General features: G+C 45.3%; 79 protein-coding genes, 6 tRNA genes and 1 other RNA gene. 34 read left to right on the forward strand and 52 right to left on the reverse strand.

Annotated elements, in window-relative coordinates; genetic code table 11:
- The 10 genes from R7P35_RS08825 to pncC form a co-directional block, all read right to left on the reverse strand.
- Window positions 1-73: transfer RNA gene (locus R7P35_RS08825), tRNA-Arg, on the reverse strand.
- Between the two features lie 85 nt (window positions 74-158).
- Window positions 159-250 (reverse strand) — tRNA-Ser (locus R7P35_RS08830).
- Between the two features lie 29 nt (window positions 251-279).
- Window positions 280-356, reverse strand: a tRNA-Arg gene (locus R7P35_RS08835).
- Between the two features lie 31 nt (window positions 357-387).
- Window positions 388-479 (reverse strand) — tRNA-Ser (locus R7P35_RS08840).
- Window positions 480-812: 333 nt separating this feature from the next.
- On the reverse strand, window positions 813-1,010 hold the full coding sequence (gene csrA, locus R7P35_RS08845) for a carbon storage regulator CsrA (RefSeq protein WP_004415691.1): 198 nt from the start codon (window positions 1,008-1,010) through the stop codon (window positions 813-815).
- A 92-nt stretch (window positions 1,011-1,102) separates the two neighbouring features.
- Complete coding sequence (locus R7P35_RS08850) at window positions 1,103-2,290, reverse strand: aspartate kinase (protein ID WP_005383803.1); 1,188 nt, start codon at window positions 2,288-2,290, stop codon at window positions 1,103-1,105.
- A gap of 212 nt (window positions 2,291-2,502) precedes the next feature.
- Entirely contained in the window at window positions 2,503-5,085 is a 2,583-nt protein-coding gene (gene alaS, locus R7P35_RS08855; protein ID WP_054575397.1) for an alanine--tRNA ligase, read from the reverse strand.
- A 142-nt stretch (window positions 5,086-5,227) separates the two neighbouring features.
- Window positions 5,228-5,695 carry a recombination regulator RecX gene (gene recX / locus R7P35_RS08860; protein ID WP_017633543.1) on the reverse strand — a complete coding sequence of 156 codons (468 nt, stop codon included), beginning with the start codon at window positions 5,693-5,695 and terminating at the stop codon, window positions 5,228-5,230.
- Window positions 5,696-5,822: 127 nt separating this feature from the next.
- On the reverse strand, window positions 5,823-6,866 hold the full coding sequence (gene recA, locus R7P35_RS08865) for a recombinase RecA (protein ID WP_005380874.1): 1,044 nt from the start codon (window positions 6,864-6,866) through the stop codon (window positions 5,823-5,825).
- A 200-nt stretch (window positions 6,867-7,066) separates the two neighbouring features.
- A complete protein-coding gene (pncC, locus tag R7P35_RS08870) occupies window positions 7,067-7,549 on the reverse strand; it encodes a nicotinamide-nucleotide amidase (protein WP_005383794.1) in 483 nt (160 codons plus the stop codon).
- Window positions 7,550-7,633: 84 nt separating this feature from the next.
- Between pncC and mutS the strand changes: the two genes are divergently transcribed.
- Window positions 7,634-10,195 carry a DNA mismatch repair protein MutS gene (gene mutS, locus R7P35_RS08875; RefSeq protein WP_064354301.1) on the forward strand — a complete coding sequence of 854 codons (2,562 nt, stop codon included), beginning with the start codon at window positions 7,634-7,636 and terminating at the stop codon, window positions 10,193-10,195.
- Window positions 10,196-10,277: 82 nt separating this feature from the next.
- On the opposite strand, the gene rpoS is transcribed toward mutS, so the two are convergent.
- From rpoS to rlmD, 13 genes are all read right to left on the reverse strand, one after another.
- Window positions 10,278-11,264 carry an RNA polymerase sigma factor RpoS gene (rpoS, locus tag R7P35_RS08880; RefSeq protein ID WP_005380887.1) on the reverse strand — a complete coding sequence of 329 codons (987 nt, stop codon included), beginning with the start codon at window positions 11,262-11,264 and terminating at the stop codon, window positions 10,278-10,280.
- Window positions 11,265-11,344: 80 nt separating this feature from the next.
- A complete protein-coding gene (locus R7P35_RS08885) occupies window positions 11,345-12,268 on the reverse strand; it encodes a peptidoglycan DD-metalloendopeptidase family protein (protein ID WP_017633546.1) in 924 nt (307 codons plus the stop codon).
- A gap of 13 nt (window positions 12,269-12,281) precedes the next feature.
- Window positions 12,282-12,908: a protein-L-isoaspartate(D-aspartate) O-methyltransferase gene (locus R7P35_RS08890; RefSeq protein WP_033907436.1), complete on the reverse strand. Its 627-nt coding sequence runs from the start codon at window positions 12,906-12,908 to the stop codon at window positions 12,282-12,284.
- On the reverse strand, window positions 12,908-13,684 hold the full coding sequence (gene surE, locus R7P35_RS08895; RefSeq protein ID WP_005380894.1) for a 5'/3'-nucleotidase SurE: 777 nt from the start codon (window positions 13,682-13,684) through the stop codon (window positions 12,908-12,910). Before surE ends, R7P35_RS08890 begins: the two co-directional genes overlap by 1 nt.
- Complete coding sequence (gene truD, locus R7P35_RS08900; protein ID WP_213908002.1) at window positions 13,684-14,727, reverse strand: tRNA pseudouridine(13) synthase TruD; 1,044 nt, start codon at window positions 14,725-14,727, stop codon at window positions 13,684-13,686. The genes surE and truD overlap by 1 nt, the downstream gene beginning before the upstream one ends.
- A gap of 45 nt (window positions 14,728-14,772) precedes the next feature.
- Window positions 14,773-15,249: a 2-C-methyl-D-erythritol 2,4-cyclodiphosphate synthase gene (gene ispF / locus R7P35_RS08905; protein ID WP_005380896.1), complete on the reverse strand. Its 477-nt coding sequence runs from the start codon at window positions 15,247-15,249 to the stop codon at window positions 14,773-14,775.
- A 14-nt stretch (window positions 15,250-15,263) separates the two neighbouring features.
- Window positions 15,264-15,971, reverse strand: coding sequence for a 2-C-methyl-D-erythritol 4-phosphate cytidylyltransferase (gene ispD / locus R7P35_RS08910; protein ID WP_213908003.1), 708 nt, complete (start codon window positions 15,969-15,971; stop codon window positions 15,264-15,266).
- 1 nt (window position 15,972) lies between these two features.
- Window positions 15,973-16,254: a cell division protein FtsB gene (gene ftsB / locus R7P35_RS08915; protein ID WP_005380907.1), complete on the reverse strand. Its 282-nt coding sequence runs from the start codon at window positions 16,252-16,254 to the stop codon at window positions 15,973-15,975.
- A 548-nt stretch (window positions 16,255-16,802) separates the two neighbouring features.
- On the reverse strand, window positions 16,803-18,104 hold the full coding sequence (gene eno / locus R7P35_RS08920) for a phosphopyruvate hydratase (protein WP_005383785.1): 1,302 nt from the start codon (window positions 18,102-18,104) through the stop codon (window positions 16,803-16,805).
- A gap of 78 nt (window positions 18,105-18,182) precedes the next feature.
- On the reverse strand, window positions 18,183-19,823 hold the full coding sequence (locus R7P35_RS08925; RefSeq protein WP_021034029.1) for a CTP synthase: 1,641 nt from the start codon (window positions 19,821-19,823) through the stop codon (window positions 18,183-18,185).
- Window positions 19,824-20,028: 205 nt separating this feature from the next.
- Window positions 20,029-20,832 (reverse strand): nucleoside triphosphate pyrophosphohydrolase, encoded by an 804-nt coding sequence (gene mazG / locus R7P35_RS08930; protein WP_005383780.1) that lies wholly within the window; start codon window positions 20,830-20,832, stop codon window positions 20,029-20,031.
- A 349-nt stretch (window positions 20,833-21,181) separates the two neighbouring features.
- Window positions 21,182-23,401 carry a GTP diphosphokinase gene (gene relA, locus R7P35_RS08935; protein ID WP_005380915.1) on the reverse strand — a complete coding sequence of 740 codons (2,220 nt, stop codon included), beginning with the start codon at window positions 23,399-23,401 and terminating at the stop codon, window positions 21,182-21,184.
- Window positions 23,402-23,524: 123 nt separating this feature from the next.
- Window positions 23,525-24,844: a 23S rRNA (uracil(1939)-C(5))-methyltransferase RlmD gene (gene rlmD / locus R7P35_RS08940; RefSeq protein WP_053306774.1), complete on the reverse strand. Its 1,320-nt coding sequence runs from the start codon at window positions 24,842-24,844 to the stop codon at window positions 23,525-23,527.
- A 192-nt stretch (window positions 24,845-25,036) separates the two neighbouring features.
- Here rlmD and barA point away from each other — a divergent pair, with 192 nt between their 5' ends.
- Entirely contained in the window at window positions 25,037-27,835 is a 2,799-nt protein-coding gene (barA, locus tag R7P35_RS08945) for a two-component sensor histidine kinase BarA (RefSeq protein ID WP_033907441.1), read from the forward strand.
- 69 nt (window positions 27,836-27,904) lie between these two features.
- On the opposite strand, the gene acpS is transcribed toward barA, so the two are convergent.
- From acpS to rpoE, 11 genes are all read right to left on the reverse strand, one after another.
- Complete coding sequence (gene acpS / locus R7P35_RS08950) at window positions 27,905-28,285, reverse strand: holo-ACP synthase (RefSeq protein WP_053306776.1); 381 nt, start codon at window positions 28,283-28,285, stop codon at window positions 27,905-27,907.
- A 10-nt stretch (window positions 28,286-28,295) separates the two neighbouring features.
- Complete coding sequence (gene pdxJ, locus R7P35_RS08955; RefSeq protein WP_005384579.1) at window positions 28,296-29,030, reverse strand: pyridoxine 5'-phosphate synthase; 735 nt, start codon at window positions 29,028-29,030, stop codon at window positions 28,296-28,298.
- Entirely contained in the window at window positions 29,027-29,758 is a 732-nt protein-coding gene (gene recO / locus R7P35_RS08960) for a DNA repair protein RecO (RefSeq protein WP_005384578.1), read from the reverse strand. Before recO ends, pdxJ begins: the two co-directional genes overlap by 4 nt.
- A gap of 115 nt (window positions 29,759-29,873) precedes the next feature.
- A complete protein-coding gene (gene era / locus R7P35_RS08965; RefSeq protein ID WP_005380931.1) occupies window positions 29,874-30,836 on the reverse strand; it encodes a GTPase Era in 963 nt (320 codons plus the stop codon).
- Window positions 30,829-31,506 (reverse strand): ribonuclease III, encoded by a 678-nt coding sequence (rnc, locus tag R7P35_RS08970; protein ID WP_005380932.1) that lies wholly within the window; start codon window positions 31,504-31,506, stop codon window positions 30,829-30,831. The genes era and rnc overlap by 8 nt, the downstream gene beginning before the upstream one ends.
- Before the next feature lie 21 nt (window positions 31,507-31,527).
- Entirely contained in the window at window positions 31,528-32,427 is a 900-nt protein-coding gene (gene lepB / locus R7P35_RS08975; RefSeq protein WP_005380933.1) for a signal peptidase I, read from the reverse strand.
- Window positions 32,428-32,531: 104 nt separating this feature from the next.
- Entirely contained in the window at window positions 32,532-34,325 is a 1,794-nt protein-coding gene (lepA, locus tag R7P35_RS08980; protein ID WP_005380934.1) for a translation elongation factor 4, read from the reverse strand.
- A 158-nt stretch (window positions 34,326-34,483) separates the two neighbouring features.
- A complete protein-coding gene (locus R7P35_RS08985; RefSeq protein ID WP_005384575.1) occupies window positions 34,484-34,954 on the reverse strand; it encodes a SoxR reducing system RseC family protein in 471 nt (156 codons plus the stop codon).
- A gap of 2 nt (window positions 34,955-34,956) precedes the next feature.
- A complete protein-coding gene (rseB, locus tag R7P35_RS08990) occupies window positions 34,957-35,916 on the reverse strand; it encodes a sigma-E factor regulatory protein RseB (RefSeq protein WP_005380941.1) in 960 nt (319 codons plus the stop codon).
- On the reverse strand, window positions 35,913-36,539 hold the full coding sequence (locus R7P35_RS08995) for a sigma-E factor negative regulatory protein (RefSeq protein WP_213899244.1): 627 nt from the start codon (window positions 36,537-36,539) through the stop codon (window positions 35,913-35,915). The genes rseB and R7P35_RS08995 overlap by 4 nt, the downstream gene beginning before the upstream one ends.
- Before the next feature lie 26 nt (window positions 36,540-36,565).
- Window positions 36,566-37,144 (reverse strand): RNA polymerase sigma factor RpoE, encoded by a 579-nt coding sequence (gene rpoE / locus R7P35_RS09000; RefSeq protein ID WP_005380946.1) that lies wholly within the window; start codon window positions 37,142-37,144, stop codon window positions 36,566-36,568.
- Window positions 37,145-37,698: 554 nt separating this feature from the next.
- Between rpoE and nadB the strand changes: the two genes are divergently transcribed.
- Window positions 37,699-39,312 carry an L-aspartate oxidase gene (gene nadB / locus R7P35_RS09005; RefSeq protein ID WP_005380947.1) on the forward strand — a complete coding sequence of 538 codons (1,614 nt, stop codon included), beginning with the start codon at window positions 37,699-37,701 and terminating at the stop codon, window positions 39,310-39,312.
- A gap of 22 nt (window positions 39,313-39,334) precedes the next feature.
- On the opposite strand, the gene R7P35_RS09010 is transcribed toward nadB, so the two are convergent.
- Entirely contained in the window at window positions 39,335-39,796 is a 462-nt protein-coding gene (locus R7P35_RS09010) for a protein YgfX (RefSeq protein ID WP_232284629.1), read from the reverse strand.
- Window positions 39,765-40,025: a succinate dehydrogenase assembly factor 2 gene (locus tag R7P35_RS09015; RefSeq protein WP_005380951.1), complete on the reverse strand. Its 261-nt coding sequence runs from the start codon at window positions 40,023-40,025 to the stop codon at window positions 39,765-39,767. The genes R7P35_RS09010 and R7P35_RS09015 overlap by 32 nt, the downstream gene beginning before the upstream one ends.
- A gap of 189 nt (window positions 40,026-40,214) precedes the next feature.
- Here R7P35_RS09015 and ygfZ point away from each other — a divergent pair, with 189 nt between their 5' ends.
- The 3 genes from ygfZ (at window position 40,215) to R7P35_RS09030 (ending at window position 42,484) form a co-directional block, all read left to right on the forward strand.
- Window positions 40,215-41,183: a tRNA-modifying protein YgfZ gene (gene ygfZ / locus R7P35_RS09020; protein WP_005380959.1), complete on the forward strand. Its 969-nt coding sequence runs from the start codon at window positions 40,215-40,217 to the stop codon at window positions 41,181-41,183.
- Window positions 41,176-41,649, forward strand: coding sequence for an aminoacyl-tRNA deacylase (locus tag R7P35_RS09025; RefSeq protein WP_021707783.1), 474 nt, complete (start codon window positions 41,176-41,178; stop codon window positions 41,647-41,649). The genes ygfZ and R7P35_RS09025 overlap by 8 nt, the downstream gene beginning before the upstream one ends.
- Window positions 41,650-42,277: 628 nt before the next feature.
- The gene (locus tag R7P35_RS09030; protein ID WP_005380970.1) at window positions 42,278-42,484 is read left to right on the forward strand and encodes a DUF1107 domain-containing protein; all 207 of its coding nucleotides are present in this window, start codon (window positions 42,278-42,280) and stop codon (window positions 42,482-42,484) included.
- A 65-nt stretch (window positions 42,485-42,549) separates the two neighbouring features.
- Here R7P35_RS09030 and R7P35_RS09035 read toward each other — a convergent pair whose 3' ends face one another.
- The 3 genes from R7P35_RS09035 to R7P35_RS09045 are packed head-to-tail and all read right to left on the reverse strand — an operon-like array spanning window position 42,550 to window position 45,570.
- Window positions 42,550-43,758, reverse strand: a complete 1,209-nt coding sequence (locus tag R7P35_RS09035) for an FAD-dependent 2-octaprenylphenol hydroxylase (RefSeq protein ID WP_025768841.1) — start codon at window positions 43,756-43,758, stop codon at window positions 42,550-42,552.
- 31 nt (window positions 43,759-43,789) lie between these two features.
- The gene (gene ubiH / locus R7P35_RS09040; protein WP_025768840.1) at window positions 43,790-44,968 is read right to left on the reverse strand and encodes a 2-octaprenyl-6-methoxyphenyl hydroxylase; all 1,179 of its coding nucleotides are present in this window, start codon (window positions 44,966-44,968) and stop codon (window positions 43,790-43,792) included.
- Between the two features lie 23 nt (window positions 44,969-44,991).
- Window positions 44,992-45,570 (reverse strand): YecA family protein, encoded by a 579-nt coding sequence (locus R7P35_RS09045; protein ID WP_025768839.1) that lies wholly within the window; start codon window positions 45,568-45,570, stop codon window positions 44,992-44,994.
- Window positions 45,571-45,819: 249 nt separating this feature from the next.
- On the opposite strand from R7P35_RS09045, the gene R7P35_RS09050 reads away from it, so the two are divergent.
- From R7P35_RS09050 to serA, 5 genes are all read left to right on the forward strand, one after another.
- A complete protein-coding gene (locus tag R7P35_RS09050) occupies window positions 45,820-46,128 on the forward strand; it encodes a cell division protein ZapA (RefSeq protein WP_005384553.1) in 309 nt (102 codons plus the stop codon).
- Window positions 46,129-46,136: 8 nt separating this feature from the next.
- Window positions 46,137-46,321, forward strand: a non-coding RNA gene (gene ssrS / locus R7P35_RS09055) — 6S RNA.
- A gap of 5 nt (window positions 46,322-46,326) precedes the next feature.
- Window positions 46,327-46,926 (forward strand): 5-formyltetrahydrofolate cyclo-ligase, encoded by a 600-nt coding sequence (locus R7P35_RS09060; protein WP_318091997.1) that lies wholly within the window; start codon window positions 46,327-46,329, stop codon window positions 46,924-46,926.
- Window positions 46,927-46,979: 53 nt separating this feature from the next.
- Window positions 46,980-47,636 carry a ribose-5-phosphate isomerase RpiA gene (gene rpiA, locus R7P35_RS09065; protein ID WP_005380982.1) on the forward strand — a complete coding sequence of 219 codons (657 nt, stop codon included), beginning with the start codon at window positions 46,980-46,982 and terminating at the stop codon, window positions 47,634-47,636.
- A 274-nt stretch (window positions 47,637-47,910) separates the two neighbouring features.
- Window positions 47,911-49,143 carry a phosphoglycerate dehydrogenase gene (serA, locus tag R7P35_RS09070; RefSeq protein WP_017821632.1) on the forward strand — a complete coding sequence of 411 codons (1,233 nt, stop codon included), beginning with the start codon at window positions 47,911-47,913 and terminating at the stop codon, window positions 49,141-49,143.
- 71 nt (window positions 49,144-49,214) lie between these two features.
- On the opposite strand, the gene R7P35_RS09075 is transcribed toward serA, so the two are convergent.
- Both R7P35_RS09075 and R7P35_RS09080 read right to left on the reverse strand, forming a co-directional pair.
- Entirely contained in the window at window positions 49,215-49,907 is a 693-nt protein-coding gene (locus tag R7P35_RS09075) for an oxidative stress defense protein (RefSeq protein ID WP_258458263.1), read from the reverse strand.
- A 207-nt stretch (window positions 49,908-50,114) separates the two neighbouring features.
- Window positions 50,115-51,011, reverse strand: a complete 897-nt coding sequence (locus R7P35_RS09080; protein WP_005380990.1) for a LysR family transcriptional regulator ArgP — start codon at window positions 51,009-51,011, stop codon at window positions 50,115-50,117.
- Window positions 51,012-51,158: 147 nt separating this feature from the next.
- Between R7P35_RS09080 and R7P35_RS09085 the strand changes: the two genes are divergently transcribed.
- A complete protein-coding gene (locus R7P35_RS09085) occupies window positions 51,159-51,788 on the forward strand; it encodes a LysE/ArgO family amino acid transporter (RefSeq protein WP_213899242.1) in 630 nt (209 codons plus the stop codon).
- Window positions 51,789-51,814: 26 nt separating this feature from the next.
- Window positions 51,815-52,297, forward strand: coding sequence for a YbaK/EbsC family protein (locus R7P35_RS09090; protein WP_042521288.1), 483 nt, complete (start codon window positions 51,815-51,817; stop codon window positions 52,295-52,297).
- Between the two features lie 47 nt (window positions 52,298-52,344).
- On the opposite strand, the gene mscS is transcribed toward R7P35_RS09090, so the two are convergent.
- From mscS to R7P35_RS09115, 5 genes are all read right to left on the reverse strand, one after another.
- Window positions 52,345-53,211 carry a small-conductance mechanosensitive channel MscS gene (gene mscS, locus R7P35_RS09095; RefSeq protein WP_005384548.1) on the reverse strand — a complete coding sequence of 289 codons (867 nt, stop codon included), beginning with the start codon at window positions 53,209-53,211 and terminating at the stop codon, window positions 52,345-52,347.
- A gap of 425 nt (window positions 53,212-53,636) precedes the next feature.
- On the reverse strand, window positions 53,637-54,713 hold the full coding sequence (fbaA, locus tag R7P35_RS09100) for a class II fructose-bisphosphate aldolase (RefSeq protein WP_005380996.1): 1,077 nt from the start codon (window positions 54,711-54,713) through the stop codon (window positions 53,637-53,639).
- 154 nt (window positions 54,714-54,867) lie between these two features.
- Window positions 54,868-56,028, reverse strand: a complete 1,161-nt coding sequence (locus tag R7P35_RS09105) for a phosphoglycerate kinase (RefSeq protein WP_005384547.1) — start codon at window positions 56,026-56,028, stop codon at window positions 54,868-54,870.
- Window positions 56,029-56,179: 151 nt separating this feature from the next.
- The gene (gene epd, locus R7P35_RS09110; RefSeq protein ID WP_005384545.1) at window positions 56,180-57,217 is read right to left on the reverse strand and encodes an erythrose-4-phosphate dehydrogenase; all 1,038 of its coding nucleotides are present in this window, start codon (window positions 57,215-57,217) and stop codon (window positions 56,180-56,182) included.
- A gap of 135 nt (window positions 57,218-57,352) precedes the next feature.
- Window positions 57,353-59,311: a ligand-gated channel protein gene (locus R7P35_RS09115; RefSeq protein ID WP_005380999.1), complete on the reverse strand. Its 1,959-nt coding sequence runs from the start codon at window positions 59,309-59,311 to the stop codon at window positions 57,353-57,355.
- A 140-nt stretch (window positions 59,312-59,451) separates the two neighbouring features.
- Between R7P35_RS09115 and R7P35_RS09120 the strand changes: the two genes are divergently transcribed.
- Window positions 59,452-60,345, forward strand: coding sequence for a LysR family transcriptional regulator (locus R7P35_RS09120; protein ID WP_017633561.1), 894 nt, complete (start codon window positions 59,452-59,454; stop codon window positions 60,343-60,345).
- A 91-nt stretch (window positions 60,346-60,436) separates the two neighbouring features.
- Here the strand turns inward: R7P35_RS09120 and tkt are convergent, their stop codons facing one another.
- Window positions 60,437-62,431 carry a transketolase gene (gene tkt / locus R7P35_RS09125; RefSeq protein WP_005381028.1) on the reverse strand — a complete coding sequence of 665 codons (1,995 nt, stop codon included), beginning with the start codon at window positions 62,429-62,431 and terminating at the stop codon, window positions 60,437-60,439.
- A gap of 315 nt (window positions 62,432-62,746) precedes the next feature.
- On the opposite strand from tkt, the gene metK reads away from it, so the two are divergent.
- The 8 genes from metK to ruvX all read left to right on the forward strand — a co-directional run bounded on the left by metK (window position 62,747) and on the right by ruvX (window position 69,475).
- Window positions 62,747-63,901 carry a methionine adenosyltransferase gene (gene metK / locus R7P35_RS09130; protein ID WP_005381027.1) on the forward strand — a complete coding sequence of 385 codons (1,155 nt, stop codon included), beginning with the start codon at window positions 62,747-62,749 and terminating at the stop codon, window positions 63,899-63,901.
- Window positions 63,902-64,303: 402 nt separating this feature from the next.
- Complete coding sequence (locus tag R7P35_RS09135) at window positions 64,304-65,101, forward strand: DUF2189 domain-containing protein (protein ID WP_005381026.1); 798 nt, start codon at window positions 64,304-64,306, stop codon at window positions 65,099-65,101.
- Between the two features lie 68 nt (window positions 65,102-65,169).
- Complete coding sequence (locus tag R7P35_RS09140) at window positions 65,170-65,667, forward strand: SprT family zinc-dependent metalloprotease (protein WP_005381025.1); 498 nt, start codon at window positions 65,170-65,172, stop codon at window positions 65,665-65,667.
- A gap of 150 nt (window positions 65,668-65,817) precedes the next feature.
- Window positions 65,818-66,513, forward strand: coding sequence for a deoxyribonuclease I (endA, locus tag R7P35_RS09145; protein ID WP_005381023.1), 696 nt, complete (start codon window positions 65,818-65,820; stop codon window positions 66,511-66,513).
- 113 nt (window positions 66,514-66,626) lie between these two features.
- Complete coding sequence (gene rsmE, locus R7P35_RS09150) at window positions 66,627-67,358, forward strand: 16S rRNA (uracil(1498)-N(3))-methyltransferase (RefSeq protein WP_005381022.1); 732 nt, start codon at window positions 66,627-66,629, stop codon at window positions 67,356-67,358.
- 13 nt (window positions 67,359-67,371) lie between these two features.
- Window positions 67,372-68,322: a glutathione synthase gene (gene gshB / locus R7P35_RS09155; RefSeq protein WP_005381021.1), complete on the forward strand. Its 951-nt coding sequence runs from the start codon at window positions 67,372-67,374 to the stop codon at window positions 68,320-68,322.
- Between the two features lie 128 nt (window positions 68,323-68,450).
- Window positions 68,451-69,014: a YqgE/AlgH family protein gene (locus R7P35_RS09160; protein WP_005381020.1), complete on the forward strand. Its 564-nt coding sequence runs from the start codon at window positions 68,451-68,453 to the stop codon at window positions 69,012-69,014.
- Window positions 69,015-69,049: 35 nt separating this feature from the next.
- Window positions 69,050-69,475, forward strand: coding sequence for a Holliday junction resolvase RuvX (ruvX, locus tag R7P35_RS09165; protein ID WP_005381017.1), 426 nt, complete (start codon window positions 69,050-69,052; stop codon window positions 69,473-69,475).
- Window positions 69,476-69,536: 61 nt separating this feature from the next.
- Here ruvX and R7P35_RS09170 read toward each other — a convergent pair whose 3' ends face one another.
- Window positions 69,537-70,643: a PilT/PilU family type 4a pilus ATPase gene (locus tag R7P35_RS09170; RefSeq protein ID WP_005381016.1), complete on the reverse strand. Its 1,107-nt coding sequence runs from the start codon at window positions 70,641-70,643 to the stop codon at window positions 69,537-69,539.
- A gap of 30 nt (window positions 70,644-70,673) precedes the next feature.
- Window positions 70,674-71,714 (reverse strand): type IV pilus twitching motility protein PilT, encoded by a 1,041-nt coding sequence (locus tag R7P35_RS09175; protein WP_005381015.1) that lies wholly within the window; start codon window positions 71,712-71,714, stop codon window positions 70,674-70,676.
- Window positions 71,715-71,742: 28 nt separating this feature from the next.
- Between R7P35_RS09175 and R7P35_RS09180 the strand changes: the two genes are divergently transcribed.
- The 7 genes from R7P35_RS09180 to hemW all read left to right on the forward strand — a co-directional run bounded on the left by R7P35_RS09180 (window position 71,743) and on the right by hemW (window position 76,800).
- The gene (locus R7P35_RS09180) at window positions 71,743-72,444 is read left to right on the forward strand and encodes a YggS family pyridoxal phosphate-dependent enzyme (protein ID WP_005384521.1); all 702 of its coding nucleotides are present in this window, start codon (window positions 71,743-71,745) and stop codon (window positions 72,442-72,444) included.
- A 159-nt stretch (window positions 72,445-72,603) separates the two neighbouring features.
- Complete coding sequence (proC, locus tag R7P35_RS09185) at window positions 72,604-73,422, forward strand: pyrroline-5-carboxylate reductase (protein ID WP_042521294.1); 819 nt, start codon at window positions 72,604-72,606, stop codon at window positions 73,420-73,422.
- Between the two features lie 52 nt (window positions 73,423-73,474).
- Complete coding sequence (locus tag R7P35_RS09190; RefSeq protein ID WP_005381012.1) at window positions 73,475-74,032, forward strand: YggT family protein; 558 nt, start codon at window positions 73,475-73,477, stop codon at window positions 74,030-74,032.
- Entirely contained in the window at window positions 74,032-74,322 is a 291-nt protein-coding gene (gene yggU, locus R7P35_RS09195; protein ID WP_005381011.1) for a DUF167 family protein YggU, read from the forward strand. The genes R7P35_RS09190 and yggU overlap by 1 nt, the downstream gene beginning before the upstream one ends.
- Window positions 74,323-74,450: 128 nt before the next feature.
- A complete protein-coding gene (locus R7P35_RS09200) occupies window positions 74,451-74,882 on the forward strand; it encodes a DUF4426 domain-containing protein (RefSeq protein WP_005381010.1) in 432 nt (143 codons plus the stop codon).
- 118 nt (window positions 74,883-75,000) lie between these two features.
- Window positions 75,001-75,603, forward strand: coding sequence for an XTP/dITP diphosphatase (locus tag R7P35_RS09205; protein ID WP_005381009.1), 603 nt, complete (start codon window positions 75,001-75,003; stop codon window positions 75,601-75,603).
- 18 nt (window positions 75,604-75,621) lie between these two features.
- Entirely contained in the window at window positions 75,622-76,800 is a 1,179-nt protein-coding gene (gene hemW, locus R7P35_RS09210) for a radical SAM family heme chaperone HemW (RefSeq protein WP_064368779.1), read from the forward strand.
- A gap of 90 nt (window positions 76,801-76,890) precedes the next feature.
- Here the strand turns inward: hemW and glsB are convergent, their stop codons facing one another.
- The 3 genes from glsB to trmB all read right to left on the reverse strand — a co-directional run bounded on the left by glsB (window position 76,891) and on the right by trmB (window position 79,675).
- Window positions 76,891-77,811, reverse strand: a complete 921-nt coding sequence (gene glsB, locus R7P35_RS09215; RefSeq protein ID WP_005381007.1) for a glutaminase B — start codon at window positions 77,809-77,811, stop codon at window positions 76,891-76,893.
- Window positions 77,812-77,909: 98 nt separating this feature from the next.
- Window positions 77,910-78,938, reverse strand: coding sequence for a TRM11 family SAM-dependent methyltransferase (locus R7P35_RS09220; RefSeq protein ID WP_005384509.1), 1,029 nt, complete (start codon window positions 78,936-78,938; stop codon window positions 77,910-77,912).
- 17 nt (window positions 78,939-78,955) lie between these two features.
- Window positions 78,956-79,675, reverse strand: coding sequence for a tRNA (guanosine(46)-N7)-methyltransferase TrmB (trmB, locus tag R7P35_RS09225; protein ID WP_005384506.1), 720 nt, complete (start codon window positions 79,673-79,675; stop codon window positions 78,956-78,958).
- Window positions 79,676-79,878: 203 nt separating this feature from the next.
- Here trmB and mutY point away from each other — a divergent pair, with 203 nt between their 5' ends.
- From mutY to R7P35_RS09250, 5 genes are all read left to right on the forward strand, one after another.
- Entirely contained in the window at window positions 79,879-80,955 is a 1,077-nt protein-coding gene (gene mutY, locus R7P35_RS09230; protein ID WP_042521302.1) for an A/G-specific adenine glycosylase, read from the forward strand.
- 19 nt (window positions 80,956-80,974) lie between these two features.
- Window positions 80,975-81,247 (forward strand): oxidative damage protection protein, encoded by a 273-nt coding sequence (locus R7P35_RS09235; protein ID WP_005381002.1) that lies wholly within the window; start codon window positions 80,975-80,977, stop codon window positions 81,245-81,247.
- A 77-nt stretch (window positions 81,248-81,324) separates the two neighbouring features.
- Entirely contained in the window at window positions 81,325-82,464 is a 1,140-nt protein-coding gene (mltC, locus tag R7P35_RS09240) for a membrane-bound lytic murein transglycosylase MltC (RefSeq protein ID WP_005381001.1), read from the forward strand.
- A gap of 100 nt (window positions 82,465-82,564) precedes the next feature.
- A tRNA-Phe gene (locus R7P35_RS09245) sits at window positions 82,565-82,640 on the forward strand.
- 66 nt (window positions 82,641-82,706) lie between these two features.
- Window positions 82,707-82,782 (forward strand) — tRNA-Thr (locus R7P35_RS09250).

Below are 82,782 nucleotides of genomic sequence, written 5' to 3' on the forward strand. Positions count from 1 at the left end.
GCGTCCTGGAGGATTCGAACCTCCGACCGCCTGGTTCGTAGCCAGGTACTCTATCCAGCTGAGCTAAGGACGCGCAGATCTTCTTGCTAAGAAGTTGTGAAGTAAATCACATTCATTTCTTACGAAACAAAAAAAAGGCCATCGGGCCAGTCAATGAATGGCGGTGAAGGAGGGATTCGAACCCTCGATACGGGATAAACCGTATACTCCCTTAGCAGGGGAGCGCCTTCAGCCTCTCGGCCACCTCACCGTTTTCATTGTTATATCTCAAAAGAGATATGGCGCGTCCTGGAGGATTCGAACCTCCGACCGCCTGGTTCGTAGCCAGGTACTCTATCCAGCTGAGCTAAGGACGCACTTTTTGTTGATAAATCAACGTTGCAAGAATGGCGGTGAAGGAGGGATTCGAACCCTCGATACGGGATAAACCGTATACTCCCTTAGCAGGGGAGCGCCTTCAGCCTCTCGGCCACCTCACCGTCTTGCGGAGGCACATATTACGTTTTACCGAAAATATGTCAAACACTTTCTTTGAAAAAATCTACGAAACTGGCTTAACCGTTGCTGATTTAATCAAAGTGACTATTAAACGAACTTTATCACTCTATTATGATGAAAAAAGAGAGTCTTCTCTGAAAAAAAGACATTTATTTTCAAATAACTTTCTGAAGTTCGAATCAACATTATTGATGAATTCACAGCCATACTCAACACAATAGTTTCTGCAAATTTTCAAAAACAGTAAAAACTAAAAAGGCCAACCCTTCGGTTAGCCTTTTTCATTCAAACTAAGCTCTGTAAACAGGAGCGACTTAGTAGTTACCTGAAGCAACGTTGCCATTGCCTTTTTCAGCTTGAATGCGCATGTAGATTTCTTCACGGTGAACTGAAACCTCTTTCGGAGCGTTAACGCCGATACGCACTTGGTTACCTTTAACACCTAGTACAGTTACAGTCACTTCATCACCAATCATCAGTGTTTCGCCTACGCGGCGAGTCAAAATTAGCATTCTTTGCTCCTTGAGTAATCTCTAAATTTTCTTGCTACAAAGCTATTATCCAACAAAAGTTATATTTTCGTAAACTACCTTGTTAGCGAAAATCAGCCTAAAAAGGCATGTTTTTGTTGAATGTTTAATGCTTCACTAGACGTAATGTAAGCATCATGCAGAATGTTTGCTGCTGTATCCACACATTCGGGTGCTAAAACTAGCATCATAGTGAGTGCATTCGTTGCGCTGAAATTGATCTCAATATCTCGCTTTGCCAACAAATCGCATGCGTGCTCTACCATTCCATTGGCCTCAAGCCCCACTGCGGTCAACAGGCTTACCACTTCACTATTACGGATTTTGTCGCTGAACACCAGATCGAACTTGGCACATGCATCTTGTTTTATCATGATGCCTGCCCGTTCTGTTTCCTCGATCACATTCCAAATGTCGATACCCAACATCTGACATTGTTTTGTAGCACTAGATAAATGTTCTTTATCGACTTCGATTATGGCAAGGTCACGTTGAATGGCTATACCAGAGACGGCTTGATTGCCTAACTCCCCCTTTACCAGACTGCCTTCATTAACATCAAATGTCGAAAGCACGCGCAGTGGCACATTATTCTTCCATGCAAATTGCACTGAAGGTAAATGTAATACTTTCGCGCCTCGGCTTGCCATCGCTTCCATGGAAGGAAAATCGATAACCGCCAATTTTCGCGCGTTTTTCACTACACGTGGGTCACAAGTATAAATACCATCAACGTCGGTAAAGATTTGACACTCATCAGCGCGCAATGCGCCTGCCAGTGCCACAGCGCTCGTATCTGAGCCACCTCGACCTAATGTGGTGATATCCCCGTTCTCATTCACACCTTGAAAGCCTGCAACAATCACGATTTGGTCTTGCTCAAGCAATCCCAGAATTGTCTTAGTATCAATGTGTTTAATCGTTGCGTCATTGTGTTGATTATCCGTCACAATATTCGCCTGTGCTCCGGTAAGCGAGCGTGCAGCATGACCCAATTTATTGAGTGTCATTGCTAACAGTGCCATTGACACTTGCTCACCAGCAGAGAGCAAAACATCAAGTTCTCGAGCTGTAGGCACGCTATCTATCTGTTTAGCGAGGTCCATCAGTCTGTTTGTTTCGCCTGACATTGCAGACACGACAACAACAACTTGATTGCCATCATTTTTCGCCTTAATGATGTGTTCAGCAACTTGGTGGATTCTTTCAATTGAACCCACGGAGGTTCCGCCAAACTTTTGCACGATAAGGGGCTTTTTCACCAGTCTTCACCTTCCCAAGACCGAAGTCTCTTTAGAACTGCTTACATCGTCAGTATTTCCTTTTAGAAAAATTATATAAGCAGTAGTTACAACAAAAACCAAATAGCCTAAATGACTCGGTTAACTTTTGGTCAATTAAACCACTTGGCTGCTAAAAAAAATTACGCTCAATCAAAGAAACTTGATTGAGCGTAATTTTAGTAGTTAAAAGCTTATAAGCGCTCTTCTAACCAAGGCTGAACTGTTTTAATTGCCTCTGGTAGTGCGGCTACATCAGTACCACCAGCTTGAGCCATGTCAGGACGACCACCGCCCTTACCACCGACTTGCTCAGCAATCATCTTAACTAGATCACCAGCTTTTACTTTACCAGTTAGATCTTTAGTCACACCAGCAATCAGGCCAACCTTGTCACCTGTTACGTTGGCAAGCAGTACGACACCAGACCCCATTTGGTTCTTGATGTCATCAACCATAGTACGTAGGTTCTTGCTGTCAGCACCTTCAAGAGCTGCGACTAGAACTTTTGTACCATTGACTTCAACCGCTTTGCCCATGATGTTAGCGCTTTCTGCTGCCGCCATCTTATCTTTTAGCTTCTGCACTTCTTTCTCTAGCGCTTTTGCTTTCTGTGCAGATTCTGCCAGTTTCTCTTCATACTTCGCGTTTTGAGCTTCAATCGCGTCTAATGCAGCCTCGCCTGTTACCGCCTCAATACGTCGAATACCTGCAGCAATGCCGCTTTCTGAAGTGATTTTGAATAGGCCAATATCACCTGTGCTTGATGCGTGAATACCACCGCAAAGCTCTGTCGAGAAGTCACCCATAGACAGTACGCGTACTTCGTCATCGTACTTCTCGCCGAATAGAGCCATTGCGCCTTTCTTCTTAGCTGACTCAATGTCCATCACGTTGGTTTCAATCGTGTGGTTGCGACGAATTTGCGCGTTAACTAGACGCTCAACTTCTTTCAGTTCTGCTGCAGTTACGGCTTCTAGATGCGAGAAGTCGAAACGTAGGTTGTCTGCCTTCACCAATGAGCCTTTCTGCGTTACGTGCTCACCTAAAACTTGGCGTAGTGCTGCGTGTAGCAAGTGCGTTGCTGAGTGGTTTAGAGAGATAGCTGCGCGACGCTCTGCGTCAACGATAGTTGCTACTTCATCACCTTTCGCTAGAACGCCTTCTGCCATTACACCGTGGTGCGCGATTGCGTTACCTAGTTTTTGAGTGTCCTCAACGTGGAATACACCAGACTCAGTACGGATTTCACCAGCGTCACCACATTGACCACCTGACTCTGCGTAGAATGGTGTCTCACCAAGCACGATGATTGCTTTGTCGCCTGCAGATAGAGATTCTACTTCGTTGCCTTCAACGAACATCGCCGCTACAGAGCTAGAGCCTTTAGTACCTGTGTAACCACAGAATTCTGTTTGCGTATCAACTTTGATTGCTGCGTTGTAGTCAGTACCGAAGTTACCCGCTTCACGCGCACGTTGACGCTGCTCTTCCATCGCTTTCTCGAAACCTTCTTCGTCGATTGCGAACTCACGCTCACGTGCTACGTCGTTAGTTAAGTCAGCTGGGAAGCCGTAAGTATCGTAAAGTTTAAATACGGTTTCGCCGTCTAGTACTTTACCGTCTAGGTTATCTAGTGCTTCGTTTAGAATCGCCATACCGCGCTCAAGTGTACGACCAAAGTTTTCTTCTTCGATACGCAGTACTTTTTCAACCACAGCTTGTTGACGCTTCAGCTCTTCACCAGCCGTACCCATGATGTCAGCTAGAACGCCAACCAACTTGTGGAAGAATGCACCTTGTGCGCCCAGCTTGTTACCGTGACGAACTGCACGACGGATGATACGGCGTAATACGTAACCTCGACCTTCGTTTGAAGGCATAACGCCATCCACGATCAGGAATGAACATGAACGGATGTGGTCAGCGATAACGCGTAGTGATTGGTTTGATAGGTCTTCGTAACCGATCACTTCTGCTGCTGCTTTGATAAGAGCTTGGAATACATCAATTTCGTAGTTTGAGTGAACGCCCTGCATGATTGCAGAGATACGCTCGATACCCATACCAGTATCTACCGATGGTTTTGGTAGCGGTTCCATAGTGCCGTCTGCGTGACGGTTGAACTGCATGAATACGTTGTTCCAGATCTCGATGAAACGGTCACCATCTTCTTCAGGCGTGCCAGGACGGCCACCCCAGATGTGCTCACCGTGATCGTAGAAGATTTCAGTACATGGACCACAAGGGCCAGTGTCGCCCATTTGCCAGAAGTTATCAGACTCATACGGCTTGCCGCCTTCTTTATCACCAATGCGAACAATACGATCAGCGGGCACGCCAACTTTCTTGTTCCAGATGTCAAACGCTTCGTCATCGGTTTCGTAAACAGTTACCAATAAACGATCCGCTGGCAGTTTAAGAACTTCGGTTAGGAATTCCCAAGCAAAGGAGATCGCATCTTCTTTGAAGTAATCGCCAAAGCTGAAGTTGCCTAACATTTCAAAGAATGTGTGGTGACGAGCAGTGAAGCCAACATTTTCTAGGTCGTTATGTTTACCACCTGCACGTACGCAACGCTGAGCCGTAGTCGCTCGAGTGTAGGCTCGTTTTTCTAAGCCTAAGAAACAATCTTTAAATTGGTTCATACCTGCGTTTGTGAACAGCAGGGTTGGGTCGTTATGTGGAACTAACGATGAACTTTCTACGATTTGGTGTCCTTTGCTCTCAAAGAACTTGAGGAACGCGTTACGAACCTCATCAGTGCTCATGTACATGCAGCTCTTCCTGAAAATAGTCGAGTTAGAATTTTGCCGTATTGTAGATCATGCAAACAGCTGAGACTAGTTTTCTTGAGGAAAAGAGGGAGTAGGAGAAAAAATTTGAAGCAAAACAAAAATCAGTGCGGACGACTGACCGTTAATCTTCATCCTCAAAGCTCAGCGCGTAGCTGATTTGGTCAAAACTGTAGCCGCGATACTGCAGAAAACGAACTTGTTTTGCGTACTCTTTTTGGTCTTTGGCTTTAATACCTTTGAATTTCTTTTCTGCCGCCTGTTTAGCCAGTTCAAACCAATCTTGCGGCTCTTCAGCCATAGCTTGCTCAATCACCGATTCCGCAACACGCTTCTGGTTTAACTCTTGACGAATTCGACGCTCTCCATGTCCTTTGTATACATGCTGTCTAATTTGACTCTTCGCGTAACGTAAATCATCTAAATAGTTATGGTCTAGGCAAAAATTAATTGCGATGTCGATGTCTGATTCTTCATAGCCCTTCATCGATAATTTTTGGTAAAGCTCATACTGACCATGATCGCGACGGCTAAGCAATTGTATAGCAGCCTCTTTGCTCGATAATGTTGGCGCCTGGCGTTTTTGGTACATGATGATCCTAAAAGTATTTTTGCTGTACAGGCTCTCAATGGCCTTTGTGATAATTCGATTTTTGATTTCAATAGATACAACAAAGCCCCGCATTGCAGGGCTTTGTCATTTATTAATCTATGAGAGATTAAAACTCTTCAGCTTGCTCTGGCGCTTCACCAGCTTCAGGCGCTTCCGCAAGTGCTGGCGCTAGCAACATTTCACGCAGTTTTGTATCGATAGTTTTAGCCACTTCAGGGTGCTCACGCAGGTAGTTACATGCATTCGCTTTACCTTGACCAATCTTATCGCCATTGTAGCTATACCAAGCACCGGCTTTTTCAACTAACTTGTGCTTCACACCTAGATCGACAAGTTCACCTTCGCGGTTAAAGCCTTGGCCGTACATGATTTGTGTGTTTGCTTCTTTAAATGGTGCTGCAATCTTATTCTTAACAACTTTGATGCGCGTTTCGTTACCTACGACTTCGTCACCTTCTTTGATTGCGCCAGTACGACGGATATCTAGACGAACAGAAGCGTAGAACTTAAGTGCGTTACCACCTGTTGTTGTTTCTGGGTTACCAAACATCACACCAATCTTCATACGGATTTGGTTGATGAAGATACACATACAGTTAGACTGCTTTAGGTTACCCGTTAGCTTACGCATTGCTTGAGAAAGCATACGTGCTTGCAGACCCATGTGGCTATCGCCCATTTCGCCTTCGATTTCTGCTTTCGGTGTTAGTGCTGCGACAGAGTCGACAACCATAACATCGATAGCACCAGAACGTGCAAGTGCGTCACAGATCTCTAGCGCTTGCTCACCTGTGTCTGGCTGAGAAACTAGCAATGCATCGATATCAACGCCAAGTTTCTTCGCGTATACAGGATCTAGAGCGTGCTCTGCATCGATAAACGCACACGTTTTGCCTTCACGTTGCGCAGCAGCAATAAGCTCAAGCGTTAATGTTGTTTTACCTGAAGATTCTGGGCCGTAGATTTCTACGATACGACCCATTGGTAGACCACCAGCACCCAAAGCGATATCAAGAGAAAGAGAACCCGTTGAGATGGTTTCTACGTCCATTGCGCGGTTATCACCAAGGCGCATGATAGAGCCTTTACCGAATTGCTTTTCAATTTGACCTAGCGCAGCGGCGAGCGCTTTCTGTTTGTTCTCATCCATTACTTTCTCCGATTTATTCATCTTCTTTGGGCGACGAATAGTAATTCATTTTTCTTAAGCAGAAGAACTGCTCAGCAATGAAAGTTATTATACTGTTGATTCATACAGTGTCCATACCTGTATGAAAAAAATTTGGCTGACCTAAAGTCATGATTTGCTCTAGCCCTTATCAATGCTGGGCTAAAACAAGTTAAGAAATTCTAGAGCAGATGTTGATACAATTGAGTCAACGCGTGCTCGACCGCTTTTTTGCGAACTTCTGCACGGTCACCAGAGAAATGCATGGTTTCTACTTGCTGCCAACTTTGGTTATCAGCAAAAGCAAAGCAGACCATACCGACTGGTTTCTCTTCACTGCCACCACCCGGCCCTGCAATACCACTGATGGATACACCGATGGTGGCATTTGAGTTTTTAATTGCACCCTGTACCATTTCAATCACAACTGGCTCACTCACTGCACCATGCGCTTCTAACGTTGAAGCTTGCACACCAAGCATCTCCATTTTCGCTTCATTACTGTAGGTGACAAACGCACGGTCAAGCCACGCTGAACTACCAGCAATGTCAGTAATGGCGGTTGCAACACCACCACCAGTGCATGATTCTGCGGTCGTTAAAACATGCCCGTGTTTAGCCAATAATGCGCCTAAATCGGCACTCAATTTTGTTGTTTTTTCCATAGCCAAAATGCCCTTTGTCTCTTTTTACTTGATAGGGATTCACGTATCCTAAGCCGCTACGGAAATAAACAAAAGAACTTACCTGTGAAAGCTGAACAAAAACACACTCCGATGATGCAGCAATACCTCAAGCTAAAAGCTGAGAACCCAGAGATTTTGCTGTTCTACCGCATGGGCGATTTCTACGAACTCTTTTACGATGATGCCAAGCGAGCTTCTCAGCTTCTTGATATTTCATTGACCAAACGTGGTGCGTCTGCAGGTGAACCTATCCCAATGGCGGGTGTGCCATTTCACGCCGTAGAGGGCTACCTGGCAAAACTTGTTCAGCTTGGTGAGTCTGTGGCGATCTGTGAACAGATTGGCGATCCGGCCACCAGCAAGGGCCCGGTAGAACGTAAAGTTGTGCGTATCGTGACACCAGGTACTGTGACGGATGAAGCGCTGCTTTCTGAGCGTGTCGATAACTTAATCGCAGCAATTTACCATCACAACGGTAAGTTCGGTTATGCGACGCTGGATGTCACCTCTGGTCGCTTCCAACTGACAGAACCAGAAACTGAAGAAGCGATGACAGCCGAGCTTCAACGCACTGCACCACGTGAGCTACTGTTCCCAGAAGATTTTGAACCTGTACATTTAATGGCGAGCCGCAATGGTAACCGTCGTCGCCCAGTCTGGGAGTTTGAGCTTGATACGGCTAAGCAACAACTCAATCAACAATTTGGCACAAAAGATCTGGTTGGTTTTGGTGTAGAACATGCGTCCTTAGGGCTGTGTGCTGCTGGTTGTTTGATCCAGTACGTAAAAGATACTCAACGTACGGCTTTACCTCATATTCGCTCTTTAACGTTTGATCATCAGGATCAATCCGTCATCCTTGATGCTGCTACCCGACGTAATCTGGAAATTACTCAAAATCTAGCAGGCGGAACCGATAACACGCTCGCTGCAGTACTCGACCATTGTGCAACTCCGATGGGCAGCCGAATGCTGAAGCGTTGGTTGCATCAGCCTATGCGTTGCATTGAAACGTTAAACAATCGCCTTGATGCGATTGGTGAGATTAAAGAACAAGCTCTGTTTGCCGATCTTCAACCAACGTTAAAGCAAATTGGTGATATTGAACGTATCTTAGCGCGCCTTGCATTACGCTCTGCTCGCCCTCGCGATATGGCTAGACTTCGCAATGCCATGCAACAGCTACCAGAGCTAGAATCTGTCACCGCTTCTTTGACCCATCCGTACCTAACGAAATTGGCGAAGTATGCAGCTCCGATTGACGAAGTATGTGACCTGTTAGAGCGCGCGATTAAAGAAAATCCGCCGGTTGTTATTCGTGATGGTGGCGTCATCGCTGAAGGCTACAATGCGGAGCTCGATGAATGGCGAAAATTGGCAGACGGTGCAACAGAATATCTTGAGCAGCTTGAGCGAGATGAGCGTGAACGACACGGTATCGATACGCTTAAAGTAGGCTACAACAACGTTCATGGCTTCTTTATCCAAGTAAGCCGTGGCCAGAGCCATTTGGTTCCACCGCATTATGTACGTCGCCAAACACTCAAAAACGCTGAACGCTACATCATCCCAGAGCTTAAGGAACACGAAGACAAAGTACTTAACTCGAAATCTAAAGCGTTAGCACTTGAGAAACAGTTGTGGGAAGAACTGTTTGATCTATTGATGCCAAACCTTGAGAAGCTGCAAAACCTAGCTTCTGCCCTGTCTCAACTGGATGTATTACAAAACCTAGCAGAGCGTGCAGATTCGTTAGATTACTGCCGCCCAACGCTTGTGAAAGACGCAGGAATTCACATTCAAGCTGGTCGTCATCCAGTCGTAGAACAAGTAACAACAGAGCCGTTCATCGCGAACCCAATTGAGCTTAACCCAGCCCGTAAGATGTTGATCATCACCGGTCCAAACATGGGTGGTAAATCAACCTACATGCGTCAAACTGCGCTGATTGCATTGATGGCACATATCGGCTCTTATGTACCGGCAGAATCCGCACAGATTGGTTCTTTAGATCGTATATTTACTCGTATTGGTGCGTCAGATGATCTTGCATCTGGCCGCTCGACCTTCATGGTAGAAATGACCGAAACAGCCAATATTCTTCACAACGCAACTAAGAACAGTTTGGTGCTAATGGATGAAATCGGACGCGGTACTAGTACTTACGACGGTCTCTCTTTAGCTTGGGCAAGTGCGGAATGGCTCGCAACACAAATTGGTGCGATGACCCTATTTGCAACTCACTACTTCGAATTAACAGAGTTACCGAACCAACTGCCAAGCTTAGCGAACGTTCACTTGGATGCCGTAGAACATGGAGACAGCATTGCCTTTATGCACGCAGTTCAAGAAGGCGCGGCAAGTAAGTCTTACGGCTTGGCTGTTGCGGGCTTAGCTGGCGTACCAAAAACGGTCATCAAAAATGCGCGTAACAAGCTATCTCAGCTAGAGCAACTGGGGCAAAACAGTGACACACCGCGTCCAAGTGCAGTAGATGTGGCTAACCAGTTGAGCCTGATTCCAGAGCCTAGCGAGGTCGAACAAGCTCTGTCAGGTATTGATCCTGACGACTTAACGCCACGCCAAGCTCTTGAAGAGCTGTATCGCTTGAAAAGGATGCTGTAAATAGACTCACACCAAGGAGCAAAAAAGAAAAAAGGCTATGGGGAACCATAGCCTTTTGCGTATCTAGTGGAATACGGATTATTTAATCATCTTCTACGTTAAACAAGTTTTCCATATTCAAACCTTGTTTGATTAGGACTTCACGAAGACGACGTAAACCTTCCACTTGTATTTGACGTACTCGCTCACGTGTCAGACCAATCTCTCGACCAACTTCTTCCAGCGTCGAAGGCTCGTAGCCTAGTAGGCCGAAGCGACGTGCAAGCACTTCTTTCTGTTTCGGATTCAACTCTTCTAACCAATGAATCAACGATGATTTGATGTCGTCATCTTGAGTCGAAACTTCTGGATCAGAGTTGTTTGCATCAGGAATAATATCCAGCAGCGCTTTCTCACCGTCACCACCGATTGGCGTGTCGACAGAGCTAATACGCTCATTAAGGCGTAACATTTTGCTTACGTCTTCGACTGGAATATCTAATTGAGCAGCAATTTCTTCTGCGGTCGGTTCGTGATCGAGCTTTTGAGAAAGTTCACGCGCAGTACGCAGATAAATGTTCAGCTCTTTCACTACGTGGATAGGTAGACGGATCGTGCGAGTTTGGTTCATCAACGCTCGCTCTATCGTTTGTCGGATCCACCACGTTGCGTAAGTAGAGAAACGGAAACCACGTTCTGGGTCGAATTTTTCGACCGCTCGGATCAAGCCGAGGTTACCTTCTTCAATCAGATCGAGTAGTGCTAGACCACGGTTACTGTATCGACGAGAAATCTTAACAACCAAACGTAGGTTACTTTCGATCATACGTTTGCGTGCCGCTTCGTCGCCACGTAGGGCGCGTCTTGCGTAAAGCACTTCTTCTTCGGCAGTAAGTAAAGGTGAGAAGCCAATTTCGCCCAAATACAACTGAGTTGCATCTAAGCTTTTACTGCTCGCGTCAAATTCTTCACGCGCAGTCGCTTTGCTTTCTGTGGATGATGATCTTTCGAGTTCGTTATCAATGGTCTTCACTGACGCATTGTCAAATGCAAACTCTTCAACTTTGGTTACTGTGTTGCTGATACTCATAACGCCTCCCCCTGGCGAGTTAGCAAGACATGACAACTCAATATGTCGCTAAATGATGTCGCAAGTTGTTTTTCAAAGTTTTAAGGCAAATAGCGTTTTGGATTCACTGATTTACCTTGATAGCGAATTTCAAAGTGTAGTTTGACCGACTTTGCACCTGAACTACCCATGGTGGCGATTTTTTGTCCGCTTTTTACGCTTTGTCCTTCTGTGACCAGCAGTTTGTCATTATGTGCGTATGCGCTTAAATAATTGTCGTTATGCTTTACTATAATTAAGTTGCCATAACCTCGTAGCGCATTGCCTGAATAAACGACTGTGCCGGCTGCGGTTGAAACGATAGGTTGACCACGCTGTCCTGCGATGTCGATACCTTTATTTCCCTGTTCTCCCGCCGAAAAGTTCTTGATTACTCTCCCTTTTGTTGGCCACAACCACTTTGAGACTTTATCACTCTTTGCTGTGGTAGTTGGCGCTTTTTGCTTCACTTTTTGGTTATCTTTTGAACCAACATACTCCTTTGTTTTCGATTGTTCAACCTTCTTTGGAGGCTGTTTTTGTACGACTTTAGGCTTAGTCTCTGTAGGTTTTTGACTAGAGTTTTTACTCGAAGGTTTAGGTTTAGAGGCTGTTGATGTTTTCGTCACTGGAGCTGGGGGGGTCGTAACAACAGGAGCCACAACGGGTTCAACTTTTTGACCATATTTAGGGGCGACATATTTCGGAGCCCAAAGTTTTAGCCTCTGTCCTGGGTAGATAGTGTAAGGCTGAGTTAACTCATTGTAACGAACAAGATCATTTACATCTTTATCTGTGACATAAGCTATGAAGTAAAGCGTATCGCCTTTTTTTACCTCATAATAACTCCCTCTGTAACTCCCTCTTTCAAGGCTTGAATAGTCTTTTTTTAGGCTAGAGACAGGTGCAGGGGAATGCGCTGCACAACCAACTAGTCCTGCAGCAAACACAAAGCTAATACCAATATGACGTAGTAACTTATTCACCTATCCCTAACCCTTAAGCTAAATCACCCGCAACCAGAGGTACGAACCGAACCATTTCTACAACGGTAGAGAGATATTCGTCTCCCTTACGCTCTATTTTTAATAACTGTTGTTCCGTATCTCCAACAGGAATGACCATTTTGCCGCCATCTCTTAATTGTGAGAGAAGAGCTTGGGGAATCACTTCAGCGGCAGCGGTAACAATGATAGCATCGAAAGGACCTCTCGCTTCCCAGCCCTGCCACCCATCAGCATGCTTAGTTGAAACATTGTAAATATCCAATTGCTTCAGGCGACGCTTTGCTTCCCATTGCAACGATTTAATTCGCTCAACGGAGTATACATGATCAACAATTTGCGCCAGTACCGCAGTTTGATAACCCGATCCCGTTCCGATTTCCAGAACACGACTCGCCGACTCTAGCTCAAGCAACTCGGTCATACGAGCAACGATATAAGGCTGAGAAATAGTTTGTCCCTGACCAATTGGTAACGCATTGTTATCATAGGCTTGGTGCATCATCGCTTGAGAAACAAAGCTTTCTCGTGGCAAGCGTTGGATAGCATCCAGAACTCTTTGGTCTTTGATGCCACTGGAGATAAGAAACGCTATCAACCTGTCAGCATGTGGGTTACTCATTACTTCTCTTCCTTTAACCAACTATCCATAGCACGCAGCGACTCGTGAGCGGTGAGATCAACTTGCAGAGGCGTCATTGAAACTCGGCCATGCTCAATTGCATAAAAGTCCGTGCCCTCTCCTGCATCTTGCTCCTTTCCTGGTGGCCCTAACCAATAAATGTCATGGCCTCTCGGATCTTTCTGCTTGATCATATTCTCTGCGTGATGACGTGCACCTAAACGCGTAACTTCAATTTCACCTAAATTCTCTGATGGTAAGTCAGGCACGTTTACGTTCAGTAGACGATTCGTTGGAATCGGCGACGCTAAATGCTGTTGTACAATTTGACGTGCAATTTTAGCGGCGGATTCGAAATGTCGCTTACCCACTAGTGAAAAAGCCACCGACTGAACGCCAAGGAAATGACCTTCCATGGCGGCTGCTACTGTTCCAGAATAAAGAACATCATCACCCAAATTAGCGCCATGGTTGATTCCTGACAGAACAAGATCAGGCAAATCATCTTTCATTAGCTCATTCAGCGCGAAATGCACACAATCCGTGGGCGTGCCTTGCACTGAGTAGATATTTGGGGCAATTTCAGTCACGCGTAATGGTTGTTCTAATGTGAGTGAATTCGAAGCACCTGAACGATTTCGATCAGGTGCGACAATGGTCACTTCGGCGATATCTCTCAACTCATCAGCGAGGGCATGAATCCCTTGTGCATGAACACCATCATCATTGCTGATTAAGACTCTTAAGGGCTTCGGGTTTCGTGAATCCTGTTCCATTAGTATTCTCTTTCTACTTCAACCTCATTAACTAACTCACGAACAATAGAGGTCGCAAAAGATCCCGCATCCAGTGAGAAAGTCAGCGTAATGTTGTTACCTTCAACCGTCCAAGCTAAATCTTTTGGCTTCAGCGCAATATCGCGACGATCGTGGCGCATGCGATTACCACGAATCAGCGCCATGAGGTCAGGCTCTTCGTCTAAAAACGGTTGCTCTAATGCCAGAGCCTCGGCTTGAGTAGGCAGTGCATTATCGCCAGCAAGCGCAGCGGTAATTGCCGCTTCACCTTGTGCAAATTGCACTTGCAAATCAGTGATGTTGTTTGCATCAATCAACTGAGTGCCAGAATTCGTCTGTGCAATGTCACCATCAATGAACTTATCAAACACACCATTCTCTAGACGAGCTGAAACGATGCGGTTGAAAATCCACGAACGAGCCGCTGATAAATACATGCTGCGCTTGTTTTGATTGCGGGTACGAACGTTTTCGCGTCCCCATCGACGTGCTTCTTCAAGGTTGTTACCATCGTTACCAAAACGCTGACTACCAAAGTAGTTTGGCACGCCAACTTGTTTCACTTTTTCAAGACGTTGCTCTACATCCGCTATATCTGTCACTTCAGACAAAGTAACCACGAACTCGTTCCCTACTAGGTCACCAGGACGCAGTTTTTTATTGTGACGATCTGTTGCAAGGATTTCGATACTTGGGTATTGAGCCAAAAACGCTGAAAAATCTGGCGTTTCACCTTTCGGTAAATGGACACTTAACCACTGTTCCGTCACCGCATGACGGTCTTTAAGACCCGCCCAGCTAACGTCTTTCGACTTAACACCACAGGCTTTTGCTAACTCGTTAGCAACGAAGCTGGTGTTCTCGCCCGTTTTACGGATACGAACCATTAAGTGCTCGCCTTCGCCCGTAAAGGCAAAACCTAAATCTTCGCGAACCTGAAAATGCTCTGGCTGCGCTTTGATTTTTGCCGATGCAATTGGCTTACCTGTTAGGTAAGCCAATGAAGATAAAATGTCTGACATGATGTGTTTCCGCTGATATCACAGCTTAGAGGAGCAAATTGCTAGTTATTGCTTAAACAGAAGTACAACGGCTTCCGTTGCAATGCCTTCTTTGCGTCCAGTAAAACCGAGACGTTCTGTCGTCGTCGCTTTTACGTTAATGTTACTAATATCGGTTTCTAGGTCTTCGGCAATCGCCGCACACATTGCGTCAATGTGTGGTGCCATTTTAGGCGCTTGTGCCATGATGGTTACATCAGCATTGCCAAGACGGTAGCCTTGCTCTTTGACTCGACGGTAAACGTCTTTCAGTAGTTCACGACTGTTTGCGCCTTTCCATTTATCATCCGTATCTGGGAAATGACGACCAATATCGCCGGCAGCAATCGCGCCCAACAGAGCATCCGTTAACGCATGCAACGCTACATCGCCGTCTGAGTGTGCAATCAAACCTTGCTCATAAGGGATTGCTACACCACCAATAATGACAGGGCCTTCACCACCGAATTTATGTACATCGAAACCATGACCAATTCGAATCATTTTCTATCCTTTCTTTATTCGCCGCGCTCACGGCTTAGATAAAACTCGGCTAACGCAAGGTCTTCTGGCTGAGTGATTTTTATATTGTTCGCATTCCCTTGAACTAAGGCTGGCTTCTCGCCTAACCACTCCAAAGCCGAGGCTTCATCAGTAATAGTTACACCCTGTTCTAATGCGTCAGCCAGTGCTTGAGTAAGCTGCTGAGTTTTAAACATTTGTGGAGTAAGTGCATGCCACAATGCTTCTCTATCTACCGTATGTTCGATATCTTGTACTGCGTTTGCTCGCTTCATTGTATCTCTCACAGGAGATGCGAGAATGCCACCCGTTGAGCGGGCGCAGCAAACATCAATCAAACGGTCAATGTCGGATGTTAATACACATGGCCTTGCAGCATCGTGGACTAACACCCACTCGCTTTCCAGATGCTCATTGACATAGTTTAGCCCTGATAACACAGAGTCTGCTCTTTCTTTACCACCAGCTACACGAATCACATCTGGGTGCTTAGCAATGGACAATTCTGGGTAATATGGGTCGCCGTCAGTAATGGCAACGACCACCTTAGAAATATTTGGGTGAGAAAGCAGTTTCTCTACGGTATGTTCCAGTACCGCCTTACCTTCGATCAATAAATATTGCTTAGGGCGATCTGCCTTCATTCTGCTACCCACACCAGCAGCAGGCACAATTGCGATATGCGATGAGTTCATATCCAACATTTTAATGGTTTTCCTCACCTATAATGCGGTAAAAAGTCTCGCCATCTTTAACTAAACCGAGCTCATGACGCGCACGTTCTTCAATCGCATCAAGACCTTGCCTTAAATCATCAATCTCAGCGAACATTTCATTGTTGCGAGCTTGTAGCTTGCTGTTCACTTGTTGCTGAACTTCAATTTCATCTTTTACTGTGTAGTAGTCAGACACTCCGTTTTTACCAAACCATAGAGTGTATTGAAGCAAGCCAAACAGTAGCGTAAGGGCTATAACAAAGATTCGCATATCGCTGCTAACATTCTGTACCGGAAGGAATTAGATAAGGTGACATATATAGCATAAATGCGAGGTTGCCTCTAGGGGAGAAAGGGAGACTCACACGCTCCTTACAAGAAATAAGCAGCAAAATGAAACAAGCTCATGGGAAGCGAACCTTACCCATGACCAAAGTAAGACCCCAAAATACAAATCTATAAATACAAAAAAACGCCGTAGCGAGGGTTTCAAAAAGCTATTTAGCGAAACTTTACTCAATAAGAATTAAGCTTGACCTTTTACTTCTTTGAGACCACTTCCTTGAAACATGGAGGAGTGCGCTCACTTAGCGCTTCCGTTGTATAAAAAAACGCCCCGCAAGTGTGAGGCGTTTTCAAAAGCTTTAAGTTAAGCCGTTAACTCAGTTAAGAATTAAGCTTGATCTTTAACTTCTTTAAGACCGCTTCCTTGAAACATGGAGGAGCGCGCTCACTTAGCGCTTCCGTTATATAAAAAAACACCCCGCCAAAGCAGGGTGTTTTAAAAGCTTTAAGTTAAGCTGCTAATTCAGTGAAGAATTAAGCTTGACCTTTAACTTCTTTAAGACCGTTGAAAGGAGCGCGCTCACCTAGAGCTTCCTCGATACGGATTAGCTGGTTGTACTTAGCAACACGGTCAGAACGGCTCATAGAACCAGTTTTGATTTGACCTGCTGCTGTACCTACCGCTAGGTCAGCGATAGTTGCATCTTCAGTTTCGCCAGAACGGTGAGAGATTACTGCTGTGTAACCTGCGTCTTTAGCCATCTTGATTGCAGCTAGAGTCTCAGTTAGAGAACCGATTTGGTTGAACTTGATAAGGATAGAGTTAGCTACGCCTTTCTCGATACCTTCAGCAAGGATCTTAGTGTTAGTAACGAATAGATCGTCACCTACTAGTTGAAGCTTGTCACCTAGTAGTTCTGTTTGGTGCTTGAAGCCATCCCAGTCAGACTCGTCTAGACCGTCTTCGATAGAAACGATTGGGAATTGGTTAGCTAGCTCAGCTAGGTAGTGGTTGAACTCTTCAGAAGTGAAAGTTTTACCTTCGCCTTTCATGTTGTAGATGCCAGCTTCTTTGTCGAAGAACTCAGATGCAGCACAGTCCATAGCTAGAGTTACGTCTTTACCTAGTTCGTAACCAGCAGCTGCAACAGCTTCTGCGATAACTTCTAGAGCTTCAGCGTTAGATTTAAGGTTAGGAGCGAAACCACCTTCATCACCAACTGCAGTGCTGTAGCCTTTAGACTTAAGAACTTTAGCTAGGTTGTGGAATACTTCTGCACCGATACGTAGACCTTCTTTAAGAGTCTTAGCGCCAACTGGTTGGATCATGAACTCTTGGATGTCAACGTTGTTGTCTGCGTGCTCACCACCGTTGATGATGTTCATCATTGGTAGAGGCATAGAGAACTGACCTGCAGTGCCGTTTAGCTCAGCGATGTGCTCGTATAGAGGCATGCCTTTCGCAGCAGCAGCAGCTTTAGCGTTTGCTAGAGAAACAGCTAGGATAGCGTTAGCACCGAATTTAGATTTGTTTTCAGTGCCGTCTAGTTCGATCATTACTGCGTCGATTGCAGCTTGGTCTTTAGCGTCTTTGCCAACTAGAGCTTCAGCGATTGGGCCGTTTACAGCTTCAACTGCTTTAAGAACACCTTTACCTAGGAAACGTGCTTTGTCACCGTCACGTAGCTCAAGAGCTTCGCGAGAACCAGTAGATGCGCCAGATGGAGCTGCCGCCATACCTACGAAACCGCCTTCTAGGTGTACTTCAGCTTCTACAGTTGGGTTACCACGTGAGTCGATGATTTCACGACCTAGAACTTTAACGATCTTAGACATTAATGTTTCCTCTCGTTTCAAATATAAATGTCAATCTTAAAGGGCAGCAGCACAACCTTCGCCGCCGCCCGTATCCTTTTACTTCTCGAATTCGCCGCGTGCGTTTTGGCCCGCAGCCTTAACAAAACCTGCAAACAATGGATGTCCATCGCGAGGAGTCGAGGTGAATTCTGGGTGGAACTGAGCCGCTACAAACCATGGGTGAGCTGGGTTCTCAATCATTTCCACTAACTTCTTGTCCGCAGATAGACCTGATACTTTTAGGCCTGCTTTTTCGATTTGCGGACGAAGCACGTTATTCACTTCGTAACGGTGACGGTGACGTTCATGGATCGTCGCGCTACCGTACAGTTCACGAGCTTTAGTCCCTTTCTCTAGGTGACACAGCTGTGAACCAAGACGCATCGTACCGCCTAGGTCAGACTTTTCAGTACGCTCTTCTACGCTACCTGATTCGTCTACCCACTCTGTGATCAAACCTACCACAGGGTACTTAGTCTCTTTGTTAAATTCTGTTGAATGTGCACCTTCCATACCCGCAACGTTACGCGCGTATTCGATTAGTGCAACTTGCATACCCAAACAAATACCTAGGTAAGGCACGTTATTTTCACGTGCATATTGAGCCGCACGGATCTTGCCTTCAATACCACGATCGCCGAAGCCACCTGGTACTAGGATTGCGTCCAAACCTTCTAGAAGTTCAACGCCTTTTGTTTCGATATCTTGTGAGTCTACATACTTAATTGTGACGCTTAGACGGTTTTTCAAGCCAGCGTGTTTAAGCGCTTCGTTCACAGATTTGTATGCATCTGGTAATTCAATGTATTTACCAACCATACCGATGGTTACTTCACCAGTAGGATTTGCTTCTTCGTAGATAACCTGTTCCCATTCAGAAAGGTCTGCTTCAGGAGCAGTAATACCAAAGCGAGCACACACAAGGTCATCTAGCCCTTGAGATTTAATCAACTGAGGGATCTTGTAGATAGAGTCTACATCCTTCATTGAAATTACTGCTTTTTCTGGAACATTACAGAACAGTGCGATTTTTTTACGCTCATTCGCAGGAATAACGCGATCGCTACGGCAAACTAGGATGTCTGGCTGAATACCGATAGATAGAAGTTCTTTTACAGAGTGTTGCGTCGGCTTAGTTTTCACTTCGCCCGCTGCCGCTAGGTAAGGAACAAGTGTTAGGTGCATGAACATTGCGCGCTCACGGCCTAGCTCAACAGCTAGCTGACGAATCGCTTCCATAAATGGTAGTGATTCGATATCACCAACAGTACCGCCAACTTCAACAATAGCCACATCATGGCCTTCAGAACCTGCAATAACGCGATCTTTGATTGCGTTAGTGATATGAGGGATAACTTGAATAGTTGCGCCTAGGTAGTCACCACGACGTTCTTTACGAAGTACGTCGGCATAAACACGACCTGCAGTGAAGTTGTTACGCTTGGTCATCTTGGTACGGATGAAACGCTCGTAGTGACCAAGGTCAAGGTCAGTCTCTGCGCCATCTTCTGTAACGAACACTTCACCGTGCTGAGTAGGGCTCATTGTGCCCGGGTCAACGTTGATGTAAGGGTCAAGCTTCATCATAGTCACTTTAAGACCACGAGCTTCTAGAATAGCCGCAAGAGATGCTGCTGCAATACCTTTACCTAGAGAGGATACAACCCCGCCAGTAACAAAAATGTAATTTGTCGTCATGTTTAACCTGAAATTGGTTGAATGAGGGAAATGGAGTGCTTCTGGACGGGAGATAAATATACCAGAAGCTCCTTACCGCCACAACGTGAAATCTATCACACCGTAATTTTTTATTTTTTGCTTCAAATCAAAGTGAGCAAAGACAAACCAAAGTCCGTTTTCGTGTAACCAAACAAGCTGACCTTATATTATGTATTCTGCCAGTTTACCTCTGCCTCGATTCTTCTTGTTTTACTTCATCCCAAAAATGGTCAAGTTCTGATAAAGAACAATCTGTAAGTACTTTGCCTGACTGCTGAACCTTGCCTTCAACTTGTTTAAAACGTCGCGCAAACTTTACGTTTGCTTTTCCTAGCGCGACTTCTGGGTTTTTATCAAGGTGGCGAGCCAAATTGACAGTCGCAAATAGCAAATCACCGAGTTCCAACTCAACTTTCTCTTCATCGGGCTGAACTTGCAGTGCCTCTTCCATGACTTCGTCAATTTCTTCTCGTACTTTATCGACAACCGGGCCAAGTGAATCCCAATCAAACCCAAATTTTGCACATTTTTTCTGAATTTTTGTAGCACGAGAAAGTGCCGGTAAAGAGTTTGGTATTGAGTCTAGGATACTTTCTTCCGCTTTGCCTACTAGGGCTTTTTCTTTTGCTTTTTCCGCTTCCCAGTTCGCGTTAATTTCCTCGTCAGATTCAAACTCAACATCTGAAAAAACATGCGGGTGGCGACGAGTCAGTTTTTCGTTCACGGTTTCGACGACATCCGAAAAGTCGAACAGCTCTTGCTCTTTCGCTAGCTGACTGTAAAAAATCACCTGAAACAACAAATCCCCTAGCTCTTCTTTTAGATTGGGCCAATCTCGATTTTGAATCGCGTCCACCACCTCGTAGGTTTCTTCTATTGTATGCGGAACGATGGTGTCAAAGGTTTGTTTTAAGTCCCAAGGGCAACCGTTTTCGGGGTCACGCAGCTTCGCCATGATTTGTTCTAACTGTTCAATTGGATGACTCATTTTTTGTTCCTTTAAACCTTTCTATTAAAGAAAAAGGTGAGCAGCCAAAACCACTCACCTTCTACATTATATTTTCTCAGCAGCTTTCACTAAGTAATTGTTACTTTGACAAGGCAACAAGTTTTCGCGACTCCTGAGCATAGCCTACTATGTGATGCCCCTGAGCCGGCACGTCGGAATAAGTGCAGCTAACGCAGATAAAAAGCCAAATATGACGCAAGTGTAACTCTGTAAATAGTTGAAGTTGTAGCTAGGCGACAAACAAACGAGACTCCTGAGCATGGTTCACCATGTGATGGAGCGAGTGCGTGCAGTCAACAACGCTACAACGATAACTATGACGAGAGTTTTAGCCGAGGCGTTTCACCGTCATGACATCCTTGATCTGTTCCACACGTTTCGAAACCCGCGAAAGCACCTCAATATTGGTGACTTCTAGGTCAAAGTCCATGATGGCAAGTTGACGTCTGTAGTCGACTCGGTTCTTCATACTGGTCACTTTGATCTTTTCGTTGGCGAACAGTGTCGTAATGTCTTTGAGTAGACCACCTCGCTCCATCGCTTCAACACGCACGGTGAGGATGTATGACCCCACAAAGCCGCTGCCCCAGACTGTATCGATGATGCGCTCTGGCGCATGATGGCGCAGTTCTTCTAGCTGTTCACAGTCACTACGGTGTACTGAAATCCCACGACCTTGCGTTATGTAACCAGAGATATCGTCACCTGGAATTGGCTGACAGCAACGTGCTAGATGTGTCATTAGGTTATCGACGCCTTCTACTACAACTGCGTCTTTTTTCGGTCGGCTTTGCGCGGGTGATTTATGCTCAGCTTCTTGCAGTTTTTCCAGTGCTTGTTGATCTTCTTCCTCTGCCGTTGGCTTGTTAACTAACGCGTTGATATGGTTAATTATTTGGTTGATACGCAAATCACCGCTACCTACACCAACATACAATTCATCTGGTGTTTTGACGTTAAACCGCTTGAGGGCGTAATGCTCTGCATCTTTTAACGTTGCGCCAATTTTGGCTAACTCATGCTCAAGGATTTCACGACCTGCTTCAAGGTTCTTCTCACGGCTTTGTTTTCGGAACCAGGCGTTAATTTTGGCACGCGCACGACCAGAATGAACGAAGCCTAATGATGGGTTTAACCAGTCACGTGATGGGTTAGGTTCTTTCTGAGTGATAATCTCGACTTGGTCACCCATATGTAATTTATGCGTGAATGGCACAATACGACCTCCGACTTTGGCACCGATACAACGGTGTCCCACTTCGGAGTGAATGTGATAGGCAAAATCTAGCGGCGTTGCCCCCATTGGCAAATCGACAACATCACCACGTGGTGTAAAGGCATAAACACGGTCATCAAAGACTTGGCTACGCAGCTCATCGAGCATTTCGCCAGAGTCAGACATTTCTTCTTGCCAATCCAGTAGCTTACGCAGCCACGTGATCTTCTCATCATAACCGCTTCGGCTGCTTGCCCCTTCTTTATATTTCCAGTGCGCGGCAACACCCAGCTCCGACTCTTCATGCATTTGCTTGGTACGAATCTGGATCTCGATGGTTTTGCCTTCTGGCCCTAGAATTACGGTATGGATCGATTGATAACCGTTTGGTTTAGGGTTAGCAACGTAGTCATCAAACTCGCTCGGTAGGTGCTTGTATTTGGTGTGAACTACACCCAAAGCCGCGTAACAGTCTTGCAGTTTGTCTGCGATGATACGTACTGCTCGAACATCAAATAGCTCATCGAATGCCAAACTCTTCTTCTGCATTTTTCGCCAAATGCTGTAGATGTGCTTAGGTCGACCACTCACTTCGGCATTGATGCCCGACACTTCCATTTCGTGCGTGAGGTCTTCAACAAAGTCTTTGATGTACTGTTCACGAACGATGCGTCGCTCAGAAAGCTGCTTGGCAATTTGTTTGTAAGTTTCCGGCTGTTGGTAGCGGAAAGCGTAATCTTCAATTTCCCATTTCAGCTGACCGATGCCTAATCGGTTTGCTAGCGGCGCATAGATGTTGGCACACTCTTTTGCCGCCGCACGTCGAACTTCATCAGGCGCTTTTTTAACTTCAATAAGGTTACAAATTCGCTCCGCAAGCTTGATAACCACGCAGCGGAAGTCATCCACCATGGCAAGCAGCATGCGGCGTACGTTATCTACCTGAGATGACGCTGCACTGCCTTCCATGTTGACGTTGAGTTGGCCAATAGCAGCCATTTCTTCAACGCCGTCGATTAATTTTATGATTTCTTTGCTGTATTTCTCTTCCAGAATTTCTCTGTTAAAAGCACCACTTGAAACCAAAGGAAACAGTTGAGCAGCCACTAAAGTGGCTTGATCCATAGACAAGGTGATCAAAATTTCGATCATTTCTCGTCCACGCCACAACAACAGCTCCGCTTGCTCGTTATCAGCTAATACCGTCTGGCAATCTCGATATACTTCGATTAAGCGTGAGGCTGTGTTTTTCTCTTGTCCTAGGCTAGCCACCCAGTTTTCGAGTTCAAACTGTTCATCTTGGTTTAAATGCGCGCTTCTTACCGCAACCATCTCATCATCCTAATTATTATATTCGTGTGGTTTGACTAACACCGTCCAGGTTAGTTCTTTTTACCGCGCGTACACGCTGGCTTTATGACCACCCACCACAAATAAGGGGTCAAAGTCCTAAAGTTAGGACTTTTCAAACAATGCCATCGATTCTAGATGACTGGTATGAGGGAACATATCCAGCATACCTAATTTAGTTAATTTATAGCCTTGCTCTATCAAGCTTTGACTATCCCTAGCAAGGGTAGCAGGATTACAAGAAACATAAACTACACGCTGTGCGCCAAGCTCAGAAACTTGATCGATGATCCCACTCGCTCCCGCGCGTGCCGGGTCTAATAATACTTTATCAAACCGCTCTGCGGCCCAGGCTTGGCCTTCAAAATCTTGCTCAAGGTTAGCGTGATAAAATTGCGCGTTATTGATTTGGTTCAAAGATGCATTGTTTGTGGCTTTTTCTACCATCTCTGCAACACCCTCTACTCCAACCACGTACTTAGCTAATTTCGCAACTGGTAAACTAAAGTTGCCTAAACCACAGAACAAATCTAACACTCGGTCACTCTTTTGTGGGTCTAACCACTCAACCGCTTGTTTGACCATTTGTTGGTTTACACCTTGGTTTACTTGAATAAAGTTATTTGGTGCAAAAGGGATTTTCACTCCAACTTCTTGATAAAAAGGCATATCGCCTTCGATAAGGTCTAATTGTTCTGTCGATGGCATTAAGTACAACGATGCGCCATGACGTTTTGCCAACTCCGTTAGAGATTGAGTTTCACTCGTTGTCAGAGCGCTCAAGTGGCGCAGCGTAATACACGGCCCATTATCACCAAGTACCAGCTCTACATGACCCAATTGTTCAGGCTTTTTGAACGCTTTTAGGGCTGAGTAAATCTCTGGCAGCAAAACATTCAGTTCCGGTGCCAGCACTGGGCAATCGGTTACTTGCGCAATTTGCTTACTCTGCTTTTTACGGAAACCAAAATGTAGCTGACGGTTTTTTTTATCAACAAACAAGCTCACTCTCGCACGGCGACGGTAGGCCTGCGAATCTCCCAATAACGGGGCATCTAGTTCAATGTCACTGCCTGAAAATTTTCGCATTAGCTGACGCAACGTTTGCTGTTTGTACGTCAATTGTTGGTCATAATCTAAGTGCTGCAAATCACAACCACCGCACTCATGATAATGTGGGCAAAATGGCTCCACACGAGCTTCACTCGGCTTAAGGATTTTAATCAACTTACCGCGAGCGTATTTGCTCTTTTCTTCCACCAATTGAGTGACCACCTCCTCACCCGGCAGTGCTCCATCGATAAACAATGGCTTCTTTTTGAGGTAAGCAATGCCTGCGCCGTGGTGATCTAAACGCTCTACTTGCACTGCTTGGTGCCGAGTATTGAGTTGGGTTTTCTTTTTCGGTTGAAAGATGCGTGCCATGCTCTGTGCCTGATTTATGTGTAATTGCTCTTCGGCTTCACTATTCTTGATTGCAGCCGTTGTGTGATTCGAGTGACTTGATTATGCTTACCGTTTATTCGGTGACGTCACTTCTTTGCTCAAGGCTTTATCGTGCGCTTGAGAAATAATGCGTTATTTTCCCATATCCAGACTCCGATGTAATTAGATAACATGACCAGATATGGCTTACGAGCACGTGTAATTACACTAACTCTCGCTCCCACTCTCATTATTGGTTTATTACTGAGCGGCTTTTTCTCATTTAACCGCTACCAAGACCTTGAGAAACAAGTTATCACCACTGGTAACAGCATTATTGAGCCGCTGGCGATTGCCAGTGAAACTCATCTACTATCAGAAAGCCGAGAGGCGGTACGTCGCTTGATAAGCTACGCGCACCGCAAAAACTCCAAACTGGTTCGTAGTATCGCGGTATTTGATGAACATCATGAGCTCTTTGTAACCTCTAACTTTCATCCTAATTTTGAAGCCTTGATGTTTCCCAAAGATAAACCGATCCCGCAACTGGGTAATTCGGAAATCTACGAAAACTCACTGATATTGCGTGTCCCCATTTTGTCAGAAGGTCACTACTTAGCGGAGTTGTCGAACGAAAGCCAAGGCACAAAAGCGATTGGTTACATCGCCGTCGAGTTAGATCTCTCCTCCTTGAGGCTGCAACAGTATCAAGAAGTCTTCTCTGCGTTTTTAGTTCTGGTTCTCGGTCTTGGCTTAGCAAGTGTGTTTGCTTCACGTCTAATGCACGATGTGACCCAACCTATCACCCACATGAAGAATGTCGTTGACCGCATTCGCCGTGGTCATCTGGATGTGCGTATCGAAGGCAAAATGCACGGTGAGTTAGACCAGCTAAAAAATGGCATCAACGCCATGGCGGTATCGTTATCAGAATATCACGTAGAGATGCAGCACAGTATAGACCAAGCCACGTCCGACTTACGTGAAACGCTTGAGCAGCTAGAAATTCAGAACGTTGAGCTGGATATCGCGAAGAAACGCGCGCAAGAAGCGGCCAGGGTTAAGTCAGAGTTCTTGGCGAACATGTCGCACGAGCTGCGTACTCCGCTCAATGGGGTGATTGGCTTTACTCGTCAAATGCTTAAAACGCAGCTTTCTAACAGCCAAACGGATTACCTACAGACGATTGAGAAATCGGCGAACAACTTGCTGAATATCATCAATGACATTCTCGACTTCTCGAAACTTGAAGCGGGTAAGCTGGCGCTGGAAAACATTCCTTTTGATTTCCGAGAAAGTTTAGAAGAGGTAATTAACCTACAAGCCACAAGTGCACATGAGAAAGGGTTAGAAATCACCCTAAAAGTGGACCCTAAAATTCCACCAGGTTTAGTTGGGGATCCACTACGTATCCAGCAAATTTTGACGAACTTAGTAGGTAACTCAATCAAGTTTACCGAGCGAGGCAACATTGATGTTAGCGTAGAAATGCGCTCTCAATCAGGAGACTCCGTCGAACTGCAATTCATGGTCCGTGATACCGGCATTGGTATCTCTGAGCGTCAGCAAGCGCAGTTGTTCCAAGCCTTTAGCCAAGCAGATGCAAGTATTTCACGTCGTTACGGCGGTACTGGCCTTGGTCTGGTCATCACTCAGAAACTGGTGAGCCAGATGGGCGGCGAAATCAGTTTAACCAGCCGTCTACACCAAGGTTCAACCTTCTGGTTTACGGTGCGCTTGCACTCAACCGAGATGCCAATGAGCGAACTGATTGAAGTGGAACTTCTGACTGGGAAGCAGTTACTGCTGATTGAACCAAACATGCAAGCCGCATCCGTAACCCAACAGATTCTAAGTCAGGAGGGTATTTTAGTAACCTACCGCTCTTCGCTACCAAACAACGAAGAACAATATGATTATGTATTGTTGAATTTAGCGGCCAACCAGACTCACGATGCGGAAGTTATTACACCTTGGATAGAACAAGCGAAACGTATGGCTCCGAGTGTTCTCCTAGGGACACCGAGTACCGAATTGGCGCTTGCGGACCAAATAATGACAGAGCATCACGTCCAGTGCCTGACGAAGCCATTGTCTCGCCGTAAGTTGCTACAAAGCCTGATTAGCGAACATGTAGAATCGCCACCGGTATTAAGCGCTCCAATTACGCCAAGCGAAGGGGACCGTTTACCTCTCACTGTACTAGCAGTGGATGACAACCCTGCAAACTTGAAGCTGATCTCTGCACTGCTCCGCGAACGAGTAGAAACCGTCACCGCCTGTAGCAATGGCCAGCAAGCGGTGAACCTGGCGACAGAGAAAAAGTACGATTTAATCTTCATGGATATCCAAATGCCACAAATGGATGGGGTGACCGCTTGTAAGCACATTAAAGAGTTGGAGCTAAATAAAGACACGCCAGTGATTGCGGTAACGGCGCATGCCATGGCAGGGGAACGAGACCGCTTGCTCTCGGCAGGAATGGATGACTACTTGACCAAACCTATTGAAGAGCATGTGCTACAACAGGTTTTGGTTCACTGGAACCCCAATGCTTGTACAGAGAGCATTGGCAAAGTCGCCCCTTCATACGTTGATGAACCTGAAGGAAGCGCACCACAATCCGTTTCTTCACCTCAACAGGATGTGATTATTGATTGGCAAGCGGCCTTGAAACAGAGCGCGAATAAAGAGGATCTCGCCAAAGATATGCTGCGCATGTTGATTGAGTTCATCCCTGAAGTAGAAGCGGTTGTTGACCAAGCTCTAGAGCAAGAAGATATCTCTCGTGATGACCTAATTCATGTCATCCATAAGCTGCACGGCAGTAGTTCATATTGTGGCGTTCCAAGACTGAAGTCACTCTGTGCGACGCTTGAGCAAGCACTGCGCTCAGGGATCAGTCTTGAGGAAGTTGAGCCTGAAATGTTCGAGCTGCAAGATGAAATGATTAAAGTCACAACGACTGCAAAATTATACCTTGAACAGTAATCTGCTCGAGAGACAAGAAAGCCAGAGCATCTGCTCTGGCTTTTTAGTATTTTGTTTAAGACTTACAAGCTAGGATTCAAAAATGACCGTCGCCACAGCGTAATGACGCTCATCGGAAATGGACAGGTGAATGTGGTTAACACCCATCGCATCCGCTATTTGCTTGGCTGTGCCCGTCAATGCGAGTACTGGTTTTCCAAGCTCATCGTTCGAGATGGAAAAGTCGTGAAACGTGACCCCTTTTGCGATCCCTGTCCCCAATGCTTTTGAGGCAGCTTCTTTAACAGCAAAGCGCTTAGCAAGATAACGACCTTGCAGCTTAAGCTGTGAGAATTTGGTCATTTCTTCTTCTGAAAGAATCCGCTGAGCAAAAGGTTCACCACTACGAGCTAACGCTTTTTCAATACGCTCAATTTCTGCAATGTCGGTCCCTAACCCTATAATCGCCATCTAGATAGCCCTATGACTGGCGAGCCTCAATCATCAGTGCTTTCATGTCAGCAACCGCTTTATTTAAACCATCAAATACCGCGCGACCAATGATTGAGTGACCAATGTTGAGTTCGTAAATTTCTGGTAATGCAGCAATTGGTGCGACATTGTGATAAGTCAGGCCATGCCCGGCATTAACAATAATACCTAGGTCATGTGCATAACTCGCACCAGCAGCAATCTTCTTCAGTTCAGCTTGCTGTTCGTCTTCTGTCGTCGCATCTGCATAGTGGCCAGTATGTAGCTCAATAAACGGAGCGCCACACTTTTTCGCAGCTTCAATCTGTTGACGGTCAGCATCAATAAAGAGCGAAACTTTAATGCCGGCATCTGTCAACTTTTTCGTCGCAGCTTTAATTTTTTCAAGCTGCCCTACTACATCTAAGCCACCTTCCGTCGTCAGTTCTTCACGCTTTTCAGGCACTAGACACACAAACTCTGGTTTAGTTTGCAGCGCAATCTCAACCATTTCGTCCGTCACTGCCATCTCTAGATTCATACGCGTTTGAATGGTTTCACGCAGAATACGTACATCACGATCCAAAATATGGCGACGGTCTTCACGTAAGTGGATAGTGATACCGTCCGCGCCTGCACGCTCTGCAATTTCAGCAGCGTGAACAGGATCCGGGTATTTTGTACCACGTGCATTACGTAGAGTGGCAATATGGTCGATATTGACGCCTAAATAAATTGAGCTCATTTTCCGTTACTCCGTGCTCTGGGGGTCTGAATGAAAAATTCACGACTTTTTAAAGGTTTGCCGCCAAGATACGGCTTTAAGGCTATACGTGTAAAGCGTTTTGCCGCTTTTAGCTGCTCTTTAGTGACGAACCGCCGCTCACTGATAGCAATCAGTTCATTCCCTAAAAACGTTAGGTTATCGCGCCTAACCGAAGCAATAAACCCTTTCTGTTCCCGGTAACGATAGGTCATTTCTGGGTCGACGGGCTCGCCGGTACCTGCACAATGCAAAAAATCCACGCCATACCCCATCGCAGACAACAAGGCTAACTCAAAACGACGCAGTGCAGGCTCAGGGTTCTCGTTGTGCGCCAACTCGGTTAACGCATGCAAATAATCATGAAATAGTGCTGGCATCGGCACTTCAGCCATCAAAATACGGCCAATCAGTTCATTGACGTACATGGCTGAGTAGAGATTAATGCCCGTTAACGGCAAACCTAGGCTTATCGGCTCGGCTTGACGCAAAGTTTTCATTGAGCCTTTCCCCGACCATTTAAGTAATAGCGGGGTAAAAGGTTGCAATGCGCCTTTTAAGTTCGAACGCTTACTGCGCGCGCCTTTGGCCATTAAAGTCATTCGGCCATATTCCTCACTAAATACATCAAGGATTAAGCTCGATTCACTGTAAGGGCGTCGGTGCAATACAAAACAGCGCTGTAAACCTTCGGAAGACAGATTACTCATCTAAGTCATTGTGCCTAAAAAGTGTGAAATAAAAAATAAGGAGCCGAGCGGCTCCTTATTTTAATCGATACTGATTTTTCATCGATGTTGGAGCGAAGCACCTTCGCAGCCAAGATTATAAATCGTCTATATAACCCAACGATCGCAACGCTCGTTCGTCGTCTGCCCAGCCAGATTTCACTTTTACCCAGGTTTCTAGGTAAACTTTACGACCGAACAATTCTTCCATATCCAAACGCGCTTCGCGACCAATGGTTTTAATCTTCTCGCCGCCTTTGCCAATCACCATTTTCTTCTGACCATTACGCTCAACAAGAATCAAGGCATTGATGTGGAAACCGTCGGTTTCGGGGTTGTAATCAAAACGTTCAATTTCAACCGTTACTGAGTATGGCAGCTCTTCACCAGTAAAGCGCATCAGCTTTTCACGCACAATCTCAGACGCCATAAAACGCTGAGAACGGTCAGTCACGTATTCTTCTGGGAAGTGATGCGTTGCTTTAGGTAAGTGATTACGCACGTGCTTACGCAGTACATCAATGTTCTTACCTTGCTTGGCAGAGATTGGCACAACATCCACGAAGTCCATCTTCTTCGACATCTCCGCCATGTGTAGCATCACGTCGTTACGATCTTGTACGTTGTCGACTTTGTTTACACAAAGCACAACTGGGAAGTTCGATTTTTGAAGTTTGGTCAGCACCATCTCATCGTCTTTAGTCCAATGCGTACCATCGACTAAGAAGAACACAAGGTTTACATCACTCAATGACGAGTTAGCTGCACGGTTCATCAAACGGTTGATCGCACGCTTTTCTTCAATGTGAAGTCCAGGCGTGTCGACGTAAATCGCTTGGTAATCGCCGTCCGTATCCACACCCATAATACGGTGGCGTGTCGTTTGCGGCTTACGAGAGGTGATCGAAATCTTCTGACCCAAAATCTTGTTCAAAAGTGTCGACTTACCTACGTTTGGACGACCAACAATAGCAATAAAGCCACAGTGTTGGTTTTCTGGCGAGCTTGGCTCACCTTGTGATGCGAAAAACGCATCGATATCGAATTCGTTATCAGCCATTTGTTAATTGCTCAAGTGCTGTTTCAGCAGCCGCTTGTTCTGCCTTGCGGCGGCTGGTGCCTTTACCGATTACAGGCTTATCCACACCTGCTACTTCGCACTCAACCGTGAACTCTTGGTTGTGCGCTTCACCTTTAATATTAGTCACTGTGTAGACAGGCAGCGGTTTTCTTCTGCCTTGTAGGAACTCTTGTAGGCGAGTTTTCGGATCTTTCTGTGAAACGCCTGGTTTAATGGCTTCAAGGCGTGACTGATACCAACTCAGTACAATGCCTCGCACAACTTCAAGATCACTGTCTAGGTAAATTGCGCCAATAATGGCTTCAACCGCATCGGCTAAAATAGAGTCTCGGCGAAAACCGCCACTCTTCAATTCACCTGGACCTAATTTTAAATAATCTCCTAGATCGAATTCACGACCCAGTTCCGCCAATGTATGTCCGCGAACCAAAGTAGCACGCATGCGGCTCATGTCACCTTCGTTCACTTTTGGGAAACGATGGTACAGATCATCAGCGATGACAAAACTTAAAATTGAATCGCCCAGAAACTCAAGACGTTCATTGTGCTTACTGTTGGCGCTGCGGTGCGTCAGCGCCAAATTGATAAGCCCGGCATCTTGAAACTGGTAGCCGAGCTTTCTCTCTAGTTTATCAATTGGAGAATTCATACTCTCTCGATATTTGAATGGTTAGTGAATGCCACCGATGCGGTTAAAACGCACACCAGTTGGAATCCATGAAGGTAGAACACTATCTGCGCCACGATCAAACTCGAAGCTGATCCAGATCGCGACAGCTTTACCGACTAAGTTTGCTTCTGGAACAAAGCCCCAGTAACGGCTGTCAGCACTGTTGTCACGGTTATCACCCATCACAAAATACTGACCTTGTGGTACAACCCACTCTGTCGTTCCGCTGCGTGGGAAATATTGCTCCACGCGGTTACGCACAAGAGGGTTAACCAAAATATTGTGCTCAACGTTACCCAATTTTTCATCCAGTTGGATCATTGGAATACCGTTCGAGCTAAACTGACTTTCTTCAACATTGCTCAGTTTAACTGGCTTACATGCCGATTCGCCTTGGCTTTGCACGCAAAGCTGCTTATCACTTGAATAACGCACGATATCACCAGGTAAACCAACTACACGCTTAATGTAGTCCACACTTGGTTGTGGTGGGTATTTGAATACCACGATATCACCACGCTCAGGCTTACCAGTTTCCACTAGCTGAGTACGCCATACTGGGTCTTTTAGACCGTACGCGTACTTCTCAACTAAAATGAAATCGCCAACCAGCAAGGTAGGCATCATTGAGCCTGATGGGATTTGAAATGGTTCGTAGATAAAAGAACGTAATACTAAAACGAACGCGATCACAGGGAAAATAGAGACGCTATTTTCAACCCACCAAGGCTGACGCTCAACTTTTTGCAAGGTCACTGCATCCAAACCATTAGACGTCTGAGCTTGAATCTCAGCCAGTTTTTCCTGACGCTTTTTCGCGAAAACCAGCTTTTCCAATAGCCAAACCACGCCAGTTACCAAAGTCGCAATAACCAACATCAGTGAGAATGTATTCGCCATTAAATTCCCTTATCTAAAAATACGAAAGTGAAAGAGCCGAAACCCTTTCACTTATTTTAATATCTAACGTCTTAAGACCGACAAGTGTGAGACAAAGTTCAACTTTAGTCTTTACCTACGTGAAGGATGGCTAGGAACGCTTCTTGAGGCAGCTCAACGTTACCGATCTGCTTCATGCGTTTCTTACCTTCTTTCTGTTTCTTCAGAAGTTTCTTCTTACGACTTACGTCACCGCCGTAACATTTCGCAATAACGTTCTTACGCAACTGTTTTACCGTTGAACGAGCGATAATGTGGTTACCAATTGCCGCTTGGATTGCGATATCAAACATTTGGCGAGGGATGAATTCTTTCATCTTCTCTACCAACTGACGACCGCGAGTCTGAGACTGATCTTTGTGTGTGATCATCGCCAATGCATCAACAGTGTCACCGTTAAGAAGAACGTCTACACGTACCATGTTCGAAGCTTCAAAACGCTGGAAGTTGTAATCCAAAGATGCGTAACCGCGTGATGTTGATTTCAGACGATCGAAGAAATCCAGTACCACTTCAGCCATTGGAATATCGTAAGTCACAGCGACTTGGTTACCGTGGTAAACCATATCAACTTGACTGCCTCGCTTTTCAACACACAGTGTGATTACGTTACCTAGGTACTCTGAAGGCACAAGGATGTTACAACGCGCAATCGGTTCACGAATTTCTTCAATATCATTGATCGCTGGTAGTTTTGCTGGGCTATCAACATACAGCAGATCGCCATCCGTCTTCTCAACTTCGTAAACTACCGTTGGTGCTGTGGTAATAAGATCCAAGTCGTATTCACGCTCTAGACGCTCTTGGATGATTTCCATGTGCAACATGCCAAGGAAACCACAACGGAAACCAAAGCCAAGTGCCGCAGAGTTTTCTGGCTCGTAGAATAGCGATGCGTCGTTAAGGCTTAGTTTGCCTAGTGCGTCACGGAAGTTTTCGTAATCGTCGGAAGATACAGGGAACAGACCTGCGTAAACCTGAGGTTTAACTTTCTTAAAGCCTGGTAGCGGTTTATCACAACCATTCTTCGCTAGAGTCAGCGTATCACCAACAGGGGCACCAAGAATGTCTTTGATGCCACAAACAACCCAACCTACTTCACCAGTACGAAGGGTATCGGTATCTACTTGTTTTGGCGTAAAGATACCAAGGCGGTCTACACCCCAAACTTGGCCCGTACTCATCACTTTGATCTTATCGTTCTTCTTCAGTTCGCCGTTTTTAATACGCACTAGAGAAACAACGCCAAGGTAGTTATCAAACCATGAGTCAATGATCAGCGCTTGTAGTGGCGCATCTGGATCACCTTCCGGTGCTGGAATCGCTGACACAATGTTCTCTAGAACGTCATCAACACCAATGCCTGTCTTCGCAGAACAGCGGGTTGCTTCCATTGCATCGATACCAACGATTTCTTCAATTTCTTCCGCTACACGCTCAGGATCGGCTGCTGGTAGGTCAATCTTGTTCAAGATTGGCACAACCTCTAGATCCATTTCGATCGCGGTGTAACAGTTAGCCAGTGTTTGAGCTTCAACACCTTGACCCGCATCCACAACCAATAGCGCACCTTCACAAGCCGCTAGAGAACGTGATACTTCATATGCAAAGTCAACGTGCCCCGGAGTATCGATGAAGTTCAGCTGATACGTCTCACCGTCTTTAGCGGTGTAGTTTAGCGTCACACTCTGAGATTTGATGGTGATGCCACGCTCACGTTCAAGATCCATAGAATCCAGAACCTGTGCGGCCATTTCACGATCGGTTAACCCGCCACAAACTTGGATTAGACGGTCTGATAGGGTCGACTTACCATGGTCGATGTGGGCGATAATCGAAAAGTTACGAATGTGCTTCATAGATTTAGGGTGACTAACTCTTTACAAATAGGGACAGTAAGAAACGCCATCTACTGACGGCATTTCAATCAAGTTGGCAGATTCTACCGAATTTCGTTAACGGGCGCACGTAATTTAAAGTACATACCCAAATAACCTTTAGTGGAGGGGGACAGCACTTACTGGATTGGCTCTCCAAGTACCCGAACGAGGGTAACTTGGCGCTTGGATTCATCTTCTAACGGACGAGAAACACGTTTTGCGATCCACATTCCACCAGCGGCAAACAATACCGATGCCAATATGATGATGCCTTCCCCGCCGGCTGTCAGCGGCGCTAATAGGAAGTGACCAAACATCGCACCGATAATCAAACCAAACAATGGCAGTAAATAAACCGCCATTGCTGATTTTATTAGGCTCGACTCAGGAAAACCAATCTCGACGACTTGACCTATTTTCACCGATTTATCCGTGCGCAGGTGCCAAGATAAACTCTTGTTACCAATGGCTTTAGTAACAACGCCCGTTCCACAGCTTTTCTGTGAAGAGCAACTACTGCAACTGGTCTGCTGTTCGCAACTTAAATCAATTTCGTATTGCTTGCCGCGACGATGCACGTCTGTCACGGTAGCCAACGCGGTCATCATTGTTATTTACTCTTTGTTACATTAAATGTGACTGATTGGGCGATACGCTGTGCTGTGGTCGGTGGAATGTCTCCTACAACAGAGATTTCATGTTGACCGCTCACAAAACTGTGTAGCGTTCTTCTGCCTTGGCGAACCAACTGCCCTTTTAACGAATGCTCATCCTTGTTTGCTACGTAAACAGAGAAGCTAAACAGACCATCAGAATACAGCTGGCTCTCCACCATTTGGTTAGTAACGGCCATACGATAGCGGTTGAGCTCGTTCGGCTCGAAACCCTCAGGGATCCAACCAACCTGCCAATTACTGGTCCCAATATCGCCTTTTGGCATGGTGAGAACAGCAGGTAATTGAACATCTTGCAGGCCACTCATTAACTCTGCGATTTTTGGGTTTACCGTGTAAGAAATAGTGCGATATTGTTCAAGCATTTCACCATCGCGGTCCACAAGGTCGGCACGCAACGGCAATTTACTCTTTTCATCGATCCATAGTACGTATGAATAGCGCAGACCGTCTTTAGGAACAATACGCAGCACTTGTGTTGCCACACCAGCTTCACGAGCTCTACCCACTTTTACATAGTCGTAATACAAGTTTAGCTCATCGATATTGGTGTTGAGCATAGGCATAGTCGGAGCGACCATTTTACCTGACTCGATGGTGAACGGTTCTAAACCCGTTTCGATATAACTTACTTCAGTTCCGCGACGAATCACTTCACGCACAGGGCCACTTAAGTAGACAAGATGAGCATATTGATCGTCACCATGCGTGGCATGACGATACAGCAACGGCTCAATGCTGTTCTTTTTGATAAGGATATAAGAGAGTTCGTAACTTAAATTCTTACTCGCCTCGCTCATTTGATGCAATAAAGCCTCCGCTGGCTTGTCACCAGCAAAGGCTTGAGAAGACATCATACTGAACAGAGCGCAAGCGCTGATCAGAAATTTTTTCATTCAATATCCGGATTCAGATTTGCATCTTGTTGAGATGCATCACTGTTAATTCGTAACTGCAATTCGTAGTCTCGCAGCATAGCATGAACACGCTTGCGCTGCTCTTGCATATTTGCCTCGCCTACAGAACGTTCTACAGACTCACGAGTCAAACTCACTGGTTCTGCGCTGCCAGCAAACGGAACCGTCTGCAATACAGGTAATTGATCTGCTTGCGGCGACATTGAATCGCTACCACCGTACTGCTGTACACCTAAAATAACAACAAGCGATACACATGCAGCAACAGCAACTTGACCAAACTGCGTCAACCAACCTGGCAAGTGACGTTTTGCTTTTTGCGGTTCTGGTTGCGACTCTTTTGGCGTATCCGCAATTGAGATAACATTTGCACTGTGCGAATCAAACGCACGGTGTGCAGGTTCATCTTCTAACGCTAACGCCACGCTTTCAGCAATATTCCACTCAGGTTTTGCTGGCGCTTCGCCTCGCATCACATCACCAATCAGGTGATAGTTCTGCCAAGCATCACGGCTCTCTTGGTTTTGCTCTAACTCTTGAATTAAAGCCTTATCAACCAATTCTCCATCCATGAGAGCTGAAAGTTTTTCTTTGTCAGCCATTATTTTCACCATAGTTATTACTTGTACTAGCGTTGCAAAAGAGGTCTGATTTTCTTTTCCACCGCCTCACGAGCACGGAAGATACGCGATCGTACCGTTCCTACCGGGCAATCCATCACTTCTGCAATTTCTTCATAACTCAAGCCATCGAGCTCTCGTAATGTCATTGCGGTTTTTAAATCTTCAGGTAAAGCTTCGATTGCACTGAACACCACCCGTTGCAATTCTTTGGACAACGTTAAGTTCTCAGGGTTCGATATTTCTTTAAGTGCACTACCTGTTTCGTAAAATTCAGCATCTTCAGCATCGACATCTGTCGCTGGAGGTCTACGCCCTTGAGCAACAATGTGATTTTTCGCAGTATTCACTGCAATGCGATACAGCCACGTATAAAACGCACTTTCCCCACGAAAGCTAGGGATAGCTCGGTAAGCTTTAATAAACGCTTCTTGTGCTACATCTGGTACATCGCCAGGATTACTAACGTATCTGGAAATAAGATTACATACCTTATTCTGGTACTTTGTTACCAACAGGTTGAATGCTTGCTTATCGCCATTCTGAACTCGCTCAATCAATACTTGATCGGTCAGCTGCTCGTTCATTCGAGCGGATACTCCTATTTGTTATGCCCCTACTCTTCTCAGATATGGGTACTAATTATGCAAAACGTAGTATTGACACCACTGCTTACTTGAGCACTATTGTGACCCTAACGTGAATGAGAAAGTTCCATGGTTTCTCAAGTTTTTTGTCATTGTTTTTTCACAATGTGATGTCTGTACCCAAATGACCACCGCTGCCTGACTTTAGTCTAAGTTTGACAAGCGAGCATCTTGGAGGGAAATGGGTATAATGAATGATCTCTGTCCCAGATTGTGCTGGGTCGGGCATGGAAAAGCAATGGCATTGACAAACTATTACTTTTCATTTGCATGGCTAATGGCTATCTGAACACCGCGTTACAAATTATAACTTAGGAAGCATGCTCATGCTCTGCATGAAAAAGAAGAGTGGCTCAGTCACCGCCGTAACACGGACGTCGATAGGTCTCCCAACTTAGCCCTTAGCGACAGATGTCGCGATAATGGAATGCACATGGTGTGCAAATAATACACAAGGTAACTTTGTTACCTTAGCTTGGGATTATAAAAGTTATATGAACACAAATCGTGAACATGAGTGTGATGTATTAGTGGTAGGGAGTGGCGCGGCAGGTTTGTCGTTGGCTTTGCGCGTTGCTAACCACTGTAAGGTGATGGTGCTGAGTAAAGGACCACGCAGCGAAGGGGCAACCTACTATGCTCAAGGCGGTATCGCTGCCGTATTTGATGAGTCAGACACCATTGATTCACACGTTGAAGACACGCAAATCGCCGGGGATGGTATTTGCGATGAGGAGACCGTAAGGTTCATTGCTGAGCATTCAAAAGAGTGTGTACAGTGGTTGATTGACGGTGGTGTCCCATTTGATCGTGAAGAAGATGACTCTGACGATGAACCTCGCTACCACTTAACTCGTGAAGGTGGTCATAGCCGTCGTCGTATTCTTCACGCGGCAGATGCGACAGGTATGGCGATGCAAACCTCCCTGCAAGATAACGCTCATAACCATCCAAACATTCATGTTCTCGAACGTCACAATGCTCTGGACTTAATCACCGAAGACAAAATTGGCGGTGATAAAAACAAAGTTATCGGTGCTTATATTTGGAACCGCAACGAAGAGCATGTCGAAACCGTGCGAGCCAAATTTGTGGTTCTCGCTACAGGTGGTGCTTCAAAGGTTTATCAATACACCTCTAACCCAGATGTGTCGTCTGGTGATGGTATTGCGATTGCTTGGCGTGCAGGGTGTCGTGTGGCGAATATGGAATTTAACCAGTTCCACCCTACGTGTTTATATCACCCAGAAGCACGTAACTTCTTGCTGACTGAAGCGTTGCGTGGCGAAGGTGCTTACCTGCGTCGTCCAGATGGCTCTCGCTTTATGCCGGATTTCGATGAACGTAAAGAGCTTGCTCCGCGTGACGTCGTGGCTCGTGCTATCGACTTCGAAATGAAGCGTTTAGGTGCCGACTGTATGTATCTCGACATCAGCCATAAGCCTGCTGACTTTATTACGAAACACTTCCCAACCATTTATTCACGTTTGATGGACTTGGGCATTGACATGACTAAAGAGCCAATCCCAATCGTACCTGCTGCACACTACACTTGTGGCGGTGTCATGGTGGATAGAAATGGCTGCACCGATCTGAAAAATTTGTATGCGATTGGTGAAGTTAGCTACACCGGGCTGCATGGTGCTAACCGCATGGCATCAAACTCACTTCTCGAATGCGTGGTTTATGCTTGGTCTGCGGCAAAAGATATTCTAAAACATCACACTAACGTTGAGCTACCTTCACAGGTGCCATGTTGGGATGAAAGCAAAGTAACCAATAGTGATGAAGAAGTGATCATTCAGCACAACTGGCACGAGCTTCGTCTGTTTATGTGGGACTACATGGGCATTGTGCGAACTGACAAGCGTTTAGAGCGCGCCTTACGCCGTATCCAACTGTTGCAACAAGAAACACACGAGTACTACAGCAATTTCCGAGTGTCGAACAACTTATTAGAACTGCGTAACCTTTTACAAGTAGCAGAGTTGATGGTTCGTTGTGCGATGCAGCGTAAAGAGAGTCGAGGTTTGCACTACACGCTTGACTATCCGAACCAACTGGAAAACAGCGGCCCAACGATTTTGGTTCCAGCTAAACAGCTTTAACTTTACCAAGTAAACTATTACATCAGCAGGGAGCATTAGCTCCCTGTTTCATTTCCCATTGGCGTAATACCAAAGATAGTTGACGATACTGCTCATCGTCACAGCTATCACGCCAAATCGTAACAACACGGCCAGATTGCAATTGGAATGTTATCTTGAATGGTGATGCCGATGTATCGACTCGCTGTAAATGACCCTTTTCGGACTCAATATCTTCCGAGCATTCGCCACACTCAAGGGCATCAAACCTAACCGAGCCATCGCAGTGCACATACCAATGCCCATGACTTGTAGGTTGAACAAGGCCTTGGCTTGAGAGAGCCTTAACAATCAGTAATAACAAATAAGTCGATAATACGAGCGGAATGCTAGAGAAGATAACAGCCCAAGTCATCAATAAGAAAAGTACAACATTGAGGACTCGGGCAGTCAGAGAGGGAGAAGCAGTAAAATTAACGAACTTTGCTGAGGTTATGGGCGACAATTTTATCAACCATTGCTGCATGACCTAAATTTTCGCTACGGCCATGCCCCATTACCCAAGTAAACAGATCAGGATCATCGCATTCAAGTAAAGAAACAAAGTCACGCTGCTCTTGTTCACTCAGAGTATCAAAGCACTCTTCAAAAAACGGCATAATTACTACGTCAAGCTCAAGCATGCCTCGACGACAAGCCCATTTAATACGCGCTTTTTCTTCCGGAGTGTACATTCACTATTCCTTCATAGATGTCTTGTTGTTAGTGCGGAGTGTAACAAGGGATGTGCTACGTCACTAGTGTGCGGGTCACAATACGATAGTGAAAGCAGACAAATGTTGATTCGTAAATCGCTCCCCTAGTATCTCAAGGTTATTTGGGTATAACATAGCGGAAAAATATCTTCAAAAGGCATTGTAATTATGGAATGGCAAACTCGTTTTTCAGCATTACCTCTCTCAACTCAAGACGCGCTTCCAGAGTTATCTATCTCACTGCTGGATAACTTCGGCATGATCACCATGATCGGTGATGATAAAAAATCATACTTACAAGGTCAGGTTACCTGCGATGTTGTTTCTTTAGAACAAGACCAATCAACACTGGGCGCACATTGTGATGCAAAAGGCAAAGTGTGGAGCGTGTTCCGCCTTTTCCATCATCATGATGGCTACGGCATGATCCAACCAAAATCGGCGATTGACGTAGAACTTAATGAAATAAAGAAATACGCCATTTTCTCTAAAGTAACGATTGAAGCTTCTGATGACGTTATCTTAGGTGTTGCTGGCGTCAAAGCCGACGAATTCATTTCAACAATGAGCAAGACAACTGGCAGCGTTCGCGCAGTTGACGGTGGCACAGCAGTGCAAGTTGCACAAGATCGCTGGTTACTGATATTAAGTGCGCCAGAAGCACAGCAAATCGTTGAAACTACCGACGCTGTCTTTACGACAAATGAGCTTTGGAATCGTTTCGATATTGAGGCAGGTTTACCATTTGTCTCTGCATCCGCGCAGAATGCTCACATTCCACAAGCACTCAACGTGCAAGCTTTAGGAGGCATAAGCTTCACAAAGGGCTGCTACACGGGACAAGAAACGGTAGCACGAGCGAAGTATCGCGGTACCAATAAACGTGCGATGTATATCGTAAAAGGTGCAACTTCTGCTCCATTCAGTGACGAACCAATTGAGCTCGAACGCAGCGTAGGTGAAAACTGGCGTTCAGTAGGTGCTTTATTAAATCACTACCAGTTCAGTGACAATCACGCGATTGGCCTGATCGTACTGCCTAATAATCTCGATGAAGACACTCGTCTTCGTTTAGTTGCGCAACCAGAATGTGAATGGACAATCGAATCACTGCCTTACAGTCTTGATGATGAGTAATACAATCAATACTCCTTTGATGCAATTTCTCACAGACCAACACATTCCGTTTCGTCTGTTACCGCATCAAAGACCATCAACCACCATTGAGGATGCCGCGCACCAACGCGGCATTCGCCCTTCTCAAATGGTGAAAGCAATCTTGCTACGAGACATGGGTAATCAATATGCACTCGCCTGTGCACCAGGTGATCGTAGCGTTGATCCCAAAAAAGTGCGCTCGTTACTGAAATGTCGCCGGATGACTTGTGTTGATCAAGCCGATGTTGAGTCCATCACTGGTTACAAAGTTGGTACTGTCACTCCTCTGTTACTCAAACGTCATATGCCAATCGTGTTCGACCCCAGCTTACTAGAAGAACAGGAAGTCACGATCAGCAGTGGCGATCGAATGGCTGGGCTGGCGCTTTCTATTCAAGATCTTATCCAATTGTGCCAGCCGACCGTAGCTGAGATCTGTCGTTAATCGTCTAAAAACAATGTAATGACACGTAGTGTTTCTATCACTGCGTGATCTCGCTCATATCTACAAAAATAGACATGAGAATTTTTAATCACATATAAAACATAAATAGTCACAAAGATAAAACTCGTATATGCTGAATTTGTTGGTTAAGCACTTAACCAATATAAAGTGAGTCAGCTAGCTGAGTGACAGCATTCATGCAGTTAGTTATCCACTTTTGTGTAATGCATCTGTGACTATTCGCCCGCTGAAGCGGGCTTTTTTTTACGTGGAACTTTTTCTCTTTCATTTCCTCTAATCGTTAGAACGTAAAGTGTGTTACGCGAAGCACGACCTTAATAGAAACAACTAGCAAACAACCGTTTTCGTTCTATTCTTAATTCTGTAACAAAACTATTGCTTAATGCGTCACGTAAAAAGGAGTGTATTGGCGTAAGGGTTCCTTTAGAGAGGTTATTTTTGGGGTAATCCTCACGCTATTTAAGAGATGACACTGTCAAATTGTCTAAGACAACACAATTCTCTGACGCAACACCCTACATCTGTATTTAATACTATTGCTGTCACAATAATTTTCGCGTCCAGAACGTAGAATACCTAGGCTAGGTTAGATAAAAGGAAAGTAAATATGAGACTGTTTAAGCGCTATACACCAAGTATGATTGCTAAACATATAAGTCGTCTTTTTAAAGGAAGAATTTATATTTACGGGGTCGGTAGATTCGAGTTTGATAACGGTAAGTTAATACTGCCGGAGAAAGCAGAGCAACGCCATTTCCGAGCGGTCAAAGAGATCAATCAAGAAATAATGAAACTCCGATGCGCATATGCTTAGCAAGATGTTGATAAAACAAAGGCTGGATTAACCAGCCTTTTGTGTATTTGAAGTTCGCTTTGCACTTACTGACGCGCTAGATCCGGCAAGTGTCCCTTTAAACCAAGCGCGCGCTTCATGATCTCATCTTTCGCTCCCGGCAGTTGCCCCGCTAAACTTAAGCCAATGCCACGAACGAGCTTCTTAGCTGGGTTCTCGCCAGAGAACAAATCTCGAAACCCTTGCATAGTAGCGATCATCTTTGCCGCTTCCGCTTTTCGCCAACGCTCGTAGCTTCTTAGGTTGCGTTTACTACCGATATCTTGTCCCTGCTTCCAAAGTGCTAACACCTCTTGAGCAAGACTGGCCGCATCTAATAAACCTAAATTCACACCCTGCCCCGCTAATGGATGAATGGTATGAGCTGCATCACCAACCAGCGCGACTCGCTCGACAACAAAATCTCGCGCATAGCGCATTTTCAAAGGAAACGCAGCACGCTCTCCCACTACTTCACATAGACCAAGTCGAGCATCAAACTCACTCGTCAACGCTTTATTGAAATCATGTTCACTCATTGCCACTAACTGCTCTGCTCGATTTGGCTCCGTGGACCAAACAATAGAGCACATATCTGGTTGCGACATTGGCAAAAATGCCAACGGTCCGTGAGGAGTAAATATCTGGCGCGCAATGCTGTTGTGTGGCATGGCAGTTTTGACATTCGCGACCAAAGCATGATGACCATAGTCCCAATGCGTTAATGGAATATCCATTTGATGGCGAAGCCACGAATTCGCCCCATCGGCTCCGACCACTAATTTAGCGGTCATGGCTTGGCCATTATCGAGCGTCAGCCAGCTTTCTTGCTCACCGACCGCGAGAGTCGCGCAACGTGCAGGCATAAACATAGTGACGTTATCGAGCTTTTGGACTTGTTCAAGCAGTGCAAGTTGAATCACACGATTCTCAACAATATGCCCTAAATCAGGTTGTGCCATACTTTGTGCATTAAATTCAATGCTGGCAAAGCTATCTTGTTCCCATACTTCCATGCCATGGTAAGGCGAAGCTCGGCGCTGTTCTATGCCCTGCCAAGCACCAAGTTTACGCAAAATCGTCTCACTAGAGCGGCTCAACGCAGACACACGAACATCGGGTAATTCTTTCAACGAATCATCTGGCACTTTACCTTCAATAATGGCGACACGCAGATCACTGTCTTTGAACGCGGCAGCAAGTGCCAACCCAACCATCCCTCCGCCGATGATGGCGATATCTACACTTTGCATCATTGCTTTTTATTACCTAATTCAGTGCGGCCGTTCATCGTTTTACCAAGCCAAGAGTATGGCGTAGTAGCGGCTGCTTAAAAATAGAAAGGTTATCCATCGCTGCTAAGGCAGTATTTCGGCCAATTCGCATCGCGGGTAAATCATTTGAAAAAACATGCACCAAGGCACTGGTTAGCCAAATAGTTTCGCTTCGATCTGCTTCTCTACGTTGACTAAAGCGCATCAGGCCTTGATAAAGACCCACATCCTCACTTTGCTGCACAATTTCTTCTGCTAGTGAGACTACATCGCGAATACCGAGATTAAAGCCTTGTCCAGCTATCGGGTGCAGCGTTTGCGCCGCATTTCCAACAATCGCAAAGCGATGTGAAATATTTTGCTTTCGATGACGAAGAAGTAATGGGTAACTTGCACGACGCCCCACTTTTTTCATCGCGCCTAAACGCCAACCAAAATCGTTCTGTAAATGCTGGAGAAATGCTTGATCAGATAACTCAAGAACGGCTTGGGCTTCTTCAGGGTGCAAACACCAAACTAAGGACATTCGATTGTCACTCATTGGCAATAAAGCAACAGGGCCATTTTCAGTAAAACGTTCAAAGGCTCTACCTTGATGAGGTTCTTGAGTCACAATATTGGCAATGACAGCCACTTGTTCAAAATCTTGCTCAGAAATTTCTAGACCAATTTTCTGACAACAGGTCGAAACAGCACCATCTGCAGCTACCAACAGTTTTGCTTCAAGTTGCTCACCACTTTTCAACGTCACATGGGTACAGTTTTGCTCGCGCTCGATATCGGTAACGGAGTCAGGACAAAACAGCGTAATTGATTCGCTGCTGTCTAATAATTCTTGATATACACGCCCAACATCGGCTAATTCTACAACATACCCTAGAGCTTCAACCCCAACCTCTTGCTTGGTAATCTCCGTCATCCCAGCATGAGAACGGTCAGAAACGTGGATATGTTCAATGGGGGTGACAAACGGTTCTACTGACGTCCAGAGCTGTAGTTGACGCAACAGATTGACAGTACCGTAAGACAATGCGATTGAGCGAGAGTCAAAACCAGGATGCATATCTGATTGTGCTTTAAAAGGCTCAACGACTGCAATGCGGAGCTTTCCCTGAGACAAATGGTCAATCGCCAATGCTAACGTTGCACCAGCCATGGCACCACCAGCAATGACTACATCATATTGCTTCATACTAACCTCTGGACAGTCTACGATTAGTGAATAGTAGGTTTTTTGTCGCTGCTTTCAGGACGAACACCAAATTCAGCATGAATCGTTAGTACGCAAGCTTTGATGTGCTCAATCACTTGCTCTAGCAATTGCGCTTGTTCACCAAGATCGTCATCTTCATCGATGCCTAATTTGGCAATCTCTTCTAAGTCAGCCAGTGCTTCTTTAGCGTCATCAGATGCTTTATTAAGAGCAACGCCTGCTAGACCTAGCCCAGAAATAAAGTGGTTTACAAAGTCGGACACACTGTCGGCTAATACGAATAAGCCTTCTTCGCCCGGCTCATCTGGCAATAATAAAGACAGCTCCATCGACGTGCCAGTTAGTTCATTGACAGTAACAGTGAATACGCTTTGAGCAAAAGCTAGCGCGGTAGAAGGCCAACCCATACCATCATTGGTGTAGTCAAACAGAATAGGCTGCCAAGTTTGATCATTGATCGCCAATCCACCACTTAACATGCCGACAAATAAGCCATGTAATTCCGCAGGTGTTACTGCTAGGCTTGCAGATTGCAGTTCAGCAGCAATAGATTGGTATTCAGGAAGGGTGATTTCACTCATAACTTGGCTCATTCTTGCGTAATAATGTATTGGTATATCCTACCATCAAGGTTAGTGGTCTGAAACGGCTATCAAATTCAATTTTGGACAGCATTTGTTCAATTTGCCCAATTCCTGTGTGATCTCGTCATCATTTCTCTTTCTGTGATGGGAAATGCTTGAATCTTAATAGCGGTTTTCCTATAGTTTGCTCCTCGGTAGTTGTATGAAGCAACACCTTAGATAGCGCGAATATAGAGTTTATTCATCATGAGCAATCAAGCGATCGACGTTGAAATATTAGGCAAACTTACACGAGTGAATTGTCCGACAGGACAAGAAGAGTCTCTTGTTGCAGCGGCAAAAGATCTGGATCGCCGATTGAAAGAAATGAGCGAACGTACTAAGGTAACCAATGAAATCCAACTGCTGACCTTTGCTGCATTGAATATTTGCTATGAGTTGCACACCAAGTCATACGAATCCAATGGTCAACAGCAAGAAATTACTGAGCGAATGGAAAAGCTCACCGCGTCTTTAGAGAACGCACTAAGCAAAGTTACGCAAGGACAGCAGTAAATACAAAATTTACCCTGGGGTGTGCGTCAGCAGGATTTAAGTCCCTGAGCCGATAAGCAATACCTAAGGGTTAGTATTTGGTAACTATTGAGCAAGCTCGGCATGCACCGAGAAGCCTACGGTTGTCATTGCTGATCCGCCTTGAACCAGCTGGTTCAAGGGCCACAATCCTCAACGGCACCCTGGGGTATTCTCTCTATGTCAGACCTCTCTCGACAAGACTTCCGCAAACTGATTCGTGAAAAGCGCAACGCTCTGTGCAGTGATACACAATACCAAGCGGGAATCGACCTTATTACTCAATTTTCCCAACTTCCTGAAATCGAGCAGGCGCAACATATTGCCACCTACCTTTCTGCAGACGGTGAGCTTGATACTAAACCGCTCATTGAATGGTTATGGCAACAGGGAAAATCGGTTTATCTGCCCGTCATCCATCCCTTTTCTAAAGGTCAGTTACTGTTTCTTCAGTATATAAGTGATGAACAGCTCGTCTACAACAAGTACGGCATCTTAGAGCCCAAGCTCGATATCAGACACCTCAAACCCGTTCGCCAGCTTGATTTAATCTGCACGCCTTTAGTTGGGTTCGACAGCATCGGACACCGCTTAGGCATGGGCGGAGGGTACTACGATCGTACTCTGTCACGTTGGTTTATAACTGGAGAGGGTGCTAAACCTGTCGGTATCGCTCATGACTGCCAACATGTAGAACGCTTACCAATTGAAAGCTGGGACATTCCATTGCCTAAGATCGTGACCCCAAGCCAAATATGGCAATGGGAAAGTGACAAGTAAGCCGCTATAATCACGCCCGCAAACGTTAACGAACATCTATTCAGGAGATTGGCATGACTCAAGATGAAATGAAAAAAGCGGCTGGTTGGGCAGCACTAAAATATGTTGAGAAAGGCAGCATTGTCGGTGTTGGTACTGGCTCTACCGTGAATCACTTCATCGATGCACTAGGCACTATCAAAGATGATATTAAAGGTGCAGTGTCTAGCTCTGTCGCTTCAACTGAGCGCCTTAAAGAGCTTGGTATTGAAGTATACGAGTGTAACGATGTAATGAAGCTGGATGTGTATGTTGATGGCGCAGATGAGATCAACCCAGCACGTGAAATGATCAAAGGCGGCGGCGCGGCTCTGACTCGTGAGAAAATTGTCGCAGCAATCTCTGATAAGTTCGTATGTATCGTTGACGGCACTAAAGCAGTTGACGTACTTGGCCAGTTCCCATTGCCTGTTGAAGTAATCCCAATGGCACGCTCTTACGTGGCTCGTGAATTGGTAAAACTAGGTGGTGATCCAGCTTACCGTGAAGGCGTTGTGACTGACAACGGCAACGTGATTCTGGATGTGCACAATATGCAAATTACCAACCCGAAAGAAATGGAAGACAAAATAAACGGCATCGCTGGTGTGGTGACTGTGGGTCTTTTCGCTCATCGTGGTGCAGACGTAGTGATCACTGGCACACCAGAAGGTGCAAAAATTGAAGAATAAATAACAGCCCAAAATGAACCTATCTGGTTCACTTTTCTGTTATTTCATTACATACGGTGCTGAAAGGCACCGTTTTTTATTCCTTTCTATAAGAAAATTATCTCTTATTCCGTAATTTTCTTACCCAAAGCAATTTTTTTTTGTTACTTTATTGAACAGAAGACGCACAGGGAAACGTTTGTCTTCCTACAAAACTGTTAATTATCCCCTTTTTAATAGTTTTGTCCAATGTGCGCCACATTAGCCCACCTTTCCATTTTAAGGACGAGAAAAAATGGCCAAAGTTTCACTGGAAAAAGAAAAGATTAAGATCCTCTTGTTAGAGGGACTCCACCCTTCTTCAGTTGAAGTTCTTCAAGCAGCTGGTTATACCAACATTGAATACCATAAAGGTTCCCTTCCGGAAGAAGAACTAATTGAAGCGGTAAAAGACGTGCACTTCATTGGTATCCGCTCCCGTACGAACCTATCCGAAGAGGTAATCAATGCGGCGAACAAGCTGGTTGCAATTGGCTGTTTTTGTATTGGTACTAACCAAGTAAACCTAGATGCAGCAGCAAAACGCGGTATTCCTGTCTTTAATGCACCATTCTCTAACACTCGAAGCGTGGCAGAGCTTGTACTTGGGCAAATCCTTTTACTAGTGCGTGGTATTCCTGAAAAGAATGCACTTGCACATCGCGGTATTTGGAAGAAAAGTGCAGACAACTCTTACGAAGCTCGTGGTAAGTGCCTTGGCATTATCGGATACGGTCACATTGGTACGCAGCTTGGTATTATTGCCGAAAACTTAGGTATGCGCGTTTACTACTACGATATTGAGAACAAACTGTCCCTTGGTAATGCGACGCAAGTACATACCATGAGTGAACTATTGAACAAATGTGATGTGATTTCTTTGCACGTTCCCGAAACACCGGAAACGAAAAACATGATGGGTGAAGCTGAATTTGCTCGAATGAAACCAGGTTCCATCTTTATCAACGCGGCACGTGGCACCGTTGTGGATATTCCTGCACTTTGCCATAGCTTAGAAGCTGGTCACCTTGCCGGCGCTGCAATTGATGTATTCCCAACTGAACCAAAAACAAATGCTGACCCGTTCGAGTCTCCTTTACAAAAATTCGATAACGTCATTCTCACTCCACACGTTGGTGGTTCAACGCAAGAAGCACAAGAGAATATCGGCTTAGAAGTGGCGGGCAAACTGGCTAAGTACTCTGATAACGGATCGACACTTTCAAGCGTAAACTTCCCTGAAGTGTCATTGCCAGAACACAGTGGTGAGTGCTCTCGTCTGCTTCATATCCACAAGAACCGTCCTGGTATCCTAACTCAGATCAACACCATCTTTGCTGAAGAAGGCATTAACATTGCCGCGCAGTACCTACAAACAGCCGCTGAAATAGGCTACGTAGTGATCGACGTTGAAACTGAACGAGCAGAAGAAGCTCTAACAAAGCTCAAAAACATTGAAGGCACAATCCGTGCTCGTATCCTTCACTAAACAGTGAAACAGAAACGACAAAGGCAGGGGTTATGACTCCCTGCCTTTTGCTTTTTACTGTTTGCTAAGCCTTACTTTAGCTTATAAATGACATCGACTTGATCGCGAATGATCATAGTTGAATCTTGGTAGCTATTCGCTCCTTCTTTACTATCCATCGCCATTGAACGCATTAACACAGGCTGAACGTGCATCTGTCTGTAATTGATCTGCCATACATCGCCCAACTTTTTCTCAAAACCAGTCGCTAATGACCCTGCTTTTTCTCTTGCGTCCTTAATCGCAGCCATTCGTGCCTTTTGCTGATACTCGACTTGGTTGCTTACCTTAAGTTGAATATTATCAACCTGATTAATTCCCGCTTCTAACGCCATATCTAGGTATTGGTTAAGGTTTTTCAGATCCGTCACCGTGACATCAATACTGCGAGATGCTCGATACCCAACAAGTTCTGCTTTTCCTGATTTAGGGTAATGGTACTGAGGAGCAAGGTATAAATTCGAGCTAGTAATATTGTCTTTTGACAAGCTGGCATCCGACAAGCTTTTTAGAAACTCTTCAACGGTTTTATCTACGGACAATTTCGCTTGTTCGGCCGTCATTGTCGTATCGACTACTTTTACAGAAAACGTAGCCATATCAGGTGTGGCCGTCACTTCGCCATACCCCGTTGTCGTAACATGAGCAAACTCTGGCGTATTCGCCAAAACTGAAGCACTGGTAAGGCTGAGTGCTGAAGCCAGCAAAAATGAATACAATTTCATTCAATAAATCCATCCATACAAAATTAAGTACTTAATCTCAGATTCCAACATCACTATCATGGCTGAGAAAGCGTGTGGTTTCATAATAGAAACTTCCGCCGATTATCCAAGCACCCATAGTGACTTCTAACACAACTTTGACTATGTAACATTGGCGTAATTTTTAAACAAAACACACTAAGTTAACGATATGCAGCTCTGACAAACTTATTGAGGTAGATGCTGCTGCGCATACCCCACTATTGCGTGTGAGATTTCTTGTAATACCCCAGTTTCTAACTGCCAGTGGTGCCAATAAATCCGATGGGACATTAAAAAACCTGGAGTCACATCAACCAACACACCTCTGTCTAATTCGTCGGTAATTTGCAAGCGGGGGATCAAGCAATAAGCAACACCAGCTAACGCCACTTTTAGAAACGCTTCAGAACTACTGATGTTGTGATGAATAACGCTGTCAGGATTGACGTTAAAATGCTCGGTAAGAAATGTTTTATGTAGATCATCATATTGGTCATATGAAACGGCCGGTGCTTTTGCCAATGTCTGATTATTTACGCCTTTAGAAAAATAACGCTGATAGAACTCTGGGCTCGCGACACAAACATAATCGATGCGACCTAAATAGTCTGCTCTGCATCCGGGGATTGGCTGGGACTCCAAGCTGATCGCTCCTGTCACTTCGCCACTTTTGAGTTTTTCAATAGAGCGGTATTCACCATAGATAGTCAGTTTTAGTTCAACTTGACGCTGCTTCATAACATTTTGCAGCGCTGGCAGTAGCCATGTTGCAAGGCTATCTGCATTAGTCGCTAAAGAGAGTTGCACAGGTCGCGTACTGGTATCATTCTTTAGTTCGGGGAGAATTTCATGCTCTAGCAAGCGTACTCGCCGATAAAGACCCAACAATTTTTTACCAATTGGCGTTGGCTTAGGTGGCTGGCTTCGAATTAAAACAGGCTGCGCGAGAAACTTCTCTAACTGCTTGATACGTTGAGAAATGGCGGATTGAGAAACAAATAAATGCTCAGCAGCACGCTCAAAGCTACCCTGATAAACTATAGCGTCTAATGCCTCAATCCATTTGTAATCTAACCCTCGCATACCTTCCCTCTCACTCCAGATCAAACGCCTCCCGTTAAATTAGTCTATCTAATGTAAGATTAAAATCATTAATTACACTTATTTAGATAAACACTTTATCTTTCCCCTTTCTGTAAATGTATTTGTTATTTTGAAGTGAGGTGAAGTGTGAGCTTGTGGGTTCTATTGCAAGGTTTTGGTTTAGGAGCATCAATGATCATTCCGATCGGGGCGCAAAATGCGTATGTTTTGAATCAAGGCATAAAGCGTAACCACCACCTAACAACCGCCACTATTTGTAGCGTGCTAGATATGATTTTCATCTCTCTAGGTATCTTTGGTGGTGGTGCAATTCTGTCTCAAAATGAAATCTTACTGACGTCGGTGACACTTGGTGGTATTGCTTTCTTGAGCTTCTATGGACTGCTCTCGCTAAAAAGTGCTTTTAAGCCAGAGAGTGAATCGGAATCAAAAGGGGAGATCGTAGCTCGAGGTCGTCGAACGGTTATTCTAGGTGCGTTAGCTGTCACTGTGCTTAATCCGCACTTATATTTAGATACAGTCGTTATTCTAGGTTCGATCGGTGGACAATTTGAAGGCCATGATCGCATTGCTTTTGCACTAGGTACGATTATGGCTTCCTTTGTTTGGTTCTACACTTTATCGATAGGAGCAGCCAAACTAGGTCCAACACTCTCTCAACCAAAAGTGAAAAAAAACATCGACATTGCAATCGCAATGATGATGTTCACAATAGCGTATATCTTAGCGAGTGAGCTTATTGATAAGTATTGGTAATCACCAGGTAGTAAGGCAGCAAAGACATGGAGTCACTAAAACATATTTATAACAACAATAGAGAGCGATTCAACGCGCTCTCTATTCCTTTTCGGGAATGGCAGCACGAAGCCATCTTAGACTTTGAGACAGATATACGCATTGCGAGAGAGCTTGGTTGGACGGGTACGCATACCAAAAGCCTCTTTTTAACACTCAAAGGACAAGGTTACGCGGTTTATCTGACAGATAAGGACTCGCGCCTCGATGCCAAGCAGATTAAAGCGATTACAGGTAAACGTCCCTCTATTTGTAATGATGATGAAATGGTCGAAGTGTTAGGTTGCGTACCCGGCGCGGTTTGCCCAATAGGCTTACCGGAATACATCACTATCATTGTTGATACCAATCTCTATCAACATCAAGAGTTGCTCTATACGCCTGGCTTACCTGAGTTCACATTTGGATTTGCAGGTAAACATCTAAAACGCCTCTTACTTGCTGGTCATCACACCCTTTACGAAATATAAAAAAGCGAGGCCTATTGGCCTCGCTTTTGAATATCGACTGCTTTTGATTAAGCGTCGACTTTGTTCAGGTGAACATCCATTTGTGGGAATGGAATCTCGATACCATTTTCATCCAATGCTTCTTTAATACCTTGCATTGCATCAAAGTATACGCCCCAGTAATCTGCAGTTTTCACCCATGGACGAACCACAAAGTTAACTGAAGAGTCTGCTAACGTAAGTACACCAATTGTGATATCTGGGTCTTTCAAGATACGTGGATCTTTCTCTAGCGTCTCACGAATCACTTTCTTCGTTAGTTTAAGGTCTGCTTTGTATGAAACACCAATCACTAGGTCGACACGTCGTGTCGCATGGCGAGAGTAGTTAGTAATGGCACCGCCGATAACTGAAGAGTTAGGCACAACAACCATTTTGTTGTCTGGTGTTTTTAGAACGGTTTGGAAGATTTGAATTGCTTCAACACTACCCGCTACACCACCGATTTCTACGTAGTCGCCTGATTTGAATGGACGGAACGCAACAATAAGTACGCCTGCTGCAAAGTTTGATAGTGAACCTTGTAGTGCAAGACCAACAGCAAGACCTGCCGCACCAATCACAGCAACAACAGAAGCGGTTTGAACTCCTAATCGACCAAGAGCCGCGATTAGCACGATTACAAATAGCAAGTAACGAACAAGACCGTGAATAAATTCAACGACGGCCTTATCCATGTTTTTCTTTTCTAGTACTTTAGAAACACTACCAGCGACTGCCTTAACGATAAGATTACCGATAAACAGAATAAGCACCGCAGAGATAATGTTCACACCGTACTGAACCAGTAGATCTGAATTGTTTGTCAGCCAAGTTTCAGCCTGAGTTAGACCATCCGTTAAAGTGGTATCGATACCCACCGATTCACCTGCCATAATTCTTATCCTCAAAAATAAAGAGATATAAATCCAATTGCCGTTAATTTATGAACCTTGTTTTTTAAAGGCTCTTTTCTAAAACAACATCCCTATTGCTCCACTGAACAGTGTCAGATTTTTGGCACAATATCCCAACTCTGACTTTTTTCAAAGTCAGAGTTTCGCAAAGATATGCAAAACAAGACTTTATCAGAGCTTTCTGACACTGACTTGTTACAGGTTACGCAATGCACTCTGATTTCGCCACTCTTAAGACTGATATTCCCATGTTTTCTTTAAAAAAAACGTTAAAGGTGAGATATCTCACTAGCAAATACAACCTAACGCATAAAAATATCGGGAGAAAGCAGAGGGGAAGAAAATGATAGACATAAAAAAACCCGCTCAAAGAGCGGGTTTTTAAGTAACTTAATCAGTAACGATTATAGTACGTCAACTGCGTTAAGGTCAGCAAATGCTTGCTCTAGACGAGTAACCATTGAAGCTTGGCCTGCACGTAGCCATACGCGTGGATCGTAGTACTTCTTGTTTGGTGCATCTTCACCAGTTGGGTTACCGATCTGGCCTTGTAGGTAATCGTGGTTTTCAGCTTCGAACTTACGGATACCATCCCAAGTAGCCCACTGTGTATCAGTATCGATGTTCATTTTGATTACACCGTAGCCGATAGATTCACGAATTTCTTCTAGAGAAGAACCTGAACCGCCGTGGAATACGAAGTTTAGAGAGTTCGCTGGAAGACCGAATTTCTCAGAAACGTGCGCTTGAGAATCACGTAGGATAGTTGGAGTTAGTACAACGTTACCTGGCTTGTATACGCCGTGTACGTTACCGAAAGATGCTGCGATAGTGAAACGGTGGCTGATTGCGCTTAGTTTCTCGTATGCGTATGCAACGTCTTCTGGAGAAGTGTATAGCTCAGACGCATCCATATCAGAGTTGTCAACGCCGTCTTCTTCACCACCAGTACAACCTAGTTCGATTTCTAGAGTCATGTTCATTTTAGCCATGCGCTCTAGGTACTTAGCAGAAATTTCGATGTTCTCTTCTAGAGACTCTTCAGAAAGGTCGATCATGTGAGAAGAGAATAGTGGCTTACCAGTTTGCGCGAAGTACTCTTCACCAGCGTCTAGTAGACCGTCGATCCAAGGAAGTAGTTTCTTAGCTGCGTGGTCAGTGTGTAGGATTACTGGAACACCGTAAGCTTCAGCTACAGCGTGAACGTATTTCGCACCAGCAACAGCACCTAGGATTTGAGCTTCTTGACCTTCAAGTTTTAGACCTTTACCAGCAAAGAAAGCAGCGCCACCGTTAGAGAACTGAACGATAACTGGAGCTTTAACTTTTGCAGCTGCTTCAAGTACTGCGTTTACAGAGTCAGTACCCACACAGTTTACTGCTGGAAGTGCAAAGCTGTTTTCTTTTGCAACTTCAAATACTTTCTGAACGTCATCGCCAGAGATAACACCTGGTTTTACGAAGTCGAAGATCTTAGACATGGATGTAATCCTATTTATCTGTCGTTTTTAAACAAAACTTGTTAAGTTGAAAATCTTGCAAACGTTTGCTCACAACTGAGGCTATTCTAGCAGAGTTCCTCACACGTTGCAGCAAACAAGAAAGCGGGAGAATCACTCCCCCGCTTTGCTTTAATTACTTAGCGCGTGCTTCTAGCATTTCTACTGCTGGAAGAACTTTACCTTCTACGAACTCAAGGAAAGCGCCACCGCCAGTAGAGATGTAAGATACATCCGCTTTGATACCGAACTTGTCGATAGCTGCTAGCGTGTCACCACCGCCTGCAACAGAGAAGCCTTCAGAAGCTGCGATAGCTTCAGAGATACCTTTAGTACCTGCTTCGAAGTTCTTGAATTCGAATACGCCTACTGGACCATTCCATAGGATAGTCTTAGCGTTTTTAAGGATTTCAGCTAGTTCAGCTGTTGAATCTGGACCAAGGTCGAAGATCATGTCGTCGTCTTGTACTTCAGAAACGTGCTTAATTTCAGCTTCTGCGTTCTCGTCGAATGCTTTCGCACATGCAACGTCAGTTGCTACTGGAATTGCACACTCGTCCATTAGCTTCTTAGCTGTTTCAACTAGGTCTGCTTCGTATAGAGACTTACCAACGTTGTGGCCAGCAGCTGCGATGAATGTGTTAGCAATACCACCACCAACAACGAGTTGGTCAGCGATTTTAGATAGAGACTCAAGAACCGTTAGCTTAGTAGAAACTTTTGAACCACCTACGATAGCAACCATTGGACGAGCTGGCTTGTCCATTGCTTTGCCTAGCGCTTCTAGTTCGTTCGCTAGTAGAGGACCAGCACATGCTACGTCTGCGTGCATACCAACGCCGTGAGTAGATGCTTGAGCACGGTGAGCCGTACCGAATGCGTCCATTACGAATACGTCACATAGTGCTGCGTATTTCTTAGATAGCTCTTCGTCGTTTTTCTTTTCGCCTTTGTTGAAGCGAACGTTTTCAAGAACAACAAGTTCACCCGCATTTAGCTCTAGGCCATCTAGGTAGTCTTTTGCTAGCTTCACTTCGCAATCTAGTGCGTCGTTTAGGTAGTTAACAACTGGTTGTAGAGAGAACTCTTCAGCGTATTCACCTTCAGTTGGGCGACCTAGGTGAGACGTAACCATTACTTTAGCGCCTGCTTCTAGGCAGTGCTTAATAGTTGGAAGAGATGCGATGATACGTGCATCCGAAGTTACTTTACCGTCTTTTACTGGCACGTTTAGGTCAGCACGGATAAATACACGTTTACCTGCAAGATCCAGGTCAGTCATCTTGATTACAGACATGATGTGTCCTCTCAAATATTTAATAATTAAAGTTTTTGAAAACTCGGCAACCCTGCCAAGCCTGTTAATTCTTCAAACTGGTTATAGATATGGAGATATTATGGATTTATTTCAAGGCTTGAAATAAAAATTCTCCATCACTTCTTCGTCATTACTGTTCCACTTGCGAAGAAGCTTGCATTGCTAAGGCAGTATCCAGCATCCGGTTAGCAAAGCCCCATTCGTTGTCGCACCAAACGAGCATTTTTACGAGTTGCCCGTTACTCACTCTAGTCTGGCTTCCATCCACAATCGCACTATGGGGGTCGTGGTTAAAGTCGATGGAAACGAGTGGCGATTCAGTATAGTCAACAATGTTACGTAATGTACACTGAGATGCGTTAACAATGGTTTGATTTACGTCATTAACTTTCACATTTGTACTAATTGTGACACTTAAATCCATTGCAGTGACGTTAACCGTTGGAACACGAACAGAAATTGCTTCGAATTTGTTGGAAAATTTCGGGAAGATTCTTTCAATCCCCTTATGCAACTTAGTGTCCACCGGAATAATAGATTGGCTTGCAGCGCGGGTACGGCGTAAGTCGTTATGATACGCATCAATTACTTGTTGATCGTTCATGGACGAATGAATTGTGGTAATGGTGCCAGACTCTATGCCGAAGGCTTCGTCTAATACTTTAATGATGGGAACGATACAGTTGGTGGTGCAAGAGCCATTGGAGACAACACGGTGCTCGTCTTTCAGAGTTTCGTGGTTCACGCCATAGATAATCGTATTATCTAGGTCGTTTGCGCCCGGGTGCGAAAACAGTACTTTCTTAGCGCCAGCTTCTATATGCGCTTGCCCATCCGCTTGCGAACCAAATACGCCAGTGCAATCCAAGACGATATCAACTTCTAAATCACGCCAAGGAAGTAATTCGATTTCGGAGAGATGGAGAATGCGAATGGAATCATATTCACCGCTGTCATGATGAACATGCAAATGTTCTTGGTCATGGGAAATTTTTTTACCAAAGCGACCATGACTGGTGTCATATTGCAGTAGGTGTGCCATCGCCTCTGGCTGTGCTAGTTCGTTTACCGCCACAACCTTGATCTGCTGGTGTTTTCCGCTTTCATACACCGCTCGCAGAACATTACGACCTATACGTCCAAATCCATTGATCGCAACCTTTAGCATTTATCCTTCGCCCTACCAAAAATTTCGTGTCACAGATACTACCTGATCAGGCTGACAAACGCACCTGTTGAATCACAGTAAAGCAGGATTAAAAAAGGTCGAGACTATGCTCGACCTTATTACAACGATAGATAATTAAAATGCGACGTCTAAACCTAACCAGTAGCGACGACCATCTTCAATATATCCGTATTCTTCGTAACTGATTTCCTCGTCCAGCAAGTTATAGATAGCGCCTTTAATACGAGTATTGTCGGTTAACTGGTATGTCACACCGGCGTCCACAAAGGTATAAGCTGGTTCTACGATACTGTTTCTTGATGGGCCAGTAACCGGATCCATTTCTTTACCTCGGTACGTGACTTTCGCCCAGCTCTCTAGATCCGTTGTCGTTTGCCAAGTCACATCCACATTAAACAGATGCTTTGGTAACTGCTGCAGCGGCATGCCTTTGTATTCACCTGTTTTTTGCTCTGAGTCGGTAAATGTGTAGCTCGAGCTAAGGTAAATGGTTTCCGTTAACGGCGATGCTAAGGTCGCTTCAATACCTTGTGTGACGGCTTCATCCACGTTAATACGGTACGTTGGATCTGCTCCCCATTGGTTTGGACCATCAGTACAGATAGTGTCTGGACAAACAACACGTGTGATCTTGTCTTTGAATTCGTTATGGAACGCTGTCAAAGAGACATCTAAGCCAGAATCACCTTGATACAAGACGCTGATTTCTTTGTTTAGCGACGTTTCAGGGTCAAGATCTGGGTTACCGTAGATATTACCGCCACCACTGACTTGCGCCCAGCCAGGAGTAATTTCACGTAATTGTGGAGAACGGAAACCTGTTGCCACACCGCCTTTCACCGTCCAAGACGGATCAACTCGCCATACACCGTAAACACGTGGACTAAAGTGCGCGCCATAGTTTTCGTCATGATCTAGACGACCACCAAGCGTAACGCTAAACGGATCAGCTATTCTCCATTCATCTTCAATGAAAACAGCCCACTGCGTATTCGATGTTTCAGTCTTCGATGACGCTTTGTTGGAGGTGAAATCCTCAAGCTCTGCATGAGTGGCGTCCACACCCGTCGTCAACGTATGGTTTCCGATACCAGTCACCAAGCTCGATTTGAACGTGGTGTTGGTGATCGTCATCTCACGAGATTTGTTCTCGCTCTCTTCTCGCTGTAAGTAAGTATCTGAAATGCCAATCGAATCCCAATCACCGTTGTGGCTTACCGTTACGTAATTACGACGATATTCATTCAGTGAATCTTCACACCCTCCACGACACCCAGTGGTCGGCACTGAAAGGCCCACATTGCCACGACGACTTTGTGCCGACGTGCCTCCTTCTAATTGTACCGAGTGGCGCTCATTAATCTGGTAAGTCAGTTTTGAAGAGATACTCTGCATATCTTTATCTTCATAACCGTATTCGATGTCATCTTCTTCTCTGGTTGTGTACTGACCATATACTTGGAGAGATAAATTTTCAGCCAACGGACCATTAACGAAAAAGTTCGCGCTCTGCTCTCCACCTGAGCGGCTATTCTCTTGTAGTACCGTGCCCAGTTGAACATTACCCGTCCACTCTAACGCATCTTTTCGTGTGATGACGTTAATCACACCACCAATCGCATCAGAACCGTAAAGCGTCGACATTGGGCCGCGAATAACTTCGATTCGCTCAATCGCTTGAAGAGGAGGTAACCAACCTTGTTCGATACCTGGGCCGTCACTATTTGGACGAGTTTCACGCGTGCTTTGACGTTTACCATCGACCAGTATCAAAGTGTATTTAGAACCCATACCACGGATACTAATGTCGGTAGTATCACCACCACCTGTCACGACAACACCTGGCACACTTTTTAGTGCATCAGTCACATCGCGGTAATAACGGGAGTCCAACTCCTCACGTGAAATCACACTAATACTTGCAGGCGCGTCCGCTTGAGATTGCTCGTAGCTTGATGCAGTTACAACCACTGTTTCCATTTTAGAAACTGCATCATTGGCAAAAACATGAGGGACACTGACGAAGGCTAAAATACCAGTTGCGGTAATAACTGGCAGTCTAAGAGTAGACATCTACATCTCCATAATTGATAATGATTATTATTTTCGAAAGTGAATTATTCACAAATAGAATGAGATGCATAGTGAGAGTTATGGAACGGTTCTTTCCATTTATGGAACTCGTACATAACGCAGTAAGGAGTAAAAGAAATATGCACGACTTAGCATCAATTAGAGCCTTTGATGCGCTCAATCAGCATAAAAGTTTGACAGCCGCTGCTAAAGCCCTTAATCAGCCAAAATCAACGCTAAGTCGTCGCTTGGCACAATTAGAAGAAGACTTCGGTCAGGCTCTAACCGCCAGACAAGGTAATCGATTAGTTCTGACAAGAGCTGGAGAAATCTTTGCCCACTACAGCCGCCAGATTCTTGAGTTAAGTGAAGAGAGTTATGATGCACTTCAAGGTTTAACGAACCAAGTTTCAGGGCCACTGCATATTGTTTGTCACACTGCCTTAGTTAGAAGCTGGCTCGGCGGCGTACTCAATCGTTTTCTTGCTGATAATCCCGATGTTAGAGTTCAACTTACCAGTGACTTTTCTGAGGCGCATCACGACCCAGATTTGTTCATCTGGCTCGGTGAACGTAAAGAGCTAGACTGGCGAAAAGAAGTGCTGGGGGTATTTCGCTATACGCCTTTTGCCTCTCCAAATTATCTAAAACAACATGGGCCTATACCGCACCCCAAAGAACTTGAAGCACATCCATGGATCGATTTTGGTTCAGTGCAAGAAAATGGATTGATGCTAGCACACCCTCAACACGGTGAGTTCTTTTTAGAGCCCTTTGTTAGTCGCTTATACAGCGACAACATAGCAATGCAAATAGACAGTATCGCGAATGGTCATGGTATTGGACTGCTGCCGACTTGGACAGCATGCGGCTATGAGAAACATCACCCAGGGCGAATCACACCTTGCTTAGAAGGTTGGCTTTCTGAGCCTATTTCCATTAACTGCTATACACCAGCAGGACGACCACCACTGCGCTTATCCGTACTTTTAGACTGCATTCACCAAAGCATTCCACAAGGTTGGAAAACCTGACAAAAATAAAAAGGCCATCATAATGATGGCCTTTCTAACTTTAGCGTTTAACAATCGTCGTTTACGTTCGACTGTTTAGACGGTCCTGCAATTACGCTAGCAATTCTTTTGCTGTGTTCACTACGTTTTCAGTCGTGAAGCCAAACATCTCGAATAGCTGACCAGCAGGTGCAGATTCACCGAATGTTGTCATACCGATGATGCGACCGTCGAAGCCTACGTACTTGTACCAGAAATCCGCAATGCCCGCTTCAATAGCGATACGTGCCGTTACGTCTGATGGCAGTACAGATTCACGGTAAGCAGCGTCTTGTTTGTCGAATGCGTCTGTTGATGGCATTGAAACAACGCGTACTTTCTTGCCTTCTGAAGTTAGTTGCTCAGCGGCTTTCACTGCAAGCTCAACCTCAGAACCTGTTGCGATAAGGATTAGCTCAGGCTTACCTTCGCTATCTTTCAGGATGTAAGCACCTTTCGCGATGTCTGCGACTTGTTCAGCAGTACGCTCTTGTTGCGCTAGGTTTTGACGAGAGAAGATAAGTGCAGTTGGTGCATCTTTACGTTCAATCGCTAGTTTCCATGCAACTGCAGACTCAACTTGGTCACATGGGCGCCATGTGCTCATGTTTGGAGTTACACGTAGAGACGCCATTTGCTCAACAGGTTGGTGAGTTGGGCCATCTTCGCCAAGACCGATCGAATCATGCGTGTAAACTTGGATGTTCTGAATTTTCATCAGCGCAGCCATACGCATTGCGTTACGAGCGTATTCCATGAACATTAGGAATGTTGCGCCGTAAGGAACGAAACCACCGTGCAATGCGATACCGTTGATGATAGCAGTCATACCGAATTCGCGTACACCGTAGTGGATGTAGTTGCCAGAGAAGTCCTCCGTTTCTAGAGACTTAGAACCAGACCACATGGTCAGGTTAGAAGGCGCTAGGTCAGCAGAACCACCCATAAACTCAGGAAGCATTTGACCAAACGCTTCTAGTGCATTTTGCGATGCTTTACGTGATGCAATGTTCGCTGGGTTTGCTTGAAGATCGGCAATGATTTGGTTCGCTTTTTCTTCCCATTGTGCAGGAAGTTCGCCGTTTAGACGACGTTTAAGCTCTGCCGCTTCAGCAGGGTAAGCTGCAGCGTATGCTTCGAATTTTTCATTCCAAGCTGCTTCTTTCGCGGCGCCCGCTTCTTTTGCATCCCACTCAGCGTAAACATCTGCCGGGATCTCAAATGGGCCGTACTCCCAACCTAGGTATTCGCGAGCCGCTTGGATTTCATCGTGACCTAGTGGTGCACCGTGACAGTCGTGCGAACCAGACTTGTTAGGAGAACCGAAACCGATAATTGTTTTGGTACAGATAAGCGTAGGACGTGGGTCCGCTTTTGCTGCTTCAATTGCTGCGTTGATCGCGTCTGAGTCGTGACCATCGACTGCTGGGATTACATGCCAGCCGTACGCTTCAAAACGCTTAGGTGTATCGTCAGAGAACCAGCCTTCAACATGACCGTCGATAGAAATGCCGTTGTCATCCCAGAACGCGATCAGTTTGCCTAGACCTAACGTCCCAGCAAGAGAGCATGCTTCATGCGAGATGCCTTCCATTAGACAGCCGTCACCCATGAACACATACGTAAAGTGGTCAACGATATCGTGACCTTCTTTGTTGAACTGTGCCGCTAGTGCTTTCTCTGCGATCGCCATACCAACAGCGTTAGTGATGCCTTGACCTAGAGGACCCGTTGTTGTCTCGATACCAGGCGCGTAGCCGTACTCTGGGTGACCTGGGGTTTTTGAGTGCAATTGACGGAAGTTTTTCAGATCGTCAATAGATAGCTCGTAACCGCTTAAGTGCAGTAGAGAGTAAATAAGCATTGACCCATGACCGTTTGACAGCACAAAGCGATCGCGGTCGGCCCACTCTGGGTTTGAAGGGTTATGGTTTAGGTGAGAGCGCCAAAGAACTTCAGCGATATCAGCCATACCCATTGGTGCGCCTGGGTGGCCTGAGTTAGCTTGTTGAACACCATCCATGCTTAGAGCACGAATTGCATTGGCAAGATGTTTACGAGACGACATGTCTGCTCCTGAGTACATTAAGCGAAACGAAAAGTAGGTCATAATTCTCTCAAAGCCCTGTTGGGTGTGCAAACGTTTTCCAGTCCAAAACCTCACAAATATTGCACCTTTCGCGCCAAATCGTTCGAAGTTCTTAAAATTATCAATAAATCAGGCAAACGTTTGGTTATAACAAAAACCAAAAAAGAGCTTGTAATTCGAGCAATCAAATTTAGAATAGACGTCTAGATGTAGATACACCTACAAAAATTAGTATTAATTTGCGCTGGAGAGTTTATCATTCCCCAGTTTTAAACCAGATATAGTGGAGCTAACATGGCTAAGCACCTGTTTACTTCTGAGTCAGTATCAGAAGGTCATCCAGATAAAATTGCAGACCAGATTTCTGATGCGGTTCTTGACGCGATTCTAGAGCAAGATCCAAAGGCTCGTGTTGCATGTGAGACTTACGTTAAAACCGGTATGGTAATGGTGGGTGGTGAAATCACGACTTCAGCATGGGTAGACATCGAAGAGTTAACTCGTGAAACCGTTCGTGAAATCGGCTACGTACATTCAGATATGGGCTTTGACGCAGATTCTTGTGCGGTACTAAACACAATCGGTAAACAGTCGCCAGATATCAACCAAGGTGTTGATAAAGCTGACCCTAAAGAACAAGGTGCAGGCGACCAAGGCATCATGTTTGGTTACGCTTGTAACGAAACTGAAGTACTAATGCCAGCGCCAATTACTTACTCTCACCGTCTTGTTCAAAAGCAAGCAGAAGTTCGTAAAAACGGCACACTACCTTGGTTGCGTCCTGATGCAAAATCTCAGGTAACATTCCAATACGATCAAGGTAACATCGTTGGTATCGACGCGGTTGTTCTTTCAACTCAACACTGTGACTCAATCTCAACTTCAGACCTGCGTGAAGCGGTAATGGAAGAGATCATTAAGCCAGTGCTACCTTCTGAGTGGATCAACAAAGAAACAAACTTCTTCATTAACCCAACCGGTCGCTTCGTAATCGGTGGTCCTATGGGTGACTGTGGCCTAACTGGTCGTAAGATCATCGTAGATACCTACGGCGGCGCAGCTCGTCACGGTGGCGGTGCGTTTTCTGGTAAAGATCCATCAAAAGTTGACCGTAGTGCAGCATACGCAGCACGCTACGTAGCGAAAAACATCGTAGCGGCAGGCATGGCTGACCGTTGTGAGATCCAACTTTCTTACGCAATCGGTGTTGCTGATCCAACGTCTATCATGGTGGAAACGTTCGGTACTGAGAAAGTATCTCACGACATCATCATTGAAGCGGTTCGTCAATTCTTCGACCTACGTCCATACGGTCTACAAGAAATGCTTAACCTTCTTCAACCTATCTACAAGAAGACAGCGGCTTACGGTCACTTCGGTCGTGAAGAATTCCCGTGGGAAGCGACAGACAAAGCTGCACTTCTACGCGATTTCGCTGGCATCAAATAATCAAGCCAAGCAAGAATCAATCAAGCCCTCGCCTATGGCGGGGGCTTTTTATTTTCAGCAACTTTTATCCAGCCATTTCGGCTCATACCGCCCTGCCCCACAAAGCAGTCCTGTTTCTCCCTCATTTTTATACCGAATAAATTTTAAGCAATTATTTGTAAATTATCCCATCTCCGCCAATAGTTAAAATATTGTTAACTCCAATTTAAATAGAGACGTCGGATGCTGGCGACTGTGGAAGCAACACTTAAGTAAAGACATGAGTCAGGCATCTTTATGGCCGATACCAAACTAAGCCAATGCTCAGATGTAAACTTGAAAAAGTCGCTTCAAGTTTGACTGAACAAAAACCGCTGTCAGTTGGTATAAGCGGATAATGTGGGAATAAATCAAGGAGGAGTTATGCCTCGAACTGTTAATCCATCGGACTTCCACAACAAACGAAAGGAAGTGCCAGACAACGAATACGCCAGAACCATACCGTGCAATACGGTCAATCTTTCTGCACCTTTTCATTGGCTCGCATTAGGTCTGCATGATTTCGTGCGAATGCCGCTTATTAGTGCTTTCTATGGCATCTGTTTTATGGCTGCTGCGATAGGCATTGTTTTGCTCGTACAGTGGCAAGGCACACACTTAGTCGTCATGCCCAGTTTGATTGTTTACATGTTAATCGGTCCGTTTCTCGCGCTGGGCTTGTATGATGCCAGTTGGGAGAGAGAGCGCGGACACAAAGCAAGCTTGTTCCATTCAATGAAAGCGATCGGTCGTAACTCAACATCTCAATGGGCGTTCGCCGTGTTACTCGCAGTGTGTATGATATTTTGGATGCGCATTGCCGCTCTACTTCATGCACTCTACCCTTCTGTTCAAGGGGCACCTTTAAGTGAGTTCCTACCCTTCCTTGTCATCGGCTCTTTAGTTGGCTTTGTTTTGGCTTGTGTGGTGTTTAGCATTTCAGCCTTTTCTATTCCTCTCATGATGGAGCGTCGTGTAGACATGATGACCGCTGTATTTACCAGCTTTAATGCAGTGAAATCCAACATTCCAGCAATGATTGTTTGGGCAGCGATCATCTGTGGCGGTATTCTTATCGGCTTTGCGACCTACGGGATCGGAATGTTGTTTACCATGCCAATTCTAGGCTACGGTACATGGCACGCTTACCATGCCACCATCAAGAAAAAACACACACCATAATTAACTGATGCTATGATCTGGCCCTCGCAAATGCGGGGGCTTTTTTATTTAATTTATCGAGGTGAATTGTGGATATAGAACTCAGCTATAAAGCCAAGCAAGTGATGGCGGGCTGTATCGCGATGGCGGAACAAGCTTTCAAACGTTCTTTCCCGATTCCAACAATCACCTTCGACGTCCGTGGGAAAGCGGCAGGAAAAGCCTACCTTCAATTAAATCAAGTACGCCTAAACCCTGTTTTATTTCGCGAAAACACCCAAGCATTCTTAGATGAAGTCATTCCTCATGAAGTAGCACACCTGATTACTTATCAGGTTTACGGGCGAGTAAGGCCTCACGGTAAAGAATGGAAAGGCGTCATGGAAGCCGTATTTAACGTACCAGCCAAAACCACTCACAGCTTTGAAGTAAAATCCGTTCAAGGTAAAACCTTTGAGTATCGTTGTGGTTGTATGACCTACCCTCTATCGATTCGCCGTCATAATAAAGTGCTGCGCAAAGAGGCGACGTACTCTTGTCAAAAATGTCGCCAACCACTTAACTTCACCGGCATTCAATTATCGTAGCCCTTACCTCATAGTGTTACTTGCGTTCCCAAAATAAAAATCGAGTTGATCAAAACCTTCCCTTCGCCACTTATTGTTAACTTACTCATCACTAAAGCTATTTTATGAGTGTTATCATGAATAAAGTCATACTTTATAAAGACTTTTATCATGAAATACTTACTCTCTCTGTTGCTTATCGCGCTTTCTAGCACTGCGATTGCCGCGCCACCGAGCTCATTCTCTGCTGCCAAACGTGAGGCGGTCAAAATTTATCAAGACCATCCAACAAGCTTCTACTGTGGCTGTAACATTCAATGGCAAGGCAAGAAAGGCTTACCCGATTTAGCCTCTTGCGGCTACCAAGTCCGTAAACAAGAAAAACGGGCTGCACGAATCGAATGGGAGCACGTTGTTCCTGCGTGGCAATTTGGCCACCAGCGTCAATGCTGGCAAGATGGCGGACGTAAAAACTGTAAGAAAAAAGACGAAACTTTTCGTTTGATGGAAGCAGACTTGCACAACCTAACTCCTGCTATTGGTGAAGTAAACGGTGACCGTTCGAACTACAACTTCAGCCAATGGAACGGTATGGATGGCGTAAGTTATGGTCGCTGTGAGATGCAAGTGAACTTTAAGCAGCGTAAAGTCATGCCACCAGACCGTGCGCGTGGCTCAATTGCTCGCACCTATCTATACATGAGCAAAGAGTACGGTTTCAAACTGTCGAAGCAGCAAACGCAATTAATGAGTGCTTGGAACAAAACCTATCCTGTCGATAAATGGGAATGTGAGCGTGACGAGCGCATTGCAAAAGTACAGGGCAATCACAACCCATTTGTTCAAGAAGCCTGCCGCGCACTGTAACCTCCGACCTCGAAGCGTTTCAATTACTGATATTGAAACGCTTCTTGCCCCTTGTTTTTTCGGTGCAAAGCATCCATGTTAGGGTTTAAGTTTATTCTCTTGCTGGAAATCTCATGCGTACCCCTCGAATTTATCATCCAGAAACCATTCATCAACTTGGCTCACTTGCTTTAAGTGACGACGCAGCAGGCCATATCGGTCGTGTTTTGCGCATGAAAGAAGGCCAAGACGTTCTCCTTTTTGACGGCAGTGGCGCAGAGTTCCCAGCGGTTATCAGTGACGTCAGCAAGAAATCAGTTTTGGTTAACATCACCGAGCGCTTAGAAAACAATATTGAATCCCCTCTAGATCTGCACCTTGGTCAAGTCATTTCACGTGGCGATAAGATGGAGTTCACCATCCAAAAGTCTGTTGAACTTGGCGTCAATACCATCACTCCTCTGATTTCTGAACGTTGTGGCGTCAAGCTTGACCAAAAGCGTTTTGAGAAAAAACTCGCGCAATGGCAGAAAATCGCCATCAGTGCCTGTGAGCAATGTGGGCGTAATGTCGTGCCCGAAATTCGTCCAATTATGAGCTTGGAAGAGTGGTGTAAAGAAGAGTACGATGGTTTAAAGCTTAACCTTCACCCTCGTGCTAAATACTCAATCAACACTTTGCCAACCCCGGTTGAAAAAGTGCGCCTACTGATCGGTCCTGAAGGCGGTTTATCGTCTGAAGAAATCGAGATGACTCGAGAATACCAATTTGAAGAAACGCTACTCGGCCCTCGCGTTCTGCGTACCGAAACAGCGGCTCTGACAGCAATTACAGCCTTACAAGTTCGTTTCGGCGATCTTGGTTAAACGGAGAAAAATAATGATCAAACTCGGTATCGTAATGGACCCAATCTCGTCCATTAACATCAAAAAAGACTCTAGCTTTGCCATGATGCTTGAAGCGCAACGACGCGGCTATGAAATCCACTACATGGAAATGAATGATCTGCATCTCGATCAAGGCGTTGCCATTGCAGATACTAAAGTGGTAGAACTAAAAGAAGATCCAAACGGTTGGTACGAGTTCAAATCAGAGCAAACTATCGAACTGTCTGAGCTAGACGCGGTGCTAATGCGTAAAGATCCTCCGTTTGATACTGAATACATCTACGCGACTTACATCCTTGAGCGTGCAGAAGAACAAGGTGCACTGATCGTTAACAAGCCTCAAAGCTTACGTGATTGTAACGAAAAGCTGTTTACAGCATGGTTCCCAGAGCTGACACCTACAACGATCGTGACGCGAAAAGCAGAGAAAATTAAAGAATTTCGTGAAAAACATGGTGATGTCATCCTGAAACCGCTTGATGGTATGGGTGGCGCGTCCATCTTCCGTGTAAAAGAAAACGATCCAAACGTCTCTGTAATCATCGAGACATTGACTAACCACGGTCAAAACTACGCAATGGCACAAACCTTCGTGCCAGACATCAGCAACGGTGACAAACGTATCCTAGTGGTAGATGGCGAACCTATGCCTTACTGTCTAGCACGCATTCCTGCTAAAGGCGAAACGCGCGGCAACCTAGCCGCTGGTGGTACTGGTGAAGCTCGTCCGCTAAGCGAAACCGACCTCAAAATTGCGCAAACCGTTGCCCCGACACTGAAAGAAAAAGGCCTTATCTTTGTTGGCCTTGACGTAATTGGCGACAAGCTAACAGAAATCAACGTCACCAGCCCAACCTGTATTCGCGAAATTGAAGCAGCTTTTGATATCTCAATCACAGGCAAGCTGATGGATGCGATTGAGCGTCGAGTAAAAGGCGAATAACTCAAACTGTATTACAGTTAATAGAGAGCGTAGTACATTAACTTAAGCAAACTCATGCACATACCTAGATGATAAACTGTATGATGTTTGCTTAAGGGCATTTACGAGAGTTAAGGGTCAGTATGAGTATGAATCTCACAAATCACTTTTTGGTTGCCATGCCTGGGATGAAAGATCCGTACTTTCAAAACAGCGTGATCTACGTTTGTGAGCACAACGAAGACGGCGCTATGGGGCTGATGATCAATGCTCCTGTTGATATCACCGTCGGCAACATGCTCAAGCAGGTGGAAGTTCAGCCAGTACACCCGCGCCTATTTGAAGCCAGTCTAGATAGACCAGTTTACAATGGCGGCCCAATCTCGGAAGATCGTGGCTTTATTTTGCATAAACCCAAAGATTACTACGAGTCCAGCGTCCAAATGACCGATGACCTCGCGGTAACCACTTCGCGTGATATTCTGTCGGTGTTAGGAACAGAAGCAGAACCAAGTGATTACTTAGTGGCACTTGGCTACTCCGGTTGGAGTGCAGGCCAATTAGAAAGTGAGCTGGTCGAAAACTCTTGGCTCACCATTGAAGCGACGCCTGAAATTATCTTTAATACACCAATCAACGAGCGTTGGAAGAAAGCGGTCGAAAAGCTGGGCATCGACCCAAGTCACCTTTCAGCAGACTCTGGACATGCTTAGTCCAAATATACAGTTACATTAGATAGAGACACCTTATGTCACGCACAATTATGGCTTTTGACTTTGGAACCAAAAGCATTGGTAGCGCTATTGGCCAAGAAATTACTGGTACAGCTTCCCCATTAAAAGCCTTTAAAGCCAATGACGGTATTCCAAACTGGGACGATATCGAAAAGCAAATCAAAGAGTGGCAACCAGATTTGCTAGTGGTCGGTTTACCGACCGATCTGCATGGTAAAGACCTTGAGACCATAACCCCTCGTGCACGAAAATTTGCTAAGCGTCTGCAAGGCCGATACGGATTGCCAGTTGAACTGCATGATGAGCGTTTATCTACAGCAGAAGCTCGTGCGGAGTTGTTCAGCATGGGCGGCTACAAAGCCCTATCGAAAGGTAATGTTGACTGCCAGTCAGCAGTGGTGATTCTAGAAAGCTGGTTTGAAGCCCTTTGGGGTGAGTAAACACTTCAAGCACAATGAAAAAAGGTTGGCTCCTGCCAACCTTTTTTGTTTCTGGATTGGATTAATCCATATCGATCTTAACGTTCGCCAAACTGCCCGTAGAGAATGCTTCACCACGCTGCGTTTTCAACATCAAGCGCAGATCATTCGCCGAGTCGGCACTATGTAGTGCATCCTCTTCGCTGATCTTACCTTGCATCACTAACTTATAAAGAGATTGATCGAACGTCAGCATACCAAACTCATTTGAGCGAGCCATGGTTGACTTCAACTCATGTAAATCTCCGCGACGAATCAAATCCGACACACGTGGGCTATTTAGCAAGATCTCAAATACACCATGACGTCCCTGCCCATTTTTATCTCGGATCAGCTGCTGACCAACCACGCCTTTTAGGTTCATCGACAAATCGAACAAGAATTGTTCTTTTTGATCTTTCGGTACCAAGTGAAGAATGCGCTCTAAAGCTTGGTTTGCATTGTTGGCGTGCAACGTTGCCATACACAGGTGACCCGTTTCGGCGAAGGTCATCGCGTATTCCATTGTTTCACGGCTACGGATCTCACCAATCAAAATCATATCTGGTGCTTGGCGCAGCGAGTTTTTAAGCGCAACTTCATAGCTTTCCGTATCTAACCCAACTTCGCGTTGAGTCACGATACAGCGCTTGTGTTCATGCACGAATTCGATCGGATCTTCGACCGTCAAAATGTGCCCGGTTTTATTGCTGTTTCGATAGCCTGTCATCGCCGCCATGGTGGTCGATTTACCCGATCCAGTAGCACCGACCACCAGCACCAAACCACGCTTAGCTATCGCCAAATCTTGCAACACTAACGGTAACTTTAACTGCTCAAAAGTAGGAATATTGGTTTCAATACGACGAATCACTGCGCCTGGTAACTCGCGTTGAAAAAAGGCACTCACACGGAAGCGACCACAATCTCTCACAATGGCAAAATTCGACTCGCGACTTTTACGAAATTCCTGACGCCGATCTGGTTCCATAGCGCTGTCGAGTAATGCAGCCACATCGCTCTCGGTAAGTTTTTCCCCTTGCGGACGCAATTCGCCATCCACACGAAATAGAATTGGCGCTCCAACCGTGATGTAAAGATCCGACGCTTTCAGCGCCAGCATGCCTTCGAGAAATTTATCTAGATCCATCTTCCGTATTCACCATTATCTGTATGAACGTTACGAGAATTGCTGCACTTCTAATCCGATCTTACTATCGACCTCTTCACGAGCAACCATGCCTTGCGCCATTAACTGACGAGCATTTTGCTCCATGGTTTGCATGCCGTGAGCCGCACCTGTTTGAATGATCGAATACATCTGCGCGACTTTGTCTTCGCGGATCAAGTTGCGAATCGCAGGCGTTGCCATCATAATTTCATGGCATGCAATACGGCCACCACCATTACGCTTCAGAAGCTTTTGCGCGATAACCGAACGAAGGGACTCAGATAGCATCGAGCGAACCATATCTTTATCACTACCAGGAAACACATCGATAATACGGTCAATGGTTTTTGCCGCCGAGCTGGTGTGCAACGTCCCGAAAACAAGGTGACCGGTTTCAGCCGCTGTCAGCGCTAGACTGATGGTTTCTTTGTCACGCATCTCACCAACCAGAATAACGTCTGGGTCTTCGCGCAATGCACTACGCAAAGCATTTTGGAAACTATGGGTGTCACGGTGAACTTCACGCTGGTTGATCAAACATTTATTGTTGTTGTGAACAAATTCAATCGGATCTTCAATTGTGAGTACATGCTTGTTGTGATTACGGTTAATGTAGTCAACAATGGCTGCTAAGGTCGTCGATTTACCTGAACCTGTTGGGCCAGTGACTAGAACTAAGCCTTTTTCAGCGTTCGCAATTTTTTTGAAGATCTCTGGCGCTTCTAGCTCTTCCAGAGTTGGAATGCTACTTGGAATGGTACGAAATACTGCCGCACAACCGCGAGATTGGTTGAAAGCGTTGACACGGAAACGGCCAACGTTATGCAACTCAAAAGAGAAATCGACTTCGAGTTTTTCTTCGAACTCACTGCGTTGGGCATCGTTCATGATTTCGAAAACCAAACGATGCACTTCTTGGTGTGTAAACGCTGGAATGCCTAGTTTTCTCACATCCCCATCAATACGAACCATTGGTGGGACACCTGCAGAAAGATGTAGATCCGAGGCATTATGTTTTACACTAAAATCCAGTAACTCAGTGATATCCATTTAAAATCCTTAAGTCTAAAGTACAGCTATGAGTAGTATTCAACAAAATATTGAACATATCACCTCTCAAATTCGATATGACGAGCAAAAATGTGGTCGAACTCCAGAGTCAGTGCAACTTCTAGCGGTAAGCAAAACTAAACCTGTCGAGGCAATTCTCGAAGCCTACCAAGCGGGACAAACCGCCTTTGGTGAAAACTACGTTCAAGAGGGCGTCAGTAAAGTTCAGCACTTTGCCGAGCATTATCCAGATAATCGAATCGAATGGCACTTCATTGGCCCGATTCAATCCAATAAATCGCGACTTGTTGCTGAACATTTCGATTGGGTTCACACCATCGATCGAACCAAGATAGCTCAACGCCTGAATGATCAGCGGCCAAGCGAACTTAAACCGCTACAAGTTCTGATTCAGGTTAACACCAGTGGTGAGGCATCTAAATCTGGCGTCACTGAAGCGGAAGTATTCGAGCTGGCGGAGTTGATTTCTCGCCTACCCAACCTCACTTTAAGAGGGTTGATGTCGATTCCTGCCAACGTGTCTGACTACGAATCACAACTCCGTGAATTTCAGAAGTTGGCTACGTTGAAGCAAACACTCGAAGCACAGTTCCCAGAAATCGATACATTATCAATGGGAATGAGTGGTGATATGACCGCTGCAATCGAAGCTGGTAGTACAATGGTTCGTATTGGAACCGCTATTTTCGGCGCACGAGACTACAGCTAAATCAACAAAACGCTCACTCGCGACATAAGTTATGTCGTCAATCGTTAGAGCGTAAATGCGCAATCATCTTACTCGCCAATAGGAGCAGTAAGTAACAGCGGCGCCATTATACACCTGGGCGCACAACAAATTCTAAATATCATGATGGAAATCAGACAAATGGAACATAAAAAAATCGCCTTCATTGGTGCTGGCAACATGGTGAGAGCCATTGTTTCAGGCTTGGTTGCTAACGGATACCCAGCGCAAAACATTACCGCGACAGCTCCTTCAGAGGCTCGCCGCCTTCTGCTAGAACAAGATTTTGGCATCCGTACCACCAGCGATAACATCCAAGCTGCGACCGAGGCGGATGTGGTGGTATTGTCTGTAAAACCGCAAATGATGGCTGATGTCTGTAAACCACTGCAATCGATCGATTTCACTAATAAACTGGTGATTTCTATTGCCGCAGGCATCAACTGTTCACGATTGGATGATATGCTAGCCACCAAATTGAACTTGGTTCGTGTTATGCCAAATACGCCATCACAACTTGGGTTGGGTATGAGTGGTTTATTCGCACCAACTCATGTAACCGAGCACGACAAAGCTTTTGCCGCAGAGTTAATGGAATCGGTCGGTAAAGTATGCTGGGTTGAGCAAGAGTCTGGCATCAATAATGTGATTGCCGCAGCGGGCAGTGCTCCAGCATACTTCTTCCTGTTTATGGAAGCGATGCAAGCAGAAGCGATTGAGCAAGGCTTTGATAAAGAGACCGCTCGACTATTGGTTCAGCAAGCGGCACTGGGCGCGGCCAGTATGGTGGTTAGCAACCCAGAAACTGAGCTATCAACCCTGCGTGAGAACGTAACATCGAAAGGTGGGACAACGGCAGAAGCACTGCGTACATTCAACGAACATCAACTTTCAGATATTGTCGCTAAAGCCATGCAAGCTGCTGTGGCTCGCGCGGAAGAAATGGAAAAACTGTTTTAATTATTTGGATGAACTCCGTTTAGTATCATCCATCACTTGTTAAGGGTACCTTATGAATTCAATGAGTTTTCTCATCTCAACCCTATTTGACCTGTACATCATGGTCGTAATTTTGCGAATTTGGTTGCAAGCTGCGCGCGCAGACTTCTACAACCCATTCTCGCAATTCATAGTAAAAGCGACTCAGCCGGTCATTGGTCCATTGCGCCGCGTTATCCCTTCCGTGGGGAATATTGACCTAGCAACCGTGTTGTTTGCCTACGTGTTGTGTGTGCTTAAATTTGTCGTGCTTATCCTAATAGCTTCGAACGGTTCCGTCTCTTTCAGCGCTGACTTCTTATTCTTGGGCTTATTATCATTAATCAAAGCCGCAGGTGGCCTATTGTTCTGGGTACTATTGATCCGTGCAATTTTGAGCTGGGTAAGCCAAGGCCGCAGCCCTATCGAGTACGTATTCCATCAACTGACCGAGCCAATGTGCGCTCCAATCCGTCGTATTCTTCCGGCTATTGGTGGTCTTGATTTAAGCGTACTGGTGTTATTTATCGGCTTGCAGTTCGCGAACTTCTTAATGGGCGATATCATTGGTCCAATTTGGTTCCAGCTATAATGTCAGCTGCAGTTTGGCAAGATGGTGAGGACATCATCCTGAAGCTCTATATTCAACCTAAAGCTAGCCGCGATAAAATCGTTGGCTTGCATGGTGAAGAGCTAAAAATCGCCATTACTGCTCCACCTGTCGATGGCAAAGCTAATGCACACCTAACTAAGTTCTTAGCCAAGCAGTTTAAAATCGCTAAGGGCTTGGTTCACATAGAAAAAGGTGAATTAGGACGGCACAAACAAATTCGGATAGAATCGCCTACCCAGATACCGACAGAAATTAAAGCCATCATATGATGGCTTTTTATTTACGATTTTGTACCACACTTACTAATACCAACGACTGAGTACGCATTTTTTACCCCCTGACCAAGGTAAAATTGCAGCTATGGTTGTTTTATAACAAGTGCTTTGAGGAAGTAACAATGAGCAAATGGATTACCGCATTACTGATTAGCCTGTTGTCGTTACCAAGCTTCGCCGATCAGTTTAAAAATATGAAAGATATCGAAGTACACTATGTAGCGTTTAACTCAACATTCCTAACACCCAAAGTCGCACGTAGCTACGATATCAAACGTAATGGATACCTCGCTGTGGTTAATATTAGCGTGTTAGATAGAGCTTCATTGGGTAAGCCAGCATTAGAAGCAAAAATTGCTGGACGCGCGAAGAACCTTATCGGCCAAACTCAGACCTTGACCTTTCGTGAAGTCAAAGAAGGCAATGCGATATACTATTTAGCCGAACTGCCAATTACCCACGAAGAAACTTTTACTTTCGATATTGACGTAAAAGCTGGAAACAAAGGCTCAGGTAAGCTTAAATTCACCCAGAAGTTTTATGTTGAAGAGTAATTGGGTTGTGATGTTCCAAAAGCTTTTGGATCTAAGCAGGCTAAAAACCACTTATTAGTTAAAGAATATCTAGAGGAGAACGATTTGTTCTCCTCTATCACTATTAAAAGAGATTCCCATGAAAAAAATTGTGCTAGCAACTGGTAACCAAGGCAAAGTTCGTGAAATGGCAGATTTGTTGTCTGACTTCGGCTTTGAAGTATTAGCGCAAAGTGAATTCAATGTATCGGAAGTAGCTGAAACGGGTACAACTTTCATTGAAAACGCAATCATTAAAGCTCGCCATGCCGCACAAGAAACAGGGCTTCCTGCCATTGCAGACGACTCTGGATTAGAAGTCGATTTCTTAAAAGGCGCTCCGGGCATTTACTCTGCACGTTACGCAGGCGAGAGCGCATCTGATCAAGAGAATCTAGAAAAATTGCTAGCGGCAATGGAAGGCGTACCAGAAGCAGAGCGTACAGCACGTTTCCACTGCGTATTAGTCCTCATGCGTCACGAGAACGACCCAACGCCTATCGTCTGTCACGGTAAATGGGAAGGCCGAATTCTAACTGAAGCACACGGTGAAAATGGCTTTGGCTACGACCCAATCTTCTTTGTTCCTGAAGACAACTGTGCGTCAGCCGAACTTGAACCTGCACGTAAGAAACAACTGTCTCACCGCGGTAAAGCGCTCAAGTCGTTGTTTGCTCAACTGTCTGAGCAAGTGTCTCAGTAATCACGAGCGAATTAGACCATGTTAACGCCCCCAGCACTCAGCTTGTATGTACACATCCCTTGGTGTGTGCAAAAGTGCCCGTATTGCGACTTTAACTCTCACGCGCTCAAAACCGAGATTCCAGAAGAAGAGTACATCAGTGCCCTTTTAGAAGATTTGGATACCGACATTGAGAAATACCGACTTAACGAAGCGCCACGTCCACTGCATTCAATCTTCATTGGTGGTGGTACGCCGAGTTTGATTTCGGCAGAAGGCATCGAGCGTCTACTTAAGGGCATTGAAGCGCGTATTCCGTTCAAGCCTGAAATCGAAATAACCATGGAAGCGAACCCAGGCACCATCGAAGCAGAGCGTTTTGTTGGCTACCGTAAAGCCGGGGTAACGCGTATCTCTATCGGCGTGCAAAGCTTTGAGCAACAAAAGCTTGAGCGTTTGGGGCGTATTCACGGCCAAGACGAAGCCGTCAACGCTGCTCAGCTGGCGCACCAAATCGGTTTGAACAGCTTTAACCTCGATCTCATGCACGGCTTACCTGATCAAAGCATCGAACAAGCCTTGGCAGATTTGGACAAAGCGATTGAGTTGGCACCGCCGCACTTGTCTTGGTATCAGCTGACCATCGAACCAAACACCATGTTCTACTACAAGCCACCAACGCTACCTGACGATGATGACTTGTGGGATATTTTCGAGCTCGGACACCAAAAACTTGCAGCCGCGGGTTATGTGCAATATGAAATCTCCGGTTACAGCAAGCCGGGCTATCAGTGTCAGCACAACCTCAACTACTGGCGCTTTGGTGATTACCTTGGTATCGGTTGTGGCTCTCATGGCAAACTCAGTTTTACCGACGGACGTATTATTCGAACGACAAAGGTAAAACACCCGCGAGGCTATTTAGCGGCTTATCAAAATATGGTCAAACCTTATCTGCATACAGAACATGTCGTCGCGGATGAAGATCGTCCATTCGAGTTTTTTATGAACCGATTCCGCTTAATCGAAGCCTGTCCGAAGCAAGATTATGTGGACACCACGGGCTTACCGCTTAGTACGATTCAAGAAACCATCGACTGGGCGATAGAAATGGGCTACCTGAGTGAAACGCCTACCCATTGGCAAATTACTGAAAAAGGGAAGCTCTTCCTTAATGATTTGCTCGAAGCCTTTATGGCCGAAGAAAGCGAAGAGTAACGCAACCCCAAAACAAAAAAAGCCTCTCAATTGAGAGGCTTTTTATTTAGAAACTGTGCCGTCCTAAATAAGGTTGACACATTTCCAACATTAGAAAATTGAACGGCCAATTCGCTCTGAGAGCAGCTCAAGCGCCTTAGTACCCGCAAGCGAGTTACCTGAAGGATCAAGCTCTGGAGACCATACTGAAATAGTCATTTCACCAGGTACTACCGCGATAATGCCACCACCAACACCAGACTTACCAGGCATACCAACGCGATAAGCAAACTCGCCCGCGCCATCATACAAGCCACACGTTGCTAACAGTGCATTAAGTTGTTTGGTTTGCACAGGAGAAACTACAGGCTTACCCGTTTGTACCGATGTGCCCTTGTTTGCTAAATAGCTAAACGTTTTAGCCAAATCGACGCAACTCATCTTCAGCGCACAAGCGTGGAAGTAGTTTTGTAGTACTGGAATCACCTCATTTTCGAAGTTGCCAAACGAGCGCATGAGATATGCAATCGCCGCATTACGATCACCATGCATCATTTCGGATGCCGCAACGACTTTGTCATACACAATATGGGTATCACCAGAAAGCTGACGCACAAATTCCAACAGGCGCTGACGAGGTGCAGATAAGCGAGTTTGTAACAAATCTGCCACTACTATCGCTCCAGCATTTATAAATGGATTACGAGGAATACCTTGCTCCATTTCTAGCTGGATTAGCGAATTAAATGCCTGCCCCGAAGGCTCTTTTCCCACTCGAGACCAAATTTCTTCTTGCTTGTACAAGCACATCGCTAACGTCAAGCTCAATGCTTTTGAAATAGATTGGATAGAGAAAGGTTCATCGGCATCACCCGCCTTAATAACCTCACCTTCGTTGGTGTATACCGCAATACCTAACTTGTTGCTAGGTACTTTTGCCAGAGCAGGAATGTAATCAGCCACTTTACCTTGGCCGATTAAAGGGCGTACTTCCGCCAAAATATCTGTCAAAATTTCCACTGTCGGTTTCATTCTCTACCTTCTATTTACAAGAGAACTCGTTGAGCTCAGAGGTAAAAAAAGCCAACGTGTCGTTGGCTTTTCCATAGGGTTCGTTCGACTCAAGTCGATTATGGTTTTACTGCCACAATAATATTGCGGTTGATAGATTGATCAACACGGTGAAGATAACCGATGTAAGGCTCTTCTGAAAGTACCTTCCAACCTTGCTCTTCAAATAATGCCGCGACATCTTTCCATTTCAATGTGAATTCATTGAAAGACAACACCACTGAACCTTGCTTTTTCAATACCACTTTCCATGCAGGCAGAGCCTCTTTTAAAAGCTCTAGTGGACTACGGTTCAGTTTGCTGTCCTTGGCATTTTTGCTGCCGTGCTGCACGCCATAAGGCAGATCAGACACCATCACATCAACTGAGTTCTTTTTCACGACTTGATCAGCGATACGAGTATCAGCCGAATACAGCTTCATAAACTGAAGATTGCCTTGGTTGTAATCTTCTTTATTTGCTGCAGCTTCAACCACGAAACCATCCGCCACTTTCTTGCCACCCGCAGTGCGCTTTTCTTTGCTCACTTTGTGCTTAAAGCGGCCATTCTTCATGAACTTAACAATAAAGGTCTGGATCTCTTGCACCCACTTGGCGTTGATCTCAACCCCTACCACGTTCAAACCGTGGATCAAGCCTTCAAATAAGGTTGTACCTTTACCACACATTGGATCCATTAAGGTCAGTTGTTCACTTCCCGTATTGGACGCACTAATGCCGATATTCACCATCAAACGGGTAAACTGTTCGTTTGTTTTCCCGGTGTAGCGCAAAATCTGGCTCATACTTTCCGGGAAAGTGTTAAATACGGGCGCTTGAACTGGTCGAAGTAAACCATCTTCGCGCACTTCAAATAGCGCATAGTAAATCGAAGAGGCTGCGATTCTTCGCGCCTGCTCATCGGTTAGCGCTTCCTGACAAGAAAACACCAACGCAGCAGGTAAGCCAACGTCTTTACTACCAATTTCTGTCACATCCACGCCTTGTGAAGCTAAAATTGCTTTTAGCTCAGAACAGGCAATGGTCATTGCGCTATCAAAGTAAATTCGGTTATGACCCGGATTCGCTAATATCGCGTAATGGTACATCCCATGAACTCCTCTGGTTACGCAATACGCTTATATTTGATATCCCAAACACCGTGACCAAGACGGTGACCACGAGCTTCAAACTTCGTTAGCGGGCGATCGTCTGGACGAGGAACGAAATCACCATCTTTAGCAATGTTTTCGAAACCTGGCGCTTGGTTCATCACTTCAATCATGTGCTCTGCGTAGTTTTCCCAGTCGGTCGCCATGTGGAAAATACCTTCATTAGGGATAAGCTTCTCACGCACCATTTCCGCAAAACCTAATTGAACAATACGACGCTTGTGGTGACGCTTCTTATGCCAAGGGTCTGGGAAGAACAATTGCAGTGTCGATAAGCTGCCATTTGGGATCATGTGTTCGAATACTTCTACCGCATCGTGACACATTACACGCAGGTTAGTAATTCCCGCTTCGCGAGCATCGGCAAGACAAGCACCAACGCCTGGGCTATGAACTTCGATACCGATGAAGTTTTTCTCTGGCGCGTTCTTTGCCATTTCAACCAATGAAGCACCCATACCAAAACCGATCTCAAGCACTACTGGGTTATCGTTGCCAAACACCTCTTTCCAATCGAGAAGTTCAGCTTTGAAGTCAATACCCATCGTAGGCCAGCATTCATTCATCGCGCTCTCTTGACCTTTAGTCAAACGCCCTTCACGGCGTACAAAGCTGCGGATTTTGCGGATCAGCTTTCCGTCTTCGTTGTATTCGTTAGTGGTTACTTCACTCATTGATTTTGCCTGCACATTGATTAATCAAAGCGGGGATTATCCAAAGAATTTACTTAGGTGCAAGTATTTGTTGAGCTCTTGGTCTATGGCAACCCAAAAGCAACGACACACCTCTTTATATCCCTACTGTTTATCCGTTGTACTTCTTGCCCATTATGTGGTGCAATTTTGCACCTAACCAATAATAGAATACAGAGCAAGTCGTGACACCTTTCGCCAGTGCCATCCTAGAATGGTATGACGCATATGGAAGAAAAGATCTTCCGTGGCAACAAAATAAGACCGCATACAGTGTCTGGTTGTCTGAAATTATGCTTCAGCAAACTCAGGTCACTACGGTTATTCCGTATTACCAACGTTTCTTGGAACGCTTTCCAACCGTGATCGATCTTGCCAATGCTGAGCAAGATGAAGTCCTACACCTTTGGACTGGCTTAGGGTATTACGCCCGAGCCCGTAACCTTCACAAAGCAGCACAAGAGGTCGCCTCTACATACAATGGTGAGTTTCCTCTTGATATAGAGAAAATGAACGCCCTACCGGGGATTGGTCGCTCTACTGCTGCCGCCATTTTATCGTCTGTGTATAAACAACCACACGCGATTCTTGATGGTAACGTGAAGCGCACTCTATCCCGCTGTTTCGCAGTCGAAGGATGGCCAGGACAAAAAAAGGTTGAAAACCAGCTGTGGGAAATTGCCGAAACGCATACCCCACAAACGGATGTAGATAAGTATAACCAGGCAATGATGGACATGGGCGCAATGGTCTGCACACGCAGCAAACCCAAATGTAGCCTCTGCCCTGTTGCTGATCTGTGTGTGGCAAAGCAACAAGGTAATGTGCTCGACTACCCGGGCAAAAAACCGAAGAAAGATAAACCAATCAAGCAAACTCGTTTCGTGATGCTTCACCACAACACCGAAAATGGTCATGAGGTGTGGTTGGAGCAAAGACCACAAACAGGCATTTGGGGTGGCTTATTCTGCTTCCCACAAACCGAACATGTGGATGCAGAAAGCGACATTGAATTGCTACTGGATCAACGCGGCATTCAAGCCAGCAATATCAAACAGCAGCAAACACTGATTACCTTTCGTCATACCTTTAGCCATTACCACCTAGATATCACGCCAATTTTGATTGATTTATCAAAGCAACCGGACGTGATAATGGAAGGCAACAAAGGTCTTTGGTATAACTTATCTAAACCTGAAGAAGTCGGTTTAGCCGCGCCAGTAAAACTATTGCTGGAAACGCTACCCCACGAACTTCGTTAATTGAATACAAGGAGTCATTATGAGCCGCACTGTATTTTGTGCTCGACTAAAGAAAGAAGGCGAAGGTCTAGACTTTCAACTTTACCCTGGTGAACTAGGTAAACGCATTTTCGACAACATCTCGAAAGAAGCGTGGGCTCAGTGGCAACACAAACAAACCATGTTGATCAACGAGAAGAAACTCAACATGATGGATCCAGAACACCGCAAACTGATCGAAACAGAAATGGTAAATTTCCTCTTTGAAGGAAAAGACGTTCATATCGAAGGTTACACACCGCCGAGCGAATAAAGTCGCTTGAGTTAAACAATGACATCACAACCATTTGTGGTGTCATTTTTCTATTACCTTCAATAACTCTGATACTTATGAAAAAAATTGTCTTTATTGCTGCCGCACTTTTAATGGCAGGCTGTAGCCGTGAATTCGTCGAAAAGATTTATGACGTCAACTACGAGCCAACAAACCGTTTTGCCAATAACTTAGCTGAGCTACCAGGACAATTTGAAAAAGATACTGCGGCGCTAGATGCCTTAATCAATAGCTTTTCAGGCAATATTCAAAAGCGCTGGGGTAAAAAAGAAATCAAGTACGCTGGCAAGAGTAATTACGTTAAGTACATCGATAACTACCTTAGCCGCGCCGAGGTCGACTTTCGCAAAGGCGTGATCACGATAGAGACCGTATCACCGACCGAGCCCCAAAAACACCTAAAAGACGCGATTGTCACCACCTTATTAACACCAGACGATCCCGCGCACGTCGACTTATTCTCCTCTAAAGGTATCACGTTAGAGGGGCAACCATTCCTGTATAAACAAGTGGTCGACCAAGACAATAAGCCAATTCAATGGTCTTGGCGGGCAAACCGATTTGCGGAATACCTCATCGCAAATAAAATAAAAACCAAAAATGTAGATTTCAAGAAAGCGTATTACGTCGAAATTCCCATGGTTGAAGACCACTTTTCAACTCGCAGCTACCAATACGCCGATATCGTGCGTCGAGCTTCCAAGAAATACGACATTCCAGAAGACTTGATATACGCCATTATTAAAACCGAGAGCAGTTTCAACCCATACGCGGTAAGTTGGGCAAATGCGTATGGCCTAATGCAAGTTGTACCTAAAACAGCGGGACGAGATGTGTTCAAACTCGTGAAAAAGCGCTCGGGCCAACCAAGCCCTGAATATTTGTTTAATCCAGAAAACAACATAGATACCGGTACTGCGTATTTCTATATCTTAAAAAATCGTTATTTAAGAGAAGTCCGCCACCCTACCTCTCTCGAGTACAGCATGATTTCAGCTTACAATGGCGGTACTGGAGGAGTTTTAAACACATTTCATCGCAGTGATCGCAAACGCGCAATGCAAGATCTTAATTCATTGCAACCCAACCAAGTTTATTGGGCGTTAACCAAGAAACACCCGAACGCAGAAGCGCGTCGCTACCTAGAAAAAGTTACAAATTTCAAAAAGGAATTTAACTCGAAGCAAACTTTGTAGTGACAGTTGAATAAAAAGCGTTCGAACAACCACTTTTTTGAAATTATTTAAAAAAAGTGGTTGACGCAACGCGGGAAAATCCGTTTAATAGCGCTCCGTTGCCCGGATAGCTCAGTCGGTAGAGCAGAGGATTGAAAATCCTCGTGTCGGTGGTTCGATTCCGCCTCCGGGCACCACAATTTGATTTGTTGGTGTCTTAACGAAATGTTATAACACGGACAAAAGCACAAAAAATAAAGTGTGCCGACTTAGCTCAGTAGGTAGAGCAACTGACTTGTAATCAGTAGGTCACCAGTTCGATTCCGGTAGTCGGCACCA

The organism is Vibrio sp. Vb0304 (assembly GCF_033338995.1).
Classification (GTDB): Bacteria; Pseudomonadota; Gammaproteobacteria; order Enterobacterales; family Vibrionaceae; genus Vibrio; species Vibrio alginolyticus.

What these genes read in the sequence shown, in the direction of transcription:
- csrA (WP_004415691.1), bottom strand. Translation starts at nt 1,010, where the DNA reads ATGCTAATTTTGACTCGCCGCGTAGGCGAAACACTGATGATTGGTGAT.
- alaS (WP_054575397.1), bottom strand. Translation starts at nt 5,085, where the DNA reads ATGTACATGAGCACTGATGAGGTTCGTAACGCGTTCCTCAAGTTCTTT.
- recX (WP_017633543.1), bottom strand. Translation starts at nt 5,695, where the DNA reads ATGTACCAAAAACGCCAGGCGCCAACATTATCGAGCAAAGAGGCTGCT.
- recA (WP_005380874.1), bottom strand. Translation starts at nt 6,866, where the DNA reads ATGGATGAGAACAAACAGAAAGCGCTCGCCGCTGCGCTAGGTCAAATT.
- pncC (WP_005383794.1), bottom strand. Translation starts at nt 7,549, where the DNA reads ATGGAAAAAACAACAAAATTGAGTGCCGATTTAGGCGCATTATTGGCT.
- rpoS (WP_005380887.1), bottom strand. Translation starts at nt 11,264, where the DNA reads ATGAGTATCAGCAACACAGTAACCAAAGTTGAAGAGTTTGCATTTGAC.
- R7P35_RS08890 (WP_033907436.1), bottom strand. Translation starts at nt 12,908, where the DNA reads ATGAGTAACCCACATGCTGACAGGTTGATAGCGTTTCTTATCTCCAGT.
- surE (WP_005380894.1), bottom strand. Translation starts at nt 13,684, where the DNA reads ATGGAACAGGATTCACGAAACCCGAAGCCCTTAAGAGTCTTAATCAGC.
- truD (WP_213908002.1), bottom strand. Translation starts at nt 14,727, where the DNA reads ATGTCAGACATTTTATCTTCATTGGCTTACCTAACAGGTAAGCCAATT.
- ispF (WP_005380896.1), bottom strand. Translation starts at nt 15,249, where the DNA reads ATGATTCGAATTGGTCATGGTTTCGATGTACATAAATTCGGTGGTGAA.
- ispD (WP_213908003.1), bottom strand. Translation starts at nt 15,971, where the DNA reads ATGTTGGATATGAACTCATCGCATATCGCAATTGTGCCTGCTGCTGGT.
- ftsB (WP_005380907.1), bottom strand. Translation starts at nt 16,254, where the DNA reads ATGCGAATCTTTGTTATAGCCCTTACGCTACTGTTTGGCTTGCTTCAA.
- eno (WP_005383785.1), bottom strand. Translation starts at nt 18,104, where the DNA reads ATGTCTAAGATCGTTAAAGTTCTAGGTCGTGAAATCATCGACTCACGT.
- R7P35_RS08925 (WP_021034029.1), bottom strand. Translation starts at nt 19,823, where the DNA reads ATGACGACAAATTACATTTTTGTTACTGGCGGGGTTGTATCCTCTCTA.
- mazG (WP_005383780.1), bottom strand. Translation starts at nt 20,832, where the DNA reads ATGAGTCATCCAATTGAACAGTTAGAACAAATCATGGCGAAGCTGCGT.
- relA (WP_005380915.1), bottom strand. Translation starts at nt 23,401, where the DNA reads ATGGTTGCGGTAAGAAGCGCGCATTTAAACCAAGATGAACAGTTTGAA.
- rlmD (WP_053306774.1), bottom strand. Translation starts at nt 24,844, where the DNA reads ATGGCACGCATCTTTCAACCGAAAAAGAAAACCCAACTCAATACTCGG.
- barA (WP_033907441.1), top strand. Translation starts at nt 25,037, where the DNA reads ATGACCAGATATGGCTTACGAGCACGTGTAATTACACTAACTCTCGCT.
- acpS (WP_053306776.1), bottom strand. Translation starts at nt 28,285, where the DNA reads ATGGCGATTATAGGGTTAGGGACCGACATTGCAGAAATTGAGCGTATT.
- pdxJ (WP_005384579.1), bottom strand. Translation starts at nt 29,030, where the DNA reads ATGAGCTCAATTTATTTAGGCGTCAATATCGACCATATTGCCACTCTA.
- recO (WP_005384578.1), bottom strand. Translation starts at nt 29,758, where the DNA reads ATGAGTAATCTGTCTTCCGAAGGTTTACAGCGCTGTTTTGTATTGCAC.
- era (WP_005380931.1), bottom strand. Translation starts at nt 30,836, where the DNA reads ATGGCTGATAACGAATTCGATATCGATGCGTTTTTCGCATCACAAGGT.
- rnc (WP_005380932.1), bottom strand. Translation starts at nt 31,506, where the DNA reads ATGAATTCTCCAATTGATAAACTAGAGAGAAAGCTCGGCTACCAGTTT.
- lepB (WP_005380933.1), bottom strand. Translation starts at nt 32,427, where the DNA reads ATGGCGAATACATTCTCACTGATGTTGGTTATTGCGACTTTGGTAACT.
- lepA (WP_005380934.1), bottom strand. Translation starts at nt 34,325, where the DNA reads ATGAAGCACATTCGTAACTTTTCGATTATCGCCCACATCGACCATGGT.
- R7P35_RS08985 (WP_005384575.1), bottom strand. Translation starts at nt 34,954, where the DNA reads ATGATGACCGCGTTGGCTACCGTGACAGACGTGCATCGTCGCGGCAAG.
- rseB (WP_005380941.1), bottom strand. Translation starts at nt 35,916, where the DNA reads ATGAAAAAATTTCTGATCAGCGCTTGCGCTCTGTTCAGTATGATGTCT.
- R7P35_RS08995 (WP_213899244.1), bottom strand. Translation starts at nt 36,539, where the DNA reads ATGGCTGACAAAGAAAAACTTTCAGCTCTCATGGATGGAGAATTGGTT.
- rpoE (WP_005380946.1), bottom strand. Translation starts at nt 37,144, where the DNA reads ATGAACGAGCAGCTGACCGATCAAGTATTGATTGAGCGAGTTCAGAAT.
- nadB (WP_005380947.1), top strand. Translation starts at nt 37,699, where the DNA reads ATGAACACAAATCGTGAACATGAGTGTGATGTATTAGTGGTAGGGAGT.
- R7P35_RS09015 (WP_005380951.1), bottom strand. Translation starts at nt 40,025, where the DNA reads ATGTACACTCCGGAAGAAAAAGCGCGTATTAAATGGGCTTGTCGTCGA.
- ygfZ (WP_005380959.1), top strand. Translation starts at nt 40,215, where the DNA reads ATGGAATGGCAAACTCGTTTTTCAGCATTACCTCTCTCAACTCAAGAC.
- R7P35_RS09025 (WP_021707783.1), top strand. Translation starts at nt 41,176, where the DNA reads ATGAGTAATACAATCAATACTCCTTTGATGCAATTTCTCACAGACCAA.
- R7P35_RS09030 (WP_005380970.1), top strand. Translation starts at nt 42,278, where the DNA reads ATGAGACTGTTTAAGCGCTATACACCAAGTATGATTGCTAAACATATA.
- R7P35_RS09035 (WP_025768841.1), bottom strand. Translation starts at nt 43,758, where the DNA reads ATGATGCAAAGTGTAGATATCGCCATCATCGGCGGAGGGATGGTTGGG.
- ubiH (WP_025768840.1), bottom strand. Translation starts at nt 44,968, where the DNA reads ATGAAGCAATATGATGTAGTCATTGCTGGTGGTGCCATGGCTGGTGCA.
- R7P35_RS09045 (WP_025768839.1), bottom strand. Translation starts at nt 45,570, where the DNA reads ATGAGTGAAATCACCCTTCCTGAATACCAATCTATTGCTGCTGAACTG.
- R7P35_RS09050 (WP_005384553.1), top strand. Translation starts at nt 45,820, where the DNA reads ATGAGCAATCAAGCGATCGACGTTGAAATATTAGGCAAACTTACACGA.
- R7P35_RS09060 (WP_318091997.1), top strand. Translation starts at nt 46,327, where the DNA reads ATGTCAGACCTCTCTCGACAAGACTTCCGCAAACTGATTCGTGAAAAG.
- rpiA (WP_005380982.1), top strand. Translation starts at nt 46,980, where the DNA reads ATGACTCAAGATGAAATGAAAAAAGCGGCTGGTTGGGCAGCACTAAAA.
- serA (WP_017821632.1), top strand. Translation starts at nt 47,911, where the DNA reads ATGGCCAAAGTTTCACTGGAAAAAGAAAAGATTAAGATCCTCTTGTTA.
- R7P35_RS09075 (WP_258458263.1), bottom strand. Translation starts at nt 49,907, where the DNA reads ATGAAATTGTATTCATTTTTGCTGGCTTCAGCACTCAGCCTTACCAGT.
- R7P35_RS09080 (WP_005380990.1), bottom strand. Translation starts at nt 51,011, where the DNA reads ATGCGAGGGTTAGATTACAAATGGATTGAGGCATTAGACGCTATAGTT.
- R7P35_RS09090 (WP_042521288.1), top strand. Translation starts at nt 51,815, where the DNA reads ATGGAGTCACTAAAACATATTTATAACAACAATAGAGAGCGATTCAAC.
- mscS (WP_005384548.1), bottom strand. Translation starts at nt 53,211, where the DNA reads ATGGCAGGTGAATCGGTGGGTATCGATACCACTTTAACGGATGGTCTA.
- fbaA (WP_005380996.1), bottom strand. Translation starts at nt 54,713, where the DNA reads ATGTCTAAGATCTTCGACTTCGTAAAACCAGGTGTTATCTCTGGCGAT.
- R7P35_RS09105 (WP_005384547.1), bottom strand. Translation starts at nt 56,028, where the DNA reads ATGTCTGTAATCAAGATGACTGACCTGGATCTTGCAGGTAAACGTGTA.
- epd (WP_005384545.1), bottom strand. Translation starts at nt 57,217, where the DNA reads ATGCTAAAGGTTGCGATCAATGGATTTGGACGTATAGGTCGTAATGTT.
- R7P35_RS09115 (WP_005380999.1), bottom strand. Translation starts at nt 59,311, where the DNA reads ATGTCTACTCTTAGACTGCCAGTTATTACCGCAACTGGTATTTTAGCC.
- R7P35_RS09120 (WP_017633561.1), top strand. Translation starts at nt 59,452, where the DNA reads ATGCACGACTTAGCATCAATTAGAGCCTTTGATGCGCTCAATCAGCAT.
- tkt (WP_005381028.1), bottom strand. Translation starts at nt 62,431, where the DNA reads ATGTCGTCTCGTAAACATCTTGCCAATGCAATTCGTGCTCTAAGCATG.
- metK (WP_005381027.1), top strand. Translation starts at nt 62,747, where the DNA reads ATGGCTAAGCACCTGTTTACTTCTGAGTCAGTATCAGAAGGTCATCCA.
- R7P35_RS09135 (WP_005381026.1), top strand. Translation starts at nt 64,304, where the DNA reads ATGCCTCGAACTGTTAATCCATCGGACTTCCACAACAAACGAAAGGAA.
- endA (WP_005381023.1), top strand. Translation starts at nt 65,818, where the DNA reads ATGAAATACTTACTCTCTCTGTTGCTTATCGCGCTTTCTAGCACTGCG.
- rsmE (WP_005381022.1), top strand. Translation starts at nt 66,627, where the DNA reads ATGCGTACCCCTCGAATTTATCATCCAGAAACCATTCATCAACTTGGC.
- gshB (WP_005381021.1), top strand. Translation starts at nt 67,372, where the DNA reads ATGATCAAACTCGGTATCGTAATGGACCCAATCTCGTCCATTAACATC.
- R7P35_RS09160 (WP_005381020.1), top strand. Translation starts at nt 68,451, where the DNA reads ATGAATCTCACAAATCACTTTTTGGTTGCCATGCCTGGGATGAAAGAT.
- ruvX (WP_005381017.1), top strand. Translation starts at nt 69,050, where the DNA reads ATGTCACGCACAATTATGGCTTTTGACTTTGGAACCAAAAGCATTGGT.
- R7P35_RS09170 (WP_005381016.1), bottom strand. Translation starts at nt 70,643, where the DNA reads ATGGATCTAGATAAATTTCTCGAAGGCATGCTGGCGCTGAAAGCGTCG.
- R7P35_RS09175 (WP_005381015.1), bottom strand. Translation starts at nt 71,714, where the DNA reads ATGGATATCACTGAGTTACTGGATTTTAGTGTAAAACATAATGCCTCG.
- R7P35_RS09180 (WP_005384521.1), top strand. Translation starts at nt 71,743, where the DNA reads ATGAGTAGTATTCAACAAAATATTGAACATATCACCTCTCAAATTCGA.
- proC (WP_042521294.1), top strand. Translation starts at nt 72,604, where the DNA reads ATGGAACATAAAAAAATCGCCTTCATTGGTGCTGGCAACATGGTGAGA.
- R7P35_RS09190 (WP_005381012.1), top strand. Translation starts at nt 73,475, where the DNA reads ATGAATTCAATGAGTTTTCTCATCTCAACCCTATTTGACCTGTACATC.
- yggU (WP_005381011.1), top strand. Translation starts at nt 74,032, where the DNA reads ATGTCAGCTGCAGTTTGGCAAGATGGTGAGGACATCATCCTGAAGCTC.
- R7P35_RS09200 (WP_005381010.1), top strand. Translation starts at nt 74,451, where the DNA reads ATGAGCAAATGGATTACCGCATTACTGATTAGCCTGTTGTCGTTACCA.
- R7P35_RS09205 (WP_005381009.1), top strand. Translation starts at nt 75,001, where the DNA reads ATGAAAAAAATTGTGCTAGCAACTGGTAACCAAGGCAAAGTTCGTGAA.
- hemW (WP_064368779.1), top strand. Translation starts at nt 75,622, where the DNA reads ATGTTAACGCCCCCAGCACTCAGCTTGTATGTACACATCCCTTGGTGT.
- glsB (WP_005381007.1), bottom strand. Translation starts at nt 77,811, where the DNA reads ATGAAACCGACAGTGGAAATTTTGACAGATATTTTGGCGGAAGTACGC.
- R7P35_RS09220 (WP_005384509.1), bottom strand. Translation starts at nt 78,938, where the DNA reads ATGTACCATTACGCGATATTAGCGAATCCGGGTCATAACCGAATTTAC.
- trmB (WP_005384506.1), bottom strand. Translation starts at nt 79,675, where the DNA reads ATGAGTGAAGTAACCACTAACGAATACAACGAAGACGGAAAGCTGATC.
- R7P35_RS09235 (WP_005381002.1), top strand. Translation starts at nt 80,975, where the DNA reads ATGAGCCGCACTGTATTTTGTGCTCGACTAAAGAAAGAAGGCGAAGGT.
- mltC (WP_005381001.1), top strand. Translation starts at nt 81,325, where the DNA reads ATGAAAAAAATTGTCTTTATTGCTGCCGCACTTTTAATGGCAGGCTGT.